This window comes from Acetobacter senegalensis, assembly GCF_001499615.1.
Lineage (GTDB): Bacteria > Pseudomonadota > Alphaproteobacteria > Acetobacterales > Acetobacteraceae > Acetobacter > Acetobacter senegalensis.
In genome coordinates this window covers 2,666,800-2,782,142 of the sequence record NZ_LN606600.1, presented here as the reverse complement: position 1 = coordinate 2,782,142, position 115,343 = coordinate 2,666,800, and the positions used below count along the sequence as shown (strand labels likewise).

Genomic DNA, 115,343 nt, shown 5'->3' with positions numbered 1-115,343 from the left:
ATCTGCGCGGCATAGACCATGCGGGCGCGCAATCAGACCCCGTGGCCGCACTGGTGTTCTGCACACCGCAACGCGTAGCGTGCTCCATTGTCAACGGGCGTGTGCTGGTGCGGGATGGCGCGTTTGTCAGCCATGATCCCATCCAGCTTGCGGAACGCCACAATACCCTCGCCCGTCAACTACTGGAAAAGGCGTAAAGAAATCCTGAAGCAGTATATCACCCGCTCTGTGTTCACAAAGCAGCCAGAAAACCCGTAATCGTGCCCGATGTTCTGAACAGACATGGCCTTTCGTGCGTTTGAGGACACACGATTATCCGCGAGGTGACTTTCTTCATGATGCGTTCTTTTGCTGCCGCCCCTATCTGCCGTGACTATACTCATACAAGGAAGGCGCGCAGCCTGTTTGCCCGCACGATGATGGGATTAGGAGCACTGGCCACCTGCATGATGACATCCTCTCCGCACAGCTACGCTGCCAGCGCCTTTAAGCACAACGCTTTTGGCACCCTTTCCTCCGGCCAGAAAGTGCAGCGCTATACGCTACGCAATGCGCACGGCATGAGTGTGCAGTTTCTCTCCTATGGCGGGATCATTACCGCCATTACGGTGCCCGACCGCAACGGCCATCCCGCCAATGTGGTGCTTGGGTTCCCCACTCTGGAGGGATATGAAACGGACAGCGCCCACGCCAACATCTATTTTGGTGCCCTGATTGGCCGTTACGCCAACCGGCTGGCCAACGGAACCTTTCCGCTGGATGGCCAGACCATTCATACAACCGTCAACAACCCACCCAACACCCTGCACGGTGGCCTGAACGGGTTTGACAAGAAAATCTGGCATGTGCGCCAACTCTCTGGCCTCCCCCATGCAGTGGGGGCCGAACTGACCCTGACCAGCCCGGACGGTGAAGAAGGCTTTCCCGGCACGCTGCACACCACGGTGGATTACATTCTGGATGACAGTAACCGCCTGAATATTCGCTATCGCGCCACCACGGATCGGCCCACCGTGGTAAATCTCACCAACCACAGCTATTTCAACCTCGCTGGTGAAGGTGCGGGGTCCATTGAAAACCATACGCTCCAGATCAACGCGGACTCCTTCACGCCGGTTGATCACGCAGCCATTCCCACCGGGCAGATTGCGTCCGTCAGCAATACACCGCTGGATTTCCGCACCCCTCATAGAATTGGCGACCATCTGCGGAGCAACCATCCTCAAATGCTGATCGGACGCGGGTATGATCACAACTGGATCGTGAATGGATATGATGGCAAGACCCAGCGCCTTGCCGCTACGGTAACAGATCCGGTCTCAGGCCGAACGCTCTCGGTATTCACCACGCAGCCGGGCATACAGGTTTACACGTCAAATTCGCTGGATGGCACCTATGCTGGCCCCTCAGGCCACGCGTACCGCCAGACGGATGCCATTGCACTGGAAACCCAGCATTATCCTGACTCTCCCAATCATCCTGCTTTTCCAACCACCACCCTGCGGCCCGGCGAGCAGTTTGACCACACCACCAGCTTCCAGTTTGGCATAGCGGGCACCTCCACAACGCCATAAAACGGGGTGCGAGAAAGAGGGAAAGAAAGTCCGTCCTGGGAAACGGACGACCGCTTTTCTCTTCTGCTTTCTGGTCTCCAGATTTCTTTGTGGAGAAAACACCCCGATGCACCCCCTGGAAGGAGCCTCTGGGGCGGGCTTCACCCTTGCTTCCCTCCAAGCACAGCACAAAAAAACGGGGCCTCCCGAAGAAGGCCCCGTTCCTATCCGCCAAAAGGTCTGAGAAGACTGATTAGACGGAGTAGTACATTTCAAATTCAACCGGGTGCGGCGTGTGTTCGAAGCGATACACGTCTTCCCACTTGATGTTGATGTAGCTTTCAATCTGGTCCTTGGTGAACACACCGCCAGCCAGCAGGAACTCGTGATCAGCCTGCAGCGCTTCCAGCGCTTCACGCAGGGAGCCTGCAACTGTCGGGATCTGCTTCAGTTCTTCCGGCGGAAGATCATACAGATCCTTGTCCATGGCATCGCCCGGGTGGATCTTGTTCTTGATACCATCCAGACCAGCCATCAGCATGGCAGCGAAGGCCAGATAGGGGTTAGCTGTCGGGTCCGGGAAGCGGACTTCAACACGCTTTGCCTTGGGGTTGGTTGCGTAAGGAATACGGCAGGACGCAGACCGGTTGCGGGCAGAATAAGCCAGCAGCACAGGTGCTTCAAACCCCGGAATCAGACGCTTGTAGGAGTTGGTGGAGGGGTTGGTGAACGCGTTCAGCGCCTTGGCGTGCTTGATGATGCCGCCGATGTAGTACAGCGCGGTATCAGACAGGTCAGCATAGCCATTGCCAGCAAAGGTCGGCTTGCCGTCTTTCCAGATGGACTGGTGAACATGCATGCCGGAGCCGTTATCCCCATAAATGGGCTTGGGCATGAACGTTGCGGTCTTGCCGTAGGACTGCGCGACGTTGTGGATACAGTATTTGTAGATCTGCATAAAGTCAGCAGAACGCACCAGCGTATCGAACTTGGTGCCCAGTTCGTGCTGGGACTGCGCCACTTCATGGTGGTGCTTTTCGATCGGCAGGCCCATTTCACCCATGGTTGCCAGCATTTCCGCACGCAGGTCGGATTCGCTGTCCACCGGAGCAACGGGGAAATAGCCGCCCTTCACGCCCGGACGGTGGCCCATGTTGCCTTCCGGATATTCCTTCAGGGAAGCGCCAGGCCCTTCAATGCTGTCCAGCTGGAACTTGCCGAAATTGGGGCCGGTGCCAAAGAGCACGTTATCAAAGATAAAGAATTCGGCTTCCGGACCAAAGAACGCTGTATCACCCAGCCCGGTGGACTTCAGATACTGTTCTGCCAGCTTGGCGGTGGAGCGCGGGTCACGGTTATAGGGCTGCCCGGTGGACGGCTCGATAATGTCACAGAACAGGATCAACTGCGGACGGGCAGAGAACGGGTCCATTACTGCGGTTTCAGGGTCCGGCAGCAGAACCATGTCGCTTTCGTTGATGGCTTTCCAGCCAGCAATGGAAGACCCATCAAACATGAAGCCTTCGGTAAAGGTATCGTCCTCAATCGTGGTGACGTACTGCGTGGTGTGGTGCCACTTGCCGCGCGGATCTGTAAAGCGCAGGTCAACCAGTTCAACCGAATTCTCCTGAATCAGGTCAAACACCTTGGCAATTGCTGCGGCTTTGGCATCACTCGCAGACGTTGTCTTTTTCACCATTCTCTCTTCACCTACAACCTGTTGCGCACCGGAACTCTTCCAGCACAGCTAGGATTATCAAACGCACGCCATGCCCTGCGGCATATCCTGAACCCGCATAAGGGCCGGACAGCCATCAGATGGCATCTTCTCCTCTTTCCCCCGTGCGGATTCGCACCACGTCTTCCACCGGAAGGATAAAGATCTTGCCATCCCCGATTCGTCCTGTGCGGGCCGCGGCGGATATCGCCTCAACCGCCCGTTCCACCAGACTGGCGGGGCAGACAACCTCAATTTTCATCTTGGGCAGGAAATCAACAATATATTCCGCGCCACGATACAGTTCCGTGTGCCCTTTCTGCCGGCCAAAGCCCTTGGCTTCGATCACGGTAATACCCTGCAGGCCGAGTTCATGAAGGGCTTCCTTCACTTCATCCAGCTTGAACGGCTTTATGATGGCCTCGATCTTTCTCATGTCACGTCATCAATATATCACTGCTGTACCCTGTTTGAGGGGTCCGTCTTCACTGCTGCCGCACCCGTGAGGGCATGGACGCTCAAGCCGAACGCATCCAAACTTGCACGGGTTGGCCACCGGAGCAATCGGGCAGATAGGAAATAGTATCGATAAAGCACTGACCTCCCCACCCTGATGCAGGCATGGCACCAGTTTTTCCCCCTTAATTCACCCTAGACCTCAACAAGGAACCCAGACATGACAAAACCGCTGAACAGACAGTTAGCGGCGCTGCCAACCACCATTTTTACCGTTATGTCTGAACTGGCCCGCCAGCACGGAGCCATAAATCTCGGTCAGGGCTTTCCGGATACGGAAGGCCCGCACGATATTGTGCAGGCTGCGGCAGACGCCCTGCTTGACCAGCGCAATCAATATGCGCCTCTCACAGGTCTGCCGGAATTACGCGCAGCCGTAGCCCATTCAAACGCCCGGTTTCAGAGAATCGTGGTTGATCCCGAGTCTGAGGTGGTCGTGACCTCCGGCGCAACGGAAGCGCTCGCAGCATCCCTCATGGCGTTGATCGAACCGGGCGATGAGGTGGTTCTGATCGAACCCCTTTATGATACCTATCTGCCTATGGTCCGCCAGCTTGGCGGGGTCCCCCGTATCGTGCGGCTGGAACATCCCGGCTGGACCCTGCCCAGGCAAGCACTGGCGGAGGCCTTTTGCGCCCGCACCAAGGCGATTCTCCTCAACACCCCCATGAATCCCACCGGCAAAGTGTTCTCCCCCGATGAACTGACGTTCATCGCGGGGCTGCTGAAGCAGCACGATGCCTATGCCATCTGTGACGAAGTCTATGAGCACCTGACCTTCAATACCCCTCATCTCTCCCTTATGGCCCTGCCTGACATGCGGGAGCGCTGCCTGCGCATTGGCAGTGCCGGGAAAAGCTTCTCCCTGACCGGGTGGAAAGTGGGCTACGTTACCGCCCCTGCCCCGCTTGCGGCGGTGGTGGCCAAGGCTCATCAGAATCTGGTGTTTGCCACGCCCCCCAATCTTCAGCGGGCGGTGGCCTACGGCCTGAACAAGGACGAACGCTATTTTGCCGAACTCTCGGCCGATCTGGCCCACAAGCGCGATCTTCTCTCCGCCGGATTACGTGGGGTTGGGCTGGACGTCCTGCCCTGCCAAGGCAGCTACTTTGTCATGGCGGACATCACCCCGCTGGCGAATGGGCTGGATGATATGGCCTTCGCCCGCCTGCTGACAGAACAGGCCGGTGTGACCACAATCCCGGCCTCCGCCTTTTATGAACCCTCCAATGGTGCTCCTCCCACACATCTGCTGCGCTTTGCATTCTGCAAGCAGGAAAGCGTGTTGCAGGAAGCCGTCAACCGTATTGAAGCGTGGCATAAACGCGCCTGAAAAAATTTTGCGCCCGTCCCTCACTCTTGCATTGACGGACGGAGCGCATTTCTCTAAACGACCCCTAGCTGTGTGGCGGACGTAGCTCAGTCGGTAGAGCGCCGGTTTGTGGTACCGGTTGTCGCGGGTTCGATCCCCGTCGTTCGCCCCAGCTATCTATTCTCTTGAAAATTGACATTTTTATTTACGGGCCACTCAGGTTCCTCTGTTTGCAGCATGCTGTTCATGCAGCCAGCAGCCCCTGAAGCAACTGTTCTGACTGCTGCTCCGGCCTTTGCGCTTCTTTAAAAGAAGGAGAACCGGGCAAAGCCAGTCTCGCTCCTCACCGCGGCATCATAAAATTCAAATCTCCTGAACTCTCAGGCCATGGTGGCGTTGTAACACCCGAACTGTAACCAGACGTGATGCAACCCGTTTTGACAGGAGATGAACAGTGCCCTTGAAGAAGGACTGCTCGCGAGACGCCCTCCAGCAAAAACGCAGACATGAACTCTGGCGTAACAGTTTCCTGTTCACACGGCCGCCGATCTCCCCGTCTCTTATGACACCCGAAAGCAGCGCCTGTTGTTCCGCGTCCTTGCCCACTTCTCCGGCAAAGCGTCTTACCCCTTCCGTAGCAGACACTTCTGGCGGTCTTTCTCTGTATGCTACCCGCAGGAAGGCGGCCCACGGATCGTAAACAGGTCACGGCCTCGCCCCACAAGACCTTCCTGCTGCACGATTTTCCAAAAATATCAGCCATCATGAACTGGTGGCCGTTCTGCGCGTCTTCATTCATGCCGTGAACAGACGGCGAAAGGATTGCATTCCGATGCTCATTACGGACACAGACGCCCAGACCCATCAACTCACTACTTTTCAGCCTCTCTCTTCATCCTATCTGCAACGATCACGTATTGTCGCCATTCCGGCCTGCAATGAGGCCGAACATATTGTGCCCTGCCTTATGGCCCTTGCCCGGCAGGAAGACTTCCTGCCCCACAAAGTAATTGTATGGGTCAACAACACACAGGATGACACCCGGCAACAGATTCACACCTTACAGGACGCCCTGCCTTTTGCGGTAGAAAGCGTTTCTGTTTCCTATTCACCAGATCAGGCGCATGCAGGCCGTGCCCGGCATGATGCCATGGCCCATGCAGCCCGACACGCACCACCCGATGCCCTTCTTTTTACTACAGATGCAGATGGAGAAGTTGCACCAGACTGGATGAAGCAGACCCTTGAAGCGTTCATCCGCTACAATGTCGCCGCCGTTTTTGGGCGCGCGCTCCTCCTTCCTTCCGAATTTCAGAAAATTCCTTTGCATCTGCATCAGGATGATGAAAAGGAGCAAGCCTACGCGGCTTTACTGGAACACATCAAAGCCCTTCTGGTACCAACCCCCTATGACCCATGGCCCCGCCATAGCGAACGCTCGGGTGCCAGTATTGCTGTAACCCGCGAAGCATGGCAGCAGGTGGGCGGTATTCCGCCTGAACCTTTGAGTGAAGATCGGGCCTTTTACACCGCATTGAAGCAGGCGGCTCTCCCCGTACGCCACGCCCCAGACGTGAAAGTCTATGTCTCCGCGCGTCTGGTGGGGCGCGCCCGTGGGGGCATGGCTGATACCATTGCCCGACGCATCATGCAGCAGGATGATTATCTGGATGACGCACTGGAACCCGTTTCCATATGCATGCTGCGGACGAGGCGTCTACTCAAAGAGAATAAGAAATATCTTGATATAAAAAATATTCTTTCAAATTTCCCCAACAAACCTGTTCGCGTAAAGCGTGCTGACCTGCACCTGCATCTCCGCAGAGCCCAACGCGTCATTGATTTTCTGCTTCACAAACAGGCCTACTCGTTTTTTACGGTGCCGCACACCGCAGGCGATCCAGCCGGTAGGTCTCGCCCCGCTCAGTATGGTCGGTCACCCAATGATATTGATGACAAGCCTGAATAAAGCATTCGGCAGCTTCATCTCCAGTGCACGGCGTATCTGTTTCGCCGGTCCAGTTAACCGTCATTAACGTTGCAGCCTGTGACAGACTTTCCATAATGCGTTCAACAAGTTTTTTAATATCGCCCGGTGCCATGAAATACAGAACTTCTGAAATCACGATCACATCGCAGCCACCTACCGCAGATATGGGGTAATCTTCTGGTAAAAACCCTTCAAAAAATTTTACGTTTTTCAAATCAGAACATCTGTTCCGGGCCATATGTAAGGCCGTGGAAGACGCATCCACCGCCAGAACCCGCCCACACCGTGCTGCAAGAGCCTTGGTGCCCACCCCTACGGCACACCCGAGTTCAACACAGAAATTGATCTGCTGCTTTGGTAGGCATGACAGAAGACGAGACAGCTTTTCCTGTTCATACAGACTGTTTTCAAAATTCCACGGATCAGGATTTGTCTGAAACAGGGCATCAAAAATATCGGGAGACCATGTTTTCTTGGTCATGACAAAAGATAGATTTCATATGTCTGAATGATCTTTTCCAACAGATTTTCCGGCATGACAAATCCATCTGGATCATCCTGTATCACAAGCCCGCGCTGGCTTTCATGAGCCTCCACCGCATGCCGTTTTGTGGCCAGATGCGCGCCTATATCCAACCGCCACCCTGCTGGAAAAGGTTGATCAAGAACACCGTCAGACGGCAAGGTAAGACCCCAGACCGGATAAGCCAGCAAGCGCAGATGGGGCAACATGGCTTTCAAAACTTTCCCCATCAGCCACACAGCTTCATGATCACAATGCGGATCATGCCGCCATGGGACCAGAAGCGTATTGCAATCATAATGGAGGGCCAATTCGGCCAAACGATCCACAGTAATCCTGAATTCCGGCCCTTCTGTTGGAACAGCCGTATCACGGAGGCCCAGAAAATAAAGGCGTTCCGGGGGAAGGCCCAGAATTCTTGCAGCCTCGCGCGCTTCTTTCTCTCTTTGCTGCGTCAGGCGCTCCTCCGGCCACTCCCGCGACGCTGGATGAGAGCCTGACCCATCTGAAACGATCACCACCACTGGCGGACTGCCTCTGGCCACAGCTTCAGCAATAAAACCACCACATCCCAGACTTTCATCATCTGGGTGCGGAGCAAGAATCAACGCCGTTCCTGGCGCTATTTCTTCAATGTTCCTTACCGGAAGGCGGAAAAGTTCTGAAATGAGCTCTCCATTTTTCATGATTTGTCTTCCGGCCATTCACGGTCTGCAAACCACGCTGCCGCTTCTGTCAGGGTTTCATCAGGGGCCGGTTGGCGCAGATACGTGGCCAAATCCCGTAGTGTCTGTTCAACACGCTTGCCACGAATAAATGCGGAAAGCCCCAGCGCCTGCTGAACCAGCGTTATAAGCTGCACGCCCGCCTGCTCAACAGCAATACGGGCCAGATTCACCATGGCTGCGCACTCCTCTGGTTCAGCAGGTGTGCCATAAACAGCTCTGGCTGCACGATGCACCCACAGGCTTGCCGTCTCGCGCAGAATAAGCGCTTCACCAATACGCCGCTGTTGATGTGGATTTTCCGCCCGCCCTCGTGCCTGAAGTTCTTGACGCATCAGGTCCACCAGCACATCCATGCCGCCCAGCGCTACGGCTGACCCACGCCATGCCCCGGCAGAAAATTCCGGTTGCCGCAAATAATCACCAGGTCGGCCGATAATCGCATCAGGTGAAATCTCCATTCCGGTAAAATTGTAGGCGCCAGTTCCACTCCCTGCCATACCTGTCAGGTGGCCGGGCCCTTTGCCAATCCGCTCAGGCTCATCGGTAGAGACCAGAACCATGACGTCCTGCCCCAGTGCATTCCGTGCAGTGATCAGGGCCATACCCACCTGGCGCACGCCACTACAGAACCCTTTAGCTCCCTTTAACTGATACCCGGTTGCCGTCAGTTCCAACGTGACCGGCGGGGCACCGTCAGTCACCCAGATTCCGCCCAGAACGCCTTGTTTCACAAAAGCAGCCAAAGCGTTCCGTTGGGTGTCCGAACCATACAGGGACACAAGCCGCACAACATTGATATGCCCTTCCAGACATCGCCCCAGAGACAGGCTCAGTCGCCCGGAAATGCGCAGCAGATCAATCAGACCCAGCATCCCCTCAGGCGATTCATGCAGCCCTAGTCCACCATTTTTGACAGGCAACGCAGCGGACAATGCCCCCAGTTGCGTCAGTTGATCCAACAATACCGAGGGAAACGCGCCTTCTTCCCCTCCTGAAATATCCGAAGGATGAGCCGCGCAAAGCCGCTTTAACGCGCTGCGGAAAGCGGCAATATCCTGCGTTTTTTCGGGCAGATAGCAAACGGGCATGACTGGCGTTCTCCCTGCTGACACCGGATGCCAGAACACGCACCAAACGCATCAGAAAAGAAGAAGTTCATCTTTCGTCCTCTCTGCCAGGCACGGAACCAACACGCCAAGACCCGTTTGAAAGGCGTCCGTGACCCTGTTTTTCTATAAAAAGAGAAGATCGGCTGGATAATATCTTGAGAGTCAGAGGGCAAGAACTGTTATTTTTGTGTCATATTTTTTTATTTTGTTTTTTTAGATTAAGATAACTCTTATCCACCAGAGATAATATTGAAAAAGAGACGATCATGCTTGCCCCTAAAAGAATTTCCTGGCTTCATATATCATATACTTTTCTTGCAATTGCTGTTCTCTCTCTGTGGTCTGGATACAGTAAATCGCATCTTCCCATCAAAATTTTGTATTTTATTCCTATTTTCCTGTCTTTAAGAATTTTGTGGACATCAAGAAAAAATAGGTAACCCAATATTCTCTCGTTCTTTCAAGAAATCATATGACCTGCCTCTTGATCAGGAACCATAGAAAAAACCATGTTTTCCATCTCCGGTGGGGAAACTGCGAGAACGCCTTAAGGAATGGCGAGTATTATCCTGAGCTTCTTTTCCATCGCCTCAGCCATGATCTGGATGGCCTGAATGGCGATCAGAGCGAGAGGCTGTTTGAGCCGTTTGTCTGCTCAGCGTGATAGGTCTTTATATAGCGGAATAGTTTGGATTTTTGTGCCTATGGCCCGCAGTGCTCTCCCAATCCACCTGCCGGGTTCAAAACACCAATCACCAACTCGGAATTAATGGTGTTTCAAACAGGCTCTCATCGGAAAAACCAGCGGACCAGAAGAACTGGGTAAAATCCCGTTTCTTCTGGCCCGCCACCATAAATTGTGCGGAAATTATTCCGCTTGCCGGGCTTCCTGCGCGGCACGATGCTGCGCATCCCACCGGCGGGTGAACGGCAGGCACAGTGCAAAAAGCAACGTGCAACCAACAGCCAACAAGAACAGGGTACGGAACAACCCTGCATAGATAGGCAGTGTTACAGATGGGTCCCCACCACTTATGGCAGACCCCATGGCGGCCAGATTGGCCATCATGCTACCCAGATACATGGCGACCCCGTTTGATACACAATAACTACCCATCATGAAGCCGCCCACATTGGCAGGCACATAACGCGCCACCACGGCCAGACCCAGAGCACTGATCAGCAATTCACCGACAGACAAGGCACCGTAAGCCCAGAACATCACCCACGGAGACACAAGGGTTGTGCTTGTGGCCGCACTCCACCACCAGATCAGAAAGGCCAGTGCTACCAGCGAGAACCCAACAATAAATTTCTCGGCAATGGGAAAACTCCATCCCCGATCTTCCATGGCTTTATATAGCCAGGACAGAACAGGGCTGGCGGCCATGATCCACACCGGATTAAGTGCCTGAAACTGCCCGGCGGACATGGAAAACAGCGGCACACCAAACAGCGTAAACTGAGACTGCACATCACGCAGCGCAAACAGCGTGAGGGACGTGACCATCTGCTGATAAAATACAAAATACAGCATGGTCTGCACAATCAGCAGATAAGCCAACCGCAGGCCGGGCCGATGCGCTGGCGTTGCCCGCCGGTACAACAGAACCCAGATAATGCCGATAACCAGCGCCGCAATCCAGACACAGGCCTTCCCGGCTGCGGGCACGCCCAGAATGCCCACCATGACCACAAGGGCCACCACCACCCCGGCCAGCACACCGGCAAGATGCCGGGGCACAATAGGCCGGAAATCCGGCGCGGAACCAATATTCTGCAAACGGCTCCGGAAAATTCCATAACAGGCAAGGCCAAACACCAACCCGGCCGAACATACCAGAAAGGGCGGACCCCACCCGTAATGCTGCTGCAACCACGGTGTTAACAGGAGCGAGAACGTGGAACCAACGTTGATGCTCATGTAATAAATGGTGAAAGCCACATCTATCCGGGCATCATCCCCTTCATAGATACGGCGCACCAGATTGGCGGCATTGGCCTTGAACAGGCCGTTCCCCAAGGCAATGACGGCCAGCGCCACGAACAGGGCGAACTGTCCACCCAAATCCAGCCCCAGCAGAGCATAGCCAATGGCCAGCACGGCGGCCCCCATTGTCATGGTGCGCCGGGAGCCCAGCAGGGCGTCTCCAATCCAGCCACCAATGGCCGGGGCGGCATAGGTCACGGCGGAAAACGTGCCCCACAGCAGATTGGCCTGAGCATCATCAAACCCAAGGCGTTGCACCATATACAGCAGCAGGATGCCCTGCATGCCGTAGAACCCGAACCGTTCCCACAGTTCGATAGCCAGCACGACTGAGAAAGACTGCGAACGTGTTGGCGAAGAAGACAAAGATGCCGTCATAAAGTCCTGACCATATTGTGATAACACTCCCTAGAACAGATATGCCTACCCCGTGCAAGCTGCGGGAAACTGGCCTTTTATGAGCACACTCCGCCAGGGCAGGCACGCCTGCAACGGCTGTGCTGTCAGGAATGTGAATAGCCGCTGGCTCTCAAGGCTTTTAATTCGTTCATCCGCCTCTTGCATGATGCCCATACGCATTGCGCAAATTTTTCGAGATTTTTTCTGGAACGGATTTCAACCATGGCAAAAATCAAGGTCAAAAACCCCGTCGTAGAGATGGATGGTGATGAAATGACCCGTATTATCTGGCATTTCATCCGGGAACGGCTGATTTTGCCCTATCTCGATATTGACCTGAAATACTATGATCTGGGCATTGAACATCGTGACGCCACGGACGACAAGGTGACGGTTGAGGCAGCCGAAGCCACAAAACGCTATGGCGTTGCGGTAAAATGCGCCACCATCACCCCGGATGAAGCCCGCGTGAAGGAATTCGGGCTGAAGCGGATGTATCGCTCCCCCAATGGCACCATCCGCAACATTCTGGATGGCACCATCTTCCGCGAACCGATCATCTGCTCAAACGTGCCGCGTCTGGTTCCGCACTGGACCAAGCCGATTGTCATTGGTCGTCACGCGTATGGCGATATCTACCGCGCGGCGGAAACCAAGATCCCCGGCCCCGGCAAGGTTACCCTTACCTATGTGCCGGAAGGCGGCGGTGAAACCGTGACGCTGGATGTGCATGACTTCAAGGGCCCCGGTGTGGCCCTTGGCATGCACAACACCCGCGCCTCCATTGAAGGCTTTGCCCGCGCTTCCCTCTCCTACGGGCGGGATCGTGGTCTGCCGGTGTATCTGTCCACCAAGAACACCATTCTGAAAGCCTATGATGGCATGTTCAAGGATGTGTTTCAGGAAGTGTACGACAAAGAGTTCAAGGCAGACTTTGAAAAAGCCGGCCTGACCTACGAACACCGCCTGATTGATGACATGGTGGCCTGCGCCCTGAAGTGGAACGGCGGGTATGTCTGGGCCTGCAAGAACTATGATGGCGACGTGCAGAGCGACATTGTGGCACAGGGCTTTGGCAGCCTCGGGCTGATGACCTCCGTTCTGCTGAACCCCACGGGGGATGTGGTGGAAGCTGAAGCCGCCCACGGCACAGTTACCCGCCACTTCCGTGAACACCAGAAGGGCAAGCCCACCAGCACCAACCCCATTGCCTCCATCTTCGCATGGACACGCGGGCTGGCTTACCGTGGCAAGTTTGATGACACCCCGGACGTGGTGCATTTTGCTGAAACACTGGAAAAAGTGTGTATCGACACGGTGGAATCCGGCCAGATGACCAAGGACCTCGCCATTCTGGTTGGCAAGGATACAAAATGGCTGGACACGCAGCCTTTCCTTGATGTGCTGGATGCCGGGCTGAAAAAGGAACTCGCCAAATCCTGACCTGAAACATCCTTCAGGTGGCATGGCAGAGGGGGCGCTCCTGGGCGCTCCCTCTTTTTTATGGGTAATGTTGTAGGGCTACCCCATTGCGCCCGCCCGCGTGGTAGCGCAAAAAAACAGCTTTCATCAGCCGGACCAAAGGGGAGATCCGCCGCGCCATGACTGACATGCCGATTGAGACAGACGTCGCCATTATCGGCGCTGGCCCTGCCGGGCTTTTTGCCGCCTTTCAATGCGCCATGTTGCGCCTGCGGTGTTTGTTAATTGACGTTCTGCCGGAAGTAGGTGGCCAGTGCGTGGCGCTGTACCCAGAAAAACCCATCTATGATATTCCGGCCTGCCCGGCGGTAGAAGGGGCGCAGCTTATTGCCAATCTTGAAAAACAGATTGAACCTTTTGCCATCCCTCGCCTGCTGAAACACCGTATTGAAAGCCTGACTGGCCACCGCGGCGCCTTTACGCTGGGCACGGACAAAGGGGCGCAGGTCAACAGTAAGGCTGTTATCATTGCTGCCGGGGCGGGCGCTTTCGGCCCCAACCGGCCGCCACTTGATGGGCTGGATGCCTTTGAAGGCACAGGAGCCGTGCAGTATTACGTGCGCCGGAAAGCTGATTTTGAAGGCCGACGCATTGTGATTGCAGGCGGCGGCGATTCCGCGCTGGACTGGGCACTCGCGCTGAAAGACAAGGCGGAAAAACTGTATCTTGTACACCGTCGGGATCGCTTCCGTGGCGCGCCGGAAAGCCTGCGCCTGTTGGATGAAGCTGTTGCCGCAGGGCAGATTGAAAAAGTGGTGCCTTACCAGCTTCATGCCCTGCGTGGGCAGAACGGCGTGCTGGAGGCCGTGGAGGTTGCTGATCTGGATGGCGCAACCCGTGCGCTAGAGGCCGATACCCTTCTACCCTTCTTCGGGCTGGCAACAGACCTTGGCCCCATTGCCCGTTGGGGCGTGGATACCGTGCGTTCCACCATCCCTGTTGTGCCCTCAAGTTGTGAAACCAACATGCCCGGCGTGTTCGCTATTGGCGATGTGGCCACCTACCCCGGCAAACTGAAACTCATTCTGCAGGGCTTCAGTGAAGGGGCCATGGCTGCGCATGCCATCTACCCCATTGTGAACCCGGATCAGGCGCTGCATTTTGAATATTCCACCAGCAAAGGGGTTCCCGCTGCCTGAGACCGACCTTTGCGTCCTTTTCACTCTTATGGATAATAAGGTCTCTTGAACGGAAAGAGGGAAAGCAGCCATGCATACGATAAGGCCAGACCGCCTTCTTCCGCTTTCCCTCCCCCGAATCCCCTCGACCTCATGAGCATTCCGCCGCAGAATGGATGGGAAGGTGGTCGCCTGCTGATTGATCTGGCCGCCATTGCCGCCAACTACATGATCCTTCACTCTCTTGCGGGGCCGCAGACAGAAGCTGGCGCGGCAGTGAAAGCCAATGCCTACGGGTTGGGTCTGGCTGAAATTGCGCCTGTTTTATACGAGGCTGGCTGCCGCACTTTCTTTGTGGCGCATCTGGCCGAAGGCGTGGCGCTGCGAAGGCTGATTGCCCCGGACAGCCGTATTTTCGTGCTGCATGGCCCGCCACCCGATACCGCACCCGCATTTCTGGCCCATAATCTGCTGCCCGTGCTGAACAGCCTTCCGCAGGTTCAGGAATGGCAGGCTCTTGCCCAAAATGAAAAGAGTGCCCTCCCTGCGGCCTTGCAGGTGGATAGCGGTATGTCCCGTTTCGGGCTGACAGAAGACGACGTAAACGCACTCAGGCTCAATAACGGGCTGGCCGGAATTGAAACCATACTGGTGATGAGTCATCTGGCGTGCGCTGATACACCAGAACATCCGCTGAACCGGCACCAACTGGACACATTTGAACGCTTGCGCAAACGGCTGCCACCGGCTCCGGCAAGCCTGTCTGCCTCATCCGGCATGTTTCTAGGGCCGGACTGGCGGTTTGACCTCGTGCGACCAGGGGCTACCCTATACGGAATCAATCCCACACCGGGGCAACCGAACCCAATGCAGCCCGTCATCCGGCTGCAAGCCCGTGTGATCCAGACGCGCCACGTGCCGGCTGGAGCCCATGTTGGCTATGGCGCGACCTTTGTGACCCAACGCCCCACTAACATCGCATTGTTGGGCATTGGGTATGGAGATGGCTTTCCGCGAAGGCTGGGCGGAAAAGGTGTGGCCGTTTTTCCTGAACAGCCTGACATCAAACTGCCAATAATCGGGCGTATCTCCATGGACTCACTCGCTGTGGATATTACGGATCTTGCAGGGCTGCCCCCCGCGCCCGGCGTAGCTTTTGATCTGATTGGCCCCCATAACCCCCTTGATGAAACGGCTTTTCTGGCAGACACCATCGGCTACGAATTGCTGACAGATCTCGGTTCACGCTACCACCGCACCCACCACGATCCCCGGAAAGGATGACACCGTGAAAATCATCGTTCTCGGCGCCGGCGTCATTGGCACCACCTCTGCCTGGTACCTGTCCAAACTGGGCCATGAAGTGACCGTGGTGGACCGCCAGCCTGCACCCGGGCTTGAAACCTCTTTTGCCAATGCAGGGCAGGTTTCGCCCGGATATTCCACGCCTTGGGCAGGACCATCCTTGCCGTTGCAAGCCATGAAGTGGATGCTCCAGCGGCACCATAGTCCGCTTGTTATCCGCAAGCGGTTTGATCTGGCCATGTTCCGGTGGATTGAGCAGCTTCTGAAAAACTGCAACGCCCATGCCTATGACATCAACAAATCCCGCATGTTGCGTGTTGCTGAATACAGCCGTGACTGTCTGGACGCGCTGCGTGAAGAAACTGGCCTGACGTATGATGACCGCCAACGCGGGCTGATCCAGCTTTTCCGCACCAACAAACAGGTGGACAAGATTCAGCGGGATATGCGCCTGCTCTCTGAAAGCGCCATTCCCCATACGCTGCTGACGGTAGACCAGATTCTGGAACACGAACCCGGCCTGGCCCATGCACGACACCTGTTGAAAGCAGGACTGTATCTACCGGGAGATGAATCGGGCGATGCCCACGTTTTCACGCAGCGCCTTGCCAAGATGGCGGAAGCTCAGGGCGTCACCTTCCTTTACAATACCACCATCAAAGGGATGGATGCCGCCGCGGATGAGATCATGTCTGTCCGCACCAGCGCTGGCCATCTGCGGGCAGATGCCTATGTCGTGTCTATGGGCAGCTACAGCCCCTTATTGCTGAAACCGCTGGAGATTCACCTGCCCGTTTATCCGGTAAAAGGCTATTCCCTCACGCTGCCCCTGACAGATGAAAGCCACGCTCCCTCTTCCACCGTGAATGATGAAACCTACAAGGTTGCCATCACGCGGCTGGGCAACCGTATCCGGGTAGGCGGCACGGCTGAATTAACGGGCTATAATCTGCGCCTCAGCCCAGACCGGCGCGAGACACTTGAGCTCTCGTTCTCTGAACTGTTTGGCGGGGGAGATCTGTCAGCCGCAACATACTGGACGGGCCTGCGCCCCAACACACCGGACGGTACACCCGTTATCGGCCCGGTATCCGCATTCAGAAACCTGTGGCTCAATACGGGTCATGGCACCTTGGGCTGGACCATGGCCTGTGGGTCAGGCCGTCTTATTGCTGATCTGATTCACGGCAGGAAGACCGATATCCCGGCTCTGGATCTTTCCCTCAGCCGTTACGCCTGAAGGTTTTCAAAGCAGCCCCTTAAACGCCCATAAAAAAACGGGGCCGGAGAAATTCCCCGGCCCCGTTTTCTGAATCAACCCTGTTCAGGCCAAAGACAGGCGGACCTTAAGCCCGCATTGCCTCCAGATTACTGAGCAGAAGAATCGGACCCTGAAGCATCGCCTTCAGCAGCCTTCTTGGTCTTCTTGTGACCATGATGGTGCTTCTTGCTGTGGTGCTTCTTGCTCTTCTTTTTGGTGCCTTCTTCCTTGCCGGTTTCAGCAGCACCAGAAGGAGCCGGAGCAGCTTCCGGGGTGGTCGGGGCTTCAGCGGTCGGAGCAGAAGGCGCAGCCGGTGCCGTAGCAGGCGCTTCCTGAGCAAAAGACGGAGCAGCCGCGCCCAGCAGAGCAACAGTGGACAGAGCTGCGAGAAGACGACGAGAAATCATGAAAAATGTCTCCAAGAATAATCAGGCCCATCTAGACCATGATTTATAATGCCAGAGCGGTGTATGAGATCATGCATCGGGCTGGCTTGGCATGAATCATATCATGCTGCAAAACGCGCGTCTCGCACTATAATTCTAAAAAACAGAAGCGTGCCGTGAGTTTGACGCAAGGCCACCTAACTCCCGACACAATCTCCCACAAGAGGGAAACCGGGCTGATGCCTGATTCCCCTCCTTCTGGTAAAGCACCCTGTTTTCAGGCGGCAAATACTTTGGATATCGCTGCCTGAGCTTCATCCTGAATCGCTTTCAGATGCGCTTCACTTTTGAAGCTCTCTGCATAGATCTTGTAAACATCTTCCGTGCCGGACGGACGTGCTGCAAACCATCCATTTTCGGTCACAACCTTAAGGCCGCCAATCGGCGCATCATTCCCCGGTGCCCGTGTCAGCTTGCTGATGATCTTGTCCCCTGCAAGGGTTTCCAGCGGAAACTGCTCGGGTGTCAGCTTGCTCAGCTTGGCTTTCTGTTCGGGGGAAGCCGGAGCATCAATGCGGGCGTAGTAAGGCGTGCCAAGACGCGCGATGATCTCATGATAATGGACGCTCGGGTTCTTACCCGTTTTGGCCGTAATTTCCGCCGCCAGCAGGCCAAGAATGATCCCGTCCTTATCCGTGGTCCAGACCGTGCCATCACGCCGTAGGAAGGTGGCACCAGCACTTTCTTCCCCCCGAAACCGAGGGAACCATCAAGCAGGCCGGGCACAAACCATTTCAGCCCAACGGGTACTTCCACCAGTTTGCGCCCGATATCCTTGGCAACACGGTCAATCAGGCCACTGCTGACCAGCGTTTTACCAATGCCCAGATCCTTGCCCCATTCCGGACGATTCTGGAACAGATAGGAAATTGCTACAGCCAGATAGTGGTTGGGGTTCATCAGGCCATCCGGCTGCGCCACAATACCGTGCCGGTCTGCATCCGTATCGTTAGCGAAAGCCACATCAAAACGGTCACCCATCTCGATCAGGCGTGCCATGGCATAAGGAGAGGAGCAGTCCATACGGATCTGTCCGTCCCAGTCGGCCGTCATGAAGGAAAATGTCGGGTCCACTTCCGTGCTGACAACCGTGGCGTTCAGGCCGTAGCGGTCAATAATCGGCTGCCAGTACCCCACAGCAGCGCCACCCAGCGGATCAATGCCAATCTTTACCCCGGCATCCCGAATGGCCTTCATATCAATAACGGCATCCAGATCTTCCACATACGGGGTCACGTAGTCATGACCCTTGATGCAGGTAGCCTTTTTGGCCTCTTCATACGGCAGGCGTTTTACATCTTTCATGCCATCAGCAAGAAAGCCGTTCGCCATATCCTGAATGGCCTTGGTAATGCTTGTATCCGCCGGGCCGCCATTGGGGGGATTATATTTAAACCCGCCATCAGAAGGCGGGTTGTGGGAAGGCGTGATCACCACACCATCGGCCAGCCCCGTGGTGCGGCCTTTGTTGTAGGTCAGAATGGCATGGGAAATAACGGGCGTGGGCGTGTAACCCCCTTTTTCATCAATCCGCACATCCAGACCATGTGCCGCAAAAACCTCGATAGCGGATTTCTGGGCCGGGCCGGAAAGAGCATGGGAATCCATGCCGATAAACAGCGGTCCATCAATACCTTCCGCCTTCCGATGGCGGCTGATGGCCTCGCAAATAGCCAGAATATGATTTTCGTTAAAGCTCGTATGGAATGAAGAGCCACGATGCCCGGATGTACCAAAGGACACACGCTGCGTTGGGATCGAAACATCAGGCTTGCGATCATAATAGGCAGCAATCAGTGCTGGAATATCCGTCAGTTGAGCAGAAGGAAGAGTCTTGCCGGCCATAGGGCTGATCTGAACCATTGCTGTAAAAATCCTTACATCTCTACGGGCTATCGGCTAACGCCCGAACTCCTGAATGGCATGCAGAAAACCATGGATTGTGCTGGATGCCCAGAGAGGAGTGGTCCGACAGCAGGAAAAAGCGGGCAGATTCGTGGCCCTTGCCATCACCTCATGCCTTACGAATCACCGTCGCGGTAATGGTCTGGTGCGGTTCAAACCCAAGCGCAGCATACAGAGCGATAGCGGCCATATTGCTGGAATAGGAGTGAAGGAATGGCTGCTCCCCCCTGGCCAGAATACGGCGGGCCACCACCCGCATGAGGAACCGGGCATAGCCACGCCCCCGATAGTCAGGATGCGTGCAGACCCCGCTGACTTCCGTAAAATTTCCGGGTTTCAGCCGCTCACCCGCCATGGCGACCAACCGCCCCTGATCCCGAATGCCCACGAATGCCCCCAGCCGATACGTCTGAGGCAAAAAACGGACCGGGAGCCGTCAGTCTGGCAAGCGCCAGCATATCAGCGGCATCCTCCTCCCCCAGATCACAGTATGAAAGAGTGCTGTCTTCAGCAGGCACATCCCGCGCCACCATCTGAAGGCATTCCGCCGAACGCACTTTTCTGATCTGGGGAGGAAAAACCGCTTGTTCCTTTTCCATCACCCAGAGTTCTGCGCCGTCTGCCAGAGCCACCAATGCGTCCCAGTTTTGCGCACTGTCCTCCCTGACGGCGCCAAACGGACTGATAGCCGGGTCAAAACAGCGCACGACGTCATTGCCCCTTGAGAGCACAGCCTGCCGCCCCGTGAGCGCGTTCAGACAGGCCTGTCCAACACGTTCCGAGCCGCACGCGCTTCACCCGCGGGAGAAGAGGCTTCTGACAGCAGTCGTCTGGCTGTGGTGAGTGCTGATGCCAGTTCCTGCTGCCCTGCTTGATCCAGACGGGTAAGAACGGCCGCAATTTCATCATGCTGGCGTTGATCAATATCCGCGAAAAGCGCCCGCCCCTCCGCCGTCAGACTGATGGGGCGGGAGCGTCCATCCTGACCGGAGCGATCGCGCGAAACCCAGCCGTGCTTTTCAAAACGACTGATCATCCGGCTGAGATACCCCCGATCCAACCCGAGCATGGCCTGCAAAGCGCTGGCCTGCACCGGTTCATTCCCTGCTATTTCCAGCAGCAGGCGGGCTTCTGAAAGGCTGACCCTGCTTCCCAGAAAATGGGCATCCAGCGCGCCAATAAAACGCGTGTAAAACCGATTGAATGTCCGGATGGCGTCTATTGTCTGCTGCATTTCGGCAGGATGCAGGAAGTTAGTTGCTAAAGTCAACTATATTCCCGTCGTTTTCCTTCCGGCCTACGTGGCTGAACTGCCCACACACATCCCGCACAGGATGATGTCACTCTTCCTTTGACAAAACCTGCTCATCGGAGGGCTGATAAAGAGAGAATAAAGCAAGGAAAGGCACACCATGAGGAGACGACATTTTTTATGGGGCAGTTCCGCCTTGCTCGCCGCACCCGCTATCGCTGGCACATCAGCGCCCACCGTGATCTCGCAGCACGAGAACGAGACCGGTGGTCACGTTGGTTTTTACGCAGAAAATACCCAAACTGGTGCAACTCTTGGCTGGCGGACAGACGAACGCTTTGTCATGTGCAGCACATTCAAGGCCTCCCTTGCGGCTTGTGTGCTGGCCCGCGTTGACAAAGGACTGGATACTCTTGAACGCCCGCTCTCTTACACTGCAGCGGATATCGGGGATCTTTACGCGCCTGTCGCCAAGGCCAATCAGGCAAAAGGCCAGATGACCATCCGGGAACTCTGTGCTGGCGCGGTAGAGCAGAGCGATAACACCTGCGCCAACCTGCTACTGACCCACATTGGCGGGCCTTCTGTTCTAACGGCTTTCTGGCGGCATCTTGGGGACAAAACAACACGCCTTGATGATGTGGAGCCCTACCTGAACCGCACTCCACCGGGCGCCATACAGAACACCACCACCCCGCGCTCCATGGCTTTTATTCTGCAGCATCTGGTGTCGGGACCGGTTCTGTCCGCTCCCTCCCGCACTATCCTGACAGACTGGCTCATCAGATGCCGGACGGGCGAACACCGGCTCCGCGCAGGGCTTCCGAACGAATGGAAGATTGGAGATAAAACAGGCAATAATGGCAAGGATGCTGCAGGAGATATTGCCATTATCTGGCCAACCCCTGAAACCAGCATTGTTGTCTGCGCCTACACTCGGGGCGGCCACCCGACGGAACAGCAGCTTTCCTCTGTTTTTGCGGGGATAGGCAAACTGGTGGCAACACGGCTGACAGCCTGACACATCGCGGCAGGCTTCCCGATACAAAAAAACCTGCCTGCATTTTCATGCAGACAGGCTTCCTTCGGGCAATTACCCCGTCCCTTTTACAAGGCGGCTACGCCTTGCAATCAGACTGACGCTTAGGACGCATCACCCTTACGTTCACGCTTCTTGCGTTCGTTCGGGTCCAGATAGCGCTTGCGCAGACGGATGGCAGATGGTGTCACTTCCACCAGTTCATCGTCTTCGATGTAGGCAATCGCCTGTTCCAGAGACATACGGCGCGGCGGGACCAGCAGCAGAGCTTCATCCTTGCCTGCGGCACGAATGTTGGTCAGCTTCTTTTCACGGACTGCGTTCACTTCCAGGTCATTTTCACGGGAATGCTCACCGATGATCATGCCCACGTAAACTTTTTCACCCGCATTCACAAACAGCGTACCACGGTCCTGCAGAGAGAACAGGGAATACTGGGTGGTTGAACCATCTTCCGCAGAGATCAGAGATCCGTTACGGCGACCTTCAATGGTGCCAGCATAAGGCTGATACCCATAGAACAGGCGGTTCATGATACCCGTGCCGCGCGTGTCGGTCAGGAATTCGCCATGATACCCAATCAGCCCGCGAGACGGGATGATGAAGGTCAGACGCACCTTGTCCCCACCAGACGGACGCATATCCTGCATCTGCCCCTTACGCTGAGACATCTTTTCCACGACCACGCCGGAATAGGGTTCGTCCACGTCAATGGTGACTTCTTCGAACGGTTCTTCCCGCTCACCCGTTTCCTCGTTCGTGCTGAACAGCACGCGCGGACGGCCGATGGTCAGTTCAAACCCTTCACGACGCATGGTTTCAATCAGCACGCCAAGCTGAAGTTCACCACGGCCAGCCACTTCAAAAGCTTCGCTTTCCGGGCTGTCAGTCACGCGGATAGCAATGTTGCTTTCCGTTTCCTTGAACAGACGGTCACGAATCTGGCGAGACGTCACCTTCTTGCCTTCACGACCACCCAGAGGGCCGTCGTTCAGACGGAACGTCATGGACAGGGTCGGCGGATCAACCGGAATGGCTTCAAGCGGTGCAGTCACTTCCGGAGACGCAATGGTGTCAGGAATAGTGGCTTCAGACAGACCGGCCACGGCCACAATGTCCCCAGCTTCCACTTCATCAACCGCCACACGGTCCAGCCCACGGAAGGACAGCAGTTTGGTCAGACGGCCAGTTTCCACCACAGAGCCATCAGCCCGCAGCACCTTTACCGGCATGTTGACCTTGGCGCGGCCCTGTTCCACACGGCCCGTCAGCACACGACCGAGGAAGTTGTCGTTTTCAAGGATGGTGGCCGTCATGGCGAACGGCTTTTCCTTGTCCAGCTTGGGTGCTGGAACGTGCTTCAGGATCAGCTCGAACATCGGGCTGAGGTCCTTGCGCGGTCCATCAAGCTCAACATCGGCCCAGCCCTGACGGCCAGAAGCGTACAGCATGGGGAAATCAAGCTGTTCATCATTGGCGCCAAGAGCCGCGAACAGATCAAAGATTTCGTTATGCACTTCGTCCGGGCGGGCATCGCCACGGTCAATCTTGTTCACAACCACAATCGGCTTCAGGCCACGGGCCAGAGCTTTACCCACCACAAACTTGGTCTGCGGCAATGCGCCTTCAGCGGAGTCGACCAGCACAATCGCGCCGTCCACCATGCTGAGAATACGTTCCACTTCCCCGCCGAAGTCGGCGTGTCCGGGGGTATCGATAATGTTGATCCGGGTGTTCTGCCACACAACGGAGGTGCACTTGGCCAGAATGGTGATGCCCCGCTCACGTTCCAGATCATTGCTGTCCATGGCGCGTTCAGCAACCTGCTGATGCTCATGGAATGAGCCAGACTGCTTCAGCAGTTCGTCAACGAGAGTGGTCTTGCCATGATCGACGTGTGCAATGATGGCGATATTGCGGATATCCATGAAAGGTGCCTGATTGTCCCTGCGCGTTCTGCCGCCACCAGTCATGCAAACGGGGCGGTTGAGTTGCGGTATAAAGAATGCTGGCCCCGTTGATAAGCGCCAGCGTGCAGAAATGCACGTAAAATCCTCACAAGGCGCCCAGAACCTGCCAGCAGGCCTTGCTGCTGCGGGCCATAACTGCCCCCTGCCCCACACATTGGACAGCCAGCCAGCTTGGAATTAAGGATCATTCTCAATATATACGTGACTCCTTAGTCCGTCTGAGCAGGATGACCAAGCCTTGCGCCTGAACCAGCTTTCCCTTCGCGCCGCCGGTGTGATTGACCATATAGAAGCCCTCTCCACGCACGATGCCATTGCCCAGCGTCTGGGTGAGCTGGGCTTTGTGCCGGGAGAACCGGTGAAGGTCATTGCGTTCGGCCCGCTGGGGGGAGACCCGATGGCGGTGGAAATCGGCTTTACGCGTTTTGCGCTGCGGCGCTCGGAAGCACACCGTATTGTGTTGCGGGACAACACAGCAGCCACCGCCCCATCCTGCGCAGCCCAACCCCATGAGCAGGCAGCCCCTGCTGCACCCTCCCCCTCTGCCAGCACAGCAGACAGTTCCTCACATCAGGCCCCCGTGGCTGGTCCCCTTGCATGACTGATCTCCCCCCTCTACGCGTCGCGCTGGTTGGTAACCCCAACTGCGGAAAAACGGCCATTTTCAACCAGTTGACGGGCAGTCGCCAGAAGGTTGCCAACTACGCAGGCGTGACGGTTGAACGTAAGGCAGGCCGCCTTGTCACTCCGGCAGGACGCCGCGTGCAGGTAATTGATCTGCCCGGCACTTACAGTCTGGCAGCCACCAGCCCGGACGAAGCCGTAACCCGCGATGTCTGCCGTGGCGTCTACAAAGGCGAACCCGCACCAGATCTGCTGGTAAGTGTTGTTGCCGCCACCAACCTGCGCCTGCATCTGCGTTTCATGCTGGAATTACGGCAGCTTGGGCGCCCCATGATTGTGGTGCTCAACATGATTGACGCCATTCGCAAACAGGGGCTCACCATTGATATCCCCCGCCTGCAGGCGGAACTTGGCGTGCCGGTTGTTAGTGCTGTGGGGATCAAGCGTGGCGGCTGCCAGAATATTCTTGCAGCCCTTGATGCGCCTGCGCCCACGCCCCCAACGCCCCTGCCTGAAGGCACGGACCTGCATGCGGAAGTACGGCGGCTTCTGGCGCTGTGTGTCGCCCGCACAACCGAACGCACACAGCTTTTTGAAGACAAGCTAGACCGCTGGGTGCTCCACCCCGTATGGGGCATGCTCATCCTGTTCGTGCTGCTATTTATCATGTTTCAGGCCGTGTTCTCCTGGGCACAACCTTTCATGGACATGCTCGATAACGGCATGAAATCGCTGGGGGACCATGTGGGAGCCCTGCTGCCAGACGGCGTTTTGCGCAGCCTTGTGGTGGACGGTATTATTGCAGGCGCAGGGACGGTTATTGTGTTCCTGCCGCAAATTCTGATTCTGTTTCTCTGGATTCTGGCACTGGAGGAATCCGGGTATCTGCCACGCGCCGCCTTCATGCTGGACAAGCTGATGGCCTCGGCGGGGCTGAGCGGACGCTCCTTCATTCCCCTGCTGTCCAGCTTTGCCTGCGCCGTGCCCGGCATCATGTCCACCCGCACCATCCAGAACCCCCGTGATCGGATGGTGACCATCATGATCGCCCCGCTCATGACATGTTCGGCGCGGTTGCCGGTTTATGCTCTTTTGATTGGAGCGTTCATCCCCGCCCGGCATATTGCAGGTCTTTTCAACCTGCAGGGGCTTGTTCTTTTCGGGCTGTACGCCGCCGGAATCCTCAGCGCGCTGGTTGTGGCGCGTGTATTGAAGCGGCGCGCCACAACGGATGAGCACCCGTTGCTGCTTGAACTGCCCAACTATCGTCTGCCGGGCCTGCAAAGTCTGTCTATTGAACTGTGGCAGCGCGCACGCATTTTTCTATCCCGTGTAGGCACCATTATTGTCACGCTCAGCGTGCTGATGTGGGCGCTTTCCAGCTTCCCTGCTCCGCCAGCCGGTGCCACAGGGCCAGCCATTGACTATAGTCTGGCTGGCCGCATTGGCCACCTGATGCTGCCCTTCTTCCAGTTCATTGGCTTCAACTGGCAGATCTGCGTGGCGCTCATTCCGGGCCTTGCCGCGCGTGAGGTTGCTGTCAGCGCGCTTGCCACCGTGTATTCGGTCGGTGCATCGGAAGCCGATGCCGCATCCCAGCTTGCGCCCCTGCTTTCGGCCCAATGGAGCCTTGCAACAGCGTTCTCTTTGCTGGCATGGTATGTTTACGCGCCGCAATGCTTCTCCACTCTGGCCGTTATTCGCCGGGAAACCGGTTCCTGGCGACTGGTCTGGATCTCTACGGCCTATCTGTTCGGCATGGCTTACGCGGCCTCTTTTCTGGCCTATCACATCACCCGACTGATCAGCGGATAACAACAGGAGACGTCCTGTGACACAGATTCTACTTGTCGGCCTTGTTGTCCTTCTCTGTGCTGCCTACTGGCTCCAGAGGCTGGCACCTTCCGCCATGATCCCTCTCTGGCGTGCCCTCGCAGGGCTGCTGGTCGCCACACAGGCACTTCCCGGCCTCCGCACCAAAGCGGAGCGACTTGCCACACCCTCCGGCGCAAGCCCCGGCTGTGGCGGATGCAAAGGCTGTGATGATAAAAACGGCGGGTGCCACTAGAACAGCGCGTCTTCTAGCGTTGCAACGCTGTCGCCCCTGAAAACACATCCTGCTGACAGATCAAAAACGGGCTTCAGAATAAAATCAAAGCAAACAGCCTTCATTGTAGCTCTGACACGCTGGTAGCCTGCTAAAAGCGCGCTACAAGGGATCATGTCTTCTTCCTCACAGGGGCGCATAAAACCCCTCTCCGCCACGCCCGTTCTACCCATCGCGTGCTTGCTGGCGGTGGGTATGATTTTCGGTCTGACCTACGGGCTCAGCGCGCCCTTATTCACGCTGGAACTGTTTGACCGGGGTTACGGCGCACAGATCATTGCCGCCAACGCCATGATGCACGCCGTTGGGGTTCTGAGCGTTGCCCCGTTTCTGCCGCGCATTGCAGCCCATTTTGGGCCGCGCCGCCCTCTGGTTCTTGCCCTTGGGGTCATCGCTTCTGTGCTCGTGCTTCTGCCAGTGGTGCCCTCCATCTGGTTCTGGTTTCCCCTGCGGCTGGCTCTTGGCTGCGCCACGGAAATTCTGCTCATCCTGTCTGAAAGCTGGCTGAACCAGATCACAGCGGATCAGACCCGCACACGCACCATGGGCCTCTATAGCTCCATGCTCTCATTAGGATTCGCACTGGGGCCCCTTATTCTTGCTGTGGCCGGGCGACACGGGTTCACGCCCTACGCCATAAGTGCAGGCTTTGTCCTGACAGCATTGGTGCTGGTCTGCATGCCCTGGATGCACGCTCCCGCGCTGAAGCGGGCAACCCATTCGGGGTTGTGGCGCTACATCACCCTAGCGCCTATCGCCATCGGCATTACGTTGCTTATGGCCATGCTGGAGGCCGCAGGGTCCTCCTTCCTGACACTTTACGCCATTCGTAACGGCTGGACCGAGCAGGCCGCCACGCTGCTGCTGTCTGTCATGCTGCTTGGGGCCATTACCCTCCAGTTTCCACTCGGCTGGCTGGGGGACCGTATGAACCGCAGGCACCTGATGATCGGCCTTGGCGTTGCCTCCTGCCTCGGCGCGTTGCTCTGGCCGCTAGGTATCACGCATCAACCATGGGCCTATGTACTTCTGTTTGTGTGGGATGGTCTTTTTGCAGCTATTTATACGCTGGCCATGTCCGTCGTCGGCAGCCGTTTTTCCGGTGGAGACCTTGTCTCAATCTACGCGACAACCTCTGTTGCCTGGGGGCTGGGTGCCTTCATCGGCCCAGAAATGGCAGGTACGGCCATAGACATCAGCCGCCATGGCCTACCTTACTTTGTCTCTCTGGCCTGCGGCCTGTTCACGCTCCTGCCCATTTTCCTCAGGAAAAGTGCTTAAGGCGCTCAGTAACGCACTGGACTGCCGCCTGAGGAGTCTTCTTCCCTACCAACGGAATAGAAGACTGAGACCTCGCGCCCTCTTCTCCCGGCATCCCTTAGTCGCAGGCAGCCACTCAGCACTCAGCACTCAGCACTCAGCACTCAGCACTCAGCACTCAGGCAGGGGCAACGCCCTGTGTGTTAACCTGCAAGCGGTAAAGGGATTCCCCGGCGCACATGAACAGCCAGTTCCGCTTGGGACCGCCAAATGTGAGGTTGGAGACTCCATGTGGCAGGCGGATGCGGCCGATCAGATGCCCTTCCGGATTGAACACGAACACACCGCACAGACCCAGCGGTCCCCCGGCCCCGCACCACAGATTGCCGAAAATGTCGGCCTTCATGCCATCTGGCCCCATCTGCACGCCCTGAAACCGCATGTTGGTAAACAGGCGCGGATTGGCCAATGTGTTATCCTTCTGGATATCAAACACATGAATGGCCTGATCGCCATCATGCCCATTCCCTCCGGGCTGCCGACCTGAGGAGATAGCGTAAAGATTTTTATGATCGGGCGAAAAACACAGTCCGTTGGGGTTAGGCAGTTGGGCCTGTGTCAGCACCGCTTCAATCCGGCCTGAAGGATCCACACGAAAGGTATGATCCGCCTGCCGTTTGTTGCCGCCAATCTCGCCAATCAGTTCTTCACCCAGACGCCAGCGTATCTTGCCATCCGGGTTGGCTTCACCACCCGGTTCATCCGCATGGCCCTCGGTAAAGCCATCCCCATAACCGGGGTCTGTAAACCAGATGCCGCCATCCGGATGCACCACCACATCATTAGGGGAATTCAAGGGGCGACCTTCATAATGGTCCGCAATCACGCGCACGGACCCATCATGCTCCCATCGGATCACACGGCGCAGGAAGTGCTCGCAAGAGATCTGGCGCCCCTGATAGTCAAACGTATTGCCATTGGAGTGGTAGGATTCCGGGCGGAAAACCGTTACCTCTCCCGTCTCCCACAAATAGCGGTACTGGCGGCTGGTTACGGTATCACTGAACAGCAGATAACGCCCTTCAGAAGACCAGGCGGGCCCTTCCAGCCATGTTCCCTGATCCCACACCCGATGAATGGTGGCTGCACTGAACAGCAAATCCCGGAAAGAGCGATCAATAATCACCACATCCGGGTCTGGCGTATAAGACGGCGGCGCGCCCGACCCCCACTGGCGGGGAGGATTGGTCGTGACATCCGGCGGACGCACATTTTCCGTGACATCCGCCACCGGTGCAGCCCCGGTTGCAGCCAGCCCGGCAGAAAGGCACCCCAGCCCCTGTAATAATTTACGGCGCGGCAAGTGTCCGTTGGCTGGCTTCATCCGTTATCTCTCCTGCCTTGTACCATCATGCTGGCGGGGAAATACCGTGTCATACACCCCCTGTCATCCGGTGGTTCCGCACCGCTTCCCAGACCATAGAGCATGGAAAGCCATGCGTTTCCCATTATCAGGGAATTTTTGCCACCCGCAACAGATTGGTGGACCCTGCAACACCAAAGGGAACCCCTGCGGCAATGACAATAGAATTGCCAGAGCTGCCCACCTTGGCCTGTGCAACCACCTCCTGCGCAATCGTCACCATTTCTTCCACACTGGTGCCGTTGCGCCGGTCATCGCTCACAAAAGCCCGCACACCCCATACCAGCGCCATGCGCCGGGCGGCTTCCTTGGTGGGGGTAATGCCTAGCACGAGGCAGAGCGGGCGTTCGCGCGCAATACGGAACGCAGTAGCCCCCCGGTGTGTGTACGCCACAATGGCGGAAGCCTTGAGCGTGTCCGCCACCTGCTGGGCAGCGCTGGCAATGGCGTCCACCACGTAATCTTCTGGCGCAAGGCGGGCAACGGCCATCATGGACTGCCATTCCGGGTCCTGCTCAATGCGCCAGATAATCCGGTTCATGATCCGTACGGCTTCCCGCGGATACTGCCCCGCTGCAGATTCAGCAGAGAGCATGACGGCATCCGCCCCATCAAACACCGCCGTCGCCACATCCGATGCTTCGGCACGGGTAGGCGTGGGGGAAGAAATCATGCTTTCCAGCATCTGGGTGGCAACAACCACCGGCTTGCCCAATTTGCGGGCCAGACGAATAATCCGTTTCTGGGCCAGCGGCACGTTTTCTGGCGGAAGTTCCACCCCCAGATCTCCACGGGCCACCATAACGGCATCTGTCAGCTCCAGAATGGCTTCCAGATTATCCATGGCCTGCGGTTTTTCCAGCTTCACCAGCAGGTTGGCCCGATCCCCGATCAGGGCCCGCGCCTCGCTCACATCTTCCGGCCGCTGCACGAACGAAAGCGCGACGTAGTCCACTCCAAGCCCCAGCGCGAACGCCAGATCACGCCGGTCCTTTTCTGTCAGGGCAGGAATAGGCAGCGTCACATCCGGCACGTTGACGCCTTTGTGGTTGGAGAGAACGCCCCCAACCTCAACCCGTGTATCCAGCCAGTCCGGCCCCACCTGCTCCACAATCACGGCCAGTTTGCCATCATCCATCAGCAGGCGGCTGCCGGGCTTGGCGACGGCAATAATTTCCGGATGCGGCAGACGGACGCGCGTTTCATTCCCCGGCTCATCCGAGAGGTCAAAACGGAACGGGGCTCCCGGCTTTAGCGTCACCTTGCCTTCAGCAAAATTTCCTACACGCAGCTTAGGGCCCTGCATGTCTGCCAGAATGCCAATGGGTTCCCCCAGTTCCGCTTCCACCCGCCGCACAATGGCATGGCGGGCGGCATGGTCCTCATGCGTGCCGTGAGAGAAGTTGAAGCGAAACACATCTGCCCCGGCCTGAGCCAGATCACGGATTGTCTCATAATCGGAAGAAGCCGGGCCGAGCGTTGCCACAATCTTTGTACGGCAATGCAGCGCGTTTGTTGTAGGCATGATTTATCTTTTTCCTTATCCGCCCGCCACCGGTCTTCAGGAAGGTGAGATCGCTTCCTCTGCGTCCACACCCCAGATCGCACGACGGGATATCCAGCCGGTGTACTGCTTGACCGAAACCTTGCACCAGTCCGCACCAGCCGCACACTCTTTAACTGAGCCGACTGTACCCGGTTTCAGGATCGCCACAACCGGGGCATCAGTCCGGGCGCTGGCATAAAGCGGTACCGCTCCGGCAATAGACTTGGCATCATCAGCCGTCGCCACAGTGCCCAGCACGCGCGTATCCATATGACCGGAGGGTGGAATTTTCACACCATTTTTATCTGTTTTTTCGGGAATAGGGCTTTCATCGCCGGGTGCCTCACCCGGAATCAGGAAGTCCCGACCACCAGAGATGGTTGCCTGCTGAACCCAGCCTTTCTGCCCGGTAGGATCTTCAACCAAGCGCCACACGTCAAATTCGCGCTCAATACGCATGGGCATGCCACGGCGATGATACACCCATAGAATGGGGAAGCGACGGCCCGGCCCGGCCCGCATATTCACTTCATCCGCCCGCAAGGAGGCATAACGGGGCAGAGGTAGCCCTGTTACAGAACCTTTCGGGGGTTCAGGCGGTGTTGCCTCTGGCGGTGGTGCGGCATCTGCGGGAGCCGGTGCGGCAGTGGCCGCAGCCCCCGCGGCTACACCAGCGGCTCCGGCTGCAATGGCGGCCTTGTGTTTGTCCGCGCCATGATGAACTGCCGTTGCGTGATGCGCCTTGGCCTTTGCATCATGCGTTTTGGTCTCATGATGTGCCGCTGCGCTGTGCGCATGCTTGGCTGACGCCGCCTTCTGAGTGGAGGCATCCTTCGCTGCTGCCTTTTTAGCCGCCACTTTTTTTCTGGCAGCAGCATCATGGGCCGTAGAAGCCACATGCGCTGGGTGTTTATGGGGGGCTGGCTTTTTTTCAGCCGCCACGGCACCAGACAATGCAACCATGCAGCCTGCAGCGCAGGACAGCAAGTGAAGCCGGAACATTGAAGACAATCTGAACATCATGGCTGCATCCCTGCCAAGAGCGGGCCATTGCGGCAAGAGGTTTGCACATCGCCCCGCTCTGACACCCTCCTCCAAACCCTGTTGGTCCCTTAGAAAACAGCCAAACGGGCTGTACCGGCCTGATCCAGAAAAGTAGGAAGCCCAACCACGGCCACGCCCGCCAGAAGGGCCTGCTCAGACACAGACATGGCTTTCAGCCCGGAGTCGCACACCATCAGGGTGACATCATCAAGGTCGGTCAACGCGGTGCGCAACGTTTCCAGCCCGGCAACCCCGGCTTCCTGCCGCGCTGCATCGCGCTCGGGCTGTTCAAGACCGTCCCATTGCTCACAAAAGGCTGTCACCCCGGCACCCATGCCAAACAGAAGAACCGCCTGCCCCAATGCACTGGCTGTAACCGCCAGCATCAGCGCAGCGTGCACCCGCTCATATCGCGCCTCCACGATCATGATGGCCAGATCACACCCCCCTCCTTCCGCATAGGCCGCCGCTGCGGACAAGCCGGACACCCCTGCCAGCGGCCCGACGGCCCCGGAAGCATGAGAACGGGGCGGCGTGTGGGAACCGGTAGAAGACGTGCTCATGCGGAAACATCCTGCTCGGCGCTGCAAACGGGGCATGTGGGGTCCCTTTGCAGGGCAATGGTGGTAAAGCGCGTGGCAAGAGCATCCCACATCAGAAGGCGTCCGGCCAGTGACGTGCCAAGCCCTAGCAGTTCTTTCAGGGCTTCTGTGGCCTGCAACGTTCCCATCACCCCTGTAACGGCGCCAAAAACTCCGGCCTCCCCGCAGCTCAGCCCGTCTGCCACCCCATCTGTTTCCGGATAGAGACAATGATAACAGGGGCCACCCTCCCATGGACGAAAAGTGGAAAGCTGCCCCTCAAACCGCTGCACGGCAGCAGACACCAAGGGCTTGCGCGCCCGCACACAGGCGGCGTTCACCAGATAGCGGGTGGCGAAATTATCGCATCCGTCACACACCAGATCATACCGTTGCACCAGATCATCCACCACGTCAGCCGTCAGCCGCATGGGCCACGTTTCAATGGTGACTTCCGGATTAAGGGCTTCCAGCCGGGCGCGGGCGGAGTCGACCTTCCGTGCCCCGACCGCATCAGTCACATGCACAATCTGACGCTGAAGATTGGAAAGCTCGACGACATCATCATCCACAAGGCCAATCCGGCCCACCCCGGCCGCAGCCAGATACAGCGCTACGGGAGAGCCCAGTCCGCCCGCGCCGATAATGAGCACGGAGGCCGCACGCAGGGCCGCCTGCCCCGTTCCGCCCACTTCGGGCAGCAGAATATGCCGGGAATAGCGCTGAATTTCGGCTTCAGTAAATTCAAGCGCCATCAGTCTGTTTCCTTTCCAGAACAAGGTCATGGGCTCTGCAACCCGAGTTTTCCCGCGTTTTAAGAGGTCAGGACGGCTGTGTCATAATCTTGAAAGAAATATGACAAATTAGTCATGAAACTATGCATGGGTGACATGCGTCTGCTATATGTGAATTACCAATTTAGCATACGAGGATTGCATAGCATGATTGCCCTCACCACATCCGGACGCCCTGCCCGGTTAGCCAGTCTGCCTTCGCGCCAGACCGCGCGAAAAGTGTGTGTTGGTGCCTCAGCCGCAGCCTTTGGTCTTTATCTCGCATCCCCTTTCGTCACACTCTGGACGATTGGAACATCCCTCCAGTCTCATGACATGACCTCCCTTGGTCAGGTTATCAACTGGGGATCACTTGATGCGTCCATCAAACATCAGGCGCTCTCTGGTCTCAACCTGCTTCAGCCTGCATCGGATGATCTGCCGGAATTTGGCTCGTCCTTCGCCACCACGGCCGTTTCCAACGCAGTTGATATCAATGTCTCTCAGGCCAATCTGGGCACGTTGGTAGATGAAGCCATGCCCGCGGCTCTCCCCGCCAAGCAGGCTGCGCCCTCATTGGGCACGTTGATCAGCAAAACCTCGTTCCGCTTTGCACGGCTGGACCAGTTTGAGGCCTCCGTGCCTCTGCCTGGTCATGAACGGGAAACGCCCCTGAAAATCGAAATGCGGATTCAGGGCTGGCGCTGGAAGATCACAAAAGTGGACTTCCCCGTAGCGCGGCAACCCACCATGACCGCCTCGGCCACGCCCTCCAACGCCTGAGACCACCGCTCTCCTGTAAGGGCGGTTCAGCCGGGCGTTCGCATAACACCGTCTGATGACCTCATTAAAAAAGGCTGCACGCTCTGAAGCCATGCAGCCTTTTTTTGCCTCTGGTGCCTACACACCCTGCCTCAGCAGGGTGAGAGCCTCATTTTTCGGCCGGAAGATCTTCTTCAAGCAGAACCATGTTGATGGCGTAAGAGACTTCACCTTCATCATCATCGCGATGAATGGTACCAATCACTTCACCATTTACAGCCAGCTCAACAGACATGCCGGCACGCGGGGGCTTGTTGACCGTAAGCCCAGCAGATCCCAGCAGACGGCGCAGGGCAGTTTGCAAACGGGCGATTTCAGAAGGAGAAGGTGTGCTGCCGCTCATGGGGACTCAATCCTTGGGGTGGGGTTTAGAGTTCAAAGTCAGATCATACACAGCTACGGCAGAAACCACCGTGCCGCCATGGTCGGGAGGTTACCCTGATCTCTGACGAATTGCGCCTGCTATAGAATAGCCTGCCCTCCTGCCGCAACCTTTCCGTTTAAGCGCCTTCTCCGCGCCATTTTCCGGCGGCTATTCTTTCTCAAGTGTTTCATCGGGCCCTGAGCAGTTTTCCCACCGTCAGCGCCCTCACGTTCAGGAAAGGAGACCGGTATCATGCGTCTTGCCCGTTTCTCGGCCCTCCTCCTGCTTCTTGCCGGAACAGCCGGGGCCTTCTCCCTTACCCTTCAGGATCGCCCTCTTCAGGCTGTCCCGCATCAGACACCCGATTCCTCTTCCACCCAGCTATTGCACATGATTGAAACGGACGGCGCGCGCCAGACTGCGGAGACACTGAACAAAACGCACAAATGGTCTGAGGTGAGGCAAGCCGTCAGCAGCGGGCAGCCTGACAGTGCCCGCGTCATCCCGGCCCTCATGCCGCTGGCGGACCCTTCCACCGCGCGCTCCCTGCGCTTGGCCCTGCGTTACGCCCTGCCCGCGCATCCGGCTGCTGTACTGGCCTCCACCACACAGGCCAGAGACCCCAATTTCAGTACTCAGGCCGTCTGCTCGCCGGAGGGTATGCCGCGTAGCTGGCGCATGCGGGCCAGACAGGCCGTGATGGCTATGCATGACATTCACTTTTCCGTGCGCGCCGATACATGCCTGAAGGCCTTGGATGGCCCTATCACCCCATAGAAATTACTATCGGGCTTACGCATTCCTTTGTCCTTTTTTTGCCCCCGATCCGCAGAAGAGTGGGCTTTCCGGCCTGCATTCTCTGTCATGCTGGTATCGAAAAATTTCTTTAATTTTTATTTTTCACACGTAAACGCGAGATGACATTCTGCTCATATAGTCATACCTATGATGCAGATCAGAAAAAACCAAAGAGCATAGCCGGTGTTTTCACCTCACTATGCCACCCCATTCTAAGGTCATCGTGATGCACAGCGTTTTCTACCAGATTGAACGGGCTTTTCCGCCCGCCTTTCCTTCTTTTTCCCCGCTGTCTTTTTCTCGCGCTGTCCTTTTCCATGCATTTGCGCGACTTACGCCCCTCAGGCCCAGAAGCCTCCGGGCACACGTCTGACTGCCGCACAGGCTACCCAGACCGTACAGAGCCAGTTCCTTCAATAAACAAGCAAAAATACGGAACGGCTCTCTTTCCCAAACATGTCAGTTCAAAGTTACGAACCATGGAAAATATCGGCTACGCGATTCCAAAAAAGACTTTTTGGAGTGTGATGTCCTCTTCCCTCACGCCAGCGCCTCTCACATCTTTTGGCTTTCTTGCGGCCATGGCCTGCATTCCGGTTGCAGCACATGCAGCGCATGCGCCAGAAACGGCGCCTAATGCCGCCATCATGCAGCACCCCCATACCCCCACGTCTCATCCCGCCAGTAAAACAAGCACGCTGGCAGACCCCCATGGGACCACGCCAGAACATGAACACCCCGAGCCCATGAAAAAACCGGGCTTTTGGGACAACATGCTCCTGCCTCCGCTGACCAGCCGACCGGAAGCCTACGGCCAGCCGCAGTCTCTGGAACTCAAACCTCTGCCCTCCGCATTGCTGCATCAGGGGCCTTGGGGGGTGTTCAATGCCAATACGGGCGCTGCGGCAGGGTTTGGCACCGTGGGTTATTATGCTGTTTCCCGCTGGGCGGAGGATTGGTCTTCGCTCCGGAACAAGCGTAACCGTATCGATGCGCTGGACCCGCTGAAATACATCCCGTTCAATGATAGCGGCTCCATCTATCTGAGCCTGAGCGGTAACTTCCGCCATCACGGGTTTTATGACCAGAAAGCAGGGTTTGGTACGCTGCGCACCAGCCCGGCCTATCGATCCAACCTGCGCTGGAACGCGGGGGCAGACCTGCATCTGGGTGAGCATGTACGGCTATATGGTGAACTGATGAGCGCCCAGGCGGGCGGCATAAACTACTTTGGTTATGCTGGTGGCCGCTGGCGGAGCAAGCTGGATGCCCAGCAGGCGTTTGTTGAAGTGCGCGGCCATATGCTGGGGGCCACCATGGGCGCCATGGTGGGGCGCATGACCTTTCTGGATGCCCCACCATACGTGACGGCTGGCGCTGTATATCCCACGCTTCCCTACTCCTGGAACGGGCTGCGCGGTTATGCCTTCTGGAAGCGTTTCCGCTTTGACATCTTTGACCTCAGCCTCACGAACAACGCCCCGCCCGTTGCCTTTCATGATCAGGTGGGGTGGAGATCCCGGCTGTTTGGGGCGTACACATCCTACGCGCTGCCCAACTTCAAGTTCATGAACAGAAACAGCCAGGTTTTTGTTGATACATTTTATCTGGGCTATCTGCTGGCCAGCAACCCGATTGCCGCGCGCCAGGGCACCATTGCAGGGTCCACCCATCGCGATACCCCCGGCATGCGCCTGTGGGGCAATGCTGGCCCCATTGAATTCTCGCTGGGTGGCATGTGGCAGGGCGGCGAATTTCGTCCCGCCAACAACGGTCGCACCCGCCCGGTATCAGCCTACTCGTTCAACGCCACTGTATCATGGCGCTTTGCCAACTGGTGGGGGCGGCCAGCCATCGGGATTCAGGCGGACGATATTTCCGGTGGAGACACCCGCAAAAGCCAGACCAGTAGTTGGGGCAACTTCCTCTCTCCATATGTGCCTAGCGCGTACTATCTGGATCTCAGCACGTATATCGGCAACTCGAACCTGATTGATGTCGGCCCGATCGCCACGATCGCGACCAGCCGCAACACATCCTTGCTCATGAAAGTGCCCGTTATCTGGCGCAGCAGCGTTCATGACGCCATTTATTCCAACCCCACGGCACCTTACTCGTTCCGGCCAAGCGGCGCTTATACCGCCACCATGCCACAGGCCAGCTTCACATGGCGTGCCACCCGACACGTCACATTCAGTATAGACGGAGAATATGCCTTCGCCTCCAAATCCCTGATCAAGGCAGGGGCATCGTCAGGTGCTTTTGTGCAAACCAACCTGGAACTGACATTCTGATCGTATCAGCCTGATACACATCAGACTCTCCGCTAACGGTGAGACCAGAAAACCGGAGAACTGACTCATCGGGTTTCCTCCGGTTCACCCTGTCCGCAAAAGACCTGCTGGCTCTGCCTCGCAGGTCTTTTTTTGTGAAAGAAGACTTCCTCCCTCGTATCATGGGTACGCGGGGTCTTACCTCAGTCTCTCCTCCAGCCAGTTGCCTTCGCGCTTCATTCAGGGGCAGACAAGCCCGCTCAGGCATCGTATCGAGAAGGTTATGAAAAACGGCCAGCAGTCTGCCGCTCACTCATGCAGGAGCGGAGAGGCGGCTCCAGCCGTTCACTCCATAACGACCATACGAGGCCTTCGCGTATGACGCACTCTTCCCCCCTGAGAGAACTCACCCTGCGCGGGCTTATTCTCGGGGCCCTGATTACCGTCGTTTTTACGGCGTCAAACGTTTATCTGGGGCTACGCATAGGGCTTACCTTCGCCTCTTCCATCCCCGCAGCCGTTATTTCCATGGCTGTGCTGAAAGCACTGGGCAAAGGCACCATTCTTGAAAACAACATGGTGCAGAGTCAGGCCTCCGCCGCGGGCACCCTTTCCTGCGTGTTCGCCACTTTTCCCGGCCTGATCATGACCGGCATCTGGAGCAGTTTTCCATTCTGGCAGACCGCAGGACTTTCACTGGCTGGTGGCATTGCGGGGGTCTTGTTTACCATCCCCCTACGCCGCGCACTGGTGACAGAAAGCAGCCTCCCTTACCCGGAAGGTGTTGCCGCTGCGGAAATTTTACGGGCCGGAGCAGAAGACGGAAACAGCCGGAGCCTGGGCGCGCTGATCAGCGGCAGTGTGGTCGCAGCCCTGTTTACATTTGCCAGTAACGGTTTGCGAGTGCTGGCCGATACGGTCACCGTCACCACCAGCGCAGGTGCTGCAGTGTTTCAGGCCAGCGGGGGTCTTTCCCTCGCGCTGATCGGGGCCGGATATCTGGTTGGGCTGGCGGGAGGGCTGGCCATGCTGCTTGGATGCATACTGGCCTGGGGGCTTGGCGTGCCATGGCTGACAGCCTACATGCCCAACCCGGACCATCTAAGCGCCGCCGCCTTCGCGCAATCCATGTGGCTGCATAAGGTGCGCTTCATCGGGGCGGGTGCCATCGCCATGGCCTCTGTCTGGACGCTTGTGGAACTGATGGGGCCTGTGGCGCGTGGTTTGCGCTCCATGATTATGGCCAGCCGCGACCCACTGACCACCGATCGGGACCGGGATCTCTCTCCGCGCATGCTGGGGCTTCTGCTGTTGGTAACCGTGCTGTTGCTGGGCGGGTTTTTTGCAGCATTTCTGGCTCCAGTTGCTCATGGTATCTGGCCTGCCGTCATTGCTGCCGTGGCGTTCTGTGTGGTGTTCGGGTTCATCATGGCCGCTGCATGCGGCTACATGGCTGGAATTGTGGGGTCATCCTCATCCCCCATTTCCGGCATTGTGATTATTGCCGCTGTTCTTTCTGCCCTGATGATTATGGGGCTAGAAACCCTAGGGTTGATGCCTGCGGAACTGATGGCCAACAACCAGAAGCTGGCCATTGGTTTCACCATCCTGCTGCTCTCCGCCATTACCGCTATTGCCGCCATTTCCAATGATAATCTTCAGGATCTGAAAACCGGTCAGCTTGTGGGCGCATCGCCCTGGAAACAGCAGGTCGCGTTGATTGCAGGGTGTGTTGTGGGAGCGGCCGTCATTCCTCCCGTGCTCAATATTCTCTATCAGGCTTATGGGTTTGCTGGTGCCATGCCACGGCCCGGCATGGACCCCAGCCATGCCCTTTCCGCCCCGCAACCGGCATTGATCTCCTTGATTGCCAAAGGCATTTTTACCCAGTCTCTGGACTGGAGCATGCTCTCCGTGGGCATCGGGCTGGGCATAGGTCTGGTTATTCTTGATCTGTTGCTGCGCCGCCGCAAACTTTCCCTGCCGCCATTGGGTGTGGCTGTAGGGATTTATCTGCCGCCTTCTGTCAGCGTCACGCTGGCTGTGGGCGCGATCATGGGCTGGCTCCTGAAACGACGCATGGCGAAAAGCCACGCACAAACTGTGTCTTCTTCCGGCACGCAGACAGAACCTGCGGCTGAACATGACACCAGCGTTGGCACCATGTTGGCCTCTGGCTTTATTGTGGGCGAAAGCCTGACCGGGGTCGCACTCGCCATCTTTTCTGGCGCGTTGGGGAAAGACGATGCTCTCTCCATCGCCTCATGGTTGCCCGCCTCTGCCACAACCTTGATGGGCTTTCTTGTTTTTTGCGGAATTTGTTTCTGGTTCTCCCGCATGGTTCTGAAGACCGAACCCTCAAGCTGAGTCAGTCGCTTATTCTCTTATAGTCCCTGTGGTGTGGTGCAAAACCATACCACAGGGAAGTTGCCGCTCTCGCCATTTGCCAGACCGTCCTCCGGCGGACAAAGGACGCTAGCAAAAAACTCCTCCTCATCTTCCTTCTCACTCAACACCATCCATAGGTATGATGAGCATTGGTATGGAAAAAAGGTTTTCAGAACCGTCCTTTACCAGACTATTCAAACAGCCTCTTCATACGCCAGCCAAAGAAAGATCGTGACGCGGCTCAATCTGAAAAGCGCATTTGAAATGTAGGGGGGCAAGAAGAGAGACTAAGAACAATCTTGCCCAAGCCTTGCTCTTCCCCAACATACCACAAACAAAAAAGCGCCAGACACAAACGTCTGGCGCTTTTTCATAAACAAACCTGAAGAGAGACACATCAGGTTTGATAGAAGACTTTAGTAATTGGCGGAAAGCTGGAACAGAAATGCGCGCCCGATAGAAGGGGTAACACGGTTGCTGAACAGGTTGCCGTAGTTCAGGCGATTGGCAAGGTTGTAGCCATTCATAGCCACTCTCCAATGAGAGCCAAATTCGTGAGAAACCACGGCATCAAATTCCACATTCGCCGGAACACGTGCCGTATTGGCCGGATCAAGGAACACACCTTCACGCCATGTCACACCCCCACCAACAGTCAGGTTATACGGTGTTTTGGGTGCAATTTCGTAAGTGCTCCATACAGTCGCCTGATTCCGCGGAACATACTGAATCTGCTTACCAATATCGGCCAGCGTTCCCCCTGTGGTCTTGCTGTCATACCGCGCATAGGTGGCAATCATGTTCCAGTTTTTCAGGATCTGCCCCGACACACTCAGTTCCAGGCCCTGGTTCCGCTGAGTATCACCAGAATCCGTCACCTCTCCGCTGCTGGGGTCAGTCAGCATGGAGTTCCCTTTTTCCAGACGGAAAACAGATGCTGTAAAGCCAATCCGGTCATGAAAAGCTGAATATTTTGCCCCAATTTCGTAAAGTCTGCTGCGTTCGGGTTTAAACTTGGAGTTTTTGGGAGACAAAGGTTCGGAACTGTTGGTCACATACAACCCAAGCGGTGTCGTGGACTCAGCCCAGTTGAAATACACCATTGTATGATCATTCGGTGTGTACATCAGGCTGACATTGGGGTTGAACGTATCCTGCTTCTGGCCCAGATGCGTGTCAGGTGTGCTCGCAACACCGCCGGTGGCGTTATAATTGCTGCTCCAGTGATCCCACCGGAACCCTGCCTTGATAGAGAACCACGGCGCCAGCCATGCCTGTTCCGAGAAGAACGCTCCCACATCTGTTGCCGCACTTGTCTTCCATTCCTTACGGCCCACACCGTTTGGAATATTCACAAGATTTCCGGGGTTGAGTGATCCCACACCCACATCCAGACCCGGAATATAAGCCACAGGATTCAGCAGGTTCGCCCAGCGGCGGATAGCCGGATTATTATAGGCGTAATTCTGGCGGCGATCATAAATATGCTCAATATCAAAACCACCAATCATCTGGTGCTTGATACTGCCCGTGTTAAAATTGGCAACTGCCGAAGCCACATTCTGCACGGACCAGTCATTCTGCTGGTAAGGGTTCGGACCACCTACCCCACCAATACGGGAAACCACTGCATTTTGTGGGTTGGATGAAAACAGCGCTGATGTACACGTTGCATCACAGGATTCCTGCGAGGCAGAGAAGTAACGGCTGTAAAGACCGCCGCGCGTATCATTATACACCGTAACGTATTTGTTGAGCTCCCAATGCAGGCGGCCAGTCAACATATCAACGTTGGATGCGTCCTGATCAAATGTGGTGCCATACCAGTTGGTGCGGCGCACGCCATATTCCGTAACCGGCTTGCCATAACTGGCACCCGGTTTTTTTACAACCGGCACACCATAATCAGGAATACGGTTATCGGTCTGATGCAAATACTCGATGGTATAATTAACCTTTTTACCCAGCCCAAAAATGATGGACGGCGCAATACCCCAACGGTGGGAGTACACGGCATCACGCCCCACCATATTGCTCTCATTGCCCATGCCTGTGATGCGGAACGCAATGCTGTCTGTAATCTTGTGATTAAAATCCAGCGTGCCACGATAATAGGCCCCGCTCCCACCGGAGAAGCTGGCATTAACATGGTTCGCAGCAGTAGGTGTTTTGGTTGTAATATTGATCGCACCCCCTGTGGTGCCATTACCAAACACCTGTGAAGACGGCCCTTTGATGACCGTCACATGGTCATAATCAAAGCTGTCACGGGTATAAACACCAAAGTCACGCAAGCCATTTTCATAAATATCATTCTGCGCTGCAAAACCACGGATAAGGAACTGGTCCCCCGCCATGCCGCCTTCACCCTCCCCAACGGAAGCAGTAATCCCCGGCACATTTTTCAGCGCTTCATCAAGAGATTTCACGTTCTGCTGCTGCATGAGGATCTGCGGCACAACATCAATGGTCTGCGGCGTGTGCAAAACATCCTGCGGCATACGGCTCAAGCCAATAGGGGTCCGCAACGTGTTCATGGGAGACGCCGTTACTGTCCATTCTTCAGCTTCGGTGCCGTCCTGCCCTGCAATCAGGGTCGGACCATTCCCCTTTGCGTTGGCGAGCGTGGCTTTTGTACCCTGTGCGGCAGCAGGAGGCGTTGCGGCAACCGGCGCGGCTTTTACGCTGGCATCAGCATGCTGATGGTCCCTTTTATGATGCCGGTGGCCATGAGTTTTTGCATCTGTAAGGGAGTGATCCGCTGTTGCTGCGCACGCCTGATCTTCAGCCACACCAAACGCCGCAGTACACCCCAAAGTCAAACCCACTGCCAACGGCGCGGGCCGAAGACGCCGACGAACACTATATACACGCATGAACCGCACTACCTGCTTTAGGAAAATAGAATAGTGCTGTTATCCATAAATGATAATTATTCGCAAGTTCATTTAGGGAATACCAGAAAGTGATTCCTATTCTCATTCTCATAAAAAATTTTTTACTTTGTCAGAAAACCTTTTTATTTCCTCAATTTCTCGGGATATCTGGTATCAAATCCGTTACAAAGCATATCTAACCGTCAAATACTGCATAGCTCCCTCAAAAACGCTTTCCGGAAGAGCATTACTTCGCTTTTGAAATGAAGAAGAACTGACCATTCCTATGCGCAACGCATGAGATCTCATCTGTCTCAGATCTATTTGGAAAGACAGCGATTGAAGGCAAGGCACGAAATTTTTGAACCTGAACAAACCGATATGTAAGCCGCTGTGCGGAGCCCTTAAAACGAAAAATGGATGCATTTTACGTCAAAGAAGACCCGTTATGCCTATACCGAGGCGTTTCAAGCAGGCTCCTGCACATACGCCCTGTCCGCAAAGTCCAATCCTCATTCTTGTGTCCGCCGCTCCATGCCTTCAAAGCGGCGCTCCATCTCAGATTAATCAGGAGGCCCTCTTTCCTCCCTTTTCTGTTCAGGACGGTCGCCGCTGCGTGTTTTGCCCCGTCTCTCCGTAAGGTGACAAAGGGGCAACCTGTTAGCCTCTCGCCTTTCGGGCCAGGATGCGCGAAAACCAAGACAAAGACCTATCCGTGCATAGCCAGTATCAAGAGAAACAAGGACCAGAAAAAACCGTGCTGCTGAATGTGATTGAACGAGGCCCCGAAAACCCGACAGAAGCCCCCCATCTGCCGCCGATTGCACTATTGCATGGCATGTTCGGGCGCGCGCGGAATCTGGGCTTTGTGCAACGGCGGTTGGCCACCACACGCCGCACACTGGCGCTTGACCTCCGCAACCACGGAGAAAGCCCTCATGGGCCAGTCACCTATCAGGCCATGGCGGATGATGTGCTGGAAACATTGCAGCATCACAATGCTTTACCCGCCATGATACTGGGGCATTCCATGGGCGGCAAAACAGCCATGATGCTGGCCCTGACACACCCCACGCAGGTTCATAGTCTGGTGGTGGTGGATATCGCCCCCGCGCAGGGTGGTTTTACCCGCATGGATATTCCGGCCGGGCTGGAAAATCTGGAATTCCCCCCCACACTGGACCTTGCCGGGGCAAACGCGCTGCTGCGCCCCCTTATCCCGAATGAGTCTGTCCGGCAGTTGATGATCCAGAACATGCGGCTGGGAGATCACCCTGGCTGGCAGATCGGTCTGCACGACATCATGGCCGGATTACCTGCCATCATGGGGTGGCCAGATCTGCCGGAAAACTGCGTTTATAACGGTCCGACACTCTTTATCCGGGGGGAAATCTCTCCCTATATCCAGCCCCGCAACTATCCCGTCATGCGCAGGCTTTTTCCGCACCATACGCTGGAAACCATAAGTGGCGCGGGGCACTGGGTCCATGCCGACGCACCAAGACGGTTTGCTGAACTAGTGGAAGAGTTCTCAAAACTCTAAAGGGCGAATTTCTCCTTTACAGCCCTAAGCCTTCTACCGTGCGGCCAGCCATATCCAGGGCGACCGCTTCTGCAATGCGGATACCGTCTATTCCGGCGGAAAGAATACCACCTGCATATCCGGCGCCCTCCCCTGCTGGGTAGAGGCCCGGTGTGCCTATGGATTGCCCATCCTGCCCGCGAGGCAGGCGCACGGGAGAGGACGTACGGGTCTCGACACCTGTCATAACCGCGTCTTCCATAGCGAACCCGCGCAGCTTCCGATCAAAACGCGGCAACGCCTCCCGCAGGGCTTCCACTGCAAAATCCGGCAGGCAGGTTGAAAGATCCGTGGGCGTTACGCCGGGTTTGTAGGATGGCACAACATTCCCCAATGTGGTGGAGGGTCGTCCGGCCAGAAAATCCCCCACACGCTGGGCGGGAGCGTTGTAATTGCAGCCGCCAGCCACAAAGGCCTGTCGCTCCCAATGGCGCTGGAAATCAATGCCTGCCAGCGGATCATCCGGATAATCCTCACCGGGGCGCAGATCCACCACCATGCCGGAATTGGCGTTTCGTTCCGCACGGGAATACTGGCTCATCCCGTTGGTGACCACCTGCCCGATTTCGGACGTAGCGGCCACAACCGTACCACCAGGACACATACAGAAAGAATACACCCCACGTCCGTTACTGGCATGATGCACCAGCCTATATTCAGCCGCCCCCAGAAGCTTGTTGCCTGCACTCGGCCCGAACTGGGCGGTATCAATGACCGATTGCGGGTGTTCAATCCGCACCCCGATGGAAAACGGCTTGGCCTGCATCTCCACACCTGCGTCCCGCAGCATGGCAAACGTATCACGGGCACTGTGGCCCACGGCCATAACCACATGATCCGCCTCTATCACGTCACCAGCAGCCGTGCGCACGCCTTTTATCCGGCGTGTTCCATCCTCCAGAACCAGTCCGTCCACACGGGTGCCAAAGCGATACTCCCCTCCGGCGGCCTCAATCTCTGCGCGGATATGCTCGACCATGGAAACCAGCCGAAACGTGCCAATATGCGGGTGCGCCAGATAGAGAATTTCCTCCGGGGCTCCGGCTTTTACAAACTCCTCCAGCACGCGGCGGCCCAGAAAGCGTGGGTCCCGCACCTGACTATACAGCTTGCCGTCCGAGAACGTTCCTGCCCCGCCTTCTCCAAACTGCACGTTGCTTTCCGGTGTCAGCTCCCCGCGCCGCCACAGGGCAAACGTATCCACGGTGCGTTCGCGCACCACCTTGCCACGCTCCAGCAGCAAAGGCCGCAACCCCATGCGCGCCAGCATCAGCGCGGCCATGAACCCGCAGGGGCCAGCGCCTATCACGATTGGGCGTTTATATTCCGCCTTGCCCGCCAGTTCTGCGCCCTGCTCCACCGCCACCGGCTGCCGCCAGGACATATCCGGCGCTATGGTCACATGGGGGTTGGTCGGGTGAGCCGCCTGAAAACGTGCCAGAACGGCAGCTTCGTTCTTCACCACGCAGTCAACGGTGTACACAAGCTTGATGGCGCTCCGCCGCCGCGCATCATGCCCGCGCCGAAACACGCTAACACTTTCCAGCTCATCCAGAGCCAGCGCAAGGCGCTCGCGCACCGCTTCCTCCAGCGCCTGTGGAGGATGATCAAGTGGAAGCCGCAGTTCGGTCAGTCGAAGCATGGCGTGACCTTCATCAGATGTGATAGGACAAAACTCAGAATAAGGGAGCCCGGGCTTCCTATGCCGGACAGCGTCTGAACGCAACGGCATGGTGGCACTCCAGCCCGCAAGGATGCAGCGTTTCATGGCCGACACCACTCCACAGAACCCGCACAACACGGACAGAACCGCCCCCGCCGCACCCCCTGTTCCTGAGGATTCTGATCACACGCCCCACACAGATCACGCAGGCTGCCACCACGGAACGAAACAGACCGCTGACGGGCCTCAGGACTCCTTAGGGGCGCCAACAGGCACTGAAACGCCAGCCCACACACACACTGGCCATCAGGATGAGTCTGATCATCTGGACCACGGACATGAGGCCTGCGCGCACGATCACGCCGAAGCAGAACAGCCCCATGGCTCGGCTGATCTCCATACCCATGATCATCCGCATGACGCGCATACTACCGGGAGCGATCATGATGATGATCACCATCATGATCATGCTGGCCACGACCATCACCACGGATTTGGCCATCATCATGTTCATGCGCCTGCTTCCTTTGGCACAGCTTTTGCCATCGGCATCACGCTCAATCTGGTCTATCTGGCAGCCGAAGCCCTGTGGGGCATATTCTCTCACTCTCTGGCGCTGCTGGCCGATGCTGGGCATAATTTGTCCGATGTGCTGGCACTGGCTGCTGCATGGCTGGCGGAAAAACTGTCCCAACGGTCCCCGTCCGCCCGTTTCACATACGGGCTTCGGCGCTCTTCCATTCTGGCAGCACTTTCAAACGCCGTGATCCTGCTGGTTGTGACGGGAGGGGTAGCGTGGGAATCCGTTGGTCGCCTGCTGGAACCGGGTCCCGTGGCGGGCAAGACCGTCATGATTGTGGCGGCTGTTGGCATTCTGGTGAATGGCGGCACCGCCATGCTGTTCGCCTCCGGCCAGAAAGATGACCTGAACATTCGCGGCGCCTTTCTGCATATGATGGCAGATGCCGTCACCTCTCTGGCGGTGGTGATTGCTGGCGGGCTGGTTCTGCTGACCGGCCTGAACTGGATAGACCCTGCCGTCAGTCTGGCCATTTCCGCGCTGGTGGTGCTGACCACATGGGGTCTGCTCCGCGATTCCGTGGATATGGCACTGGATGCCGTGCCCCGCTCTATCGACCATGCTGCGGTAGAGGACTTCTTGCGGACTGTTCCCGGTGTTGCCGATCTTCATGACCTGCATATCTGGCCCATCAGCACCACCGAAACCGCGCTTACGGTTCATCTGGTGCTCGTCTCTACGCCTCTTCCCACCGCCTCAGCTCAAACGGCCCTGTTGCAGGATGTGGTCGAGGGGCTACGCTCTCGTTTCAGCATTGCCCATCCAACCGTGCAGATCGAGGAAGCCTGCTATGCTCCTTCCTGCCATCTGATAGACCCGCATACTGTCTGAATACGTTGTTCCGCCCTACCAGCTCCCGTTCTCGTTTCGCATAAAAGGTTCCGCCTGTTTTGACCTTGCGTCTCCCTCTTCCTGAAAGCAACAAAGGCATTGCAGCGTGCAGCCTTGTTATCAGTCTTGTCGCGCTGGGGCTGAAATACGCCGCATGGGCCGTTAGCGGCAGCGTGGCGCTGTATTCCGATGCCGTGGAAACCATCATCAACGTGGTCGCAGCGGTCGGGGGACTGTGGGCTCTGGCTGTGTCTGAACGTCCGGCTGACCACAATCATACCTATGGCCATTACAAGGCCGAATATCTTTCCGCCGTGGCGGAAGGTACACTGGTTCTGGTGACAGCGTTCATTATCGGGCGGGAAGCTGTGGAGGGGTGGTTACACCCTCATCCCGCACTGGCTCCTTATGCAGGTGTGGCGCTGAACGGCATTGCCACCTTGGTCAATCTGGGCTGGGGCCTGACCATGCTTCAGGCAGGGCGCGCACGCCGCTCCCCTGCTCTGGTGGCAGGCGGCCAACATGTGCTTTCTGATGTGTGGACAGGCGTTGGGTTGGTGGTCGGTATTTTGCTAATTCCGCTGACAGGCTGGGTACGGCTGGATGCCGTGCTGGCAGGGCTGATTGCCCTGAACGTGCTCCGCGTCGGCTGGAACGTGATGAAAGACTCCATTGCAGGGCTAATGGATCAGGCTCCAGACCCTGAGACACTGGATCAGATCCGTGAAGTCATTGCCGATAACGGACGCGGAGCCATAGAAGCGCATGATATCCGTACCCGTGTGGTCGGAGCCATGACCTTCCTTGATTTCCACCTGGTCGTGCCCGGCAGCATGAGCGTGCATGATGCGCACGAGATCTGTGACCGGATTGAAAACGCCCTGCGTGGCAAGATGGGCAATACCTTGGTGCATATTCATGTAGAGCCAGACAACAAGGCAAAACATGAAGGGATTGTGTTCTGGCCCCGGCCCGAAACACCCGTCAGTAACAAAGCTTAAGTTGCGATTGAAAACAGTCTCTCCCAACGGACTGACGGTTCGTCTAGCGTCTATATGAGGCAGATGTGCGCCCCTATGGCCTCGCAGGGTCTGTCAGGTCCATCTGGACGGTTCAAAAAACCCGTCCTTTTCGGTCACTTCAGAATCATAACCGACTGATGTTGCTCCTGACAGAAAAGTCCGGACAGGAAGCCTTTGACCCCTCCTGTTGTTCAGCCGCAACAACTCTTCCCCATCTGACTTTTTCAAACGCCTCTTGAGCGCTGTTTTCTGCGATGATTAGCGAAATTCCCCTCTCTGACCGCATGTCACGGCGGGCACCATGCATTTCCCTCATGAACAACCATTATAAAGAAAGACTTTGCTTTCTTCACAAAAGGAGCGTGTTACAAGGCTTCTAATATTTTCTCGGACTTTCAGGATAGTCTCATGCCCGCCAGCGTGACAGTCACCACTGCTCATCTTCGCCATATCCGTGAGCAGACCAAAGCCGGCACCGTCAACTGGCGGCGCAAGCTCATCTACTGGTCCGGTGGCGTCATGGTGGGGATTGTGGCCGTTGCCTTCGCCGCGCTGGCGGACAAGGCGGCTGATGTGCGCAACCACATTATCGCCCTCAGCCCTTGGCTGATGCTGATTGTCACCCCAGGAGGGCTCGCGCTCTCCACGTGGCTGACGCGCAAATGGTTCAGAGGCGCGCAGGGAAGCGGTATTCCTCAAGCCATTGCCTGCATGCATCTGCACGATTTCCGTGTGGTTGACCGTGTTCTTTCCCTTAAAATCGCCATCGCCAAAATTTTTCTGACCACTCTTGGGCTTCTCTCCGGCGCATCCATCGGGCGAGAAGGTCCCTCCGTGCAGGTCGGCGCTGCCATCATGCATACGGTCGGCCGGTTTATTGGTGTTAATGACCCTACACGCCAGCATGCGCTCATCAAGGCTGGCGGGGCAGCGGGGGTTGCCGCCGCGTTCAACACGCCATTGGCCGGAATTGTATTTGGTATTGAAGAACTGGCCCATTCCTATGAACAACGCACCAGTGGCACCATGCTCACCTGCGTGGTTCTGGCCGGTGTGACAGCCATCGCGCTGGTGGGAAATTATACCTATTTCGGCCACACAGATTCCGTGGTGCCAGTTGGCATCAGTTGGCTTGCGGTTCTGGCATGCGGGATCATGGGCGGCGTAAGCGGCGGCATGTTCTCCGCCCTGCTCATCCGCATCTCACGCGGCATTCCAGGCAAATTCGGAAAATTCGTTGCCACCCGGCCCATCACCTTTGCCGCCCTGTGTGGTCTGGTGCTTGCCATTATTGGTCTTCTCTCCGGTGGCATGACCTACGGAACAGGCTACCTTCAGGCCCGTGATATCATTATGGGGGACGAGCACTACCCAGCCTCCTATTTTGTGCTGAAATGTCTTGCCACCATTGTTTCCTATTGTTCCGGCATTCCGGGCGGTCTTTTTGCCCCTTCTCTCTCCGTGGGCGCAGGCATGGGCGGCTGGATTGCACAGTTCCTGCCCCACACCACCCCGGGCGCAGTTGTGCTACTGGGAACGGCGGCCTACTTCGCGGCTGTCACCCAATCTCCCCTAACGGCAACCGTTATTGTGATGGAAATGTGTGACAACCAGCAGGTCACTCTCGCTCTGCTGGCCAGCGCGTTTCTGGCGTTTGGTGTCTCCCGCGCCATTTGCAGCCACGCCCTTTACGGCGCACTGGCGGTCAAGTTCCTGCGGTCTGCCAACCCACGCCCCGGTATGTCCACCCGTCCCGCCACAGCCACGGATACCGCGCGCTGATTTCAGCTTCTGGAATGGAACAAGCGTCTACAAACAAAAAGGGAGCTCTGCATTAACAGAGCTCCCTTTTCTGTTTTAGTGTGAAACGGTTACCAGGTTTTACAGGCTGGCAACTTTCTGTTCCGTCTGCTCGCCTTCCAGCACGTAGGGACCAGCGGCAATAATCTGCACACTCAGCATGGCCAGCGCACCCGGCGTACGCTCAACCAGCGGAATTTCAGCATGCCCTGCTGTCCAGCGCATGCTGTGGTCAGCGTCCACACCATGCCAACCCTGCAAGTTTGCATCCTGCATGATGTTTTCCAGATTGCGGGCAGCACCGACCCCTTCCTGCAGGCTCATGTTGCTCACCAGAACACCCAACTGACGCCGGTCATCCACAAACGGACCAATTGTATCAGCCGGACGGCTGGTACGAGACACCAACCAGACGCGATCAATACCCGGCGGCAGCATGAAGAACACCTTGCCGTTCTGTTCACGAGCCTTGCGAATGATAGCACCGTTTTCTGTCACCAGATGCACGTCAGCATCATTGGTCACAACGCGTGCGGGGGTAACAGCTTCAATTCCGGCATGCTTTGCGCGGGCTTCAATCTTGCGGAAAATAGGTTCCACAACAGCCTGCGCCACAACCAGTGGCGCAGCAGCATCTTCCGCCCATGTACGAACGGTCTTGTGGGAGCCAGCATTGAGGCTGACAACAGTGCCTTCCTGCCGGAAAGAACCCCGGTTGCCGGTATCCAGATAGCTTTCCGTCATCACACCATCCGCCACAATAACGGAATGCTGCTCGGTTTCGATGTGATAGTAATCGTAAGATGTAATGGAGTGATCATAGAAAATGGATGCACCATTCACCAGCATGCGCACAGGCGTAAACAGACCATTGAAGAACAGGCAATGTTCTGGTGTCACCAGCATGTCTTTGTAGGGGACACCTTCCGCCAGCGCGTCTTTCAGAATACGCACCGGATACCCGGCTTCATCGTCCGGCAGACCAGCCTTGACCGCAACACGCGTCTTGCCAGCCCACACCACTTTCCGAACCACCTGCTGCCCATCCACATAAGCAACAACACTGTCTCCCACCTGAATATCCTGAACAGCAACATCCCCTTCAGGAGTGCGGATCATGGAGTCAGAGAGGAAGCAGGCACCGATATAAGTATTGCCGTTTGCATAAGTAATTTTAAGGGGATTTGTTGCCAAATCTTGTGAATTTACAGAATTATTATACGTTCCTGTAGGAACATTAGCACCATCTGCAATCGTCACAGAATAACTTGCAATATCATTACCATCACTTCCTTGAAGGGTAATGGTACGAGATGTTCCTGAACCAGAGATTACATAACCTGAAACAGGCGCTACCGTATTGTCGATCTCAATTGTATCGTACTGAGGATCATAACCAGTAATTGACGTTCCAGAAAGATTAAGAAGCTTATGGTCACCGTTCAGAACAAGGGTGCCGCCCCCAGTTGTAAAGTTGACAGTCGTGCCTTGAAGAAGACTGACAAGCTGGGTCGAGCCGTCGTATTTGCCACCATAACCGATATTAATATTTGAACCAGCAAGGGCACCCGCAACAATCCCACCTGAGAATGATGCAATGCCGCCATAAATATTTACTGTAGATACTGTTGCCGCATTAATTGCAAAATTAATATCTGTCGTACCACCAATAGTAAAGGTGGGAACAGAAGCTAATCCGATAAGAAAGTTAATAGTACCACTTGAACCAGGGGTAGATACCCACTGCCCCCCCAGAACAGACACTAAGCTACCATTACTTGCGTTCGTGCCTGTCTGAATATTATACTGCAATAAAGCACCATCAGGGACACCCGTTAATGTCTGGATTGTCGCCCCTGAGGAATCTTTGATTGTTACAGTTGAATTTCCTGTTTTTGCCCCGAATAGTCCAGTCTCATCAGTAATGGTCCACGTCGTTTCGACGATTTTATTACCATTGGCATCAAGAACTGGAGTTCCATCTGGGTTCGTTTCGTATGTATGATAAGTTCCTGCGCTGCTCATGCTGCCATTCCCTTTTATCAGGACACGTCACTCATGATGTGTCGATAATTATCAAAGGAGCCGCCTCCTCTTCTTTGAGTTACATAATTCCAAATAATTAATTTAACGTTACTGAAATCCCTAATATTGCGATTCGCTTTGATTTTTTCTAACGCGTTTTTTCTTTACTTCTTCTGCGCCTCGGCAAAACGCAGGTTACACAGCAAACAGGCCGCCTTCCTCCGCCCTGTCACGCAGCTTTCTTCCCTACTCTGGTGTGATGCGGCACCGCGCCCTATATGAGAGGCACCTGTTTCTGTTAACGGAGGCCCTGTTATTCATGTCTGATGCGCCCCTTCCTTCTGATACTCAGGACGCACTTGTTCCTGTTACCGTGCTCACGGGTTTTCTGGGTGCTGGCAAAACCACCCTGCTCAACCATATTCTGACCGCCGAACACGGCCGCAAATATGCTGTTGTGATTAACGAATACGGTGAACTCGGTGTGGATAATGACCTTGTGGTCGATGCCGATGAAGAAGTGTTCGAGATGAACAATGGCTGCATCTGCTGCACCGTGCGCGGAGACCTGATCCGTATTCTGGGTGGTTTGATGAAGCGCCGTGGCAAGTTTGACGGCATTATTATTGAAACCACGGGCCTGGCAGACCCCGCCCCCGTGGCCCAGACCTTCTTTGCGGATGAAGACGTACGCGCCAAAACGCGGCTGGATGCTGTGGTGACGGTGGTGGATGCCCTGAATATCCTGCAAACCCTGAAGGAAAGTCCGGAAGCGCATCAGCAGATTGCATTTGCCGATGTCATGATTCTGAACAAGACAGATCTGGTAGATGATGCACAGTTGAAACAGGTGGAAGACACCCTGCGCAGCATCAATGCCATTGCCCCCATCCATCGTGCCCAGAAAGGCAACGTGAAGCTGACGGACGTTATGGACCGCGGTGGCTTTGATCTTCAGCGCGTTCTGGAACATATGCCGGACTTTCTGGAAAACCCGGAACACCACCATGAAGAGGATCTGAGCAGCGTTTCCCTGACCGTGAAGACCCCGCTGGATGCAGGCAAATTCCAGATGTGGATTGGTGCACTGCTTCAGGAAAAAGGAGCAGACATTCTGCGCACCAAGGGGATTCTGAATTTTGAGGGCCAGCCTGACCGCTTTGCCTTTCAGGCCGTGCACATGATGGCGGATGGCAATAACATCGGCCCATGGAAAGAAGGTGAACCCCGCGAATCCCGTCTGGTGTTCATTGGCCGCAACCTCAACCGGCCCCAGCTCCGCCGTGGGCTTGAAAGCTGTGCCGTAGCATGAGCGAGACCCTGACCCTGCGTGGCCTGATTGAAAAACGGGGCGCATCCCGCGTGGTGGAAGGCCATATCACATCTTGCGCTGCCTCCCGCGATCATCAACGCTTCGCCTTCACCACAGGCGAAGGGGATGTGATTGTCGCCCATCGGAGCGATCTGACTGATGCGGCAAGCTGGAATACCTATGCGGTGCATGATGGCCCAGCCCTCTCCGTAGCACCCGACACCGACCCGCATGGTTTTTTAACGGGTGGTGATGATGGGCGCCTGTGCCGTCTGGACATGCACGGGGAGATTGAGGAACTGGGCAAAAGCCGCCGGTGGGTGGAGCATGTGCTCAGTTATGTGGACGGCAAAGCGTCCTACATTGCTGCCGCCATGGGCAAGCAGGTTGAACTGCGGGACGCTACCGGACGCACCGTGTTAAAAACGTTCGAGCATCCCTCCTCCGTGTCCGGCATCACGTTTGACGCCAAGGGCAAGCGGCTTGCGGCCTCACACTATAACGGCGCTTCGCTGTGGTACACGCAGTCCAAGAGCAACAACCCGCGCCTGCTGGAATGGAAAGGCAGCCATATTGGTATTGCCATGCACCCGCAGGGCGAAGCGTTGGTGACTGCCATGCAGGATAATGATCTGCACGGGTGGCGGCTGTCTGATGGCCACAACATCCGCATGAGCGGCTACCCCACCAAAGTCCGCTCGCTCTCTTTTTCGGCCAACGGTAAGTGGTTGGCCACCAGTGGGGCGGATGTAGTGGTCATGTGGCCGTTCTTTGGCGGTGGCCCCATGGGCAAACCGCCAATGGAGCTGCCCGGTGCCGGTGGCGCGCTGTGCACCCGTGTGGCGTTTCACCCGGAGCAGGAAGTTGTTGCAGCAGGATTTGCCGATGGTACGGTGCTTATGATTGAACCTGCCACGGAACGAGTGCTACCAGTCTCCTTGGGCGGTAATGGTCCCATAAGTGCTCTGGCCTATAGCGCAGATGGCTGCATGCTGGGTTTTGGCACGGAAGAAGGACTGATCGGTCTGGTCGATCTGGCCGCTGCCTGACGCAGGTCTGCCAGACCGTGTGCGTCTGGCAGACAACATTTGCGTGACCTCAAGAAGCAGTGCGTTGCGTCTATCCGCTTCTCGCCAAATAGGTGAGAAGCAATGGAGGGTTAATTTGGTATGAGTGATCAGTTTCGGTTGGTGATTGTGGGTGGCGGTATTGCCGGGCTCGCTCTGGCCACGCGCCTGGGCAACAGCCTTGGCCGTGCGGGCAAGCTGGATATTACCCTGGTGGACAAAGGCTTTGCCCATGTCTGGAAACCCATGCTCCATTGCTTTGCCGCTGGCACAGCCCGGAACGAGAATGATCGCATAACCTTCATCTCCCATGCGGCGGGGCATGGCTTCCGCTTCTGCTATGGCGAAATTGCCGGGCTGGACCGCACCAACCGCCGCATCACGCTCGCGCCGCTGGTAGAGCAGGATGATGAAGACGTCATTCTGGAAGAACGGTATCTGGATTATGATGCCCTGATCTTTGCCATCGGCAGCCGCGCCAATGATTTTGGCACCCCCGGTGTGGAACAACACTGCATCTTTCTGGATAACGTGGTTGAAGCGAACAACTTCAATGAACGCTTCCGCCATGCGCTGCTCCAGTCCTACGGGCGCGGCACACCGCTTGATATTGCCATTGTGGGCGGCGGTGCGACCGGCGTGCAGTTGGCGGCGGAACTTCATAAGGCGTTGGAGATGGGGTCCCTCTACAACTTCACGCCCCAGACGCCAGAAATGCGTGTCACGCTGCTGGAAGCCGGACCGCGTATCCTGCCTTCCTTCCCGGAAGATGTATCGGAAGGTGCCCGTAAACAGCTTGAAGCACTGAAAATTTCCGTCCGCACGGGGGCCATGGTCTCCGGTGTGGATGAGAAAGGCTTTATCCTCAAAGATGGCTCACGCGTGGATGCCCAGTTCCGTGTCTGGGCCGCCGGGGTGAAAGCACCGGATGTCACCCGCGTTCTGGATGGTCTGGACTGTGCCCGTGGCGGGCAGCTTGTGGTCAAACCCAATCTCCAGACCACACAGGATGATCGGATTTTTGCTGTGGGGGACTGCTCTTTCATTACTGAAAATCCGTTCCCGCCCACGGCACAGGTTGCACGGCAGGAAGCGCATCATCTGGCAAAATATCTGCCAGACTGGATTTTGCACCAGAAGCCGGTGCCACCCTTCAAATTCCATAACAAGGGCGCCATTGTCGCCCTTGGCAGCTACAACGGCTGGGGCGCTTTTGCTGATGGCAAAACGTTTGGCGGCGGAGCCCTACGCGGCCTGAGTGCGCGCCTGGGGCATACAGCGCTCTACCGCCAGCATCAGATTGAACTATACGGTGTGACACGCGGCCTGATTGCCTGCTTTACAGACTGGCTGGATGGATTTGTGCGACCGCCGGTACGAATGGACTGACGCACCCCCTCCCCCATTCGGGCGAGGAAGCATTCATGACTATGTGTTCTACAACCATGCGCTTTTCAAACCGCATGGTTCCATAAAAAGAAACCCCTGCGCGAACACATCACGCAGGGGTTTTCTTTAGAGAGTCTTTACCAACAGGCTGGATCAGTTCAGTCGAGATACTTTGCTGTACCTTTATTCAAACCTTCAATAAAGTGTTCGCACAGCATTTCCACAACTTCTCCCTTGGTGTTTTTCAACCGCACCTTGCACTCTCCGTCATTGACGGTGCCCAGCATGGTATAATGGGTCCCAGAAACTTCAACCTTGCGGCCTTTTACAGTCATTTTCCACTCGTCCTTATTCGGCCTTGATGGCAATATGCCGTTCAGCCGGTTTGCTTTCTGCCTTTTTGGGCAACGTAATAGTCAACACACCCTGCTTGAGAGCGGCAGAAATCTTCTCCACATCCACATCTTCCGGAAGCGTGAATGTTTCCTCAAATGCTGCAAACTGACGCCCGCTGACGTGATGCTTCACGGGCTCTTCCGTGACAGGCTTTTTCTTTTCACCGCTGATTGTCAAAACACCATTGGATGTGCCAAGCTTGATATCTTCCTCGGAACATCCAGGCACTTCCGCAACAATCTGATAGGCTTTTGCTGTTTCTGTAATGTCAGTTGCCCCAAAACGGTGCGCTGCACTGGCATCGGGTGCCTTGTAATCTTCAAACAGGCGGCTCATCTGGCGCTGGAGCGCTGTGAACGGATCAGCCACGCGTACGCTCCCAACCGGAACACGCACAACAGGGGAACGACCATTTGCTGAATACGTCATCTCATCCTCCTCTTTCCAGAGGCGCTACCATCCGTAGCCTCTGAACAGGGCGCATGATTTCGTGTTTCCGCTCACTCTCCTTTGATCCAGATCAATTAATCCGGAGAACAGTCAGAAACGCCGCAATGCGTATATCGCATGGCATGGGTCTTCATTGTTTTATGAAAAACTCTTCCATTTATATGAATAAATCAAAACACCCATCCAGACCCACGGCACCGTACAGCAAAAGAGGATAGTACGCCTCCACCCCCTACCAGCTTCAATGACGACCCTCGCGCGCTGACAGTTGCCTCTTCCCGTTCTTCCTCTTCCACAAAAAAGACGGCAGAGTTTTTCACTCTGCCGTCTCCAACCTGACCTTCCGTGAAGACGAAGAAGGCATCCTGACCGAATGCCTCCTGTGCCCTAATCAAGCAGGCACACGTTCCTTCAGGAACTCTTCCGTCTCATTATTGACCTCTGATGCTTTTTCCAGCTGAGGCAGATGCCCCACGCCCTGCAGAATATGTTTCTTTACAGAGGAAGGAACATTATCGGCACCTGCTACAGGCAGCACCTCATCGGCTTCTCCCCAGAAAAGCTGTACGGGCACTTTCGCCGCATCCAGCACAGGGCGCAGATCATCACCCTGCTCCCCATTGGGGAAGCAGGCCGCAGCAATGGTGCGCAGGGCGTCACGCGCCCCATCCAGACGGCGGGCACGCATGACACTATCCACCATCTTCCGGCCTATCAGGCTTTTGTCATGCACCAGCTTTTCAAGTTCCTGCTGCATGGCGCGGTTCCGGTCCGCTTCAATAAAGCCGGTAATGAACGTCATGTTCACGGCCTTCTCCAGCCCGGCTGGCGCCAACAGGGAAAGAGAAGCGACTTTATCCGGGTGCTCACGCAGCAATGTGAGCGCAATACCCCCGCCCAGAGAGTGCCCCATAACATGCGCCTTGGGAATGGAGAGTGCCTCCAGCAGATCCCCCACAGCGCGCGCCAGACCAACAAGAGAACCGTCCTTCACCGCCTTGGTCGAAGCACCATGGCCGGGCAGATCAAAGGCTATCACCCGGCGGCCAGAGGCAAGAGCATCCTGCGTTAAAAGCCAGTTGCTGATATCACCGCCAAACCCATGAATGAGCAGAAGCGGCAGGTCATCTCCGGTCCCGACATCGCGCACGTTCAGACTATACTCACCAGCCTGCACCTGATGCGGTTCCGTGTCGGCAGAGTTTGCTCCCTCCGCTTCTTCACCCGTGCTCTGTTCTGCCTGGAAACGGGTCACAAAAGCCTCGATATCCGCATCAGACACAGCAGGGTCAGCCAATACGCCAATCAGCGCACCAACGGGCAGCGTTTCACCGGCTGGTGCCACCTGCTTGCGCAGCACCCCTGCCGTGGGGCTTTCATATCCGCTGGTAATCTTGCTGGTTTCAATATCAGCCAGTTCATCACCCTGCTTCACGCTCTGCCCCGGTTCCACCAGCCAGGAGGCAAGTTTGCCTTCTGTCATGGCCAGACCGAATTTGGGCATTGTCAGGGGTACAATGGTATTTGTCATGGTTCAGGCAACCTCACGCGCATGCTGTTTCATGACGTTTTTCACAGCAGCTTCAATTTTTTCTGCACTGGGCATATAGAGTTTTTCAAGCGGTGTAGAAAATGGCACTGGCGTATGTGGTGGCACAACCCGCATAATCGGAGCTTTCAGCGCCCCAAAGGCACGTTCCGCCACAAGGGCTGAAATATCGCAGGCCATGTTGCAGCGTGGGCTGGATTCATCCACCACCACAAGGCGGCCCGTTTCTTCCACACATTCCAGAATGGTGTCTTCATCAAACGGGGATGTGGTGCGCGGGTCGATCACGGTACAGGTAATACCCTGTTTTTCCAGCCGATCCGCAGCTTCATTCGCCATGCCAACCATGCGACCAATGGCCACAATGGTCACATCCTCCCCTTCGCGCGTCAGGTTCGCCTCCCCAAACGGGATGGTGTAGGATTCATCAGGAACATCTTCCTCATCATCATACATCACCTTGTTTTCAAGGAAGATGACCGGATCATCATCACGGATGGCTTCAATCAGCAGCCCCTTGGCCTCATACGGCGAGGAAGGAATAACCACTTTCAGTCCCGGAATATGCGTAAACAGCGGATAAAGGGACTGGCTGTGCTGCGCGGCCGCATTGAACCCGGCGCCATACATGGCACGGATAACCATGGGCGTGCGGGCCTTGCCGCCAAACATGTACCGGAATTTGGCTGCCTGATTAAGCACCTGATCCAGACAGGACCCGATAAAATCAACAAACATCAGTTCTGCCACCGGGCGCAGGCCCGTTGCCGCAGCACCTGCGGCGGCCCCAATGTAGGAGGCTTCCGAGATCGGGGTATCCAGCACACGGTCTTCCCCAAATTCGGTCAGGAGACCCTTGGTTACCCCCAGCACGCCACCCCACGCATCCTTCACGCCGGATGTGCCGCCTCGGCCGCCAGCCACATCTTCCCCCATCAGGATCACGCGCGGATCACGCCGCATTTCCTGCCGCAGGGCTTCATTAATGGCCTGACGAAAACTCTTTTTACTCATTGTCTTTTCGTCCTTCTGTCCTGCCGGGCCGCACAATAATGCTATAACTGCTTACTGCGTTTATAATGTGCTGCCAGCCGGCTCTGTTTCTGTTTGCCAGGTGGGGCTCAGTATTTCACATACACATCAGCCATCAGGGCTGAGTCTTCCGGCCATGGTGCTGCCTTGGCGGCAATCACGGAGCTTTCAACTTCATCCGCCACGGCTGCATCAATGTCATCCAGCGCGCTGGCTTCCAGCAGCCCGGCAGATGTCACCCGCTCACGGAAATGCTTCAGGCAATCATGATTTTCTTTTTCTTCCGCCACTTCACCAGCAGCGCGATAGCTCATGGCATCGCCTTCAAAATGCCCATACCACCGGCTGAGATGCACATGCAGCATCACCGGCCCCTTGCCTGAACGGGCATAGTCAACGGCTTCACGTGCTGTTTCATACACGGCAAAGAAATCCGTGCCGTCACATTCCATGTAAGGCATACCAAACCCGGCGGCGCGGTCTTTCTGTGTGCCTGAACATGCGTAAGACGCACCTGTGGCTTCACCGTATCCGTTATCTTCCACCACAAACACGGCTGGCAGTTTCCACACACTGGCCAGATTGAGGCTTTCAAGGGTAAAGCCCTCGTTTGAAGCGCCATCTCCATAAAAGGCAATCGCCACGCCATTATCTTTCAGAATTTTATGGGAAAGGGCCGCACCGCAGATCAGCGGCGGGCCGCCACCTACAATCCCATTGGCGCCCAGCATACCCTTGGAGAGATCCGCAATATGCATGGAGCCCCCCTTGCCCCGGCACACGCCCGTCTGGCGGCCGTAGATTTCAGCCATCATGCCGCCAACATCCACGCCCTTGGCAATGCAATGCCCGTGGCCGCGGTGTGTGCTGGCAATGGTGTCATTATCCGTCAGATGCGCACACACGCCTACTGCGGACGCTTCCTCCCCACAGTAAAGATGTACGAAGCCGGGAATTTCCCCTGTGGCAAATTCCACATGCAGCCGTTCTTCAAAGGCGCGAATGGTGCGCATGGCCCGATACGACTGAAGCAGTGTTTCTCTGGCAATCTGCATGGTGGAGATCCTTCCCCTTATTATTGAGCGTTATGACCCGAAAGTTAGAGTGCCAACGCCCCCATGTTACGTACCGTTGCGCATACGTCAGCTCAATTCATGCGATTCACGCATATGTGAATTTCTTAATTTTTATGATACACTTTTGTTACTCCGTAACCGGCCTCGGCATGAGAATTGAAGGAATGGGAGCCACCTCGTCGCCTTACTTTTGCAGCCCATCCCGGCTATAATTTCCACACTTCTGAAAAGAGTTTGTGAGGAAAAATGCCTCACCTTGCCGGAGACAACAGATGCAGCCGCCCATTCCCCGCATTCCGGATGACACACTCCGCAAGCTGATTGCCGTCTTCTATGCGCGCGTGCGCAAGGACCCTTTGATTGGCCCCGTCTTCAACGCATCCATTTCCGACTGGAACGCTCATCAGGACACATTGTTCCATTTCTGGGCCTCCCTTCTGTATGGCAACACCGGCTATAACGGCCGCCCGGTGCCAGCCCATTTCAAGCACCGCGAGCACATGACGCCTGAGGCCTTCACGCGGTGGCTGACGCTCTGGCGCCAGACCACCACAGAACTCCTTACGCCGGAGGCTGCTGCGCTATTACAAAACCGGGCCGAATGCGTCGGCAACAGCTTCCAGCGCGCCATGTCCTTTCAAGGTGGCGTGTAGCGTGGTCTGCCCCGCCACATCATCAGGAACAGTGAGGCTCTTTTCCTGAAAATCTGCGGGGTTCAGCCCCATTTTCACCATGAAAACCCGTTAACCCTCCGGCACATTCCTACTGCCGGATACACCCCGTATGCACCCTACAGGTTCCGAGGCCCTCTCACCCCCGCCCCGGCAGCGCAACAGGCGAATTGATCTGCTAAGGGGCGTCGCCATTCTGCTGGTGCTGTTTCACCATTTCTGCATCGCCTACCCGCTCAACCATTCCTCACTTGCCATGCTGCTTACGCCTGACGGCGTGCGTGCCGTCGCCCGCAACGGCAATTATGGCGTAACGCTCTTTTTTGTCATTTCCGGCTTTCTGATCACCGGCAACGCGCTGGCCCGGTGGGGAAGCCTTGCCGCGCTGGATGCCCGGTCTTTCTACGCCTTTCGCATAGCACGCATTGTGCCCTGCCTGCTTCTGCTCCTGTGTGTGGTAAATGCTCTGGCGCTGGCAGGCCTGCCCATTTTCGCCACACATATCCCCGGCATGTCACCACTGGCCGCCATGATACGCGCCAACCTTGCCGCCCTTACCTTCAGCACAAATGTGTTTATTGCCCACCATGGCTGGACCAATTACGCATTGGGTGTTCTGTGGTCTCTCTCGGTGGAAGAAGTGTTTTACATCACCTTTCCATTTGTGGCTCTTCTGCTGCGCAGGCTGCCATTCCTTCTGGTCTTCTGGGCCCTGATCGCCCTGATTGGTCCGTTCTACCGCATGGCCCATCAGAATGATGAATCCGGTTTTCTGTTCGCTTATTTTGCCTCTTTTGATGGCATCGCCATTGGCTGCATCGCCGCCGTTCTGGCCTCCAGATGGCAGCTGAATGAACAACTGGCCCGCATCCTCCAGCCTGTCGTCCTTGCGGGTATGATAACGCTTTACCTCTATCGCTCAATTGGGGGAACCAACATCTGGGGCGTATCCGCCATGGCGCTTGGCACAGCCCTGCTGCTGATAGCCTCTGTTCCGCATGCGGAGGGGCGCTTCATCTCCCACGTGCGGTTATTACGCACTGTGGAATGGACTGGCCGCCTGAGTTACGAACTTTACCTGTTCCATCTGATTATTCTGGGGCTTTTACGCACCATTCTGCCTGCCAGCACCATCAGCGCTACCGGGCCTGATCGGCTGATGATGCTGGCCGTTTTCTTCGCTGCGTCCTGTGGTGTTTCCAGTTTGATTGGACGCTTCTTTGCCGAGCCCCTTAACCAGACACTCAGGGCGCGCTTGAAACGCGCAGCCACCAAAAATGGCAATTGAAAACTGATAAATTTGAAGGGAATGGTTTGAACGCCCGATGCCGCGCATCGGCGCTCATGGCCAGATCACTGAGACGCCACAAGACCGCTTGACCGACAGTCATACTCTCTGCCAGGCGGCAATCTGCCGTCACAGTTTCCATCATCCTGCTTCAGTAGAAAAGCAGGATGATGGCCTGCATTACGGGGCTGCCAAGGGTTCAATAGGCCAATCTACCCGTGCCAGCGCACGTGGGGCCAACCATGCCATGATCGCAGAAAAGGGAAGCCCCACGAACAGAAGCCCCCACAACCATTCGGGTAGCGAATGTTCGGTAAACAGCAGGGTAACGCCCAACTGCACACAGACAAAACTGCCCAGAAGATTGAAGACATGAATAACACCGGGGCGTGTTTGTCGGGTAAAGAGCAAAGGCAGGCTGGGCAGGTAACTGGCCCCCACCATGACTGAAAAAATTGCCCCCATGCACAAAGGTAGTTCTGCCCACTTCTCAGCCCCAAACGCAATGCCCAACGGCGCGCAGAACAGCGCCGCCAGTGCTGCTGTCTGCACCGCCCGTTTGGCGTGTGTGGTATAAAGTGCACGCGCAAAGTCCGCCCGTGTGCCGTAACCTGCCAGATTGAGCAGAAAAGGCCAGTCCGCCCGCACCAGCATCCATGACGCCAGACCATTGGCCGAAATCATGCAGATCATCTGCGGTGCCATCAGCATGGATTTTCTGATAGCGGCCCAATGCAGCATGCCGCCTGTCTGGAAGGCTTCAAAAACTACGTTCATGATAAAAAGAGCAATCAGAACAACCACACTGCTTGCCAGAAACCCGGCAGGCCCCGGCGTAACCATGGTGTTGGGCACGGGCGGCTTGCGCAACCATGGAAACTGCCACTGCATCAGGCGCATGATCCCGCTGCCAGCCTGCACATCACTTGAGGGTTTGATCGCACCGGACTGTATGGCAGGAGAAGCCCCACCCCCGTAGCCAGCTCCAGATGCTCCCTCCGCAACAAATCCTCTTTCGGCAAGCCCTCCTTGCGGGCGGGATGCTGGGAACCGTGCCTTGGCCGCCTGAAGGACTTTCCGCCTGTTTTCATAACTGGTCGATGCGGCTGTTAATGCGTCCCCTCCTGGCAGAGCCACAGGCTGAGGCCGATGACTAAGTTCGATCACGGTCAGGGCAAGCCCTACCGCCAGAAGTCCCGCCGCCACATACCATGGTGCTGATAGAATACGCTCCTGCGCCTGCGGAAACATGAAGGCGACAAACAACACAAACACCATGAACATTCGCAACCAGCGAACGGGCTTGCGCAGGTTTTTAGGGCCGGTCATATCGCCGCTTACGCCCAACGCCAGACAGATGGCTTCCTGCGCCAGCACGTTCAAAAACGGTGCACCAAGACGAAGCAGAGGAACCGCCAGCAAAAGCACCACCGCCGCCAGAACAAGCAGCGCGGCCCCGTATTCAGCCTCAATCATGCCCGGCGTCATGCTGGCAAGGGGGCTCCTCACCTGCCGCCAATACTGGCATGCCACCCCGGTAATGGCTGCCTGCAAGCCAAGCCACCACCATGTGCCAAAGGATTGCGGCAATTTGAACAGACCATTCTGCCAATGCGTGGCGGAGTGATCGGTAAAGGCGATGAACAACGCCACGCCCGTCCATAACAGGCCGGTAAGTAAAGTATAGTTTTCCCGCCAGAAGATGGGCGTGGCATACAGCCGCAACGCATGCAGGATATTTTTCATCGTGACAGCGCCAGAAACAGGGTTTCCACATCCGGCTGCTGCACGGCCACGCCCTGCCCCAAGGCGGCATCATCCAGACCCGGTTGCCAGCCAGAAACCCACACCCCGCCATCTTCTGCGGGTGCCAGTACATGCACTCCCCACTCGGGCCGTGGCAATGCGGACAGGTGCCGCACCTGCCCCTGCAATACGGCTTCAGACACATCCAGCACAATCTGCCCGCGCCGCATGATGACAAAGCGATCACAGATATTTTCAAGATCAGAGATGATATGAGAGGAAATCAGGACCGTAGCACCATGCTGGTGCGCATATTCCGGCAGCAGGCGCATAAAATCATGCCGTGCCTGAGGGTCCAGACTGGCGACGGGTTCATCCAGCACAATCAGGTCAGGCCGGAAGCGGAGCGCCAGAACAATGGCCAGGCGTTGCCTTTCCCCACCCGAGAGGGATTTGATACGCGCGGTAGGGTCCAGTGCCGCCCATTCCAGCCACCGATCATCCTGAGGCGTGTCGGCGGGCCGATACCCGGCCAGATAGGTCAGCAGTTCCCCCACCCTGAACCATGTAAATCCTGTCAGGGTTTGCGGCACGAACCCTATACGGTTGCGCACTTGCGGCGTGAGGGAATTTACATCCTCACCAAACAGGCGGATTTGCCCGGCATCGGCTGAAAGAAACCCCAGCAGACAACCAATCAGCGTGGTCTTGCCCGCACCGTTCGGCCCCAACAGAGCCGCTATTTCGCCCTGCGCCAGTGTCAGATTGAAATCATTCAGCGCCCGCTTTGTGCTGAACTCTTTGACAAGATGCGTAATTTCCAACGGTAAAACAGGCTCTGACACGCGTGTGCTCCATTGCGGTATGTCAAACCTGATGGTGCCGGACTGATCTGAAAGCCGTCAAGAGTTTGATGAAACAAAGAATTTTTCAGAAATTCCGCGCTATCCTTCTTCGCCTTTCCTCTCCCCTTTCTTCGCTATAAGCCCACCGTAAAACCATAAAAACGCACATATCATTTCTATGATGAAATGGGTTTTCATCGTTTCTCGTGAAACATGCCGCTTCTCTGCCCAGAAAGAAAAAAACTCTTCCCGCTCCTCATTTTCTCCGTCTCACGCAGGCGTGACGGCTCAAAACGCTTTCTGCCTCCTCTCTATCCTATTCGTGATGCCGGGGGCCGATAGAACGCTCTTCCCGTTCATGACACACAGAATGGTGCAAGAAACGGATACAAGCCCATGACTCTTCCTGCCTCTCAGCCTGAAATGCCATCCACCTCTGCCGAGCAACTCACACCGGAGGCACGCGCAACCGCCCGGCACGTGGTTGCGGCGTCCTTCCTGGCGTGGATGCTTGATGCGTGTGACTTCTTTCTTGTGCTCTTCACGCTGGACAACGTGGCCCACAGCTTCAGCACATCGCTGGAAAGCGTTCTGCTGGCCCCGACACTCACTTTGATGACACGCCCTATCGGGGCTTTTCTGTGTGGCCGCGCGGCCGACAAATACGGCCGCAAACCAGTGATGATCATCACCATTCTGGTTTATTCCGTTATTGAAGTGCTCTCCGCTTTCTCTCCCACATTATGGATATTCCTGCTGCTGCGCGCCCTGTTCGGCATCGCTCTGGGCGGTGAATGGGGCGTTGGAACATCCCTGATCATGGAAAGCGTACCCGCATCATGGCGCGGCACAGCGTCTGGCATCCTACAGGCGGGCTATCCCGCCGGGTATCTTCTGGCCTCCATTCTCTTTCTTACGCTGCCACTGATAGGCTGGCGCGGCTTGTTCGTTCTGGGAGGAAGCGCCGTTTTCTCCGCGCTCTATATCTGGATCCGTGTGCCGGAAAGCCCGGACTGGCTGGCCCGCCAGAAAGCGCCCGCCAGCACCGTCCAGGCTCATCAGGGGCTTGGGTCGATTATGCGCCAGAATGCGGCCCTTTGCGTTTTTGCCGTTACTTTAATGGCGGGCTTCAATTTCATGAGCCACGGCTCACAAGATCTGTATCCCAAGGTCTTTCTGGCGCTGGAGCGGCATATCGCGCCCCCTTCCATCACCCTGATTGTGGTGCTGTATAATGTGGCAGCCATTGCGGGTGGCCTCTTCTTTGGCTTTCTGTCCCAGCGTATCGGGCGGCAATATGCCATTGCCCTTGCCGCTTTGCTGACCATTCCGCTGCTGCCCCTGTGGACCTTACCGCAATCCGCCATCTGGCTGGCTGTCGGAGCAATGTGCATCCAGTTCTGCATTCAGGGGGCCTGGGGCGTAGTGCCCGCGTATCTCAGCGAACTTTCCCCAGCCTCCGTACGGGCCACCTTCCCGGGCCTTGCCTACCAGTGTGGCAATCTGCTGGCCGCCAGCAATGCCCTCCTGCAAACAGAAATTGGCCGTATTCTAGGCCGGGGCCTGGCCCCAGCCCTGATGCTCACAGTAGGCATGGCCGCATTAGTCGTGCTCGTGCTCACACTTCTGAACGCCAAGCTCCACCCGCAGACACGAACTGAAATGTAAGGCCGAACCCTATCCCCTAAGGTCGTCCTCTCTTTCTCCTCATCAGAAGGAGAAAGAGAGGCCTTGAAGCCAATATCGCAAACCGCGTTGTTTAGACCTTAAAAACCGCAGGAAATCCGGCCACCAATAAAGCGTGGCTCACCCGGAATATAGAAATACGTTGTGGTGGCCTGCCCGCCACTTTCAGCGTAACGCCGATCAAGAATATTACGGGCGTATAGGGTGGCTTCCCACTTGCCGGAGGCAGGCCGAAAAGTGACATGCGCCCCTAGCAGAAAGTAAGGTGGCAGACGGTAGAAACCTGTTCCACCCGGAGTTATGGCCTGACTGCCGCGATAGAGCCAATCCGGCCCGAAATCCAGAGAATACGCATGCGCGATCGGCTGCCGCCAGTCTGCCGATCCGTTCAAGGTCAATTTCGGCTGACCATTATCCACTCCGGCAAAATTGTCGTTAATGGCTTTCCATACGCCATGCTGCGCGTAGTAAGCGTTGGTCTTGGCACGGTTGACAGTGGGGAAATTCTGAAAATTGCCCCGTTGCCAGCCAATATTCTGCGTTACAAACAGATGGCTGAACGGATGGGCTTCTATAGTCCCTTCAAACCCCCAGCTTTCAGATTTCGGCGCATTGGTAATCTCGCTCAACGGCCCATAATTGGGGATCAGCACCGTGCCCAAAATCTGCTGATTGTGAAAATCATTGTAAAACGCTGCCCCATTGATACGCAGGCGGTTGGGAACAGGATCTGCCTTGAACCCGGCCTCATACGTCAACACAGTTTCGGGCTTGAACGGATCAAGCTGCGCCTGAATCTGCGTATTGTTGGCCGTAAACCCACCGGGTTTGAAGCCCTTGCTCATCTTGTAATACAGCAACGCATGCTGGGTCATTTGCCAGGACACGCCAACCTGCCCGGCAAACTGGTTGGAAGCCGTGCTTTCTGCATGAAAATTCTGTGTGGCCCCACCAAATATCTGCGATTGCAGACCAGTAATAGACCGATCATCCAACTCATGCAGCAATCCGGCCCAGATGGTCACACCGTGCGGCAACCGATAGCTAAGATGGCCGAATTCAGAAACACTTTCCTGATTCATGCCAAAACTGGTAGCCATCATGTAACCTCGGGCTGAATAGTCCGTATAGTCAAAGAAAAACCGCTGGTTCATGCGGGTGCGCTGGTAATAGGCTCCCACCACCCATTGCAACCTGTCATCAGGATGCGAATTGCTCAGCCGCACTTCCTGCGTGAAACTGTTGGCATCTATGGTGCGGTAGGTATCTGCCTGAGACTGGGCCGTGCCGTCCTGATCTGTATATTCCCCTTCACGCTCGGTTTCGAACGCACTGATAGAGGTGAATGTTACCGGCCCAAAATCATGGGCAATATGAAGATCTGCCCCCCAGAACTGATTGTGCTCACTGGGCTTGATGCCAGCCTTCCGCCCGATCAGTCTGGCAAATTCAGGGCGGGAGGACCATTCGGCCTCCTTCCAGGACCCCATTTGCGGCAGGGGCTGTGTGCCAATCAGCCGGTGCACGGGCACACTTGTTACAACCTGACTGTTATCCTGCACAAAGTGGCCACCCAGCAGAATGGTCGTGTGACTATTCGGCTTCCACTGCAGCTTGCCCCGTAACGCCCACAGATCTGCATCGCCCAGATGGTCCCCATTCAGGGGGTTGGTCTGCCACCCCCTCCATGGCGGGTCTGCCCAGCCAGACGGAAGCTCAACCCCCTAGCCAACGGACCAGACACATAGGCCTCACTCCGGCTCCGGGCATAGGAGGCTATGTCCTGCGAAGCCCCATAATGCCAAACATCCGTCGGGTCATTGGTATGCAGATGCACCTCTCCCCCGGTGTCAGACTGCCCATGCTCGGTGCCGACAGGACCTGGCGTGACCGTTGCTCCCGCCAGGTCAAACATCTGGCCGTTGGACATGGTGGAATAGGGATACGCCACATCATCAATGTAGGTCAGAACCGGACCCATATTATTCTGTGTGAAGTCATTGAACCCGGCCCCACGCAGATAGAAATTATTGGAGGCCGTGCCGTTGACGCTTTGCATGGTCAGATTGGGAGCTACACGCTCCAACCCGCGCAAGGTCACAACATCCCGTTCCCTCAGGCGCGTCGCGGTAATGCGGGTTGTGGCATCTGCTACGTGCTGGGCCTCAGGATAGGCAAAATCATGCCGCCGCGCACTGACATCCACATCCGTGGTCTGAGCAGACACAACCGGACCGCCATGCCTCCTTACCGACCGTGCACCCGAATGCGACGTCAGCCCCCCTACACCGCGCAGCGCTCCGTCACCCGCAGCACTCCGCGAGGAAGGCGCTCCTGCGCTTTGTGAAGAGACACCAGCCCGTGACCGATGAACAGGGGTCGAAAAACCGCGTGTCCTCTCAGCCCCGCCGGAAGCAGCAGAGTTTTTTTCCACTACAGATGCAGCCTGCTCAGCCATCGGAGTGCCAGCCTGCACCGGCGCTTCTGCTGCCAACGTGAAGGGCGAGGCAGCCAGCAGCCCAAAAGGCAGGAGTCCCGCCACTGTCAGCGCCGAACTGAACGCCCATGTTCTGCGGCCCTGCATTGGCCTCACCCTGCCGTCACTCTTAAAATCCCGGTGAAAAATCCGACTGCTCCCGCATCTTGTGAAAAGCGTGAGGAGCATTTCCATGCTATGCATGCGCGACAGAAGCACCGCCATGGCCGATGCCTGCCGGAAACCCCGGCTCCCGCCCTCTTTTACAGACCACCAGCCCTATGCAGGCTGGATGGCTTTCCTATGAAGGGAGAGGTTCTGGTCTGGCAACCCTCAAGCGCGCCAAAATGAAATTTTCCACCCTCTGCGTGGGGCGAAATACACACTCTCACCTGAAAACCGCCTGAAACCCACTGCCAAAGCAATGTCAGACTTATGGTATTTCAACCCATGGTCTTTTCATCTTGCCCAAAGCGAGGTCACAGGGGGCATATTCACTCTCCCAGAGAGGCCTCCATTTGATCATCCTCTGTAAGCTGGCGTCTCACATCCCTCTTCAATACCCGCGATCAGGATCATAAAGAAGTGGCACATCCTGCCCCTGTTCCAGCGCCTGAATAATAGAAACACTATAGCGCGCCCGGGCTGCACGGGAGGCCTCTGAGGCCACATGCGGGGTAATCAGCACACCCGGCTGCTGCCAAAGCGGTGATGTTTCCGGCAATGGCTCCGTCGGAAACACATCCAACACTGCGCCGTGCAGGGTATTATCCTGCAACGCACGCAAAAGATCCGCTTCCACCATCAGGGCCCCTCGCCCTACATTGATAAAGCCTGATGGTTTTTTAAGCTGGGCCAGCACATCATACGTAATAATACCGCGTGTTTCTGCCGTCTCAGGCAGCAGGCACACCAAGATATCACACGCGCGCAGAAAGGCAGGCAGTCCCTCCTGCCCGGCATGGCATGTCACCCCATCAATCCGTTTTTCGTGCCGCGCCCAGCCTGAAACCTGAAAACCCGCCTGCACCAGCCGTTGGGCAACATGCGCGCCCAAGCTGCCCAACCCCATAACGCCCACACAGGTTTGGGTGGAAAGCCGCGTGGGTGGCGTGCCACGCCGCGCCCATTTTCTCTCCTGTTGCGCCACATGCCAACGTGGGGCTTCCCGCAGCAGGGAAAACACGGCCCATTGCACATAATCCGCCATCTGGGTGGCAGTTTCCTCTCCTCCCATGCGGATGATGGGGACGTGACGTGGCCAGGCTGGGTCCGCTGTAATATGGTCCACCCCCACGGCAACGCTCAGCACCGCCTTCAGGTTAGGCATCTGCGCCAATCGTCCGGGGTCGGGTTCCCACACAAGCGCATATTGCACCGCTGCCAGATCAAGATGCGGATCATACCAGTCCCGTACATCCAATTGCGGCATGAACTCGGCAAACAGGGCCTTCCATTCCGGAAAGACAGCCCGTCCTCCCGCCTTGATTGCCAGACACACCATGGCTTCAAGCCTCCCTTAAAATTATCCAGAAACAGATCTGAGCATCCACTTGCCCTGCCACAGCGTCTTTCACGCCCATCCCGACAGACCGATTATATCCACCCCGAAAATCCGCACCCGCTGTCACAGAAAAAAACAGTCACGAGCCTTCAAAGAATAACATTGCACTGGCTCCCACAAAAGCACCCTCCCTCGCACCGGCACACCTTGTTTTTCCTTAATAAAGGGTGACCTTCCGACGCTAAAAATCATTCCGGTGGGATAGTCATTCTGGGCTGGGCATGCTTAACCTACAGTCACCTAAAGAACGGTATCTAAAGAACTAACGGGGAAAGAGGACATCATTTTATCTTTCCCGGCATTTATTTGGAGAAACATCAACAGATGCTTAAGCATAATAATAAAGTGTCACGTCGGGCCGGACTTCTTCTGTCTGCTGCCATCGGCCTGACCAGCGTATCAGTCGCTACTCATGCTCACACGGCACAGGCTGCGGCGCCTGTTACTGCACCGGCTGCGGTTCCGCCCGCTTCCTTTGGCGCATGGGGTGTTGATCTTGCTGGCCGCGATACGTCCGTCAAACCGGGTAATGACTTTTTCCGCTATGCCAACGGCACCTATCTGGACAATCTGACCATCCCGTCAGACATGACCAGCTATGGCCCGTTCAACGCACTGGCTGAGCTCTCCCGCCAGCGTGTGCAGACCATTCTGAATGAACTGTCCGCGCACCCGGTCAAGCATCCCTCCACCATCGAAGAAAAGCTTGGCACCTATTATGCTTCTTTCATGGATGAAAAATCCGTGGAAAAACAGGGCACCAAACCCCTGAAGGGTGATCTGGAAACCATCCGCAAAATGCGTGACGCCAAGGCTTTTGCCACCGTTGCAGGTGCGGCTTCAGCCAACTTCGGGACCTCTCCTTTCTCTCTGGGCATCAACCCGGATGCGAAAGACCCCACCCGTTACGCCCTGAACATTGATCAGGATGGGCTTGGGCTGCCTGACCGCGATTATTACCTGAAGCCGGAATTCGCAGCAAAGAAGGCAGCGTACCAGACCTACATCACCAAGGCGCTGACGCTTATCAACTGGCCGCAGCCGGATCAGGCGGCCGCAGCCATTGTTGCGTTTGAAACCAAGCTGGCTGAAACCCACTGGGCACGTGCGGACCTGCGCAACCCGGAAAAAACCTACAACCCCATGACCGTGGCAGATCTGGTTAAAGCCGCACCCGGTTTTGACTGGACCACGTGGCTGACCGCCGCTGGCCTGCCTGCAGAAGGGCTTGAAAACCGTACGGTTATTGTGGGTGAACCCTCCGCCATTACGGGCGGCGCAGCCCTGCTGGCCAATGCCGATGTCGGCCTTCTACAGGCATGGGAAGCCTTCCATACGGTAGAAAACGCCACCAGCAACCTCCCGGACGCTTTTGTGCAGGCCCGTTTTGAATTCTCCAAGGCGCTGACAGGCCAGCCAGCCCTTCCGGCCCGCTGGAAGCGCGGTGTGCAGGCGACAAGCTCCGCCATGGGCATGGCATTGGGCAAGGTGTATGTGGAACGCTACTTCCCCGCAGAAAACCGTACCGCCATGCAGAAGCTGACAGGCGACCTGAAAGATGCCTTCCGCATCCGCCTGCAGCACAATACATGGATGAGCAAGCCCACGCGTGAAGCGGCCCTGCGCAAGCTGGAAAACTTTGAGGTGCAGGTTGGCTACCCCAGCGAATGGCGTGATTATTCCGATCTCGCCGTGAAAAAGGGAGATGTGTACGGCAACGCCAAAAACGGAATCCAGTTTGAATGGAACTACTGGCTGGCCCGTCTGGACAAGCCCGTTGACCGGAACGAATGGGACATGACACCCCAGACCGTGAACGCCTACAACAACCCGCTGTTTGATCAGGTTGTGTTCCCGGCTGCCATTCTTCAGCCGCCGTTCTTCAACGCCAAGGCAGACATGGCTGTGAACTACGGGGCCATTGGTGGCGTGATTGGTCATGAAATGACCCATTCGTTTGATGATGAAGGCCGTAAGTTTGACGAACATGGCCGCCTGCGTGACTGGTGGACCAAAGCCGACGCAGACCGTTTCCAGAAACTGGCTGACCGCCTTGGCGCTCAGTATGATGCGTTTGAGGTCCTGCCGGGCGTGCATGTAAACGGCAAGCTGACCATGGGCGAAAACATTGCCGATCTTGGCGGCCTGACACTGGCGCTTGACGCCTACCATGCCTCCCTGAACGGCCAGCCTGCTCCGGTGATTGATGGCCTGACGGGCGATCAGCGCGTATTCCTTGGCTGGGCGCAGGTATGGCGGGAAAAACTGCGTGATGACACCGTCAAGCAACTGGTGGTGACAGATCCGCACTCCCCACCGCAGGCCCGCGTGAACATTCCCATGCACAATCTGGACGCTTGGTACAAGGCATGGAATGTGAAAGCTGGTGAAAAGCTGTATCTGTCCCCGAAACAGCGCGTTAAAATCTGGTAATAAATCCGGTTTTACACTTTGGATGGAAAAGAGCGAGAGTCTGCGGGTTACCGCCGCTCTTTTCCCTTCCAGAACGGACTGTCAGGTCCCTCTCATGGCTCGCCTTGTGCGGGCCATGCTTGTTTCAGGGCCGTCTCTCCGCTAACCAAGGCCCGCATGGTCGCGCGCACTACGCTGAAGCGGCCGCGAGGACCGATTTGTGGTCGCCGCTCCCTGTTCACGGTAACGAGCCCCCCGATGACCGACGCGCCCCATACGCCCCGACGCCCAGCCAGCCCTGTTTCTTGCGCAAAACCAGCCGCAAATACCTCGGCAGCAATGGCTCCTCTCTGCCTCCCCACTCCTGACGGCTCTCCGGCGGCTTATCCGATGACATCCTCCAGAACTAATGCGTCCGCACCCAGCCACGTTAAACAGCAGGTAAGGGGCGAGGAACATATGGCTCACGATGCTGCCATCGCTCCGCTGCCTTCCTCCGCGTTCACACCCAAACGTCGCCGTGTGGTGCAAGGGCTGGGAACCAGCATGGCGGCGCTCTCGCTCGGTGGACTGGCAATGCAAACGGCTGAAGCCGCCTCTTCTGAACAGTCACCCGCTGCTACAGCGCAGCATCAGGAAGTTGGCACCTCAACACGCTTTTTCACCGCTGCCGAGTTCGCCTTTCTGACGGCCGCCTGTGAACGGCTGTTCCCGGAAGATGATATGGGGCCGGGTGCCACCATGCTTGGTGTACCGGACTTTATTGAAGGCCAGATGAACACCCCTTGGGGCCGTGGCGAAAAATGGTTCATGAGCGGCCCGCACCGTACCGGCCCCGACAATCTGGGTTATCAACTCCCTTACAGCCCCCGGCAAATCTATCGCATAGGCATTGCCGGAACGCAGGCCTGGGTGCGTCAGCAGCATAACGCCCCCTTTGAAAGCCTACCTCCCACCACACAGGACGCTATCCTGACGGCTCTTGAACACAACGCCACCCAGTTTGACGCACTGGCCGCCAGCGCCTTTTTTGAGCAGCTTCGTTCTGACACGATTGAAGGCGCGTTTGCAGACCCCATCCATGGAGGCAATCGTCACATGGGCGGTTGGAAAATGATGGGCTTCCCCGGTGCCCGCGCCGATTACATGGATTGGGTAGACCGGTACGAAACCCCCTACCCTTGTGGCCCGGTTTCCATCAGCGGGGAGACAGGCTGACCCCATGGCAGAAAAAACTCTCCCCCCTGTAGATGCCGTTGTGGTGGGTGCTGGCTGGGCTGGCAGCATCATGGCCAAGGAACTCTGTGAAGCAGGCCTTTCCGTGGTGATGCTGGAACGCGGCGGCCGCCGATCCACCGCCAAAGATGGCGCCTATCCTGCCTCCATTGATGAACTGGAAGGTGCTACCCGGTACAAGCTGTTCCAGAACCCTGCGCAGACCACCGTGACGGTCCGCAACAGGTTGGATCAGGAAGCGCTGCCTTACCGCCGCCTGGCCGCCTTTCTGCCCGGTGAAGGCGTAGGTGGCGCAGGCCTGCATTGGACGGGTGTGCATTTCCGCGCCATGCCGCAGGATTTGCGCCTGCGGAGCCATATTGTTGAACGCTACGGCAAGACGTTCATTCCTGATGGCATGAACCTGCAGGATTACGGCGTCACATATGAAGAACTTGAGCCCTTCTTTGACCGTGCGGAAAAAGTATTTGGCACATCGGGCGAAGCCTACACCGTGGACGGAAAGGTAGTAGGCAAAGGCAACCCGTTTGCACCGGATCGGTCAGATGATTTCCCGCTTCCGCCCCTGCGGGATGTTTATACCGCCCATCTGTTCCGCAAGGCCGCGACTGAGGCCGGGTTTCACCCCTACGCCATGCCTGCGGCCAATGCGTCCCACCCCTATACAAACCCGTATGGGGCCCAGATGGGGCCGTGCAATTTCTGCGGCTATTGCTCGGATTATGCGTGCTATATGTACGCCAAGGCCTCACCGAATGTGAACATCCTGCCTGCCCTGCGACAGCACGCCAACTTCACGCTGCGCAGCAACGCGCATGTGCTGAAAGTGCTTCTGGATTCCACAGGCAAGAAAGCAACCGGCGTTGTGTATCAGGATGCGGAAGGCAACCACATTACCCAACCCGCCGGGCTGGTTATTCTGGCGGCCTTCCAGTTCCATAACGTGCATCTGATGCTGCTGTCAGGTATTGGAAAACCATATGATCCGCACAGCAATTCCGGCACGGTAGGACGCAACTTCACGTATCAGAACATCACCAACACCACGGTGCTGATGCCCCCCACCCGCAGCACGGACCAGTTCATCGGCTCGGCGGGCGGTGTGGCAATTGATGATTTCAACTGTGATAACTTCGATCACGGGCCGCTGGGCTTTATTGGCGGTTCACCGCTATGGGTCAATCAGGCGGGCGTTAAACCTATTGCCGGAGCCAAGGCCACTTTTCCCGGTGCTCCACGATGGGGTAGCGCATGGAAAAAACAGGCCGTTAACACCTATCGCCATGCCTTCACCATCAATGCGCAGGGCTCCAACATGGCCTACCGCGATGTGTATCTGGACCTTGATCCCACCTGGACCAATGTTTACGGCCAGCCGCTGCTGCGCATGACGTTTGACTGGAAAGACAACGATATCCGCATGAACCGCCACGTTGTCAGCAAGCTGGATGGCGTGGTCAAAGCCCTTGGCGCGCGTGATGTGCACTACAGCATGCGCGAACCGGGCAAACCGTTTGACGTGCGTGACTACCAGACAACCCATCTCTGCGGCGGGGCCGTCATGGGGGATGACCCCAACACATCCGCCCTGAACCGCTACCTGCAAAGCTGGGATGTGCCGAACGTGTTTGTGGTAGGAGCCAACGCCTTCCCGCAGGGTATGGGCTATAATCCTACGGGGCTGGTCGCCGCCTTGGCCTACTGGTCCGCTCATCATATCCGCACGCAATGGCTGAAGGGCAACGGCGGCCCGTTGGTGACGCCATGATTCAGTTCCCCCACGCTGCGGCGTCCCGGTTTGAGCGCGCCATGAGGAAATGCTCCTCCCTCACGATGCTGACATACGGCATGGCGGCACTCGGGGGGGGGCTTCTCCCTCTCTCCATGGTGACTTCTTCAGCGTGGGGCGCACCATCTGCTTCTGATGCACCGGCTACCGGCACCACCCGACCAGAAGACCCGCAGACCCATCCTGTCCAACAAGCCGAGTCACAACAGGCTTCATCACCTGCCGCTACCAGACAGGAGCCCACTGCGCCAGAAACGCCACGCACCGCGCAGGACTGGAGCGAACGGGGCCGTTACGTGGCGGCTGCTGCGGACTGCGCAGCCTGCCATACAGCACCGCAGGGCGCGGCCTATGCAGGGGGCTATGCGTTCGAACTGCCCATTGGCACGCTTTATGCCTCCAACATCACACCAGATAAGACGCATGGCATCGGGAACTGGACGGAAGCACAGTTTATCCGCGCGGTGCGGGAAGGCATCCGCCCGGACGGCGCCAGCCTGTATCCAGCCATGCCTTATCCATCCTATGCTCGCATGACGGATGACGATCTACACGCATTGTATGTGTATTTCATGCAAGGCGTGCAGCCCGTGGCGCAGCCGGTACAGGCCAATGCCATTCCGTGGCCGCTTTCCATGCGCTTCCCCCTGACGCTCTGGCGCTGGGCATTTGCACCGTCACCGGAAGCGGCCCGTCGCACGACAACCCGGCCATTTGCCGATGCAGAACTGGCCCGCGGTGCGTATCTGGTAGAAGGGCCGGGCCATTGCGGGGCTTGCCACACACAGCGCGGCATCGCCATGCAGGAAGAAGCTCTGACCGCACAGGATAGCCCGCGTTATCTGGCTGGCGGCAAGGCCGTAGATGGTTGGACTCCGCCCTCCCTGCGGGGCGAGCCTCGCACGGGGCTTGGCACGTGGAGCGTGGCGGATATCACCACCTTCCTGAAGACAGGCCGTAACGCGCGGGGCAGCGCTTTTGGGAATATGGACAGTGCCGTGCATCATGGCACGCAATACCTGTCCGATGCTGATCTGACAGCCATGGCCCGCTACCTGAAAACCCTGCCTGCCGCCAAGCCCCGCCAAGCCGACTGGAAACGCAGTGGTGCCGCCACCAAAGCACTGCAATCGGGAGGGCAACTGACATCAGGGCAGAGAGTGTATCTGGATAATTGCGCTGCCTGCCATCGTTCCAATGGCGCGGGATATCCCAGCACCTTTCCCCCTCTGGCTGATAATCCCGTGGTCATGAACCCGGCAGCAGACTCGATCATTCATATCATTCTGACGGGTGCTACCCTTCAGGGCACGCAAAGCGCTCCTTCCGCCTTTACCATGCCCGGCTTTGCTGGCCGCCTGACCGATATGCAGATTGCCGCTGTTGCCACCTTCATCCGTCACGCCTGGGGAAACAATGCGCCTGCTGTTACGGATGTAGACGTGCGTCACATGCGCGCCCGCCTGAGCCCGGCCAGAACACAGGTTGCCCCGCCCAGCCCGGTTCAGCCTGCGGAAAAACGGGCGGCGCTTCCCTCCCCGTTGCAGCCAGCCTCATCCGGGGGAAAAGGGCAAAACCCTGAAAAGGCCAATCAACTGCCTGCGGAAAAAGCACCACAGCCAGCATCTTTCCCACCCAACAGCAGTTCTGATACAGCGCACTCTCCTTATTCCGGCGGAAGCGAAACGGAATAACAAGTTCAGGCTGGAAACAATGCTCAAGCAATGGCACACTAAGAGAAGTAACTGGCCCAAACACAGCCCTGTCCGGGCAGAGGAGAGAACGGGCACTTCATGAAGGCTATGCTCAGTCGCTCTTCACGCCGGACAGAAGCACAGGAACCCCGTCTGGTTCCGCCCTCTCCAGCTGGAGCCGCGCCTCCCACTTCAGGACCTACCCCCCTTTCCGACAGCAGTCGTGAGAGCCTGAAGCCCTCTGCGTGGCCCATTGCCCGTCCGAACAACTACAAACGGGTAAAAGGCACCGCGACGCCGCTTATCCGTAAGGAAGTCTATGCCGAGCCCACGCTTGGCCCGGTGCTGACAGGGTCCCTGTTTGCACATTTTGCTCTTCTTACAGCCCTGCTGTGGCAGGCCACCCATCACCAGCCACACGGCACACCAGATGGCGCGCAGCCTTCCCCAGTAGAAATGGTCTTTGCGCAGCCACAGGCCACCAGCGGCATGGTTGGCCCACAGTCCCCTGATGCCGGAGCAGGGAATTCGGGCAAAAACCCCAGCGCTGCCGGTCAGGCCGAACCGTCTCCGGCGGAAGCTGCACCCGGCCCGGCTGTACCGTCCGAAGACACACCGACCGCTCCGCCCCTGCCCAAATCGGATGACGGCCTGCCCAAGCCCACGCCGGAAGAGCAGAAAACGGTCAAACCTGCGCATCCGCCTTCTGGCCACAAACCTCAGGCCAACGCCAAGCCACGCCCTGTTCCGCGCAGCAAGCCCCAGCCGCACGCCAACCGCCATGCGGCATCGCCCTTTGATAACCCGATGGACCTCTCCTTCAACGAGGCCCCGGCCCCACCCCGGCATCGCCATGGCAGGCCAGGTGGATCAGGTGGTCCGATTGATCTTTCCGTCGGCCCGGTGGTGGAAAACGGGCAGATCAACGCGCACTATACCTCACGCGCCTCCGTACGCGGCGTGAGCGACGATTACGGGCAGGAAATCAACGCGTGGATCATGCGCCACATGTATTATCCGGAAGAAGCCGCCCGAAATGGGGAAGAAGGCCCCTCCTCCGTGCATGTTGTGCTAGATCGTACGGGGCGCGTGAAGTCTGTTTATCAGACCGGCTCCTCAGGCTCCTATTATCTGGACGCCGCCACATCCGGCATGTTCCACGGAGCACAGTTGCCCCCAGTTCCACCGGACATGAAGGGCAACCATTTCGATATTGACCTGACGATCAACTACATCCTGATCCGGCACTGATAACACCAGAAACGGGGAAGCAGCCGGATAATCTTATCATGATATCCCGCTGCCTTCCCCGTCTTCCGCTTATGCTGCGGCAGGCGTCAGCAGGCCTTTTTCAAGAGCCTTGGTAAAATGGTCCCAATCCGTTTTTGTCTGAACAGCGTAGGCCGCGGAAAAACCGGTAATGCCATCCGCAAAAGCCCGACCTTTGCCAATATAGCCAGCAATCGCGGCAACATCGCCCGACCGGGCATGAGCACGGGCCAGAACCCGCCCACACAGGCGCGCATAGTCGGATAACCCTTCCTGCGCAAAGTCCGCGCCAATTGCAGCCAGCCGCGCATCCTTTACCCGCCTGACGTAAAATTCCAGATCCGCGCCATTCAACGCTGCGGCTGGCGAGGCCTGCGGTTGAGAGGCCACCGCGGGCGCATCATTGGCATCACTGCGCGTCCATCCCAGAAAGGCATCAGACACAGCCTGCATGATCCGCTGCCCTGTCACTACCCGTTCGCCCTGATTGAAAAACGGCGGATATGGGGAGGAAACAAACGGGGCCAGAACGGACTGCTGTGCCTCCTTGATCTGAAGCAGAAGCACGTCTCCATCCGGGGTGGCAAACAGGCCTATGGCGCAGAACGTGCCAACACTACCCACCCCCACCACCTTGAAGATGACATCCTTGAGGCTGTAGCGATTGAGCAGGCAAAGCCGCTCAGGTGGCTGGCTGGCGCAATAACGCGCAAATGCATGGCGCACGGCGTCTTCCTGCGCAGGAAGACGCACAACCAACGGCGGATGCTCCCGCAGGCTGGGAGCGCCGCTATCATCCGCAACAAGCCCGAAATGCCGGCTTGCGCTCTCCAACCTCTTGGCAAGCGTCGCCTCTATCCGGGCGCGGACCTTCCGGTCCCCAAAATGGGCTACGGCGGTGGTCAGATCAACGCGGTCCAGCCAGACTTGAAGCGGCGTGAGCGCGGCCAGGCGCGTCATTTCCGCCCCGTATGTCAGCGCCATGTCTTCAGCAAGTGCGCCCGCCACCTTTGCGGACAAGCCTGTTTCTTCTCCCGCAAGCACCAGCGATGTGCCAAGCCGTTTGACATCCCACTCAAATGGGGCTGGCAGGGTTTCGTCAAAGTCATTGATATCAAAAACCGGCAGCCCCTCGGGTGAGGCATAACTGCCGAAATTGGCCAGATGGCAGTCTCCGCAGGCCTGCACCATCAACCCGGTTGCTGGCGTATGGGCGAGGTCTTGCGCCATAACCGCAGCCGCCCCGCGCAGGAACGCAAACGGAGACACCTTCATCCGCTCGTAGCGAACCGGAAGAAGGCTGGCGATCCGGTGCTTGCCCTGCTCTGTAAGGATGGTGACAGGATCTTTCCGGTCTATCAGCACCGCCCATTCGGCCTGTGCCGCCCGGCGCACCGCTTGCCGGAGGGCTGCCCCGTGGGCGTAACGTTCAGCCCGTGTCAGGGCAGAATGGGGAGGAGAAGCCGCACCCGGAGCGGTTGAGATATGGTCAATCATGGCTCCTTATAACAGGAGCCAGCCTTGATCGGGCACGCTGGAAGAAAAAATGTCTCTTTAAAGAGAGGGCCCTTTCTGCAGGACAGATTTGAGACTTTCCATCCGGCTGGCGATATCGCGGTAATTCAGCGCCTTTTCAACATGCTTGAGGTGCATGTCCATCAGCCTGACAGCTTCCATAGGCTCTCCGGCTTCCAGCGCATCAATAATCTGACTGTGTTCATCACAGGATTCATGTGCATCGTGAGAAGACTGATACAGGGCGGCAATCAGCACGGTTCTGGTCGTCAGGTCCTGCAGGATGGACCCCAGCACAGGGTTGCCGATGGTTTCCGCCAGACAGACATGAAAATGCCCCAGCAGATAACTGCGCTGTGCACGGTCATCTTCCTCCAGCGCCCGCTGCTCGTTCCTTACATGCTCACGCAGGATAGCTATTTTTTCCGGCGTTACGTGATCCGCCGTGGCCAGCATGCCCACTTCCAGCGCCCGACGGGCATTGATGGTGTTTCGGGCTTCCTCCACCGTTGGTTCGATCACAAACCACCCCCGGCGCGGCATGACTTCCACAATGCCCCGTGCCTGCAAACGGATCATGGCTTCCCGCACAAGGGTGCGAGAGACCTTGAAAATCTCGGACAGTTCCTTCTCGCCAAGCCGTTCACCGGGCGCGATGTATCCAGAGAGCGCCGCATAGACGATGCGGTTCTCAATCACATGAGGCTGGTGGTGCGAAGCGGGTTCTGAAGACTCGGTCATACCAATTTATGGCCCCGTTTTCAGGGTTTAGACAAGCCTGCTGCGTGGCTGTGCCTTCATGCCATCAGAAAAACCTGCTCCATCCGTTTCTGATAAGTCTCTGTTTTTCCATGCAAAGAGATTTTGCAGCGGATTGCACGCCGGAAAGGCCGTCTTTTTTATTGCTCAATCAGATCATTTCGCTTGTATGCAAGAAATAATTGCAGTTATGTTACGTTTCATAAGGTTCTTGTATGCAAGGTGTTCACCATGGCTGAGAGAGGCAGAAAGCATCCCGTTGAGCATCATGATGCCCAACACGCCAACGCTATGGGTCTGTCATTGTGAAAGCCTTTTTTCCCATGCGCTCCCTGTTCCTGCAGATTGTGGTCATGACAGTGCTCGGTGTGCTTGCAGGCGTATTCACGCCGCACGCCGCTCAGCATTTCAAGCTGCTGAGTGATGTCTTCCTCAAACTGATCTCCATGATTGTCTCTCCGCTTGTTTTCTGCGTGATTGTGCAGGGCATGCAGGGGGCAGGCACCATCCGCACAGTTGGGCGGCTGGGCAGCAAGGCGCTTCTGTATTTTGAAGCCATGACAACTGTGGCGTTAGGTGTGGGGCTGCTGGCTGCCGTCACCCTGCATCCCGGAACAGGCCTATCCCTGCCGCAGCAAGATCTTTCTCAAGCCGCCCAGCAGGCACATCAGCAAGCCTCTGCCCTGAAGACAGGCGGCGTAGATGCGTTCATTCTGCACCTTATCCCCAAAAACCCTGCTGATGCCTTTGTGCATAATGATGTCATGCAGGTGCTGGTTTTTGCACTCATCTTCGGGTGCGCCCTGCTCCTCGCCGGGGAACAGGCAGCCCCCGTGACACGCCTTGTTCAGGCGCTCAGCACCATCTTCTTCCGTATCATGGGTATTATCGTGCGCTTTGCACCTCTGGGGGTGTTTGGGGGTATCAGCTACACCATCAGCCATTACGGTCTTGGCTCTATCGAGCCTCTGCTCCGCTTCCTGTTTGTCTATTTTCTGGCTGTCATTCTGTTTGTTGGGCTGATACTGGGCGGCCTGCTGCGCTTGTATTGCGGCGTCAATATCATCTCTCTGCTGCTCTATCTTCGTGAAGAAATGAGTATCGTGCTGGCCACAACGTCGTCTGACGCAGTTCTCCCCCAGATCATGCAGAAGCTGATTGATATGGGCGTGGGCCGCAAAACGGTGGGGATTGTCATTCCCGCCGGTTATTCCTTCAATCTTGATGCGCTCTCCATTTACCTGGGCCTTTCCATTCTCTTTCTGGCACAGGTTGCGCAGGTTACGCTGAGCTGGCCCCAGTTGCTTCTGGTGATTGGCATGGCGCTCATAACATCCAAGGGGGCGCATGGCGTACCGGGGGTGGCGATTGTCATTCTTGCCGCCACTGTGTCTCTGGTTCCTGAAATTCCGACCGTTGGCCTTGTGCTTCTGGTGTCTGTGGACTGGTTTGTGGGAATTGCCCGTGCCTTTGGCAACATTGTGGGCAATTGCGCCGCCGCCATTGTGGTCGCAACATGGGAAAAAGACATAGATCTACAGCATGTTCGCAAAACGCTGGCCCATGCGTCTACCTCAGAAAACACCAGACAGACCAACACGCATACTCTGAAAAACATCCCTAACGACGATATCGGGGGAGAATGAGATGTAACGCTTCCGCGCCCCCATCCTTTCCCCACCCGTTCTGTTTTCCCCTGAGGTTGACGATGTCTCTTCGTGCGCCAACGCCCAAGCTTTGCCTGAAACTTGTTCTCTCCTGCACCTGCCTGAGCGCCATTCCGCTTTTTGAAACAATGGCGGCAACAACGCCTGCGCATCATGCTGCGCCCCGCACCGTGCAGGCAAGCACGCGCCATGCAGGCCCCACGGCCAGAAAACCCACCCACGCACGCCGCAACACCGGGCCGCTCACCGCGTCTCAGGGCGAAGATGTGCAGGTCAGCATTCATCGTGATCCTTTCCGCAATCAGCAGCATGTGCCTGATTCCGCCACCCGCCTGACCGGCAAGGATTTGCAGGAACGCAACGTACGGCAGATGACTGATCTGATCCGCGTTGCCCCCAACCTCACCGTCCAGCCCTCTAACGGATCGGCCGGGCTGAACTTCGCCCTGCGCGGCGTAGGCATGGCGGACCTGACCCAGAACAACCTACCATCAGTGATGCCGTATGTGGATGATGTGGCCATGCCCATCAGCATCATGACCTCCGGCATCATGTTTGATATGGACAATGTGACCGTCAACCCCGGTCAATCCGGCCTGACACATGGGCAGGTCACAACCGGCGGGGAAATCAACTTCCATACCGCAGACCCTACCCGCACTTTCCACGCTGGCATTACAGAAGATATTGCCAGCTATGGCCGCAACCGGGTTGAAGGTTATCTGTCCGGCCCCATTGGCAAATCACTCTCCTATCGTATCTCCGGCCAGTCCCTTACCGGCGGCGGTTTTCAGCACAACACGCAAGGCAAAGGTTTTGGCAATGCGGATCTGGGCGCGTTACGGGGCAAGCTGCGCTGGCAGATAGATGATACCACCCGGCTGGATATTGGCGGCCACTGGACAAGTGACCAGTCCGACGCCCCGGCGGGCGCCATCATGACCAACAGCTACGGTATTCCCACCAACCAGAATGACATCATGGCCACCAACTGGGGGCTAAGCCAGCAGTTTGCCAACGCCATTGGTATCAGCGCCAGCAATCAGAAACCACGGGAAGACAATCTGTTCTGGGGCGCAAATGTCCGCTTCACCAAGGATTTCTCATGGGGAAGACTGACTACTGTCAGCGCCTATGAAAGCTTGGACGAACATGAACTGTCAGACCAGACCAACACAGTTGGGGCCTATGGCAACATGTACCGCAACAATCAGACCAACTTCTTCTCGCAGGAAGTAAAACTGGCATCCAACAACGTGGCAGACCGTCTGCAATGGGCTGTTGGCATGTATTACAACCGCGGCAGAACCAATTCCAATTTCTGGTATGACATGTCAGACCGTTATGCTTCCACAGATAACGGGCTGTATTTCTACAAAACGGCATACGGCCAGAACCAGCAAACCTTCAACCAATATGCACAGGTTTCCTACCGGCTGATCAAGGGATTGCGTCTGATTGGCGCTATCAGCCATGAATCTGATGATCGCCAGTTGCTTAATCTGGTTGGCACAACCTACAGCGGGGCCAAAGCCACAACATCCACCGTATTTGGCTCAAGCGGTGCGCTGGCCAACCAGTTCTCAGGCCGGGTGGGGCTGGAATATCAGGTAACACCGCACATCCTCACCTATGTTGACTTCCGCCGTGGCTTTAAGCCCGGTGGGTTCTCTGCCAACATGACCAGCGTGCCCGAACAGCTTAAACCCTTCAAACCGGAACAGGTTCTGACCTATGAAGGCGGTTTCAAAACCTCCTTCCTGAACGATAAACTCCGCTTCAATGCGGCCGGTTTTTATTATGATTATCGGGACCAGCAACTTCTTGGCAGTATTGTGGTGCCTGTTTATGGCGTGCAGGGCGCATATGTTAACGCCCCACGGTCCTATATTTACGGTGCAGAATTCAACGCCCAGATCCGCCCATTCCGTGGCCTGACACTGACCCAGAACTTTGGCTACCAGCATGGTGTTTACAGCCAGTTTCAGGGCGTGGACCGTTCCGCAACCACAGCCCATTATAACCAGACTGGCCAGTGGTCGGCTTTCTATACCAACTATAACGGCGTCGATATGGGGCTGGCCAATCTGACCCTCAGCGGGTCCGCCATGTATACATGGAAGGTTCTGCGTGACTATCAGATGACGTTTGACGTGGACTACAGCTATCGCGGTGCGCAAACACAGCCGCAATATATTGGGCTTGGCGGCTATTACCGCGCGCCCGCCTATTTTCTTGTCAACAGCTTCCTGACCTTTGCATCACCCAAACAGCATTGGTCCGTCACCGTGTATGGGCAGAATCTGGCGGATCGTCGTTACTGGCTGTCTGGCGGCACACAGTCCACTTTCTACTCCGTTATTCCCGGCAACCCGCGCTTTGTGGGGGCTAAACTGAACTTTACTTACTGATATTTTGGGAAAAGCCAGCGTTCACTGATCTGATTTTTCAGGAAAAGAAAACGTTCAGCGGCTTCCCCAGATACACCAAAAGGCGTCCGACGAAGAGGACGCCTTTTTCATTATGCTCATATCACGATACTATTTTCACGATCCCTACAAATATATTTTCTACACTACCCCATTTACTCTCTATTTCTCAAACAACACGTAAATCACATCCAAAAAGGCATCATTTTTTATTTTCACATGACCGTATCAAGTCAATACACGGTACAGGCCATGACATCTCCAAGCATAGATCAATGCTATTCCTGCCGCAAGCCGCCCTTATTCAGGCTCGCTCCTGCCAAAATTTATAGACAGGTTCTGGTACATACAGAAGGTGACGTGCACGGGTACACGCCACATAGAGAAGGTTGATTTCCTGATCACACTCCTCCACACGTCGAAGAAGCTTCTCCTTCTGGCGGGCCATGAATTTTTCAGAAAGGTCTTCCTGCTCCTCCAGTTTCAACAGACGCGCCAAGGCACGCTCCCGCCGGGCAGCCCATTCTGAAGGCGCTTGAAAGTCATCCAGCATGATAACGGTGTCAAACTCGCGGCCCTTGGCTTTATGCGCCGTTGAGCAGACAAGGCTGACATCGTCCGGGCTTTCACGATGTAATGCCTGAATGGCCTTCACCTTCGTATCCAGATCATGATTATGCCTGTCTATAATGGTAAAAAGTCGCTTGGCGGTCGGGTCCGCATTTTCACCATCCTTGGCGGCAAGCAGTTCCTTCCATGATCCAAATGGCAGCGCGCCTTCCGTCCCTCTAGCCATAGGGTTGGTGTGGCGCCGGTATAACGTCAGCGCTGCCCGAATTTCCTGCATCATATCCTGCACACCGCCCAGAACATGAAAAGGCGTCTGGATGTTTACAAGGCTTTCAAACAGGCGCGCATTGGTACGTGCCAGAACCAGCGTATTCCGCGCAGGACGGATTTTCCCAGTGTAATGACGGATTGTGCTCGGCTGCGCCGGGTTTCCGCGTAGCCGATGCCGCGCTGGTCTGGAATGCTGGGCCAGGGTCGCGTTTGAAAGGCGGGCTATGTCCTCCCCAAACCGCCAGCTTTGCGTTAAAGGCAATTCCTGCACCTTCAGCGCCCCCATGGCATCTATGGCTCCCCGGAACGCATAAATGGACTGATGCGGGTCCCCTACCGCCACAACAGGCAAACCGGATTTTTCCAGAATGGAAAACAGCACAGGGTTCAGATCCTGCGCTTCATCCACCATGATATAGTCATAGCCCGTGATTTTGCGGTCCATTTCAAACCGCTTGAGATACACATCATGCGTTATAGGAAAGGTGGTGTTTTCAAACCGGATAATATATTTGAAAGCCTGCGCCACAAAAGTGCGGATAGCGCGGTTCCGTTTGGCATCCTTTTCCGGACAGTGAGCCTGCGTCAGTTTGGTGCCTCCACTGATGAGAAAAGCCGTCAGTGTTTTCAGCACCGTTTCCGCACTTCCGGCGGGGGCGGTCATCCGCAGTTCCTGTTCAAGCTGCCTGATATGCCGGGTCGTGTAGCGCGGAATGATGCGCTCACGCTCCAAGGCACGAATATTCAGGTCCTGATAAGCATAACTATGGGCGGTACGGGCCTCAATATGCCGCGGAAACCGGCTACGGGCTTCGCGTGCAATGGCACTGTTGAAGGCCAGATAGAGCCCTTTATGTCCCGCCCATTTTTCACTGAACAGAACCAACGTGGTTGTCTTGCCACACCCGGCTCCGGCCACCACCTTGAAACTGCTTGTGGGGCTCTTGGCCAGAATTGCCAACTGCTCGGGTGTAAATGCACTCATTCACCATACTCATCTCTACGTACCAACGCTGGGGCCTTGTAACCCAGATTGCGAAATGAGGGAGGTTTATTTGTAGCATAATGTGTGGGTGGGAAAATCGAGGTAAAACGATCCATGCTGCAATAGTGCCGAAGTCAGCAAAAAGTCAGGTATGAGGCTTGGAATATGCCGGAGGGCTTTCTGGACCTTTCCCGTCAGTTTTACGCCATCAACCGTAGCTGTCATGGGCCGGTATACGGCAAGAAACGTCCCTACTCCCGTAGTTGTCAGAGCCCTGAAAGATGTTGCCTGTTTTTGTTCTTCTGGAGAAAAATACGGCACATGCTCAAAAAATAAAGCGTCACCAATATTACCGCTATCCAAGTATGCATAGCGCACCGACTGATCTGAAACGACAGGAAAAACCAGATATGCCGAGTTTGCAGACGGATCACTCGAAAGAAGCATTGGCCTGTGACAATCATACTCCGCCGCCGGGCCGAAAGTCACCCCAGTATCGGTCATATGAAAATGAGGAAACTGTTTTAAAATCTGCAAGCCAAGAATTGTCTTTTTCGCCGTCGTTGTCTGAAAAATTACATTATGAAAAAACAGTTTTCCCAATCGTCAGATTATCCACCACAACAAGCGGACCAGTATCTGATCGACCTTCAGCATCAAAAGAGTTAGATACTTTTCCAATACTCTTAAACCCGCCTGATTTAAGATATTCTTTTGGCAATATACTGATAAATACCCCTGTATCCAGAACAGCATCGACCTTTTGCTGATTGATCAATACCGGTACAACCGGATTGATACCAGGCACGGCTTTTCTTTGTAAGGTTTTTACGTAATCCACATGGTTAACGGGTGCCCAATCAACAGAAGGCGTTGGTAAATCTTCTGTCGGGACATTGAGGGTAATATGATCCATATTTATAAATTTTAGTGATGGAATACGGAAGAAATCCCTTAAAGGCTTCTCATATTTTCCTTGCAGACCATGCAAGGCCACAAGCCAGTCTTTCCACGATCCAGCCAACCCAGCATTTCCAGCCTTTAGAATCTCCGCATACATAATAAGCGGTTCAAGATCACGGAGCCCTCCCTCGCGCTCCAGATACGCCACCATACGGTTTGCCTGTTTGTCCGATTGTGTGAAGTCGCCCTGCATGCGTGCAAGCACTGATGCAGCCAGTAACGACCAAAAGGGAGTTTGACTCGCCAGCATTGTCTGCACCGCGCGCGGGTCCCCCGCATGCATACCTTGAACAATACCCGCCTTATCCCCCATACCCAATGTTACACTTCCATCGGGGTTGTGTCTTATGGTCCGCGTGAACTCTGGTGAAATTGTCTGAGCCTCTGCCGCGACCGAAACCGCCATCCATAGACACCCGACACCAAGCGCTTTCCAAGCAGGCATTCTTGAAAAATAACGATACATCATAATAATAGACAATCCAGAATTAAAAACACACTTTTACCTTAATTCGATCATAGAATTGATTCTATAAAATACACATCCAAGTACCACAAATTTTATACCTTAGGTTTTTAGATGTAGCTGGACCAACACTCTTGCCCCTTGCACACGATCGCCTACCGCGGCTTAATTCCAATTACAAAAAGGAAGACTCTGATCAGTCCGGTAAGGAGTAGAATGGCTCACACAAACATGGCGGCCCTTCGTGAAGCCGCTGGCACAAACTTTGAAGCGTTTACTTCGGCCGATGCCGCTGTGGATCAGCTCTGCGCCCTTTACAAAAACAGCACACAACGCCTGCATACCCAGTTTGCGGCGCGGCAGGGGTGCCCTCCGCATGAAGCCACATACCCCTGTCTGGCTTTGGAATTGCCCACGGGAACTGCCATCAAAGGGCGTCCCCCGTTTGATGTGATGCTGGAGCCGGGGTTTTATTGCTCCACCATCACGCAACCCGCCCTGTTCCGGGATTATCTGCGCGAACAGATCGGCCTGCTGCTGCACCACTATGGCCAGCCTGTTCTGGTTGGCTGTTCACACCGGCCTGTGCCGCTGCCCTACGTCATGGAAGAAGCCGTAACCGGCCTGACAGAGACAGACCTGCGGCTGCTGCAAGAACAGTTTGTGCTGCCTGATCTCCATTACACGGATGACAGCATCGCCAATTGTGAATTGCTGCCAGACCCCAGCCGCCCACGGCCTCTGGCGCTCTTCACGGCAGAACGCACGGACTACTCCCTGGCACGGCTGCATCATTATACGGGCACCAAACCGCGCCACTTCCAGCGCTTTATTCTGCTGACCAACTACCAGCGCTATGTAGACACCTTCCGCGATTATGCACGCACGCAGGTCGATGATCCGAACAGCCCCTACACTGCCTATGTCGAACCGGGAGAACAGATCTACACCGGGCCGGACAGCACGGAAACGTTCACGCCGCTTACCAGCCTGCCACAGATGCCCGCCTACCATCTGTGCCGCCCTGATGGGGATGGCATTACACTGGTCAATATTGGGGTTGGCCCCTCCAACGCCAAAACCATTACAGACCATCTGGCCGTTCTGCGCCCCCATTGCTGGATCATGGTTGGCCATTGCGCGGGCCTGCGCCGCTCCCAGATTCTAGGGGATTATGTGCTGGCCCACGGCTATGTTCGGGACGACCACGTGCTGGACGACGATCTCCCGCCATGGGTGCCTGTCCCCCCTATTGCCGAAGTTCAGGTGGCCATGCAGGAAGCCACCGCCCGCATCACCGGCCTGCACGAGTCGGAAATCAAGACTCGCCTGCGCACAGGCACGGTCATGACCACGGACAACCGGAATTGGGAACTGCGGCTGCGTCAGCTCTTCACCCAGATCAACATGAGCCGCGCCATAGCGGTGGACATGGAATCCGCCACCATTGCGGCCAATGGCTTCCGCTTTCGCGTGCCATACGGTACCTTGCTCTGCGTTTCAGACAAGCCTCTTCACGGAGAACTGAAGCTGCGCGGCATGGCAAATGCGTTTTATCGTGAGAGAGTGAGCCAGCACCTGATGGTCGGCATTGAAACCATGCATATGTTGCGTGAGGAAGGCGTTGCCCGCCTGCATTCACGCAAACTGCGCGGGTTTGATGAGCCCCCGTTCCGGTAATGGACAATGAACAAACTGCAACGAGCCTGGAAAGGGCCTGAACTGTATGCCTAGCGCCACACCTTCCACCATCCCTGAAGGGGTTCCTACCATCCGCGTTGTCGCCATGCCGACGGACACCAACCCGGCAGGGGACGTGTTTGGTGGCTGGATCATTTCCCAGATGGATCTTGCCGCAGGCACCACCGCCGCCTTCCGGGCCAACGGGCGTGCCGCTACGGTCGCCATCAACGGGCTGGTGTTCCTTGAACCCGTGGCCGTGGGTGATGAGGTGAGCATCTATACGGAAATCACCCGTGAAGGCCGCACATCCATGACCATTCATGTGCAAACATGGCGGCGCGCCCGCCATACGCATCTCACCTCCAAGGTGACGGAGGGGGATTTCACGTTCGTCGCCCTCGACGCCAACCGCCGCCCTCGGTCCCTGCCCCCCATCAAACCGGGCGATGCCCCCGTCAATCCTGAAATCTGAGGCCGTAATCCCGGTAATCACTGCCCAAGGTTACCGGGATGCCTCCCCCTCTCCCCTGCGCGCAAACCCTGTTTGGTCCGTCGCGGCCCACAATCGGGCGAAGCGGCCTGCGCTATCCTGCCATCCATGTTCCCGACCGTTCCAGCTCTTCTTTTTTACGGCAGAGCATTCCGTCCAGCCCGGATTTAAGCTAGAGCGTTGGCAGACATCAGGTTGAGTGTCAGCCTGAGTGTGTCATCAGGCATCCATCTTCCCTCTTTACCGTTACGTTAGCGGTAGAGATTTCGCCCTGTGGCGGAGCGCATCAGGAGTTCAGCCCTCTTGCGTCTGGAAGAGCAAAGACTAAGGATCAGCCGCCGCGCAAATTCTCTCTTGCGGGGTGGTTTCTGCACGGCCAGCCTTTTAACCACAGGCTGGATGGCAGGGTAGCAAGCAGTCAGGACGGGAGACCGGGCGCGTATGAAACATTGGCAGATTGATCAGTTACCGTGGGACAGCTTCGATCCCTCCAAGGTGGACCCTGAACTGGTGAAGGCCGTGAAGGCAGCCTCTGTTGTGGAACGCAACAGCGTGGACTACGCCCAGTACCTGAATAACGTGTTCTATGATGATCCGGATTTCCGGCAGGCGGCCGACCATTGGGCCGTGGAAGAAATTCAGCATGGGGATGCACTGGGCCGCTGGGCCATGCTGGCTGACCCTAAGTGGGACTATCAGGAGGCCTTTCAGCGCTACCGTGATTTCTACAAGATTCAGTTGGATGTTGATCAGTCCATCCGTGGCTCCCGCACGGGTGAACTGATTGCACGCTGCATGGTGGAAACCGGCACGTCCTCCTTCTATACGGCGCTGGCGGATGCAACGGACGAACCTGTGCTGAAGGCCCTGTGCAAACAGATTGCAGCGGATGAATTCCGCCACTTCAAGCTGTTTTATGATCACATGCACCGCTATCTGAAGCGCGAGAAGATCAGTACGCTACAGCGCGCCCGCATCGCCCTTGGCCGCGTGACAGAAAGCGAGGATGATGAACTCGCGTCCGCCTATCATACAACCAATGAACCGGCGGGCATGCCTTACGATCACAACCGCTGCATTGCCAACTATATGGCCCGCGCCATGAAGACCTATCAGCCCAAACACCTGAAACGGGTAACGGGCATGATCTTCAAGACCATTGGCCTGACCCCGCACAGCAAATTGCAGGATCTTGCCTTTTATGTTGCTGAAAAACTGTTTTTCAGCCGCCAGAAGAAATTCGCCCGCATGGTGGGGCTCACTTAGCATTCCCGCTTTTCAGCCCCCCACGCGACGAAGCAACAGAAAAAACCTGCGAGCGGCCGCCGTGCTCACCGCAGGCATGTTCCATCCCGTCTCTTAAATTACGCAGCGCAAAAGAGACCAGACGCCAACAGTTTCTACTCGCTGGCAGCGTGACTGAATACTTATCTATTCTCTTCCGGGTTTCTCATAACATTCAATCAACAAAGTTAAAGAATAATCCGGCACCCCATTTCAATTTATACACTATATTCATTACAGATATTCTTCCCCTCTGCTTTCAATAAAAACGGAACTTCCTGGCACCACCCGCGTGGAGGGTTCGAAAAACCCTCTGGTATTGAGGTCTGCTCTGTGATTCCATTTTCCTTGCGTTGATTGGAGTATGGATCATGAAGCAGGCGGGATTTTTTGACGTTGAAGAGCGGCTTGCCCGGCTGAGCGGGCTTGGTGATCAGCTCGAAGCATTTTCCCGGACTGTGGATTTTGAAGTCTTCCGCCCTGACCTGGAGAAGGTTCTGGCGTATTCTGACGGAAGCAAAGGCGGACGACCGCCATTTGATCCGGTGCTGATGTTCAAAATTCTGGTGATCCAGACGCTCAACAATTTGTCTGATGAGCGGACGGAATATCTGATCAACGATCGCCTCTCCTTTATGCGTTTCCTTGGGCTGGGACTTTCAGATCGGGTGCCGGATGCCAAAACGGTCTGGCTGTTTCGCGAGCGTCTGACCCAGGCGGGTGCGATCGATGGGCTGTTCAACCGCTTTGATGCGACCCTGCGCAACGCCGGGTATTTGCCGATGTCCGGCCAGATCCTGGATGCCACACTGGTAGCGGCTCCAAAGCAGCGGAACACCAACGCAGAGAAAGCCGATCTTCGGGAAGGACGTATTCCTGAAGACTGGCAGGACAAGCCGTCAAAGCTGTCGCACAAGGATCGTCATGCGCGCTGGACGCTAAAGTTCACCAAAGCGAAGCTGCAGGATGATGGAACCATGCCATCCAGTGATCTCGCCATCCCGTTCTTTGGCTATAAATCGCATGTTTCCATCGATCGGAAATACCGGTTCATCCGGAAATGGAAAACAACGCATGCCGCCGCCAGTGATGGCGCGAGATTGAGAGAGGGGCTGCTGGATAAAACCAATACGGCCTCAAGTGTCTGGGCTGACACGGCCTATCGCTCAAAAGCCAACGAAGACTTCATGGAAAAGCAGGGATTTGTTTCCAAGGTTCATCGCAAAAAGCCGCATCTCAAGCCTATGCCCCGGCATATCCAGAAATCAAATGCTGGAAAGTCGGTCATCCGCTCGCGTGTCGAGCATGTCTTTGCCGATCAGAAGTCACAGACGGGGCTGTTTGTCCGGACTGTCGGTATCAGTCGAGCCACCATGAGGATCGGCCTGGCCAATATCGTCTACAACATGCGCCGCTTCCTCTTCCTGCAGCGGATCAGCACCACAGCGTAGCTATCAAGCGGATAACAGCGCCCAATCTGCTCAAAACGCAGACCGGATGCCATCGCAAAAACCGTCAATCAAATCGCCAAAAGCCAGAAATCACGGGCCACGCACATCAATTGACGGTTCTTCGATCCCTCCATCTTCAGAGCGATGGGCTGGGGAGGCGTCAGTTCTTTTTGGCAGCAGAGGGACTGTTCTCTCCCGGATCAATACCAGTGTCGTAGGATTGTGGCGAGGAAGTGGATGGCCCGGCTCGGTCCAGATTTTCATATTGTTCCGGGCTGGCAGGGATATCGATGCCGCCTGCCGGAGTGGGGTGCCGTAACCCTTCGTACTGGAAGCCGGTAAAGGTCATGGTCTGGTTGGGCGTGGGGAGAAGCTTGTCTTGCCATCCGCCTCCCAATGCCCGCACCAGACCGACTGATGCCTGAAGTGCGCGCGCCTGAATCTGGGCCTGCTCAATCCGGGCATCAAGCGTGTTGACCTGGGCAATCAGGGCATCCAGATATCCGTCAGCACCCCCTTTATAAAGAGTCATGGTCAGGGTCTGAGACTGCATTGCAGCATCAACCGCCTGTTTCAGCCGTACATTTTCTGCTCGTAGTCGCGCCGTCAGGGAGAGGCCGTTTTCCACATCTCTGAAGGCCGAGAGCACCGTCATGCGGTAGTGGTCGCGCGTTTCACGGTAAGCGGACCAGGAGCGCTGCAATTGCGCACGCCGTAAGCCCCCTTCAAACAGTGGCATGGTCGCTGAAGCGCCATAAGACCACATGCTGTTTGCCAGATTGGCCAGATCAAAGCCGTTGCCATCAAAGCCCCCGTTGGCGTTGAAGGAAACGTGGGGATAAAATGCTGCACGGGCAATGCCGATTGTACGGTTTGCCTGCGCCATTTCGCGTTCAGAAACGGCAATATCCGGTCGCCTTTGCAACAGTTCAGAGGGGAGGCCTAACGGCACAGTCGGTTCAGCATCGTCCTGCTGCGCAACAGCAGGAATATGGAAAGAGGAAGGGGAGGCATTAACCAGTACGGCCAAGGCATGTTCCAGCACTTCACGTTGTGCCTGTACGTCAAGCTGGCGAGCCTGTGTCATGTAAAGCTGGTTTTTGGCGCGGGCGACATCAATGCCCGTAGCGTCCTGATTATCAAGCCGGGTCTGGGTCACATGCAGCGCCTGCTGATAATAGCTGATGGACTGGCTATAAATTGCGTTCTGTGCATCCAATCCACGGAGGGCAAAATAATCTGTTGCCACTTCGGCCTGAAGGCTCAGGCGCGCCGCTGCGTATTGGGCGGCCTGTTCCTGTGCATAATATTTCTGCGCCCGCACACGGTTACGAATAGCGGACCAGATATCAGGTTCCCAGCTTGCCAGACCGCCATAATATTCATCAGTTGCAGTGATAGGACCTTTGTATCGGAAGAGCCTGTCCGCTGAACTCTTATTATCGCTTGACCCGAATGCCAGCGCAAAATGGGGTAACAGATCAGACCGTGCTTCCATAACAATGGCGCGGGCCTGAATAAAACGTTCAGCGGCGGCCTGAAGGTCCGCATTGCTCTCCGTGGCCTGTGTTTCCAGCGTTGTCAGGGTGGGGTCCGCAAACAGGGTCCACCAGTCAGACCGCAGGACTGTATCCTGCGGCTGGGCTTCCCGAAACAATCCTTGCCCATGCCATGAGGCCGGCACAATAAAATGCGGAGCCTGATAGGTGGGGGCCAGATCACAGGCGCTCAGGACTGTCAGCGCGGCAAGGGTCGTGCCTTTCAGAAGGATGTGCTTGCTCATTCGTCATCATCCCCATCGGTCTGGCTGTCCGCCGTTGCCAGGTAGCCTTTTTCCGGCACGCTGAGCCGAACACTTTCTCCTTCCAGAAGATCAGCAGGAGGGTTGTTGATGATGCGATCCTGCGGGCTCAGGCCAGCATCCACTTCCGTATAGGCATCAGACATACGGCCCACGGTAATTGCCTTGTAATGCGCCTTGTTTTGCGCATCGACCGTGACCACCTGCATACCCTTTTCTTCAAAAACCAGCGCCCCTGTGGGAATGGTGTAAATGCCCCCTTCCGCCGGTGCGGAAAGAGCGACAGAAGCAAAGGTGCCAGGCCAGAGTTTCTGGTCTGCGTTATCAATGGTAAATTCCGTTACTGCCGTGCGGGTATTGGGATCATACCCTTTGGCAATGGTCAGGAAACTGGCCGTAACAACCTGATTAGGGTACTGCGGCACGGTGACACGTGCTTTCAAACCCGGTTTCAGAACGTAGGAAAACACTTCTGGCACCGAGACAAAAAGCCGCATTTCGTGTGTGTCCGCCACGGTAAAGAGTTCGCTGGCTGTGCCGTTGGCGTTCAGGTTCCCCCCGCCCGCCGCAACATAGTCCCCAACGCTGATGTTTCTGGCGGTCACAACACCATCAAAGGGCGCTATGATGGTTTTGAATTTTTCCAACGCATCATAATGGTCCACATTGTGCTGTGCTGCTTCTAGCGCAGCGCGGGCGGATTGTTCATTGGCGTTCTGCACAGACACGGATTGTCCTGAAACAGCCTGTGATTTCCCCATGGACCGCCAGCGGTCAGCCGTAACGGTTGCCAGCCCGTATTTGGCCTGCGCTACCTGAAGGTCCGCTTTGGCCTGAGCATATTGTGCGTCCAGCCCGGGGGCGTTGATTTCAGCCAGAATATCCCCTTTTTTGACCGGGGCACCGTAGTCCTTATACCACATTTTCACATAGCCTGAGACCTGCGCATAAATGGGGGCTTCGTACCATGCGCTGATATTACCCGGCAGTGTCATGGACAACGTGGGTGGGGCAGGTTTGGGCTGCACAACAGCAACATCCGGCACGCTGGCGTGTGTGGCATCCGCTTGCAGCGCAACTTCATTGTGCAGATGCTGGATTTCCAGATAGCCGACATACACAACCAGAGTGCAGAGCAGGGCGCCGACAAAAAGACGTTTTTTGGTAAGGGTGGACATTATGCAGCCTCCTTCCCGTTCTCGTGGCCCGTATCTGTCGGGCGGCGGGGTTTGGTGTGAGAGGTATTGTGAAAAATTGCGTAAACACAGGGAACAAACAGCAGAGTGGAGACTGTTGCAAAAATAAGTCCACCAATCACCGCTTTGCCCAAAGGTGCGTTTTGTGAATTGCTGGTCGCCATGGGCACCATACCAATCACCATGGCGGATGCGGTCATGATCACAGGACGGATGCGGCCAAAGCCAGCTTCTACGGCGGCAGAAAGCGCGTTGCCATGCAGGGCCAGACGCTCCTTGGCAAAAGAGACCACCAGAATGGAGTTGGCGGTGGCCGTGCCCATGCACATGATGGCCCCTGTCAGCGCCGGAACGGAAAGACGGGTCTGGGTCAGGAACAGGCTCCAGGCAATGCCAGCAAGGGCACCGGGAAGTGCGGAGATAATGATGAAAGGATCAAGCCAGGACTGAAAATTGATCACAATCAGCATGTAGATCAGCACAATGGAGACCACTAACCCTGCTATCAGTTCCACATAGGCGCCATGCATGGTAACGGCCTGACCGCGGATATCCACAGCAGCGGTTGAGGGAAGATCAGCCTTGCTGTCAGCAACAGTTTTCTTGACACGGGCCAGAACGGAGCCAAGGTCCGTGCCTTCTGTTGAAACATAAACATCAATTTCCGGCATGGAATTGTAGTGTGAAACCTGCCCCGGTGTGCCGGTTGGCGTAATGGTGCTGATGCTGCCAAGAAGCTGCATGTCTGTGCCCTTGGGGTCATTATCTCCTTTATCAACCGGAATGGTCAGTAGATCATTGTAGTGTGTGAGCTGGTCCTGCGAGACATAGACATTCAGTGGGAAGGTAATGCCGCTTTTGGGGTCCAGCCAGTATTGCGGATCAACCGTCTGGCTGCCTGAAAGAGTCATCAGTTCATTATTGGCAATATCAGCTTCCGTCATGCCGGTCGCCTGCCCGAAGGTGCGGTTGCCCTGCACAAACAACGTGGGCGTTTTCATGGTTTGCTGAACAACTACATCCACCGCGCCGGGAATGGCACGCAGTTTGTTTACCAACAGACGTGCGTATTGGTAATTGTCACGAATATCCGGGCCAGAGACCTGAATATCAATGGGAGCAGGAGACCCAAAATTCAGAATCTTTTCAGTCAGGTCAGCAGGCTGAAAGGTGAAGACAGAGCCTGGAAATCTGGCAGAAAGATCCGTACGCAGCAGTTTGCGATAATTCCAGACAGGCGACGTTTCATCCTTGAGGGAGATGGTGAGGTCACAATCCTGCGTGCCAATGGATGGAGTAGGAATAAATGCCTGATTATGCGGGCCTTCCGGCAAGCCACAGTTATTGATAATACCCGAGACTTTTCCGGGCAGAATCTGCTCAATCCTGTCATCCACCAGAGCGACGATGCGCCCCGTTGTTTCAATGCGCATACCCAGCGGTGTGCGCATGTGCATCTGCATCGTGCCGGATTTGACTTCGGGAAAGAAATCCTGTCCCGCCATAAGGAACAGGCCCAGAGAAAGCACGGATGCGCCCAGAAAACAGGCCGCAAACAAGCCACGCCGCACAATAATCCGTTCCAGAAGTCTCCCGTAACTTATGCGGAAATTATGAAAGCTATGTTCGAATTTGTTCTGGAAACGCCCCAGAACACCTTTCGGTAACGCCAGATGTTCATCACTATGCAAGCCGGGATGCACCTGTCCGGCCAGCAGATATTTGGCCATGGTTGGCACCAGAGTCCGGGAGAGAATGAAGGAGGCCAGCATGGCGAAAACAATGGCTTCCGCCATGGGCATGAACAGCCATCCTGCCACGCCACTCAGGCGGAAAAGGGGTGTCCACACAATGCAGATACACAGGGTTGAGACCAGCGTGGGAATAACAATCTGGTTGGCTGCATCAATAATGGCAGGTTCCAGTTCTTTCCCTTCTTCAAGGTGCGTATCAATGTTTTCGATCATCACCGTGGCATCATCCACCAGAATCCCCACGGCCAGAGCCAAGCCGCCCAGAGTCATGACGTTGATGGTCTGACCAGCCATCAGAAGGCAGATAATGGCGGTCAGAATAGCCAGCGGTATGGATGTTGCGATAATGAGCGTGGACCGCCACGAACCCAAAAACAGAAGCACCACAAGGCCGGTCAGAACGGCTGCGGTTGCCATTTCCCGCACCACATCCTGAATGGCGTCTTTCACGAAAATCGAGGCATCACTCAATATGGAAATATGCACATCTGGTGGAACAAGTTTCTGAATGCGTGGGAGGAGTTCCTTGGTGCGTGCCACGACATCCAGCGTGGAGGCATCACCGCTTTTCATGACTACTACTTCCACCCCCTGCCGGCCTTTGACCAGAACAAGGTTTGTCTGTGGGTGCCCGCCACGGTAAACCTGTGCAACATCATGCACGTAAATAACCGCATTCCCCACACGTTTTACGGGAATGTCTCCCAGTTCCTTCATGGAGCGCGGGGTGGCGTTGGTCTGCACCATCCAGTCCGTCGTGGCAATTTTCTGATCCCCGGCGGGCAGAACAATATTCTGCTTGCGCAAGGCGTTCTGCACATCCATGGCGGATAGATGATGGGCCTGTAGCTGCTTCTGGTTAAGCGCCACCATGATAAAACTATCCATGCCACCGTAAGGATGTGGCAGAACGGCCCCCGGTACGGTCACCAGAATGGGGCGGATGCGTGTCATGGCAATTTTATACAGATCAGACGGTGTCTGTTTTTCCGAGGTAATCTGAAGCGCCAGCACAGGCACGGAAGATGCTTCCAGCCGCATGACCATGGGGGCAGGTATGTTATCAGGAAGCTGTTTGATAACAGTTTGTGAAATGGCGGTTACTTCCGCCTCAGCTTCACCAATATCCGTGCCCGGCTGGAAGTAGATGTTGACAATGCTCCTGCCGTAATAGGAGCTGCTTTCCATATGTTCGATGCCCTCCACTGTGGAGGTTACGGCCAGTTCATAATTGTAGGTGATACGGCCAGCAAACTCTTCAGGCAGCATCCCGCCATAAGTCCATACCACGGACACAACGGGAATCCGGATATTGGGAAACACATCAGTCGGCGCCTGAAAAAGGGACAGTACGCCAAAAGCGAGAATAAGCAGCGAGAGGACGACAAATGTATAAGGTCGCTTCAGCGCCGTCACGACGATGGCGTTCATGCGTTTCCTTCCTTGCTGGAATCAGTGGAATTCCGCGCAAGATAGAATTGGACTTATGCAATAATCTTTTAAAAAAAATATTATCCTGTTAAAAAGAGTTTTATGAAAAAAGAAAAATAACAAGAAGTTTTCATGAAATTGAATTTATGAAAGACGATAGGTTCTGGATTTTCGGCTCCGCGCTTATTTATATTTTCTTTATCAGTGTCTGAGTTCATGAGGGCGAAAGAGACACGGTTGCGCTGCTCCTGCATGGAGGCACACTCTGACCCCTTCTTTTTTCGTTCTCGTGCATTTGGAATGTTCAAAAACCTTTTTTTGGTTTTAGAGAGCCGTCACAACTGTTTGATAGTGTTGCAAGTAAGAAAAAAAGCGGACAGGAAGTTTTCTGAACTATGGAGTGGCGATTGGCTACCAGGGTGAGGAAGGACATTGACGACAAAGGCTACCTCAACACTCTGGAATTGAGGTTGGAAGCCTCTTTACTGGCGCAGGGGCAAAAAATGGGTTTGTGCCATCATGCAGAGGTGCTCAGGCAAAAAGACGCGGCTCAGGCAGAACCAAAGAGCGCCAGCCCGATTGAGGCGCTAGACTGATTTTGGCTTCTTTTGAAGCGGCCCTTACATACTGGATCAGATGACCTTCACAGTGCGGGCAGACTTGCTTCGGCTCACTTTGGCTCTCTCTTTGAAGATGGTGGCCTGAAGTGCGTAGAGAAGGGGCGGAGTTTCAAAAAGGCTTCCTCTGCGGTGACGCAGAAATGTCATGATATCTTGCTGTAAACTTTCCTGAGCTTCGCACGTTGATCGCTCGAGGAGAGCAAATTTTGCGCTGATGTTTTTTCGATGAGTTGAGGGATAATGTGGGAAGGATTACAGCCCCTTCGGTGATGTGGCTGTGAGGCAGAGATATTCGGGCTTTCCTTATTTTTACTCAATGAGCAGGGCTGAATTATGAGTGTTGCATCGTCTCACCGAGTTCCTGTCACTCTCGTTACCGGTTTTCTGGGCGCGGGTAAAACCACCTTGATGCGTCATATTCTCCAGAATGTGCAGGGGCATCGGGTGGCGGTTGTGGTGCAGGCTGGTGGGCCGCTTGGCAATGGCGGAGAGTTTCTACGGAAATACGGCATGGAGGGATGTGGTGATGAAGAAAGTATCGAACTCCCTAATGGCTGTTTGTGTTCTACCGTAAGGGACGATTTTCTTCCTGCCCTGGAAAGCCTTTTGAATCGAACAGACCCACCCGAGCACGTTGTTATTGAAACATCCGGTCTGGCACTGCCCCGTTCACTTCTGAGGGCGTTTGGTGCGCCTACCGTGCGTAACCGGGTGACGGTGGATGGGGTTGTAACCGTTATAGATTCCTTTGCTGTGGCATCTGGTCGGTTTGAAGATAAATCGGCTAGTGAGGACGGTATGTCCATGGCGGGAGGGCCTTCCGCGCATGAGAACCCGATAGCGACTATTTTTGAAGATCAATTAAGTGCAGCGGATCTGATTGTGCTGAACAAGACTGATCTGCTGGATAAAGCAGGAATAGATACCGTAGAAAAAGCCATCAAACTGGCTGCGCCTCCTTCTGCCAGAATTCTGCGCACCACCGAAGGTAAAGTGGATCCGGCCGTTCTGTTGGGTGTGGGAGCAGAAGCAAAGGCTGATTTAGGTAATGCACCTTCTGTTACTGGGGTAGAAAATCCTGTTTTTGGACATGATGATTTTGAAAGCTTTGTGATCAAGGTGCCAGAGCAGTTGAGTGTGGAAGGATTTTTGACCCTCCTGCAAAACGTGGCGCGTAAATATGATGTGTTGCGGACCAAAGGCTATGCTGCTGTGCGGGGGCAGTCCCAACGCTTGGCGGTGCAGGGGGTGGGAACGCTTTTCGGCACGAGTTTGATCGTTCCCTGGCGGCCGGAGCCGACCGTATGGGGCGTATTGTGATGATCGGTCAGAAGGGGCTGAAAGAAACTGCCCTTCGGTCAGCCTTGTTAGAAGCAGGTTAAGATGGAGGCTGAAAGTAAGGCAATGGTACACAGAAAATAAATAGTCCTTGTTCAGGAATGTATTTATTTCAAAAAGTTTTCTTTTTGAAGTTGGTTTGTGACTATATTTTTGAGAAGTGAAGAAATAATGTTTCACTAAAACATATGGTACATTCAATTCGGTCCATTATGTGCAAAGCATACTCTATGCTCAGAAAGTTTCGGTTGGGCTATGAGGCAAAGAGCAGGAAACGTGATGGCGGACGTCCCTGCCGGGAGAGATTTTCTCGATAGGTGCGACTGTGTCGACGGAACAGGAAAAGCTCCGCGCAAAAAATAACGATACTCCATATAAACGCCCAAAAAGCGTAATTCAGCCGTTTGTAGCCATTCTTTACCATGACTAATCCGAGGGCTGTGGCCAATGACGTTAATATGGTTCATACAATGTTTCGGATATTGACCTTTTATTGTCTGCTCACAGCAAAAATTCTTATGATTATTTTCTCTGGATACGAACCCTACATATAGAATGAAGGTTTATTGGCGGGCTGGCTCTGTCAGGGAAGCGATGAATTTTTTCAAGGTAGCGAACGACTGTACAATCCTAAAAGATATTATCTGGATGGCGTGAGAAATATCAATTATGGGGACCGGGAAGAAGGTCGGAAGCATGCGGTTGGGGTGGCATGGCGGTATCAGTGATCATGCAAAGGCATAATGGCTTAGGCTGAAGGTGTTGCTCTTTCGGGGGTGGAAGAGAGGTGCCTTTTGAGACAGAGAGGACACAGTTGCGTGTGGTTCCGCCTTTCTGCCTCATATCGGCTTTGCCAAAAAAGCAGGCGCTGAACGGGTATGATCCTGCCGTGTGGGGCCGTAAGATAAAGTCACGTACTTATGGGCAGCGGTTGAACGAGATGGGCCCGAAGCCCAAGGAGAGAAGAATGGCGCAGTCTTTCCCTGTTTTGTTGGTTCGGCATGCTCCGGTCCTGTTGCCGGAAGGGGTATGTTACGGACGGCAGGATGTTGCCCTCCGTCCCGGGTGGGAAGGTCTTGCATCAGGGTTGGCTGTGCTGGCACAGGGCGCAGTCTGCCGTGTGTTATACAGTTCACCTGCTATGCGGTGCCGGGAAATGGCGCAGAAACTGGCGGCGGCCACTGGTATGGAACTGAAAATTGATGATCGTCTGGCCGAACTGGATTTTGGCCGATGGGAAGGCATGAACTGGCAGGAAATCAGCCGGGCTCAGCTTGACGAATGGGCGGCAGACCCGGCACGTTTTGCTCCCCCTGGGGGGGAAAGTGGCATGGCGCTCAGCCAGCGTGCCCGCGCTTTCTGGCAGGATATCAAGGATGCGGGCGTACCGGCCTGTGTTTTGTCGCACGGGGGGCCGCTACGGGTGCTGAGTGCATTGGCGGAAGGCAGGCAGCCGGAACTGCTGTCACCTTCCATGCCGCAGGGCTCGGCGCGTTTGTTCATGGTGGCGCAGCAGCAGGGCCGTTTGGCGGAAGCGAGTTGTGCGGCAGAATGAGACGGCAGATGTGAAGTCAGCGGAAGAGAAATTGGGCGACGGCAAAATAACTGTGCTGGCCGGGCCCAAAAAGCCTTTGTGAGAACCAGAAGCGCTTTCAGATTTACTCTGGCCAATCTGATAAGTGGTCAAGGCCGTTTCTGAATATTTATGTATAACTTCAAGAACAGATAAAGAGATTCCATAGACCCATGCCAGATCAGCCCCGAGAGCAAGACGCAACCGCACAGGCTCGCCATCGTGAAAAAATGCAGAAACGCAAGAAGGTGCAGGATCAGGAAGTGGCGTCAAAGTCCCTGGAAAAGGGGCTGTTGATGGTCAACACCGGTCCCGGCAAGGGGAAATCAACCGCAGCATTTGGTATGGCCCTCAGGACATTGGGCTACGGGAAGCGGGTGGTGGTGGTGCAGTTTATCAAGGGCGCGTGGGATACTGGTGAACGCCGCGCGCTGGAACGGTTTGATGATCTGGTGGAATGGCATGCTCTGGGCGAGGGGTTCACGTGGGAGACGCAGGATCGTGAGCGGGATATTGCGGCCTGTGAACGGGCCTGGGCGGTGGCGCGGCAAGCCTTTGCCCGGCCCGATGTCGCCCTTGTGGTGCTGGATGAACTGAATGTGGCGCTGCGGTATGATTATCTGCCAATAGCGCAGGTTCTGGCAGATATTGCGGCTAGAACCCCCGGCCAGCATGTGATGGTAACGGGCCGGAATGCAAAGGCAGACATGATGGAGGCTGCCGATCTGGTGACGGAAATGGGCTTGATAAAGCATCACTTCAAAAATGGCGTAAAAGCACAGCAGGGCGTGGAGTTTTGACGGCACGTGTTCTGATGGTGCAGGGCACGGGGTCAAGCGTTGGAAAATCGACATTGGTTGCGGGGCTGGCACGCGCGTTTACACGGCGCGGCCTGAGGGTTCTGCCCTTCAAGCCCCAGAATATGTCCAACAATGCCGCCGTTACGCCCGATGGTGGGGAGATTGGACGTGCGCAGGCATTGCAGGCGCGGGCCTGTGGTGTGCTGCCTGATGTGGACATGAACCCGGTTCTGCTCAAGCCGCAGGGAGAAACGGGCGCACAGCTTATTGTGCAGGGCCGCAGGCAGGAGACGCTTGCCGCACGCGCTTACCAAAAACACAAAGACAAACTTCTGCCTGCCGTGTTGGAGAGTTTTTACAGACTGGCGGAGCGGGCTGATCTGATCGTGGTGGAGGGTGCGGGCTCTGCATCAGAGGTTAATCTGCGCGCGCGCGATATTGCCAATATGGGCTTTGCGCAGGCCGTGAATGCACCTGTTGTGCTGGTAGGCGATATAGACAGGGGCGGTGTTATTGCCAGTCTGGTTGGAACGCAGGTGGTGCTGGCTCCGGAGGATGCTGCCAGAATAAAGGGGTTTATCGTCAACAGAATGCGTGGTGACATCACGCTGTTTCATGATGGCATGGCGTTTGTTGCTCAGCGCACGGGATGGGCTCCGCTGGGGTTGGTACCGGATCTTCCTGCCGTCAGAACGCTTCCGGCCGAAGATGCGGCTGATCTGATGAGCACTCTTGTTTCAGAGCACTCAGATAGGGCTGAAATCAGCCAGAACGGCGTTTCCCGCTTGCGTATTGCGGTGCCACTTCTGCCGTTGATTGCCAATTTTGATGATCTTGATCCCCTGAGAGCGGAGCCAGGGGTGATGCTTCTGCCGGTAAAACAGGGTGAGCGCTTGCCTGAATGTGATCTGGTTCTATTGCCCGGATCAAAAGCGACAATAGCAGACCTGGCGGTTTTGCAGGCCCAAGGATGGGATCAGGACATTCTGGCCCATGTGACGCGGGGTGGTCACGTCATGGGTGTGTGTGGCGGGTATCAGATGCTCGGCCGGACCATTGCAGACCCTGCTGGCACCGAAGGGGAACCGGAGTGTGTGGCGGCTTTGGGCCTGCTGGATGTTGAAACCGTGCTGGGTGAGAACAAACGGCTGGAGGAAACCAGTGGGTTTATAGAAGGCACGGAAACGGAAGTGTCGGGTTATGAAATGCACATGGGCCAGACATCTGGTGCAGACAGGCAGCGGCCTTTATTGCGCCTGAATGGGCAGCCGGAAGGGGCGGTCGCGGCAAATGGGCAGATCTATGGCACGTATCTGCATGGGGTCTTTGCAAACCGTACAGCGCGTCTCGCCTTGCTGGCGCGTGCTGGCGGAAAGAACTTTGCGCCCGGGGGCTGGTGGTATGAAAGTGGTCGGGGAGCAAATGGCCCGAACGTGCCGGAAAAGCATGGGGCGGCTATAGATCAGGCTCTGGACGCCTTGGCGGATCATATGGAAACATATGTTGACCTAGACGCAGTGCTGGCGTTGGCCCAACCAATTAACGCACAAGAAGCAGCGCAAACGCTGTAAAGGCCCCATCGGCAAAGAGTTTTCTGTCCGTCAGGCTGTCCTTTTTATGTCTTGGTGGGTAAAGGCTTTTCAAGCCTCTTTCGGGTTCATACCGTTTGAAAGATCCATGGAAACCCCTCGGTACCTCTGGCTGAGCTTGTGGCCTGAAAACGAGATGATGATTGCAGCATGGGGTACCAATGCTAAGCTGACACATTATCATTCTTTTCAATCGGAGGAGATCATTCATGACACATCCGCTTAAAACGGCCTTGGTAACAGGGGCAACAGCCGGGTTTGGGCACGCCATTGCACTGCGCTTGGTCAAGGAAGGATTTCGGGTGATTGCCACCGGGCGCCGGCAGGAGCGGCTGGATGCTCTGGCGAAGGAGGCGGGTGAAAACCTGTTGCCCTTCAAATTGGACGTGACAGACCTTGCCGCGGTGAAAGCTCTGCCGGGCAGTCTGCCAGAAGGCTGGCAGCAGGTGGATGTGCTGGTGAACAATGCCGGTCTGGCTCTGGGGCTTGAAAAAGCGTGGGAAACCAAACCCTCAGACTGGGAGCAGATGATTGCGACCAATGTGACAGGATTGGTGGAAATAACACGCGCTTTGCTTCCGGGCATGGTGGATCGGAATGCGGGTCATGTCATCTCGCTGGGGAGCACCGCGGGGACCTATCCCTACCCTGGAAGCAACGTGTATGGCGCCACCAAAGCGTTTGTTGACCTGTTCATGCGGAATCTGCGCAGTGACCTGTTAGGCAAGCAGGTGCGGGCGACCAACATTGCACCGGGGCTATGTGGTGGGAGTGAGTTCAGTCAGGTACGTCTGGGCGATAACCAGAAAGCGGCTGCGGTCTATGAGCACACCAAACCCCTTCTGCCGGAAGACATTGCAGAAACGGTGGCCTGGGTGCTGAAGTTACCGCCGCATGTAAACATCAACATGGTGGAAATGATGCCGATATGTCAGGCTGCTGCCGGGCTGGCCGTTGATCGGACCATGGACAACTAAGGAACAGGGCATGCCCGGCGTTACAGCATGTGGTGCCGGGCCTTACTCTAAAATGAACGAGCCACAGGGCTATAGCCCTATATGAAGCCTTACCGGCTCAGCCCTTCGGCTACGCGCTATGGACAATATTCTGGCCTTCCAACTTCAACTCCTGCACAGAACGCGTATCCACTGGGTAAGGCAGAAAAGGCGTTTGATGCACAGGCTCAGACTTGCCTTAAAGGGTGACTGAAAAACCTGTCATTGTACCGCCTTTTTACGCCGGATCATGTTGGTCTGTTTGCTTAGGTATCTCCATGTTGCGATGACACATCTGTCTTTTCCGCTCCAAACGTTCGTTTCTGGGTTTTGACGCTGGCTTGTCGAGTGGCTTTTCGGTTCGTCATCTGGTCTCCATACACGCAGGAGCACAGAGTCTGGTTTCATGCGGGTGTGAGTGTATCCAGTTTCTTGTCCAGAGAACTCAGCAGGTCGAGATAATGTTTGCGCATGGAGGATGCGTAAGGGTTAAGGCATTCTATGGTTTCAAAAACCTGCGGTGCATCTTTTTCCACCATCTTCATGGCATCCCGCATCAGATCAAAACTGCGCGTTGTGAGATGGGACGGAAAAGGTTCCAGCGTCTTCAGGCTCTGTGCAAGCCAGTGCGTAAGGGCCTGCGTAACCGCCATGTCCTGATCATGTTTTTCCGGTGTGCAGATAAGAACCCGCAGGCCCAGAGTTTTGCGCAGAAAGGCCGCTAACCGGTGATACGGCCCGCGCACCGGGCACAGCACGATTTTCAGGCCTGTTGTTGTCTGGCCAGCACTTTGTGGGCCAAAGAGCGGGTGCGTGCCAATAATGCCGACAGTTGGCGGTAGAAGACGGAGCATCAGCTCAGTCGGTTTGACCTTTACGGAGCCCACATCAAGCACCAGAGCATCCGGCCGGAGCAATGGAGCAATGTGCGTGAGCACATCGGCCATGGCCTGCACGGGAATGGCAAGAATGATGATCCGGCAGTGGGCAACGGTTGTGAGGTCAGTCAGCCGTACGCCAAGTGTCTGTGCGGTGTCTTCAAGCGAGTTTCTATTGTCATACGCCAGCACCTGAACATGCGGTGTCATATGGCGTGCAACCAATTGCCCGAAGGCGCCAAAACCGATCAGCCCCACCGTGGCAGGCTCGTCAGACTGTAAGGGAAAAGACGGGCTCATGAACGTTCCTTAGCGTGCCAACAACAGCCAAGGGTGTTCGAGAAACGTCGTCAACCGCTGGCAGGGCGGCGGTTGACCAATAACAGACAACATTCACCGCTATGTGCGCGGTGAATAATACAGTCCACTGTTGTGTGCCGAAGTTGTCATGCGCAGGAGGATGCTGGAAAATGCGGAGGGAGTCAAACCGTTCTGACAGGCGGGCAGGGTGTGTTTCCTTGCCAGAACGGAGGATATTCAGGGCTTTGGAGCAGAAACGGCTGCTTTTTTGGCCAGCTTGGCGGCCTGTTTGGCAGCTTTTTTAGCTTTCTGCCGCTCCAGTCGTTCCTTCATGGCCATTCGTTCATACCGGATACGTTGACGCACCCAGTTGAGCATACCGGAGAAGGTCAGCACCATGATGCCAACAAAGGTCCAGCCATCCAGCGGTTGGTGAAACACCACGTAGCTGAGCACAACCCCCCAGACCATCTGGCTATATTGGGGCAGGGCAACGCGGTTGGCGGGTGCCCGCGCCGTTGCGAGCATCATCAGCAATTGTCCGAACGCAGCCAGAAAACCATAACCGAACAGATAGACCCAGGAGACCATGGTTGGCGGCCAGGTGGCGTGCAGTCCCATAAGCACGCCGTTTCCTACCAATGGCCCGATTAGGCTGGAACCAAACAGGGACAGGCGCACGGTTTCCTTGCTGGCAAGGCGGTAGGCAATCACGCTGCCTGCGTTGGCAAAAGCGGCCACCAGCGCGCACAGATGGCCGAGATGAAGCGCGCGTACGCCTGGCCGAAGCACAATCAGCACGCCCACAAACCCCAGAACAACTGCCAGCCACGCCCAGGCCGTTACTTTTTCTTTCAGCAACACAACAGAAAGAATGGTGACAAACAGGGGCATCAGAAACATGAGGGAAAGCGCTTCTGGCATGGGTAGCAGCATGAAGGCTTCCACGCTGGCTGCCGTGGCCAGAAAAACGCAAAAGGCGCGCAGGAGCCACATGGCCCGCTGCTGTGGACGGAAGATATCCAGATAGGATTCATGCGGCTTCCGAAGAAAAGGAAGAAGCAGAAAGCCGAATATCCCGCCGGAAAATGCCACTTCAAACGGGTCTAACATGCCCGCCAGAAGTTTGGAGAATGCATCGCTGATTGCGAAAGAGGCATAGGCCCCAAAGGCCAGCGCCATGCCGGAGAAAAGGGTTTTGGGGTCCATTACCGTAAAAGCCGTATCAGTGGTGCCAAAGAGGCAGGATGTCTGGCCCGTCCCTTTATGGTGACGCGCTGCGCAGGGGAGGGCCAATACCCCCAAAACACATAAAGTAAAAGGAGTTTGTTTTTACATGTTTTTTGACTGCGGCAGGACTGTTCTGGCGGGATGGGCGGCTGAGCAGCCTTTTATGTGACGGTACAAGCAGGCAGCAGTGCAGTGCTGAGGGCGAAGATTTCTGGTGCGTGTTTGCTTGAGCACTTGCTTTCTCTGCCCTATAAGGCGCGGCACAGGGGATGGGGTTCCCCCTTATAACCGCCCGCTCGGGGCTGATGACTCCTGCCGTTATAACCGTGGTGGAAGCCGGGGCCTTGGGCTGCGTCTATCGCCATAACGGCGGGAAAGACATGGCCCGCCGCAAGAAAGAGGGTCGGGTGTGATGTCTTTTTATACCTGTCTTATTGTTATGCTGGGCGGTGCGCTGGGCACACTGGCGCGGTATGTTGTGTCCGTGCTGACTGGCCCATATAGCCGGATGATGCCATGGGGTACCATACTCGCCGTGAATATGGTGGGGTCTTTCATCATCGCATTTTTTGGAACGTTGACACTGGCCGGCGGGCGTTATCCTGTTTCTGAAAACATGCGGCTGTTTGTCATGATCGGCCTGTGCGGTGGCTACACCACCTTTTCGTCCTTCAGCCTGCAAACGCTTGATCTGCTGCGTATCGGGGCCTGGGGGCGGGCCCTGCTGACTATAGGGCTGTCAGTTTTCTTGTGCGTAGGGGCCGCGTCTGTGGGGCATGTTCTGGCATCCCGCCTGAACCACCATGCTATTATGGTTGCTCAGGCGGATATTGAAGAAGAAGTGTAAGAAAACGTCCTCTCTATCAGGATGCGCCTCAGGCGCTCGGCATTTTATACATGGCGCACAGTTTGTTGCCGTCTGGGTCCCGCAGATAGGCCAGATACAGGTCTCCCATTGCCGTGTGGCGCACTCCAGGCGGATTTTCGATGGCTTTTCCGCCATTTTCCACACCAGCCTTATGCCAGGCTTCAACCTGCTCTGCGCGGGTCATGGCAAAGCCGATTGTGCCGCCATTGGCTGCCGTGGCGGGTTGGCCATCCAGCGGCATGGTGATCACCAGGCGTTCGCCGTCATGCGTATAGGTCAGGCGGCCTTTGGCGTTAGGGGTTGCGGGCTCACAGCCCAGAACACCCAGCGTTGCATCGTAGAATTTTTTGGAGCGGGCAATGTCGTTGCTGCCCAACATGATGTGACTGAACATGAAAAATCGTCATTCCGTGTAACGTTCAGGAAGACGCCACCTTACCCCTCTGTTTAAAGACGTCAAATGCAGGCCGGTTATGAACGGTTGCTCTTATTGGCAGGGTGGATTTGTTAAAGTTCTGAGAAAACACCAGAAAGACATTGCGGGACGGCCCGGTATTTTTCTAGCGATAGAAGGGCCTGTCAGATGGGGTGTTAAAACGATGCAGGATCATGACCAGCTAACGTCTTTTTTCTTCTTCCAGCACTAGCGTAAAAAAATGCAACACTGTTGCGGATAAGTATCATCCATCTTTCTGGAACGGTCATGGAATTTTTTTCTGATGTTATAGGCATCATATTTTTGAACTCGGTTTTATCTTGTTTGTAATACTGGTGTTGTTCCCGTCAGGAAACAGGGCCTTATGCGCCAACAGATGTCTGGACAGAGACCGGATATAAAATTAAGTGCTCTGCCCCTTCGGCCTGATGTTGTGAACGCCGCTTTCCCCTTGCCCTTAAATGATAAGAGACACACGTGAGCAAAAGACCTGTTTCCCTTTATACGCCCCTTGTGTGCCGTAAACGTTCTTTGTGTTCTGTCCGTTCGTATTCTACTGCGTTGGTCGGGGCTTTTTCTGTTTGGGCCTGTGTGTCGGGCTACGCAGGTGCGGCTTTTGCAGCAGGGGAGAGCGTGGAAAAACGTTCATCAGGCAAACTGCATGCTGCTCAGGTACCGGGGAAACAGGAAGCCTCCACACGGCAGGTTTCTCAGCCACATAAGAAGCCCAAGGCGGAAGCCGCAGCAGGGGCCATGGAAGCGGTGACGGTAACGTCCACCCGTCGCGCAACTTCCATCATGCGTGTGCCGGTCAGTGTTGCCGCGTATAATCAGGCGTATCTGGATATGAAGGGCGCCAAAACCATTCAGGATGTGCTCCGCTTTACGCCGGGCCTGACATTTGACCCCACTTCCAAAACGCCGGTTGTGCGTGGTCTGGCATCCAGTGCAGGGTCAGCCACCACCGGAATTTATCTGGATGACACACCCATCCAGATCCGTAATCTGGGTTTCAGTGCGGAAAACACGGTGCCGCAACTGTTTGATATGGAACGGGTGGAAGTGTTGCGCGGCCCGCAGGGCACCCTGTTTGGGGCCGGTGCGGAAGGCGGAGCTGTACGTTACATCACGCCCGCACCGAACTTGCATAAATATACATCCTATGCCCGTGCGGATGTCTCAGCATCACAGTATGGCGCGCCAACATATGATCTGGGCGTGGCGCTTGGCGGGCCGATCATCAAGGACAAGCTGGCGTTTCGTGTCAGTGCGGAACGGCAGGGGCAGGGCGGTTATATCGACCACCTTGATTACCGAACCGGAAAAAAGACAGACAAAAACACCAATAATGATGATGTAAACGTGTTTCGTGGTTCTGTTCTGGTCAAACCGATTGAAAATCTGAGCATTACGCCGTCCATCATGTATCAACAGCGTCTGGTGGGGGATAGTGATACCTATTTTGCGGGTCTTTCCAATCCTGGCAAAAGTGAATACCGCACCAATTCGCCCGAATACCAGCAGAATACGGACCGTTTTTATCTGCCGTCTTTGAATATCAAATATGATATCGGGAATGTCTCGCTGATTTCGAACACGGCCTATCTGCACCGTAACAATATTACGGGCTATAACGGCACGCTTTATCAGCTTTCCTATTATAATGAATTTCTGGATGGCAGCAGCCCGTACTACCCCTTGCTGACCCAGCAAGGGATCAACCCCAACACGCCATATTATTATGGTCCCTCACGCGTGTTGAACCAGCAGCGTAATTTCACCGAGGAATTTCGTGTGCAGTCCCGCAATCCGGTGGCTAACCGCCTGATGTGGGTGGCCGGTGTATACTATCAGAACGACAAGCAGATGAGTTCCGAGCAATTGCAGGAACCCAACGCAAACGCTTTGACACAGGCGTTGTTTGATATGTCTGCTTCCGATTTCTGGGGCGGCTGGCCTAATGCGGGGCAGAACGCCTACATCAACCAGACACGCGCCACGGATGAGCAGGTTGCTGTTTTTGCCAACGCCACGGTCGAAATTATCAAAGGACTGAAGTTTGATGCAGGTGTGCGGTATGCCAATGCCAATTATCACTTCCACAACTTTGCAGATGGCAGCCATAATGGTGACCGCACAACAGCCAGTGGCCAGATTACCGAAAACCCGGTGACCCCCAAATTTACCTTGAGTTACCAGATTGACCGCCATTCCATGGTGTATGCGGGCTGGGGCAAAGGGTGGCGCGTGGGCGGTGCCAACGCGCCCGTGCCACAGCTTTTGTGCCAGAATGATCTGAATAATTTTGGCATGACCTCGGCTCCCAGCAAATACAAATCAGACACGGTAAAAAGCTGGGAAGTTGGGTCAAAGAACCAGTTTTTCCATAATCGTCTGCAAATTTCAGGAAGCCTGTATTACATCAACTGGTCCAACATTCAGCAGAATGCCTATCTGCCGGGATGCGGTGTGCAGTACACGACCAATCTGGGCGAAGCAGTTAGCAAAGGGTTTGATCTTCAGGCCACATTGTATCCGTTTGATGGTCTCTCGATCGATACCACGCTTGGCTATACAGATGCGCATTATACCAAAAATGCGTATGTGGGCACCAACCAGAACGGCCTGCTTGCCCGTAAAGGCGATACACTGGGTACACCGGGGTGGACCTATAGCCTTGGGGTTCAGTACAATATTCCCAAGAACATCATCTCCATTGGTCATGGACAATTGTATGTGCGGACGGATTACCAGTATATCAGCCGCCCCAGTGGCACCACACCCATTCGGGATTCAGAAACACTGATGTACAATTCGGGCTATTACCTGACACAGGCCCAGCATTACCTGACCCTGCGTGTGGGTGCCCGGTTCAATAACAATATGAACCTGTCTTTCTATGTGAATAATCTGCCAAATCTGCACCCCATGGTCACAAGTTCAAACGAGGTACAGGGGTCTCTGTTGCAACTGAACTCCACCATGCGGCCGCGTTATGCTGGCGTCTTGTTGACGTATAACCGCTGATCGGCGAGGGCAGGAAGCGGAGGGAAAATCCGCTTCCTGTTTAATTAAATGCAAGCCCTGGCTGATTTTTGCGGTCAGTCATGGTTTTATAGCGTTCTCGAAACAGAAATGGCGTAGGTTATGTCCCTCACTCACCCCGAAATTCTTTCTGAAAAACGTAACCTTCTGGCGCAGTGTCTGAAAAAGGCGGCTGTATCCAAAAATGGCGCTGTGCGTAAGGTGCTTCTGGCCGGGGCGGGTGTGGCTGCTCTGGCATTTGGTGTGCCGCAGGCTGCCTTTGCTCAGGCTGACCTCCCCAAAACCATCCCCGAGGGCTTGAAGCTGGAGGCAGCACAGGCGCTTCCCATTACGCCTTTCTATACAGAGGCTCCATCGGCTGATGCCCCCACATGGCCCGGCGGGCTGATCCGGGCGGAAAAGGTCACGGATTATGCCATCCCGGCAGGGATGACGGCATGGCGTATTCTGTACCACTCTCTGGATGCGGAACGGCATGATGTTGTGACATCCGGTTTTGTGCTGTTGCCTGCGGGGCCCGCGCCTGCTGGCGGATGGCCTGTGGTGGCGTGGGCCCACGGCACCAGCGGCGTAGCGCAACCTTGCGCGCCTTCTCTGATGAAAGATCTCTATTACGGGGATGAAGGGTTGTTTGAATTCCCCAAAGCGGGGCTGGCTGTTGTGGCGACGGACTATCATGGGCAAGGCACGCCGGGTGCGCATCAGTATATGAACAAGCTGGCTCAGGGGTATGATGTCATTTATTCCGTGGCCGCTGCTCACGCCGCGCTGCCGGGCGTGCTGAGCAAGCAGTGGGTGGCCGATGGGCATTCACAGGGCGGTATGGCGTCCTGGAGTGTGGGCGAAATGGAACAGCAGATGAAAAACCCGGATTATCTGGGCACTGTTTCCGTGTCCGGCACCGTGGATATGCTGGATTTTATTGCCCCCACACCGGAAGAAGTTGGTGCCCCGTTCTATTTCCCTATGGTGGCGTATGGGCTGAAGGCCCGTTATCCAGATTTTGATGTGCACAGCATTCTGACCAAGGACGGTTATGAGCATTATCCGCTGATTGCCACCAAGGGCTGCTGGTTTACCGGTTATGCGGCCTATTTGGGCAAAACCAGTGCTCAGATCATGAAGCCGAACTGGACCAAGGTGCCTGCGGTTCAGGCCATGCTTAAAGAAGACATCATGGGGGACAAGCCGGTAAAAGGCCCGCTTATGGTGCTGACCGGGGGGGGAGATGTTTCCGTACCTCCTGGTGGCGTGAAAAAAACGGCTCAGAAAGCCTGCAAGAACGGCATCAAGCTGTTCTTCCACCTTTATCCCGGCCTGGATCATGATCCGACCATGATCAATTCGACGCAGGATCAGATCGCCTGGATCAAAGATCGCTTTGCGGGCAAACCCTTCGAGCAGAACTGCGGCGGGTTCTAAATGAGACAGGTCTGAGCCTCTTAAAAGAGGCTCACGTTATGACCGATGCTGGCCACTGTGTTCAGTGTCTGTGCGAAATGGGATTCGTTCCACGACGCGACAAATTAAAGTGGCTGCGTTCCATCATATGCCCTCATCCGTGTCAGATGAGGGCATATGCTTTGTTCGAGCGGCCCCCTGGTTTTCCCGGAAAACAATAGGCTCTCTTGTTAAGGAATTCCTTGGCAAATAAGGCGGAGCATACAGTCTGACAGCCTGCTCCCCTTTGGGAACGACCGGCAGAGATAGAGAGTGTCCTCAGTCTATGTGTCTCTTTTCTGACCCGGATTATGTTGTAAAAAGACAACAATTTGACCGAACTGATACGGGACCGTAATTTTAGAATTGCAAAAGATGCGCATCTCATATCCCATAAGAGGGTAACGAATACCCAAACGCAGCAGGGATTGGCGGCACATGACATCCCGGAAAACACTATTTTCTGCAACTATTCTGGCAGTTCCCATGCTTGGTATGGTGCCAGACGCGTATGCTGCGACAACCCCGCAGGGAACGCAGCATAAATCTGCTCATAAAAAGGCGACAACGCAG

The 115,343-nt window shown here is 55.8% G+C and carries 85 protein-coding genes, 1 tRNA gene, 4 pseudogenes and 1 riboswitch (2 of these 91 only partly in view); of the genes and pseudogenes, 48 read left to right on the top strand and 42 right to left on the bottom strand.

All coding sequences use genetic code 11. The features are described 5' to 3' along the window. Both ASN_RS12965 and ASN_RS12960 read left to right on the top strand, forming a co-directional pair. Positions 1 to 197 carry the end of an 8-oxoguanine deaminase gene (locus tag ASN_RS12965; protein ID WP_082666685.1) on the top strand. It extends 1,168 nt beyond the left edge of the window, so the window shows 197 of its 1,365 coding nt (coding positions 1,169-1,365); the start codon falls outside the window, past its left edge; the stop codon is at positions 195 to 197. Positions 198 to 338: 141 nt separating this feature from the next. Continuing rightward, positions 339 to 1,574, top strand: a complete 1,236-nt coding sequence (locus ASN_RS12960; RefSeq protein WP_099048380.1) for an aldose epimerase family protein — start codon at positions 339 to 341, stop codon at positions 1,572 to 1,574. A gap of 232 nt (positions 1,575 to 1,806) precedes the next feature. Here the strand turns inward: ASN_RS12960 and glnA are convergent, their stop codons facing one another. Together glnA and ASN_RS12950 are read right to left on the bottom strand one after the other, a co-directional pair. Continuing rightward, on the bottom strand, positions 1,807 to 3,252 hold the full coding sequence (gene glnA, locus ASN_RS12955; protein ID WP_006557469.1) for a type I glutamate--ammonia ligase: 1,446 nt from the start codon (positions 3,250 to 3,252) through the stop codon (positions 1,807 to 1,809). A gap of 115 nt (positions 3,253 to 3,367) precedes the next feature. Continuing rightward, entirely contained in the window at positions 3,368 to 3,706 is a 339-nt protein-coding gene (locus tag ASN_RS12950; protein ID WP_006557470.1) for a P-II family nitrogen regulator, read from the bottom strand. Positions 3,707 to 3,946: 240 nt separating this feature from the next. On the opposite strand from ASN_RS12950, the gene ASN_RS12945 reads away from it, so the two are divergent. The 3 genes from ASN_RS12945 (at position 3,947) to ASN_RS12935 (ending at position 7,067) form a co-directional block, all read left to right on the top strand. Further along, positions 3,947 to 5,119: an aminotransferase gene (locus tag ASN_RS12945; protein ID WP_058988425.1), complete on the top strand. Its 1,173-nt coding sequence runs from the start codon at positions 3,947 to 3,949 to the stop codon at positions 5,117 to 5,119. A gap of 75 nt (positions 5,120 to 5,194) precedes the next feature. After that, a tRNA-His gene (locus tag ASN_RS12940) sits at positions 5,195 to 5,270 on the top strand. 660 nt (positions 5,271 to 5,930) lie between these two features. Continuing rightward, a complete protein-coding gene (locus tag ASN_RS12935) occupies positions 5,931 to 7,067 on the top strand; it encodes a glycosyltransferase (RefSeq protein ID WP_058988424.1) in 1,137 nt (378 codons plus the stop codon). Here the strand turns inward: ASN_RS12935 and ASN_RS12930 are convergent. From ASN_RS12930 to ASN_RS12910, 4 genes are all read right to left on the bottom strand, one after another. Beyond that, on the bottom strand, positions 6,973 to 7,569 hold the full coding sequence (locus tag ASN_RS12930) for a class I SAM-dependent DNA methyltransferase (protein WP_058988423.1): 597 nt from the start codon (positions 7,567 to 7,569) through the stop codon (positions 6,973 to 6,975). The genes ASN_RS12935 and ASN_RS12930 overlap by 95 nt on opposite strands. Continuing rightward, on the bottom strand, positions 7,566 to 8,297 hold the full coding sequence (locus ASN_RS12925) for a PIG-L deacetylase family protein (RefSeq protein WP_193323416.1): 732 nt from the start codon (positions 8,295 to 8,297) through the stop codon (positions 7,566 to 7,568). The genes ASN_RS12930 and ASN_RS12925 overlap by 4 nt, the downstream gene beginning before the upstream one ends. After that, on the bottom strand, positions 8,294 to 9,427 hold the full coding sequence (locus ASN_RS12920) for an acyl-CoA dehydrogenase family protein (RefSeq protein WP_058988421.1): 1,134 nt from the start codon (positions 9,425 to 9,427) through the stop codon (positions 8,294 to 8,296). Before ASN_RS12920 ends, ASN_RS12925 begins: the two co-directional genes overlap by 4 nt. Before the next feature lie 889 nt (positions 9,428 to 10,316). Then, positions 10,317 to 11,816 (bottom strand): peptide MFS transporter, encoded by a 1,500-nt coding sequence (locus ASN_RS12910; RefSeq protein WP_058988419.1) that lies wholly within the window; start codon positions 11,814 to 11,816, stop codon positions 10,317 to 10,319. A 243-nt stretch (positions 11,817 to 12,059) separates the two neighbouring features. On the opposite strand from ASN_RS12910, the gene ASN_RS12905 reads away from it, so the two are divergent. The 4 genes from ASN_RS12905 (at position 12,060) to ASN_RS12890 (ending at position 16,982) form a co-directional block, all read left to right on the top strand. Beyond that, positions 12,060 to 13,280, top strand: a complete 1,221-nt coding sequence (locus tag ASN_RS12905; protein WP_058988418.1) for an NADP-dependent isocitrate dehydrogenase — start codon at positions 12,060 to 12,062, stop codon at positions 13,278 to 13,280. Positions 13,281 to 13,438: 158 nt separating this feature from the next. Further along, positions 13,439 to 14,458, top strand: a complete 1,020-nt coding sequence (locus ASN_RS12900; protein WP_035378025.1) for an NAD(P)/FAD-dependent oxidoreductase — start codon at positions 13,439 to 13,441, stop codon at positions 14,456 to 14,458. A 132-nt stretch (positions 14,459 to 14,590) separates the two neighbouring features. Continuing rightward, complete coding sequence (gene alr, locus ASN_RS12895; protein WP_058988417.1) at positions 14,591 to 15,721, top strand: alanine racemase; 1,131 nt, start codon at positions 14,591 to 14,593, stop codon at positions 15,719 to 15,721. 4 nt (positions 15,722 to 15,725) lie between these two features. Continuing rightward, complete coding sequence (locus ASN_RS12890) at positions 15,726 to 16,982, top strand: D-amino acid dehydrogenase (protein ID WP_058988416.1); 1,257 nt, start codon at positions 15,726 to 15,728, stop codon at positions 16,980 to 16,982. A 128-nt stretch (positions 16,983 to 17,110) separates the two neighbouring features. On the opposite strand, the gene ASN_RS12885 is transcribed toward ASN_RS12890, so the two are convergent. The 5 genes and pseudogenes from ASN_RS12885 to ASN_RS12870 form a co-directional block, all read right to left on the bottom strand. After that, positions 17,111 to 17,410 (bottom strand): hypothetical protein, encoded by a 300-nt coding sequence (locus tag ASN_RS12885; protein ID WP_039903376.1) that lies wholly within the window; start codon positions 17,408 to 17,410, stop codon positions 17,111 to 17,113. A gap of 256 nt (positions 17,411 to 17,666) precedes the next feature. Next, positions 17,667 to 19,312, bottom strand: a pseudogene (gene pgm / locus ASN_RS12880) (phosphoglucomutase (alpha-D-glucose-1,6-bisphosphate-dependent)). Positions 19,313 to 19,463: 151 nt separating this feature from the next. Further along, positions 19,464 to 19,709 carry a GNAT family N-acetyltransferase gene (locus ASN_RS20275; RefSeq protein WP_231948212.1) on the bottom strand — a complete coding sequence of 82 codons (246 nt, stop codon included), beginning with the start codon at positions 19,707 to 19,709 and terminating at the stop codon, positions 19,464 to 19,466. Then, positions 19,699 to 20,061 carry an RNA-dependent RNA polymerase family protein gene (locus tag ASN_RS20270; protein ID WP_231948211.1) on the bottom strand — a complete coding sequence of 121 codons (363 nt, stop codon included), beginning with the start codon at positions 20,059 to 20,061 and terminating at the stop codon, positions 19,699 to 19,701. Before ASN_RS20270 ends, ASN_RS20275 begins: the two co-directional genes overlap by 11 nt. Before the next feature lie 47 nt (positions 20,062 to 20,108). Next, on the bottom strand, positions 20,109 to 20,624 hold the full coding sequence (locus ASN_RS12870; RefSeq protein WP_197603288.1) for a MarR family winged helix-turn-helix transcriptional regulator: 516 nt from the start codon (positions 20,622 to 20,624) through the stop codon (positions 20,109 to 20,111). Positions 20,625 to 20,766: 142 nt separating this feature from the next. Between ASN_RS12870 and bla the strand changes: the two genes are divergently transcribed. Continuing rightward, positions 20,767 to 21,627 (top strand): class A beta-lactamase, encoded by an 861-nt coding sequence (gene bla / locus ASN_RS12865; protein ID WP_058988414.1) that lies wholly within the window; start codon positions 20,767 to 20,769, stop codon positions 21,625 to 21,627. A 122-nt stretch (positions 21,628 to 21,749) separates the two neighbouring features. Here the strand turns inward: bla and typA are convergent, their stop codons facing one another. Then, positions 21,750 to 23,573: a translational GTPase TypA gene (typA, locus tag ASN_RS12860; RefSeq protein WP_006557490.1), complete on the bottom strand. Its 1,824-nt coding sequence runs from the start codon at positions 23,571 to 23,573 to the stop codon at positions 21,750 to 21,752. A gap of 280 nt (positions 23,574 to 23,853) precedes the next feature. On the opposite strand from typA, the pseudogene ASN_RS20265 reads away from it, so the two are divergent. The 4 genes and pseudogenes from ASN_RS20265 to ASN_RS12835 form a co-directional block, all read left to right on the top strand. Beyond that, positions 23,854 to 24,081: pseudogene (locus tag ASN_RS20265) on the top strand (FeoA family protein); the annotation flags it as partial. Positions 24,082 to 24,212: 131 nt separating this feature from the next. Then, positions 24,213 to 26,054, top strand: coding sequence for a ferrous iron transport protein B (gene feoB, locus ASN_RS12845; protein WP_058988411.1), 1,842 nt, complete (start codon positions 24,213 to 24,215; stop codon positions 26,052 to 26,054). 16 nt (positions 26,055 to 26,070) lie between these two features. After that, positions 26,071 to 26,307 (top strand): DUF6587 family protein, encoded by a 237-nt coding sequence (locus ASN_RS12840; RefSeq protein ID WP_045543001.1) that lies wholly within the window; start codon positions 26,071 to 26,073, stop codon positions 26,305 to 26,307. A gap of 153 nt (positions 26,308 to 26,460) precedes the next feature. Continuing rightward, positions 26,461 to 27,627 carry an MFS transporter gene (locus tag ASN_RS12835; protein ID WP_082666684.1) on the top strand — a complete coding sequence of 389 codons (1,167 nt, stop codon included), beginning with the start codon at positions 26,461 to 26,463 and terminating at the stop codon, positions 27,625 to 27,627. 157 nt (positions 27,628 to 27,784) lie between these two features. On the opposite strand, the gene ASN_RS12830 is transcribed toward ASN_RS12835, so the two are convergent. From ASN_RS12830 to ASN_RS12810, 5 genes are all read right to left on the bottom strand, one after another. Further along, entirely contained in the window at positions 27,785 to 28,990 is a 1,206-nt protein-coding gene (locus ASN_RS12830; RefSeq protein ID WP_058988410.1) for an SMP-30/gluconolactonase/LRE family protein, read from the bottom strand. A gap of 127 nt (positions 28,991 to 29,117) precedes the next feature. Further along, positions 29,118 to 30,554 (bottom strand): pyruvate kinase, encoded by a 1,437-nt coding sequence (gene pyk / locus ASN_RS12825; RefSeq protein ID WP_058988409.1) that lies wholly within the window; start codon positions 30,552 to 30,554, stop codon positions 29,118 to 29,120. A 36-nt stretch (positions 30,555 to 30,590) separates the two neighbouring features. Further along, on the bottom strand, positions 30,591 to 31,598 hold the full coding sequence (locus tag ASN_RS12820; RefSeq protein WP_058988408.1) for an SH3 domain-containing protein: 1,008 nt from the start codon (positions 31,596 to 31,598) through the stop codon (positions 30,591 to 30,593). An 89-nt stretch (positions 31,599 to 31,687) separates the two neighbouring features. Further along, complete coding sequence (locus ASN_RS12815) at positions 31,688 to 32,182, bottom strand: DsrE family protein (RefSeq protein ID WP_058988407.1); 495 nt, start codon at positions 32,180 to 32,182, stop codon at positions 31,688 to 31,690. Next, complete coding sequence (locus ASN_RS12810; protein ID WP_058988406.1) at positions 32,179 to 32,955, bottom strand: HesA/MoeB/ThiF family protein; 777 nt, start codon at positions 32,953 to 32,955, stop codon at positions 32,179 to 32,181. The genes ASN_RS12815 and ASN_RS12810 overlap by 4 nt, the downstream gene beginning before the upstream one ends. A 186-nt stretch (positions 32,956 to 33,141) precedes the next feature. Between ASN_RS12810 and ASN_RS12805 the strand changes: the two genes are divergently transcribed. After that, on the top strand, positions 33,142 to 33,756 hold the full coding sequence (locus ASN_RS12805; protein WP_006558601.1) for a DUF2939 domain-containing protein: 615 nt from the start codon (positions 33,142 to 33,144) through the stop codon (positions 33,754 to 33,756). Between the two features lie 148 nt (positions 33,757 to 33,904). On the opposite strand, the gene ASN_RS12800 is transcribed toward ASN_RS12805, so the two are convergent. Then, positions 33,905 to 34,138: a DUF3126 family protein gene (locus tag ASN_RS12800; protein WP_006558600.1), complete on the bottom strand. Its 234-nt coding sequence runs from the start codon at positions 34,136 to 34,138 to the stop codon at positions 33,905 to 33,907. A gap of 273 nt (positions 34,139 to 34,411) precedes the next feature. On the opposite strand from ASN_RS12800, the gene ASN_RS12795 reads away from it, so the two are divergent. The 3 genes from ASN_RS12795 to ASN_RS12785 all read left to right on the top strand — a co-directional run bounded on the left by ASN_RS12795 (position 34,412) and on the right by ASN_RS12785 (position 39,597). Continuing rightward, on the top strand, positions 34,412 to 34,936 hold the full coding sequence (locus ASN_RS12795; protein ID WP_058988405.1) for a hypothetical protein: 525 nt from the start codon (positions 34,412 to 34,414) through the stop codon (positions 34,934 to 34,936). Positions 34,937 to 35,484: 548 nt separating this feature from the next. Further along, positions 35,485 to 37,251 carry an alginate export family protein gene (locus ASN_RS12790; protein ID WP_405055284.1) on the top strand — a complete coding sequence of 589 codons (1,767 nt, stop codon included), beginning with the start codon at positions 35,485 to 35,487 and terminating at the stop codon, positions 37,249 to 37,251. Between the two features lie 357 nt (positions 37,252 to 37,608). Further along, positions 37,609 to 39,597 (top strand): OPT family oligopeptide transporter, encoded by a 1,989-nt coding sequence (locus tag ASN_RS12785; protein WP_058988404.1) that lies wholly within the window; start codon positions 37,609 to 37,611, stop codon positions 39,595 to 39,597. 437 nt (positions 39,598 to 40,034) lie between these two features. Here the strand turns inward: ASN_RS12785 and ASN_RS12780 are convergent, their stop codons facing one another. Then, positions 40,035 to 42,494, bottom strand: coding sequence for a TonB-dependent receptor (locus tag ASN_RS12780; protein WP_058988403.1), 2,460 nt, complete (start codon positions 42,492 to 42,494; stop codon positions 40,035 to 40,037). A 757-nt stretch (positions 42,495 to 43,251) separates the two neighbouring features. Between ASN_RS12780 and ASN_RS12775 the strand changes: the two genes are divergently transcribed. Continuing rightward, positions 43,252 to 44,037 carry an alpha/beta fold hydrolase gene (locus ASN_RS12775; RefSeq protein ID WP_058989327.1) on the top strand — a complete coding sequence of 262 codons (786 nt, stop codon included), beginning with the start codon at positions 43,252 to 43,254 and terminating at the stop codon, positions 44,035 to 44,037. A 16-nt stretch (positions 44,038 to 44,053) separates the two neighbouring features. Here the strand turns inward: ASN_RS12775 and ASN_RS12770 are convergent, their stop codons facing one another. Further along, entirely contained in the window at positions 44,054 to 45,718 is a 1,665-nt protein-coding gene (locus tag ASN_RS12770; protein WP_058989326.1) for an NAD(P)/FAD-dependent oxidoreductase, read from the bottom strand. Between the two features lie 124 nt (positions 45,719 to 45,842). Between ASN_RS12770 and ASN_RS12765 the strand changes: the two genes are divergently transcribed. From ASN_RS12765 to ASN_RS12750, 3 genes are all read left to right on the top strand, one after another. Next, positions 45,843 to 47,150: a cation diffusion facilitator family transporter gene (locus ASN_RS12765; RefSeq protein WP_231948208.1), complete on the top strand. Its 1,308-nt coding sequence runs from the start codon at positions 45,843 to 45,845 to the stop codon at positions 47,148 to 47,150. Between the two features lie 59 nt (positions 47,151 to 47,209). Then, on the top strand, positions 47,210 to 48,151 hold the full coding sequence (locus ASN_RS12760; protein ID WP_082666682.1) for a cation diffusion facilitator family transporter: 942 nt from the start codon (positions 47,210 to 47,212) through the stop codon (positions 48,149 to 48,151). Between the two features lie 429 nt (positions 48,152 to 48,580). Next, positions 48,581 to 49,954, top strand: coding sequence for a chloride channel protein (locus ASN_RS12750; RefSeq protein WP_058988401.1), 1,374 nt, complete (start codon positions 48,581 to 48,583; stop codon positions 49,952 to 49,954). Positions 49,955 to 50,053: 99 nt separating this feature from the next. Here ASN_RS12750 and ASN_RS12745 read toward each other — a convergent pair whose 3' ends face one another. Next, positions 50,054 to 51,997: a Hint domain-containing protein gene (locus ASN_RS12745; RefSeq protein ID WP_058988400.1), complete on the bottom strand. Its 1,944-nt coding sequence runs from the start codon at positions 51,995 to 51,997 to the stop codon at positions 50,054 to 50,056. 319 nt (positions 51,998 to 52,316) lie between these two features. On the opposite strand from ASN_RS12745, the gene ASN_RS12740 reads away from it, so the two are divergent. The 3 genes from ASN_RS12740 to ASN_RS12730 all read left to right on the top strand — a co-directional run bounded on the left by ASN_RS12740 (position 52,317) and on the right by ASN_RS12730 (position 55,765). Then, a complete protein-coding gene (locus tag ASN_RS12740) occupies positions 52,317 to 53,309 on the top strand; it encodes a CobW family GTP-binding protein (protein WP_035377991.1) in 993 nt (330 codons plus the stop codon). Continuing rightward, positions 53,306 to 54,358, top strand: a complete 1,053-nt coding sequence (locus ASN_RS12735) for a WD40 repeat domain-containing protein (protein ID WP_006558113.1) — start codon at positions 53,306 to 53,308, stop codon at positions 54,356 to 54,358. The genes ASN_RS12740 and ASN_RS12735 overlap by 4 nt, the downstream gene beginning before the upstream one ends. A 120-nt stretch (positions 54,359 to 54,478) precedes the next feature. Beyond that, complete coding sequence (locus tag ASN_RS12730) at positions 54,479 to 55,765, top strand: NAD(P)/FAD-dependent oxidoreductase (RefSeq protein ID WP_006558112.1); 1,287 nt, start codon at positions 54,479 to 54,481, stop codon at positions 55,763 to 55,765. 158 nt (positions 55,766 to 55,923) lie between these two features. Here the strand turns inward: ASN_RS12730 and ASN_RS19990 are convergent, their stop codons facing one another. The 5 genes from ASN_RS19990 to ASN_RS12705 form a co-directional block, all read right to left on the bottom strand. After that, the gene (locus ASN_RS19990; RefSeq protein WP_006558111.1) at positions 55,924 to 56,100 is read right to left on the bottom strand and encodes a hypothetical protein; all 177 of its coding nucleotides are present in this window, start codon (positions 56,098 to 56,100) and stop codon (positions 55,924 to 55,926) included. A gap of 13 nt (positions 56,101 to 56,113) precedes the next feature. Next, positions 56,114 to 56,590 carry an Hsp20/alpha crystallin family protein gene (locus tag ASN_RS12725; RefSeq protein ID WP_006558110.1) on the bottom strand — a complete coding sequence of 159 codons (477 nt, stop codon included), beginning with the start codon at positions 56,588 to 56,590 and terminating at the stop codon, positions 56,114 to 56,116. A 412-nt stretch (positions 56,591 to 57,002) separates the two neighbouring features. Next, positions 57,003 to 58,142, bottom strand: a complete 1,140-nt coding sequence (locus tag ASN_RS12715) for an acetoin dehydrogenase dihydrolipoyllysine-residue acetyltransferase subunit (protein WP_058988398.1) — start codon at positions 58,140 to 58,142, stop codon at positions 57,003 to 57,005. 3 nt (positions 58,143 to 58,145) lie between these two features. Beyond that, positions 58,146 to 59,174: an alpha-ketoacid dehydrogenase subunit beta gene (locus ASN_RS12710; protein WP_058988397.1), complete on the bottom strand. Its 1,029-nt coding sequence runs from the start codon at positions 59,172 to 59,174 to the stop codon at positions 58,146 to 58,148. A gap of 107 nt (positions 59,175 to 59,281) precedes the next feature. Next, on the bottom strand, positions 59,282 to 60,247 hold the full coding sequence (locus ASN_RS12705; protein ID WP_006558106.1) for a thiamine pyrophosphate-dependent dehydrogenase E1 component subunit alpha: 966 nt from the start codon (positions 60,245 to 60,247) through the stop codon (positions 59,282 to 59,284). Positions 60,248 to 60,540: 293 nt separating this feature from the next. Here ASN_RS12705 and ASN_RS12700 point away from each other — a divergent pair, with 293 nt between their 5' ends. Further along, on the top strand, positions 60,541 to 60,921 hold the full coding sequence (locus ASN_RS12700; RefSeq protein ID WP_058988396.1) for a group III truncated hemoglobin: 381 nt from the start codon (positions 60,541 to 60,543) through the stop codon (positions 60,919 to 60,921). Positions 60,922 to 61,051: 130 nt separating this feature from the next. Beyond that, on the top strand, positions 61,052 to 62,227 hold the full coding sequence (locus ASN_RS12695) for an acyltransferase family protein (protein WP_058988395.1): 1,176 nt from the start codon (positions 61,052 to 61,054) through the stop codon (positions 62,225 to 62,227). Positions 62,228 to 62,407: 180 nt separating this feature from the next. On the opposite strand, the gene ASN_RS12690 is transcribed toward ASN_RS12695, so the two are convergent. Both ASN_RS12690 and ASN_RS12685 read right to left on the bottom strand, forming a co-directional pair. After that, positions 62,408 to 63,973 (bottom strand): hypothetical protein, encoded by a 1,566-nt coding sequence (locus tag ASN_RS12690; RefSeq protein ID WP_058988394.1) that lies wholly within the window; start codon positions 63,971 to 63,973, stop codon positions 62,408 to 62,410. Continuing rightward, positions 63,970 to 64,818 (bottom strand): ABC transporter ATP-binding protein, encoded by an 849-nt coding sequence (locus ASN_RS12685; RefSeq protein WP_058988393.1) that lies wholly within the window; start codon positions 64,816 to 64,818, stop codon positions 63,970 to 63,972. The genes ASN_RS12690 and ASN_RS12685 overlap by 4 nt, the downstream gene beginning before the upstream one ends. Positions 64,819 to 65,241: 423 nt before the next feature. On the opposite strand from ASN_RS12685, the gene ASN_RS12675 reads away from it, so the two are divergent. Continuing rightward, a complete protein-coding gene (locus tag ASN_RS12675; protein ID WP_058989323.1) occupies positions 65,242 to 66,486 on the top strand; it encodes an MFS transporter in 1,245 nt (414 codons plus the stop codon). A 98-nt stretch (positions 66,487 to 66,584) separates the two neighbouring features. On the opposite strand, the pseudogene ASN_RS12670 reads toward ASN_RS12675, so the two are convergent. Then, positions 66,585 to 69,088: pseudogene (locus tag ASN_RS12670) on the bottom strand (TonB-dependent receptor). A 448-nt stretch (positions 69,089 to 69,536) separates the two neighbouring features. Next, positions 69,537 to 70,484 carry a 2-hydroxyacid dehydrogenase gene (locus ASN_RS12665; RefSeq protein ID WP_058988391.1) on the bottom strand — a complete coding sequence of 316 codons (948 nt, stop codon included), beginning with the start codon at positions 70,482 to 70,484 and terminating at the stop codon, positions 69,537 to 69,539. A 384-nt stretch (positions 70,485 to 70,868) separates the two neighbouring features. On the opposite strand from ASN_RS12665, the gene ASN_RS12660 reads away from it, so the two are divergent. Then, positions 70,869 to 72,977, top strand: a complete 2,109-nt coding sequence (locus tag ASN_RS12660) for a M13 family metallopeptidase (protein ID WP_058988390.1) — start codon at positions 70,869 to 70,871, stop codon at positions 72,975 to 72,977. 92 nt (positions 72,978 to 73,069) lie between these two features. Here ASN_RS12660 and ASN_RS19985 read toward each other — a convergent pair whose 3' ends face one another. After that, complete coding sequence (locus ASN_RS19985) at positions 73,070 to 73,318, bottom strand: hypothetical protein (protein ID WP_167541317.1); 249 nt, start codon at positions 73,316 to 73,318, stop codon at positions 73,070 to 73,072. A gap of 97 nt (positions 73,319 to 73,415) precedes the next feature. Between ASN_RS19985 and ASN_RS12655 the strand changes: the two genes are divergently transcribed. The 4 genes from ASN_RS12655 to ASN_RS12640 all read left to right on the top strand — a co-directional run bounded on the left by ASN_RS12655 (position 73,416) and on the right by ASN_RS12640 (position 78,926). Further along, the gene (locus ASN_RS12655; protein ID WP_231948207.1) at positions 73,416 to 74,174 is read left to right on the top strand and encodes a gluconate 2-dehydrogenase subunit 3 family protein; all 759 of its coding nucleotides are present in this window, start codon (positions 73,416 to 73,418) and stop codon (positions 74,172 to 74,174) included. Between the two features lie 4 nt (positions 74,175 to 74,178). Continuing rightward, the gene (locus ASN_RS12650; RefSeq protein ID WP_058988389.1) at positions 74,179 to 75,960 is read left to right on the top strand and encodes a GMC family oxidoreductase; all 1,782 of its coding nucleotides are present in this window, start codon (positions 74,179 to 74,181) and stop codon (positions 75,958 to 75,960) included. Then, positions 75,957 to 77,675, top strand: a complete 1,719-nt coding sequence (locus ASN_RS12645; RefSeq protein ID WP_231948206.1) for a c-type cytochrome — start codon at positions 75,957 to 75,959, stop codon at positions 77,673 to 77,675. The genes ASN_RS12650 and ASN_RS12645 overlap by 4 nt, the downstream gene beginning before the upstream one ends. Positions 77,676 to 77,774: 99 nt before the next feature. Beyond that, the gene (locus ASN_RS12640; RefSeq protein ID WP_058988388.1) at positions 77,775 to 78,926 is read left to right on the top strand and encodes an energy transducer TonB; all 1,152 of its coding nucleotides are present in this window, start codon (positions 77,775 to 77,777) and stop codon (positions 78,924 to 78,926) included. A 69-nt stretch (positions 78,927 to 78,995) separates the two neighbouring features. On the opposite strand, the gene ASN_RS12635 is transcribed toward ASN_RS12640, so the two are convergent. Next, on the bottom strand, positions 78,996 to 80,441 hold the full coding sequence (locus ASN_RS12635; RefSeq protein WP_058988387.1) for a DUF2252 domain-containing protein: 1,446 nt from the start codon (positions 80,439 to 80,441) through the stop codon (positions 78,996 to 78,998). Positions 80,442 to 80,498: 57 nt separating this feature from the next. Continuing rightward, positions 80,499 to 81,200: a GntR family transcriptional regulator gene (locus ASN_RS12630; RefSeq protein ID WP_006558087.1), complete on the bottom strand. Its 702-nt coding sequence runs from the start codon at positions 81,198 to 81,200 to the stop codon at positions 80,499 to 80,501. A gap of 341 nt (positions 81,201 to 81,541) precedes the next feature. Here ASN_RS12630 and ASN_RS12620 point away from each other — a divergent pair, with 341 nt between their 5' ends. Further along, positions 81,542 to 82,864 carry a cation:dicarboxylate symporter family transporter gene (locus ASN_RS12620; protein WP_058988385.1) on the top strand — a complete coding sequence of 441 codons (1,323 nt, stop codon included), beginning with the start codon at positions 81,542 to 81,544 and terminating at the stop codon, positions 82,862 to 82,864. Positions 82,865 to 82,926: 62 nt separating this feature from the next. Beyond that, positions 82,927 to 85,296 (top strand): TonB-dependent receptor, encoded by a 2,370-nt coding sequence (locus ASN_RS12615; RefSeq protein ID WP_058988384.1) that lies wholly within the window; start codon positions 82,927 to 82,929, stop codon positions 85,294 to 85,296. A gap of 322 nt (positions 85,297 to 85,618) precedes the next feature. On the opposite strand, the gene ASN_RS12610 is transcribed toward ASN_RS12615, so the two are convergent. The 3 genes from ASN_RS12610 to ASN_RS12600 form a co-directional block, all read right to left on the bottom strand. Beyond that, complete coding sequence (locus ASN_RS12610; RefSeq protein WP_058988383.1) at positions 85,619 to 87,139, bottom strand: UvrD-helicase domain-containing protein; 1,521 nt, start codon at positions 87,137 to 87,139, stop codon at positions 85,619 to 85,621. 66 nt (positions 87,140 to 87,205) lie between these two features. Then, entirely contained in the window at positions 87,206 to 87,742 is a 537-nt protein-coding gene (locus ASN_RS12605) for a hypothetical protein (RefSeq protein WP_058988382.1), read from the bottom strand. Then, entirely contained in the window at positions 87,720 to 88,571 is an 852-nt protein-coding gene (locus ASN_RS12600; protein WP_157765183.1) for an aspartyl protease family protein, read from the bottom strand. Before ASN_RS12600 ends, ASN_RS12605 begins: the two co-directional genes overlap by 23 nt. Positions 88,572 to 88,784: 213 nt before the next feature. Here ASN_RS12600 and ASN_RS12595 point away from each other — a divergent pair, with 213 nt between their 5' ends. The 4 genes from ASN_RS12595 (at position 88,785) to ASN_RS12580 (ending at position 93,476) form a co-directional block, all read left to right on the top strand. Next, positions 88,785 to 90,248 (top strand): AMP nucleosidase, encoded by a 1,464-nt coding sequence (locus tag ASN_RS12595; RefSeq protein ID WP_058988380.1) that lies wholly within the window; start codon positions 88,785 to 88,787, stop codon positions 90,246 to 90,248. Between the two features lie 46 nt (positions 90,249 to 90,294). Further along, positions 90,295 to 90,723, top strand: coding sequence for an acyl-CoA thioesterase (locus ASN_RS12590; RefSeq protein ID WP_006558448.1), 429 nt, complete (start codon positions 90,295 to 90,297; stop codon positions 90,721 to 90,723). A 459-nt stretch (positions 90,724 to 91,182) separates the two neighbouring features. Next, on the top strand, positions 91,183 to 92,007 hold the full coding sequence (locus ASN_RS12585) for an acyl-ACP desaturase (RefSeq protein WP_058988379.1): 825 nt from the start codon (positions 91,183 to 91,185) through the stop codon (positions 92,005 to 92,007). Positions 92,008 to 92,396: 389 nt separating this feature from the next. Then, positions 92,397 to 93,476: an IS5 family transposase gene (locus ASN_RS12580; RefSeq protein ID WP_058988266.1), complete on the top strand. Its 1,080-nt coding sequence runs from the start codon at positions 92,397 to 92,399 to the stop codon at positions 93,474 to 93,476. Positions 93,477 to 93,636: 160 nt separating this feature from the next. Here the strand turns inward: ASN_RS12580 and ASN_RS12575 are convergent, their stop codons facing one another. From ASN_RS12575 to ASN_RS12565, 3 genes are read right to left on the bottom strand one after another with little or no spacing between them, the layout of a single operon-like run. After that, the gene (locus ASN_RS12575) at positions 93,637 to 95,259 is read right to left on the bottom strand and encodes an efflux transporter outer membrane subunit (RefSeq protein WP_058988378.1); all 1,623 of its coding nucleotides are present in this window, start codon (positions 95,257 to 95,259) and stop codon (positions 93,637 to 93,639) included. After that, positions 95,256 to 96,455 carry an efflux RND transporter periplasmic adaptor subunit gene (locus ASN_RS12570; RefSeq protein WP_058988377.1) on the bottom strand — a complete coding sequence of 400 codons (1,200 nt, stop codon included), beginning with the start codon at positions 96,453 to 96,455 and terminating at the stop codon, positions 95,256 to 95,258. The genes ASN_RS12575 and ASN_RS12570 overlap by 4 nt, the downstream gene beginning before the upstream one ends. Beyond that, complete coding sequence (locus ASN_RS12565; protein ID WP_058988376.1) at positions 96,455 to 99,658, bottom strand: efflux RND transporter permease subunit; 3,204 nt, start codon at positions 99,656 to 99,658, stop codon at positions 96,455 to 96,457. The genes ASN_RS12570 and ASN_RS12565 overlap by 1 nt, the downstream gene beginning before the upstream one ends. 953 nt (positions 99,659 to 100,611) lie before the next feature. On the opposite strand from ASN_RS12565, the pseudogene cobW reads away from it, so the two are divergent. From cobW to ASN_RS12530, 5 genes and pseudogenes are all read left to right on the top strand, one after another. After that, positions 100,612 to 101,660: pseudogene (cobW, locus tag ASN_RS12555) on the top strand (cobalamin biosynthesis protein CobW). Positions 101,661 to 102,583: 923 nt separating this feature from the next. Further along, a complete protein-coding gene (locus tag ASN_RS12550) occupies positions 102,584 to 103,171 on the top strand; it encodes a histidine phosphatase family protein (protein ID WP_039904208.1) in 588 nt (195 codons plus the stop codon). A 191-nt stretch (positions 103,172 to 103,362) separates the two neighbouring features. Beyond that, the gene (cobO, locus tag ASN_RS12545; RefSeq protein WP_058988374.1) at positions 103,363 to 103,989 is read left to right on the top strand and encodes a cob(I)yrinic acid a,c-diamide adenosyltransferase; all 627 of its coding nucleotides are present in this window, start codon (positions 103,363 to 103,365) and stop codon (positions 103,987 to 103,989) included. 14 nt (positions 103,990 to 104,003) lie between these two features. Further along, the gene (locus tag ASN_RS12540; protein ID WP_058989321.1) at positions 104,004 to 105,560 is read left to right on the top strand and encodes a cobyric acid synthase; all 1,557 of its coding nucleotides are present in this window, start codon (positions 104,004 to 104,006) and stop codon (positions 105,558 to 105,560) included. A 227-nt stretch (positions 105,561 to 105,787) separates the two neighbouring features. Then, entirely contained in the window at positions 105,788 to 106,555 is a 768-nt protein-coding gene (locus ASN_RS12530; RefSeq protein WP_058988372.1) for an SDR family NAD(P)-dependent oxidoreductase, read from the top strand. A gap of 422 nt (positions 106,556 to 106,977) precedes the next feature. Here ASN_RS12530 and ASN_RS12525 read toward each other — a convergent pair whose 3' ends face one another. Next, on the bottom strand, positions 106,978 to 107,751 hold the full coding sequence (locus ASN_RS12525) for a prephenate dehydrogenase (protein WP_058988371.1): 774 nt from the start codon (positions 107,749 to 107,751) through the stop codon (positions 106,978 to 106,980). A gap of 237 nt (positions 107,752 to 107,988) precedes the next feature. After that, a complete protein-coding gene (locus ASN_RS12520) occupies positions 107,989 to 108,933 on the bottom strand; it encodes a DMT family transporter (protein ID WP_058989320.1) in 945 nt (314 codons plus the stop codon). Between the two features lie 304 nt (positions 108,934 to 109,237). Continuing rightward, a riboswitch (Fluoride riboswitch) is annotated at positions 109,238 to 109,303 on the top strand. A 90-nt stretch (positions 109,304 to 109,393) separates the two neighbouring features. On the opposite strand from ASN_RS12520, the gene ASN_RS12515 reads away from it, so the two are divergent. After that, positions 109,394 to 109,828 (top strand): CrcB family protein, encoded by a 435-nt coding sequence (locus tag ASN_RS12515; protein WP_035377936.1) that lies wholly within the window; start codon positions 109,394 to 109,396, stop codon positions 109,826 to 109,828. 28 nt (positions 109,829 to 109,856) lie between these two features. Here ASN_RS12515 and ASN_RS12510 read toward each other — a convergent pair whose 3' ends face one another. Then, positions 109,857 to 110,243 (bottom strand): VOC family protein, encoded by a 387-nt coding sequence (locus ASN_RS12510; protein WP_058988370.1) that lies wholly within the window; start codon positions 110,241 to 110,243, stop codon positions 109,857 to 109,859. Between the two features lie 519 nt (positions 110,244 to 110,762). On the opposite strand from ASN_RS12510, the gene ASN_RS12505 reads away from it, so the two are divergent. The 3 genes from ASN_RS12505 to ASN_RS12495 form a co-directional block, all read left to right on the top strand. Further along, positions 110,763 to 113,312: a TonB-dependent receptor gene (locus tag ASN_RS12505; RefSeq protein WP_157765181.1), complete on the top strand. Its 2,550-nt coding sequence runs from the start codon at positions 110,763 to 110,765 to the stop codon at positions 113,310 to 113,312. Between the two features lie 120 nt (positions 113,313 to 113,432). After that, entirely contained in the window at positions 113,433 to 114,752 is a 1,320-nt protein-coding gene (locus ASN_RS12500; RefSeq protein ID WP_058988368.1) for an alpha/beta hydrolase family protein, read from the top strand. A 456-nt stretch (positions 114,753 to 115,208) separates the two neighbouring features. Further along, positions 115,209 to 115,343, top strand: the start of a protein-coding gene (locus ASN_RS12495) for a TonB-dependent receptor plug domain-containing protein (RefSeq protein ID WP_058988367.1). 2,490 nt of this gene lie beyond the right edge of the window; 135 of the gene's 2,625 nt are visible here — the first part of the coding sequence; its start codon is at positions 115,209 to 115,211; its stop codon lies off the right edge, out of view.

Bases quoted from the DNA above. Each gene is read 5' to 3' on its own strand.
- ASN_RS12960 (WP_099048380.1), top strand. From the start codon at position 339: ATGCGTTCTTTTGCTGCCGCCCCTATCTGCCGTGACTATACTCATACA.
- glnA (WP_006557469.1), bottom strand. From the start codon at position 3,252: ATGGTGAAAAAGACAACGTCTGCGAGTGATGCCAAAGCCGCAGCAATT.
- ASN_RS12950 (WP_006557470.1), bottom strand. From the start codon at position 3,706: ATGAGAAAGATCGAGGCCATCATAAAGCCGTTCAAGCTGGATGAAGTG.
- ASN_RS12945 (WP_058988425.1), top strand. From the start codon at position 3,947: ATGACAAAACCGCTGAACAGACAGTTAGCGGCGCTGCCAACCACCATT.
- ASN_RS12935 (WP_058988424.1), top strand. From the start codon at position 5,931: ATGCTCATTACGGACACAGACGCCCAGACCCATCAACTCACTACTTTT.
- ASN_RS12930 (WP_058988423.1), bottom strand. From the start codon at position 7,569: ATGACCAAGAAAACATGGTCTCCCGATATTTTTGATGCCCTGTTTCAG.
- ASN_RS12925 (WP_193323416.1), bottom strand. From the start codon at position 8,297: ATGAAAAATGGAGAGCTCATTTCAGAACTTTTCCGCCTTCCGGTAAGG.
- ASN_RS12920 (WP_058988421.1), bottom strand. From the start codon at position 9,427: ATGCCCGTTTGCTATCTGCCCGAAAAAACGCAGGATATTGCCGCTTTC.
- ASN_RS12910 (WP_058988419.1), bottom strand. From the start codon at position 11,816: ATGACGGCATCTTTGTCTTCTTCGCCAACACGTTCGCAGTCTTTCTCA.
- ASN_RS12905 (WP_058988418.1), top strand. From the start codon at position 12,060: ATGGCAAAAATCAAGGTCAAAAACCCCGTCGTAGAGATGGATGGTGAT.
- ASN_RS12900 (WP_035378025.1), top strand. From the start codon at position 13,439: ATGACTGACATGCCGATTGAGACAGACGTCGCCATTATCGGCGCTGGC.
- alr (WP_058988417.1), top strand. From the start codon at position 14,591: ATGAGCATTCCGCCGCAGAATGGATGGGAAGGTGGTCGCCTGCTGATT.
- ASN_RS12885 (WP_039903376.1), bottom strand. From the start codon at position 17,410: ATGATTTCTCGTCGTCTTCTCGCAGCTCTGTCCACTGTTGCTCTGCTG.
- ASN_RS20275 (WP_231948212.1), bottom strand. From the start codon at position 19,709: ATGGCGGGTGAGCGGCTGAAACCCGGAAATTTTACGGAAGTCAGCGGG.
- bla (WP_058988414.1), top strand. From the start codon at position 20,767: ATGAGGAGACGACATTTTTTATGGGGCAGTTCCGCCTTGCTCGCCGCA.
- typA (WP_006557490.1), bottom strand. From the start codon at position 23,573: ATGGATATCCGCAATATCGCCATCATTGCACACGTCGATCATGGCAAG.
- feoB (WP_058988411.1), top strand. From the start codon at position 24,213: ATGACTGATCTCCCCCCTCTACGCGTCGCGCTGGTTGGTAACCCCAAC.
- ASN_RS12835 (WP_082666684.1), top strand. From the start codon at position 26,461: ATGTCTTCTTCCTCACAGGGGCGCATAAAACCCCTCTCCGCCACGCCC.
- ASN_RS12830 (WP_058988410.1), bottom strand. From the start codon at position 28,990: ATGAAGCCAGCCAACGGACACTTGCCGCGCCGTAAATTATTACAGGGG.
- pyk (WP_058988409.1), bottom strand. From the start codon at position 30,554: ATGCCTACAACAAACGCGCTGCATTGCCGTACAAAGATTGTGGCAACG.
- ASN_RS12820 (WP_058988408.1), bottom strand. From the start codon at position 31,598: ATGATGTTCAGATTGTCTTCAATGTTCCGGCTTCACTTGCTGTCCTGC.
- ASN_RS12815 (WP_058988407.1), bottom strand. From the start codon at position 32,182: ATGAGCACGTCTTCTACCGGTTCCCACACGCCGCCCCGTTCTCATGCT.
- ASN_RS12810 (WP_058988406.1), bottom strand. From the start codon at position 32,955: ATGGCGCTTGAATTTACTGAAGCCGAAATTCAGCGCTATTCCCGGCAT.
- ASN_RS12805 (WP_006558601.1), top strand. From the start codon at position 33,142: ATGATTGCCCTCACCACATCCGGACGCCCTGCCCGGTTAGCCAGTCTG.
- ASN_RS12800 (WP_006558600.1), bottom strand. From the start codon at position 34,138: ATGAGCGGCAGCACACCTTCTCCTTCTGAAATCGCCCGTTTGCAAACT.
- ASN_RS12795 (WP_058988405.1), top strand. From the start codon at position 34,412: ATGCGTCTTGCCCGTTTCTCGGCCCTCCTCCTGCTTCTTGCCGGAACA.
- ASN_RS12790 (WP_405055284.1), top strand. From the start codon at position 35,485: ATGTCCTCTTCCCTCACGCCAGCGCCTCTCACATCTTTTGGCTTTCTT.
- ASN_RS12785 (WP_058988404.1), top strand. From the start codon at position 37,609: ATGACGCACTCTTCCCCCCTGAGAGAACTCACCCTGCGCGGGCTTATT.
- ASN_RS12780 (WP_058988403.1), bottom strand. From the start codon at position 42,494: ATGCGTGTATATAGTGTTCGTCGGCGTCTTCGGCCCGCGCCGTTGGCA.
- ASN_RS12770 (WP_058989326.1), bottom strand. From the start codon at position 45,718: ATGCTTCGACTGACCGAACTGCGGCTTCCACTTGATCATCCTCCACAG.
- ASN_RS12765 (WP_231948208.1), top strand. From the start codon at position 45,843: ATGGCCGACACCACTCCACAGAACCCGCACAACACGGACAGAACCGCC.
- ASN_RS12750 (WP_058988401.1), top strand. From the start codon at position 48,581: ATGCCCGCCAGCGTGACAGTCACCACTGCTCATCTTCGCCATATCCGT.
- ASN_RS12745 (WP_058988400.1), bottom strand. From the start codon at position 51,997: ATGAGCAGCGCAGGAACTTATCATACATACGAAACGAACCCAGATGGA.
- ASN_RS12740 (WP_035377991.1), top strand. From the start codon at position 52,317: ATGTCTGATGCGCCCCTTCCTTCTGATACTCAGGACGCACTTGTTCCT.
- ASN_RS12735 (WP_006558113.1), top strand. From the start codon at position 53,306: ATGAGCGAGACCCTGACCCTGCGTGGCCTGATTGAAAAACGGGGCGCA.
- ASN_RS12730 (WP_006558112.1), top strand. From the start codon at position 54,479: ATGAGTGATCAGTTTCGGTTGGTGATTGTGGGTGGCGGTATTGCCGGG.
- ASN_RS19990 (WP_006558111.1), bottom strand. From the start codon at position 56,100: ATGACTGTAAAAGGCCGCAAGGTTGAAGTTTCTGGGACCCATTATACC.
- ASN_RS12725 (WP_006558110.1), bottom strand. From the start codon at position 56,590: ATGACGTATTCAGCAAATGGTCGTTCCCCTGTTGTGCGTGTTCCGGTT.
- ASN_RS12715 (WP_058988398.1), bottom strand. From the start codon at position 58,142: ATGACAAATACCATTGTACCCCTGACAATGCCCAAATTCGGTCTGGCC.
- ASN_RS12710 (WP_058988397.1), bottom strand. From the start codon at position 59,174: ATGAGTAAAAAGAGTTTTCGTCAGGCCATTAATGAAGCCCTGCGGCAG.
- ASN_RS12705 (WP_006558106.1), bottom strand. From the start codon at position 60,247: ATGCAGATTGCCAGAGAAACACTGCTTCAGTCGTATCGGGCCATGCGC.
- ASN_RS12700 (WP_058988396.1), top strand. From the start codon at position 60,541: ATGCAGCCGCCCATTCCCCGCATTCCGGATGACACACTCCGCAAGCTG.
- ASN_RS12695 (WP_058988395.1), top strand. From the start codon at position 61,052: ATGCACCCTACAGGTTCCGAGGCCCTCTCACCCCCGCCCCGGCAGCGC.
- ASN_RS12690 (WP_058988394.1), bottom strand. From the start codon at position 63,973: ATGAAAAATATCCTGCATGCGTTGCGGCTGTATGCCACGCCCATCTTC.
- ASN_RS12675 (WP_058989323.1), top strand. From the start codon at position 65,242: ATGCCATCCACCTCTGCCGAGCAACTCACACCGGAGGCACGCGCAACC.
- ASN_RS12665 (WP_058988391.1), bottom strand. From the start codon at position 70,484: ATGGTGTGTCTGGCAATCAAGGCGGGAGGACGGGCTGTCTTTCCGGAA.
- ASN_RS12660 (WP_058988390.1), top strand. From the start codon at position 70,869: ATGCTTAAGCATAATAATAAAGTGTCACGTCGGGCCGGACTTCTTCTG.
- ASN_RS12655 (WP_231948207.1), top strand. From the start codon at position 73,416: ATGGCTCACGATGCTGCCATCGCTCCGCTGCCTTCCTCCGCGTTCACA.
- ASN_RS12650 (WP_058988389.1), top strand. From the start codon at position 74,179: ATGGCAGAAAAAACTCTCCCCCCTGTAGATGCCGTTGTGGTGGGTGCT.
- ASN_RS12645 (WP_231948206.1), top strand. From the start codon at position 75,957: ATGATTCAGTTCCCCCACGCTGCGGCGTCCCGGTTTGAGCGCGCCATG.
- ASN_RS12640 (WP_058988388.1), top strand. From the start codon at position 77,775: ATGAAGGCTATGCTCAGTCGCTCTTCACGCCGGACAGAAGCACAGGAA.
- ASN_RS12635 (WP_058988387.1), bottom strand. From the start codon at position 80,441: ATGATTGACCATATCTCAACCGCTCCGGGTGCGGCTTCTCCTCCCCAT.
- ASN_RS12630 (WP_006558087.1), bottom strand. From the start codon at position 81,200: ATGACCGAGTCTTCAGAACCCGCTTCGCACCACCAGCCTCATGTGATT.
- ASN_RS12620 (WP_058988385.1), top strand. From the start codon at position 81,542: ATGCGCTCCCTGTTCCTGCAGATTGTGGTCATGACAGTGCTCGGTGTG.
- ASN_RS12615 (WP_058988384.1), top strand. From the start codon at position 82,927: ATGTCTCTTCGTGCGCCAACGCCCAAGCTTTGCCTGAAACTTGTTCTC.
- ASN_RS12610 (WP_058988383.1), bottom strand. From the start codon at position 87,139: ATGAGTGCATTTACACCCGAGCAGTTGGCAATTCTGGCCAAGAGCCCC.
- ASN_RS12600 (WP_157765183.1), bottom strand. From the start codon at position 88,571: ATGATGTATCGTTATTTTTCAAGAATGCCTGCTTGGAAAGCGCTTGGT.
- ASN_RS12595 (WP_058988380.1), top strand. From the start codon at position 88,785: ATGGCTCACACAAACATGGCGGCCCTTCGTGAAGCCGCTGGCACAAAC.
- ASN_RS12590 (WP_006558448.1), top strand. From the start codon at position 90,295: ATGCCTAGCGCCACACCTTCCACCATCCCTGAAGGGGTTCCTACCATC.
- ASN_RS12585 (WP_058988379.1), top strand. From the start codon at position 91,183: ATGAAACATTGGCAGATTGATCAGTTACCGTGGGACAGCTTCGATCCC.
- ASN_RS12580 (WP_058988266.1), top strand. From the start codon at position 92,397: ATGAAGCAGGCGGGATTTTTTGACGTTGAAGAGCGGCTTGCCCGGCTG.
- ASN_RS12575 (WP_058988378.1), bottom strand. From the start codon at position 95,259: ATGAGCAAGCACATCCTTCTGAAAGGCACGACCCTTGCCGCGCTGACA.
- ASN_RS12570 (WP_058988377.1), bottom strand. From the start codon at position 96,455: ATGTCCACCCTTACCAAAAAACGTCTTTTTGTCGGCGCCCTGCTCTGC.
- ASN_RS12565 (WP_058988376.1), bottom strand. From the start codon at position 99,658: ATGAACGCCATCGTCGTGACGGCGCTGAAGCGACCTTATACATTTGTC.
- ASN_RS12550 (WP_039904208.1), top strand. From the start codon at position 102,584: ATGGCGCAGTCTTTCCCTGTTTTGTTGGTTCGGCATGCTCCGGTCCTG.
- cobO (WP_058988374.1), top strand. From the start codon at position 103,363: ATGCCAGATCAGCCCCGAGAGCAAGACGCAACCGCACAGGCTCGCCAT.
- ASN_RS12540 (WP_058989321.1), top strand. From the start codon at position 104,004: ATGGTGCAGGGCACGGGGTCAAGCGTTGGAAAATCGACATTGGTTGCG.
- ASN_RS12530 (WP_058988372.1), top strand. From the start codon at position 105,788: ATGACACATCCGCTTAAAACGGCCTTGGTAACAGGGGCAACAGCCGGG.
- ASN_RS12525 (WP_058988371.1), bottom strand. From the start codon at position 107,751: ATGAGCCCGTCTTTTCCCTTACAGTCTGACGAGCCTGCCACGGTGGGG.
- ASN_RS12520 (WP_058989320.1), bottom strand. From the start codon at position 108,933: ATGGCGCTGGCCTTTGGGGCCTATGCCTCTTTCGCAATCAGCGATGCA.
- ASN_RS12515 (WP_035377936.1), top strand. From the start codon at position 109,394: ATGTCTTTTTATACCTGTCTTATTGTTATGCTGGGCGGTGCGCTGGGC.
- ASN_RS12510 (WP_058988370.1), bottom strand. From the start codon at position 110,243: ATGTTCAGTCACATCATGTTGGGCAGCAACGACATTGCCCGCTCCAAA.
- ASN_RS12500 (WP_058988368.1), top strand. From the start codon at position 113,433: ATGTCCCTCACTCACCCCGAAATTCTTTCTGAAAAACGTAACCTTCTG.